Genomic DNA, 115,343 nt, shown 5'->3' on the forward strand with positions numbered 1-115,343 from the left:
ACTCATTGAATTTCAAGGAGTTTGTCGTTCCGTTGTCGCTGGAAGTGGGGCGCATTATAAGGGGATTCGAGAGGGCGTCAACCTTTAATTTCAAGAAAGTGAAATATAAGGGGAAAAGACCGTATCGAGGCTGCCAAGTGTTCGCCACAACAGTTTCTGCGCCTGTGAGACCGAGCGCCGCCCGCGCGGCGCTTCGCGGGTAAACCCGCTCCTACGTTTGTTTCAGGCCAATTATGCCTGTGGGATTCGCGCGCGAACGCTTTGGTGCCTGTCTCAATATCGCGTCGAACAAACAAGCGCTCGATCTCACAGACGCCAGAGAAACAAAGGCGGGCCCCTCCACTGCCATTGCTATCTCAAGACAGGCCCTTGGCAGCCCCGCCCCACTCTCAAACCGCCCGACCCTGCTTCCTGGCAACCCTGGGAAGAACCTGCGCAACAGCAGGAATCCGCAACACCATCAACACAGCCCCTATAGACGCATAGATCGCCCACTCCCGAAGGTCCGAGCGCACGATCCACAGGAAATGCAGCAAGCCCAACCCAAGCACCGCATACACCAACCTGTGCAGCTTCTTCCACCGCGCCCCAAGCCGCCGCTGGCTGTACCGGTTAGAGGTGACCGCCAACGCCAGCAAACCCAGGAACCCCAGCGCTCCCACAATAATGTATGGCCGCTTGCTCAGTTCCACCGCCAACTGCCCCCAATCCAGCCCCAGAATGAAAAACAGGTAAGCCAGGATGTGCAGCACTATATAGGCGAACACCCACAACCCCAGCTGCCGGCGAACCACAATCCAGCCAGACCAGCCCGTCAGCTTCTGCAGTGGGGTCATGCTCAAGGTCACCAGCAAGAAGGTGAGCGCCCCAAGCCCAAGACGGTCCATCATGATCTTCCCGGGATCAGGCCCCAGCAGGTTCATCGCCGCTTCATATAGCCACCACACCGGAAACAGGCAGCCCACGACAAAGATGGCCAAGCGAAACCAGGGGTAACGCATCAGTAGTTCTTCCGCAGATCGAGCCCGGTATACAGCGACGCCACTTCATCAGCGTAGCCATTGAACATCTGTGTCTCCCGCACGTTGGGGCTGAACAACCCGCTGGGCAAGCGACGTTCGCGCGCCTGACTCCAGCGCGGGTGGTCGACAGTCGGATTCACATTGGCATAGAAACCATATTCATCCGGCGCCAGCCCTTCCCAGGTAGTACCGGGCTGCTCCGCTACCAGGCTGATGCGCACAATCGACTTGATGCTCTTGAAGCCATACTTCCAAGGCACCACCAGACGCAACGGCGCGCCGTTCTGATTGGGCAGCTCCCGGCCGTACATACCCACCGCGAGAATTGCCAGCGGGTGCATCGCCTCATCCAGGCGCAACCCTTCTCTATAAGGCCAGTCGATCAAGGCAAATCCTGACCGCTGCCCGGGCATATGCTGAGGATCCTTCAGCGTTTCGAAACGCACATAACGCGCCCTCGAGGTCGGCTCGACCTGCTTGAGCACCTGAGCCAAAGGGAACCCCAGCCACGGAATGACCATCGACCACGCCTCTACGCAGCGCAGCCGATAGATCCGCTCCTCAAGCTGATAGGGTTTTACGAAGTCCTCCAGAGCATAGCGTCCGGGTTTGCCAACCTCACCATCCACCACAATGGACCACGGTTCGGTCTTCAGGCTGTCGCCATTGGCCGCCGGATCGCCCTTGTCGGGCCCGAACTCGTAAAAGTTGTTGTAGTGAGTGGCATCCTTGAACGGCGTGATCGCCTCGTCCTTCACCGTCACCGCTTGCCAGCGCGTGGCCGCGAGCTTGTCAGTGAACCAGGCCGGCGCGGCCCCAGCCTGCACATCGGCATAACGCGACACTTGCGCCGCGCCCACCCCACCCGGAAATGCGCCTAGCGCCAAGCCAGCCAATGAGCCGCCCAGCAGGGTGCGACGGGAAAGGTAAATGCTTTCGGGGGTGATCTCCGACGCCTTGCACTCGGAAGACCAGGGAAGCTTGATAAGCATGAACGGCTCCATAGCACTGAGTAACGGATGTACCAGTAAGACTATGGAGCCGTGAGGTTATTCCAACGTTAAGTGATTTTCACACTTTGCGACGGCGCGCCTTCAGCAGGAACTGGATCGGCCCCGATGCTGCATAGGCAAGGAAGATCAGCAGAAGGATACGCGGCGGGTCGCTGAATACGACGGCAAACACCAGCACCACCGCCAGGATCGCCACGAACGGCACACGCCCCTTGAGGTCCAGCTCCTTGAAGCTGTTGTACTTGATGTTGCTGACCATCAGCATGCCAGCAGCAGCCACCAGCAGCGCCACCAGGAACGACAGCTTGGAGCCCTGGATGCCATAGTCGCTGAACGCCCATACGGTGCCCGCCACCACACCGGCGGCAGCCGGGCTGGCCAGACCGATGAAGTAGCGCTTGTCGGCGGTACCGACCTGGGTATTGAAGCGCGCCAGGCGCAACGCGGCACCGGCCACATAGATGAATGCAACCATCCAGCCGACCTTGCCCATGTCACCCAGCGCCCAGCCGAAGGCCAGCAAAGCCGGGGCCACGCCGAAGGCGACCATATCCGACAGCGAGTCATACTCGGCGCCGAAGGCACTCTGGGTGTTGGTCATGCGCGCAACGCGGCCGTCCAGGCCGTCGAGCACCATGGCCACGAAAATGGCGATAGCGGCAAAAGCGAAGTACTTGCTCGCCTCGCGCGGGTCGCCGGCACTCAGGGCGCTTTGTGCACTCATCGAGCTGATGATGGAATAGAAACCGGCAAACAGGTTGGCGGTGGTAAACAGGTTGGGCAGTAGGTAGATGCCGCGGTGGCGCACCTTGCGGCCTTCGGCGTCATGCCCTTCTTCAACGTGCTCATCGACAGGTAGCAGGCTTTCGGCGTCGGAGGGCTTGTTCGGCTCTTCGGGACGTTCGCTCATGGAGGGTACCTTGCAACAGGATGGAAAATGTTCGACACGGGCCCGCGAAACAGGTTCTGACAGCGAGCCACTGGTCTGCTTTATACCAGAAGCGGGATGCCAGAACGAAAAAACGCGGCCAAAGCCGCGTTTTTCATCTTTCGATAAGACTTAGTTCTTGGTCTTGTCGACGATTTTGTTAGCCGAGATCCACGGCATCATCGAGCGCAGCTGCTCACCGATGATTTCGATGCCGTGAGCGGCGTTGTTACGACGCTTGGCGGTCATCGATGGGTAGTTGGTAGCACCTTCGGAGATGAACATCTTCGCGTACTCGCCGTCCTGGATGCGCTTCAGAGCATTGCGCATGGCCTTGCGGGATTCTTCGTTGATGACTTCCGGACCAGTCACGTACTCACCGTATTCGGCGTTGTTGGAGATCGAGTAGTTCATGTTGGCGATGCCGCCTTCGTACATGAGGTCTACGATCAACTTCAGCTCGTGCAGGCACTCGAAGTAGGCCATTTCCGGCGCGTAGCCAGCCTCGACCAGGGTTTCGAAACCGGCTTTGACCAGTTCGACGGTACCGCCACACAGAACAGCCTGCTCACCGAACAGGTCGGTTTCGGTCTCGTCCTTGAAGGTGGTTTCGATGATGCCGGTGCGGCCACCACCCACGCCCGAAGCGTAGGACAGTGCGACGTTCTTGGCGTTGCCGGAAGCGTCCTGGTAGATAGCGATCAGGTCAGGGATGCCGCCGCCTTTGACGAACTCGGAACGAACGGTGTGGCCCGGGGCTTTCGGCGCGATCATGATCACGTCGAGGTCGGCACGCGGAACAACCTGGTTGTAGTGGATCGAGAAACCGTGCGAGAAGGCCAGGGTAGCGCCCTTCTTGATGTTCGGCTCGATTTCGTTCTTGTACAGAGTGCCCTGGAATTCGTCCGGGGTCAGGATCATGACCAGGTCAGCCGCAGCGACAGCGGTAGCAACATCAGCAACTTTCAGGCCGTGAGCTTCAGCCTTGGCAACGGTAGCCGAACCTTTACGCAGACCGACGGTAACGTCTACACCGGAGTCTTTCAGGTTGCACGCCTGAGCGTGGCCCTGGGAGCCGTAACCGATGATGGCGACTTTCTTACCCTGGATGATGGAAAGGTCGCAGTCTTTATCGTAGAAAACTTTCATGAAAATACCCCTGGTTATATCTCGGCCCCTGCGGAGCCATCGCTAATTTTTAAATTTAGATGCTGAGCACTTTGTCGCCACGGGCAATGCCGGTAACGCCGCTGCGCACGGTTTCCAGAATCGATGCAGTGCCGATCGCCTGGATGAAGCTGTCCAGTTTGTCGCTGGTACCGCTCAGCTGCACGGTGTACACGCTGGCGGTCACGTCGACGATCTGGCCGCGGAAGATATCCGTGGTGCGCTTGATCTCGGCGCGCTGGGCACCGGTGGCCTTGACCTTGACCAGCATCAGTTCACGCTCGATGTGAGCGCTTTCCGACAGGTCGACAAGCTTGACCACTTCGACCAGCTTGTTCAGGTTCTTGGTGATCTGTTCGATCACTTCGTCATGGCCAACGGTGGTCAGCGTCAGACGCGACAGGGTCGGGTCTTCGGTCGGCGCTACAGTCAGGCTTTCAATGTTGTAGTTGCGCTGGGAGAACAGGCCGACCACACGGGACAACGCACCTGGTTCGTTTTCCAGCAGCAGGGAAATGATGTGCCGCATATCAGGTACGCTCCGTCTTGCTCAGCCACATGTCACGCATCGAGCCATCCTTGATCTGCATCGGATAGACGTGCTCACTGCGGTCAACCGCGATGTCGATGAACACCAGACGGTCCTTCATCGCAAACGCTTCTTCCAGCTTCGGCTTGAGGTCTTTCAGGCTGGTAATGCGGATACCCACGTGGCCATAGGCCTCGGCCAGCTTGATGAAGTCAGGCAGCGACTCGACGTACGAGTGCGAATGACGACCGTTGTAGGCCATGTCCTGCCATTGGCGGACCATGCCCAACACACCGTTGTTCAGGTTGACGATCTTCACCGGCAGGCCGTATTGCATGCAGGTGGACAGCTCCTGGATGTTCATCTGGATACTGCCTTCGCCGGTCACACAGGCCACGTCCTGATCCGGGAAGTTGAGCTTGATGCCCATCGCCGCCGGGAAGCCGAAGCCCATGGTGCCCAGGCCACCGGAGTTGATCCAGCGGTTTGGCTTGTTGAAGCGGTAGTACTGCGCGGCAAACATCTGGTGTTGGCCCACGTCGGAAGTGACGAAGGCATCGCCATTGGTCACTTCGCACAGTGTCTCGATGACTTTTTGCGGTTTGATGACGTTGCCATCGCCCTTGTCGTAAGGGAACAACTCGCCATTGCCACGCCATTCGTCAATCTGCTTCCACCAGGCATCCAGCGCCGCCTTGTCAGGCTGCTCGCCGATTTCCTTGAGGATGCCGAGCATTTCGCTGAGTACGCTGTCGACCGGGCCGACGATCGGCACGTCGGCCTTGATCATCTTCGAGATCGACGCCGGGTCGATGTCGATGTGGATGATCTTGGCATTCGGGCAGAACTTGGCCGGACCGTTTACAACGCGGTCGTCGAAACGCGCACCGACGGCAAAGATGACGTCGGCATTGTGCATGGCCATGTTGGCGGTGTAGCTGCCATGCATGCCAAGCATGCCGAGGAACTGGCGGTCGGTACCCGGGAAGCCACCCAGACCCATCAGGGTATTGGTAACCGGCAGGTTCAGCGACTTGGCGATTTCAGTCAGGGCTTCGGAGCCACCGCCGAGGATCACGCCGCCACCGGAGTAGACGACCGGGCGCTTGGCAGCCAGAAGCATCTCGGCAGCCTTGCGGATCTGGCCGGAGTGACCGCGGACCGCCGGGCTGTAGGAGCGCAGCTTGACCTTTTTCGGGTAGACGTATTCGAACTTTTCAGCCGGGTTGGTCATATCTTTTGGAATGTCGACCACGACTGGACCTGGGCGACCGGATTGCGCCAGGTAAAAAGCTTTTTTCAGAATTTCAGGGATCTCGGTCGGGTTCTTGATCATGAAGCTGTGCTTCACGATCGGCCGCGAGATACCGATCATGTCGGTTTCCTGGAAGGCATCGGTGCCCACCATGGTGCTAGGCACCTGGCCGGACAGGATAACCATCGGAATCGAGTCCATGTAGGCGGTGGCAATGCCGGTAATGGCATTGGTCGCGCCAGGACCGGAGGTTACCAGCACCACACCGGCCTTGCCGGTGGCGCGAGCGTAGCCGTCCGCCATATGGGTTGCCGCCTGCTCGTGACGAACCAGGATGTGTTCCACTTCCGGTTCTTTGAACAGTGCGTCGTAAACATGCAGGAGAGCACCACCAGGGTACCCGTAGATGTGCTTAACGCCTTCGTCACGCAAGAAGCGGACGACCATCTCAGCGCCAGATAAAAGCTCCACGTTGTTCACCTCTAAAACGCCAGAATACCGCCCTCACTGGACGGGTCTTAATAGGTTTACTGCCAAGCAGAGCATGAGCGAACGTCAGCACTGACTGAGCAAGTATTGGGAGATCCCCAGAGTGTTGCGGGGGTTTCCCACCCAGCGCGAGGTAACGCGTTGCGGGGTGTAACAGGTCGGCGCGGGTGTGCACCTCATGATCTGCTTAGCGGGTCTGCTTCTGGCAGTCCCTCTACAGCGGAAGTTGGATTCTTGTGATTCGGCGCCAACAAGTCAAGAAAAATTATTGCCAATTTTTCCCCAAGATGAATTCCTGCCACCACTAAAAATCGCTTCAGCAGCAGAATTAAGAAGATTTCCAATAAAAAGGGCCACAATCTGCGGCCCTGGAAGGAAAAACTGAAGAAATCAGGCGGAAGGAGCGATCAATTGATCAAAAGCTGCCAACAGGCGCCGTAGCTCACGACTTTGCTCCGGCCGGTCGGTAAACACGGTTTCGGCCATGACAAGGATGCTCGATGCATTGGGCAACGGGTGGCCCAGCTCAATGATGATCTTCATGCGGGGCAGGAAGATCCATTGCAGCCACTGCTCGAAACTGAGGGTATCCACGGCGAACGGCACCGTACTGGCCAGTGCCTCGTCGCTTGGCGGCTCGTCATCCCACCAGCCTTGCACCTGCAGTTCACGCTCGATCAATAGCAGGTGGTCGGCAATATCCAGAATACGTTGCTCGATCATCACGAATTGACCCGCGCCTTTTGCCGGGCCAGCGCCGCACCAGCGCTGTCACCCTGCTTTTCACGAGCCTGGGCGATCGTGTTCCATAGCTCGGCCTGCAGGCTTGGGCGGCCGTTGGCGTAGGTCAGAGCGCGACGCGCCAACTGCTCGGCCTGCGCTGCATCACCTTGCGAGAGGCGCACCTGGGCCAGGCGATACAGCACCTGCGGCTCACGCGGAGCAATACGCTGGGCACGCTCCAGGCTCGAGGCGGCACCGTTGAAGTCGCCACTGCCCTGCTGCGTCTGCGCAGTGGTCAGCAATGCCAGCACCGGGCCGTCCAGTTGCTCGTCGGCCGACAGGCCACCGGCGGCAGCGCTGCGCGGAATACCGGTTGGCGCACTGGCGCTTTGCGCAGTGCTGTTCATCGCGGCAATGTCGAAGGGTTCATCGGCAATCGGGTTGGGATTGGTGGTCATCGGTGCCGAGCTGACAGGGCCAGGAGTGATCGGCCCTGGAGTGATCGGTGCTGCGCCATTGTTCGCCGGGAACGTCTGGATGGCCGAAGCGCCTGCGCCCTGCGGGATCATCACGGTGACGCCGGAATCCTCCGGCAGCGTCTGCGCCTGGGCGGTGCCGGTGTTATAGCCACCCGCCGAGCGGTTGGCCGTCACGCGCTCGCTGTTGGACACACGGGTGCTCGAATCGACCACCGGAATATTGCCACGCGGGACGCTGGAGCACCCCTGGAGCACAGCCAACGCCGTCACGGCAGGAAACAGCCACTTGTTCACGTCACACCTCATCAATGCAGCCTGTGCTTAATTCATCCAGCCCTTGACCCAGTCCATTACCGATTCGACTGGATCCTGCTCGCCGCCACAGGTTGCGCCGGCCGGCGGCTCACTCCCGCGAATATACGGCATCTGCACCGCTCCCGGACAGCTGGCATCAGACCCATGGCCAGTGTACGGGTCGATCCAGGCCTGCACCACGTTGTCCGGTTGCGGCATATCCAGTGGCAGCGGGTCGGCCTTCTTCATGAAGCTGGTCCACACCTGCAAGGCTCCGGTGGCGCCGGTAAACGGTGTCTTGCCGTTATCGTCACGGCCCATCCACACCACGGCCAGCAGATCCTGACTGAAGCCGGAGAACCAGCTGTCACGCGAGTCGTTACTGGTACCGGTCTTGCCCGCCAAGGTCAGCGAGCGTGGCAAGGTGTTGTACACCGAGCGCCCTGTACCTTCGCGCATTACGCGCTGCATGGCGTTCTGCACCAGGTAAATGGCACCCGGGTCGAAGGTTTGCTGGATCTGGAACGGGTAGCGCTTGAGCGGCTCGCCCTCGGCGGTAAGCACGCTGCGGATACCGCGCATCGGCGTGTTGAAGCCGCCGTTGGCGATGGTCTGATACATGGTTGCCACCTGCATCGGCGACATGCCACCAGCGCCCAGCAACATGGCCGGGAACGCTGGCCAGTCGACATTCACCCCCAACCGACCAATGGTCTTGATCACGTTCGGCACGCCCACTTCCAGGCCGAGCTTGGCGGTCGACAGGTTGTACGAGTTGGCCAGCCCCTGGTACAGGTAGATAGTGCCGTGCGGGCGACGATCATAGTTTTGCGGGCGCCAGACTTGGCCGTCAGCCCCCTTGACCGAAAATGGCTCGTCCTGCACCCAACTGGTCAGGGTGTATTTGCTCGGCTGCTCCAGCGCAGTCAGGTATACCGACGGCTTGACCAGCGAGCCGATCGGCCGCACGGCATCGATGGCCCGGTTGAAGCCGGCGAAGCCTGCCTGGCGGCTACCGATCAGCGCCTGTACTTCACCGGTCTCAGGGTTGGTCACGACCATTGCCGCTTCCACCTCGTCAGCCCCCTTGCGGCCCGACAGGCGCTTGAAGGTCTCTCTCATCGAGGTTTCGGCCTTCATCTGCAGGATCGGGTCGAAGCTGGTAAAGATGCGCAGGCCTTCTTCGGTCAAGTCTTCGTCGCGGTAGTCCTGACGTAGCTGTCGCTTGACCAGGTCGAGGAAGGCCGGGAACGAGCTGTCGGCCAGGCTGCCACGCTTGGTTACGCCCAGCGGCATTTTCTTCGCCGCATCGACTTCTGCCTGGCTGGCCACGCCCTGCTCGGCCACCAGGTCGAGCACCAGGTTGCGGCGCGCCAGGGCGCGCTCGGGGTGACGCCGCGGATTGTAATAGGACGGGCCTTTGACCATGCCCACCAGCAGGGCGATCTGATGCAGTTTCAGCTCGGACAACGGCTGACTGAAGAAGAACTGGCTAGCCAGGCCAAAGCCGTGCACGGCGCGTTGACCGTCCTGGCCGACGAACACCTCGTTGAGGTAGGCCTCAAGGATTTCGCGCTTGTCGTAGTGCAGTTCGAGCAGTATCGCCATCATCGCCTCGGTCAGCTTACGGCTGAGGCTGCGCTCGCTGCTGAGGTAGAAGTTTTTCACCAACTGCTGGGTCAGGGTACTGCCACCCTGGCGCATAGAGCCGGACGAAGTGTTGACCCACATGGCCCGGGCGATGGACTTGGGCGACACGCCGTAGTGGCTGTAGAAGTCGCGGTCTTCCGTGGCTACCAGGGTTTCAAGCAGATATTTGGGTACCTGATCGATCTTGATCAGGATGCGGTCCTCGAGATTTTTCGGGTAGATGCCGCCGATCATCAGCGGCTCCAGCCGCACCACGTCAAGCGACTTGCCGTTGGCACCGGAAAGGCCCGCAACGTAATCGCCAGAGAAGCGCACGCGCACGAACTGCGCCGGTTCCATGCCCTCGTAGAACTGGAAGCCACGGGTATTGAGGTCGACGGTATTGCCGTTGACGGACGCAGCGCCGGGGCCGTTGGCCGCGCTTTCGCGACGGTAGCCAAGCGCATCGAGTTCGGTGAGGAAGTCGTTCTTGCTCAACTTCTGGCCGGTGAACAGTTCCAGCGGCCGGGCATACACCTTGGCCGGGATGGTCCAGCGCTTGCCGGAGAACTTTTCCTGGACGACGGCATCGAGGTAAACCGCGAAGCCGGCGACGATCACCAGGCCTACCAGGCTGAGCTTCAAAGCCCAGCCCAGCCAGGCGCGGGAGCGGCCGGTCGGGCGTTTCTGAGGGGTGCGGGAATTTCGGGTTCGGGTCATGGCGGCGGATTATACGCACTTTATAAAGGCTGGGCAGACGGCCCAGCGGTAGGCAGGGACGGCACCATTGACCATAATGGCGCATTCGAATTCCCTTGCCCCGGAAGGATTTGCCGTGAGCCAAGCTCTTATTACTGCGTTGCAGAACCCTGCCCTGTACCCTCATCCCGTGGATGGGTTTCAGCTCATCGAGACGCATATCTCCTGGGTCCTGCTCACTGGCGAGTACGCCTATAAGGTCAAGAAACCGATGAATTTCGGTTTCCTGGACTTCACCGGGCTGGACCAGCGCCAGCATTTCTGTAACGAAGAGTTGCGCCTGAACCAGCGACTGACCGAAGGCCTGTATCTGGAAGTGCTGCCGATCACCGGTAGCGTCGACGCACCGCAGATCGGTGGCGAAGGTGAAGCCATCGAATACGTGCTGAAGATGCGCCAGTTCCCCCAGGGCCAGATGCTCAACACCCTGCAGGCCAATGGCGAACTGAACGCCACGCACATCGACCAGATGGCCCGGCAGATTGCCGAGTTTCACCTGCAGGCCCCACGTGTGCCGATGGAGCACCCGCTGGGCACGCCAGACAGCGTGATGGCACCAGTGGAGCAGAACTTCGAGCAAATTCGCCCATTCCTCAGCGACAAAGCCGATCTGCAGCAACTCGACGCCCTGCAGGCCTGGGCCCGCAGCAGCTTCGAGCGCCTGCACGGCCTGCTGGAAAGGCGCAAGGCCAATGGCTTCATCCGTGAGTGCCACGGTGACATCCACCTGGGCAACGCCACCTTGATCGATGGCAAGGTGGTGATCTTCGATTGCATCGAATTCAACGAGCCTTTCCGACTGACCGACGTCTACGCCGACACCGCCTTCCTGGCCATGGACCTGGAAGACCGCGGCCTGAAGTGCCTGGCCCGACGTTTCATCAGCCAGTACCTGGAACTGACGGGGGACTACGAAGGCCTGGAACTGCTCAACTTCTACAAGGCCTATCGCGCGCTGGTGCGGGCCAAGGTCGCACTGTTCAGCATGCCGGCCGACGCTGATGGCGTGCAGCGTGCCACCACCCTGCGCACCTACCGCAACTACGCCAACCTGGCCGAAAGCTACAGTGCCATCCCGTCGCGGCTGCTGGCCATCACCCATGGCGTTTCGGCGGTGGGCAAAAGTCACGTGGCCATGCGTCTGGTCGAGGCCTTGGGTGCAGTGCGCGTGCGTTCGGACGTGGAGCGCAAGCGCCTGTTCGGCGAACAACAGCAGGCCGACGCCGGCCAGCTGAGTACGGGCATATACGACCAGGAGGCCAGCGCAGCGACCTATCAGCGCCTGCACGAGGTGGCAGCGACCGTGCTGCGCGCCGGCTTCCCGGTGGTGCTGGACGCCACCTACCTCAAGCGTGAGCAGCGCCAGGCTGCGGCAGACGTTGCCAGCCAGACCGGAGTGCCGTTCCTCATCCTCGACTGCCACGCGCCGGAGGCGGTCATCGCCAGTTGGCTGGAGCAGCGCCAGGCCGAAAACAGCGACCCCTCGGATGCCACGCTGGAGGTAATCAAGGCCCAGCAGGCCAGCCGTGAGGCGCTGGATGCGCAGGAGCTGGTGCACAGCACCCGCGTCGATACCCAGGCTGCTGGCAGCATGGACCAGGTGATCGAGCAGATTCGCCAGCGGTTGCCTGGCCTGTAAGTTCGTCATCTTCCTGTGCCTACCCCCGAAGGGGCAGGCACAGGCCGCTCACCCTCCGATGGCAAAAAGCCGCATATTTCCCAACCCCCGCTACACTCCTCTCAGACCTGCTCGCGATTTATCCCCCCATTCCCGTTCAGCCATCGCAAGGAGGCTCGATGAACGATGAATTGCAGCATCTGAAGAACCTTGGCAAGACTTCTGCGCAGTGGCTGCATGCAGCTGGCATCCACAGTGCATCGGATTTGCGCCGCCTGGGCGCGGTGGGTGCGTACCAGGCCGTGAAAACACGAGGGTTCCGTGCATCGAAGGTGCTGTTGTATGCCATTGAAGGCGCCCTGCTGGACATGCACTGGAACGATTTGCCGCTCGAACGCAAGGAAGCACTCAACCAACAATTGGACGCGAAAAACCCTGCGCAAAAAAAACCAAAATAATCGGGGTAAAGGGATTGACGGCTAAATGAGAATTGTTATGATTATCGCAACTGGTCGCGAGACTGGTTGGATAAGCTAAGAGCCCCTGGTTCGGACTCTCAGATTATCTCCTCATCAGGCTAATCACGGTTATTGACCCGGCAGTTTGCCGGGTCTTTTTTTGCCTGTGCTTTTCAAGGTTCAACGCCGCAATTGCGCACAGTAATCCTGCTCCGGCATCGCTGCCGTGTACCACACATAGTCAGCCTCGCCAGGCTCGACTCGCTCGCCCACCTCAGCCAGCAGCAATACCTTGCTCTCGTCCGACGCCCCCAGGTCAGCCAGATGCAAGGGTATGCCCAGGTCCTTGCGTACATGGTAAGCCCCGGCAAACAGCAGTGCCGGTTGCGGCGCCGCCAGCAAGCGCTCGGCCATGCGCCGGTCGCGCTGCTGCTGAACGGCCAGCATCGCCGGTAACTGGCTTTCCGGCAGCATCCCGCAATGCCCGGCGCGCACCTGTTCCAGCAAGGCAGCCTTTACTGCGGGTGCATTGGACTTTTCGCCCTGCACCGGAGCCGGTTGTCGATAGGCTTGACGCATCTCGGCGGGCGAAATGTTGGCTGCCAGCAACGTCACCCGATGCTGCAAGGCTTCGGTGACAATCGGCCCGTACAACTGCCAATCCCAGCCCTCCTGCCAGGCCAGCGCCTTGGGCAAGTCTTCCGGCAACGGCTGCCCCACCAGCTTGTCCACCCGTGACTGCTGTTCGGGCTGCAGCATTTCCAGCAACAGGCTGCCCTGAGTGCGCTGGCTTTGAAGAGCGCGCAGCAGCCATAGCTGCAGCGCGTGATGGTCAGGGTTGTCGTGCTTCTCGCCGACAAGCACGCGGGGTGCGACAGCCAGGCGATGCACCAGCTTTTCGGGGCTTATGACCTGCTCATTGGACAGATCGACAATCTTCCCCTGCTCGGCGTGCGTGCGACCTTCACTGCTCTGCCAGGCGGGCAACGGGGGCAGGCTGGCCTGACAGCCGCCTAGCGCCAGTACCAGGCACAGCGAGAAACCGGACAGCAGCGGGTGTCGCATCGGCAGTTACTCCATGTCATCCACTATTTGAATGGCCTGCGCAGGGGGGCGGATCTGTAGCGAGACAAGGCCGCTTCCACACAGGCCGTACATGGCTTAAGAATCAGCGGGTGATGATCAGCGGATGCCCGCGCTCGGGGTGCGCTTGCACCAGTACGTCGATACCGTACACCGCCTTCAGTGCCGCTGGGGTCAGTACCGCTTCGGGCGTGGCAAACGCGTGGCAACGCCCCTGCTCCAGCAACAGGATACGGTCACAGTAACGCGCTGCCAGGTTCAGGTCATGCAGGATGACCAACACTGCCGCACCGCAGTCGGCAAAGCGACGTACGGCTTCCAAGGTGGTGTGCTGATGCAGCGGGTCGAGCATCGAGGTCGGTTCGTCGAGCAGCAACGTGGCCCCCTCCTCGCCCGGCCATAGCTGCGCCAGCACGCGGGCCAGGTGCACCCGTTGCCGCTCGCCACCGGAAAGCGCCAGGTAACTGCGCCCCACCAGGTGCCAGGCATCTGCCGCCTGCAACGCCGCCTCGACAATTTCCGCATCACGCCGCTGCCCGGTGCCATGAGGCATGCGCCCCATACCCACCACTTCCTCGACCCGAAACGAGAAACCCAGGCTGGACACCTGTGGCAACACTGCCAGGCGCCTTGCCCGTTCCTGCCCGGCCCAATCGGCCAGGGGGCGGCCCTGCAGCGTCACCCGCCCGCGGCCGGGCGCCAGTTCACCGCACAGCACACTCAGCAGGCTGCTCTTGCCGGCGCCGTTGGGGCCGAGCACCCCCACGACCTGCCCCGGATGCAACTGCAGATGGATGTCGTGCAGCACCTCATTGCTACCCCTGCGCAGATACAGGCCCTCTACTTGCAACATCAGCCGCGTCCTCGCATCAGCAGGAACAGGAAGAACGGCGCACCAATGAAGGCCGTGACGATACCAATCGGCAGCTCGGCAGGCGCCAGCAGCAGGCGCGCCGCCAGGTCGGCGAACAACATCAGCACACCGCCGGCCAGCAGCGAGGCTGGCAGCACTACACGGTGATCGGGCCCGGCCAGCAGGCGTACCAGGTGCGGCACTACCAGGCCGATGAAGCCGATCAACCCGGCTGCAGCCACTGCCGCCCCAACCCCCAGCGCCGTGCAGAACACCAGCTCACGCTTGAGCCGCTCCACGTCAACGCCCAGGTGACGCGCCTCCGACTCCCCCAGCAACAGGGCATTCAGCGCCTTGGCCCGGCGTGGCAGCCACACCGCTACCGCTACCGCCACCAGCAACAATGGCCACAGCCGCTCATAGCTGGCGCCATTGAGGCTGCCAAGGTTCCAGAATGTCAGCGTGCGCAAGGTGGCATCATCGGCCAAGTAAGAGAACAGCCCCACGACCGCACCACCCAGCGCGGTCATGGCCACGCCAGCCAGCAGCATCGTGGCAACGTTGGTCTGGCCATCGCGGCGCCCCAGGCGGTAGACCAGCGCAGTGACCCCAAGCCCGCCGACAAAAGCGCAGAACGACAGCAGATAAGGCGCGAAGGCATCCGGCATGCCACCAAACCAGGCGCCGCCAACTATGGCAACCGCTGCCCCCACTGCGGCACCGGCGGCAACGCCTACCAGCCCGGGGTCGGCCAGCGGGTTGCGGAACAGCCCCTGCATGGCCACCCCGGACAGAGCCAGCACCGCGCCCACCGCCAACCCCAACAGGGTGCGCGGCAAGCGGATCTGGCCAAGGATCATCTCGGCCTGCTGCAGGCCATCTTCGGAAACAGGCAATCCCAAAAGACGCAGCCCAGCGCGCAGCGTATCGAGCATTGGCAGGCTGACTGGCCCCAGCGCCAGTGACAGCCAGATCGCCAACAGGCACAACAGGCTCAGGCTAATGAACAGCGTACGTGACTGGACCCGTTGTTTCATTGTGCGAAGCTGGCCTGAGCAGCCGGGTAGAAGGTGGCTGCCAGCGACTGCAAGGTCGCCGGTAGCCGAGGCCCGAGCCCGCCGACCAAAAGCGTCGGGTCCAGTGAGACCAGGCGTTTCTCACGCACGGCCCGCGAGGCAGCCAGCGCGGGGTTTTCTTTCAACAGCGCCTGCAAGGCCTGCTCATCGGCCAGCGCCCGGTCGGAAAAAACGATCACATCCGGGTCAAGCGCCGCCAAGGCTTCGTTGGAGAAGTTCTTGTAGCCTTGGTGCGCGGCCAGGTTTCGCCCACCCGCCTGGCCCAGCAGCCAGTCACCGGCAGTGCCTTGCCCGGCAATCAGCGGCTTGGCCCCGGCATGACCGACCAGCAGCAACACCCCAGGAGCCTGCTGCCCGGCCTGGGCCAGCTTGACGTTGGCATGCAACGCATCGAGCCGCTGCCGGTAGTCCGCTGCAAGCGTGGACGCTTGCTGCTCTGCGCCGAGCAACTTCCCCAGGTGCCTGAGGTTTTCATCTACCGCCGGCAGCTCGGCCTTGCTGGAGAACAACTCGACCCGCACGCCAGCCTTGCGGATTTGCGCCAGTACCGGTGGCGGCCCCATTTCCTCGGTGCCCACCAGCACATCCGGGCGCAGACTGAGAATGCCTTCGGCCGACAGCTGTCGCTGATAACCCACACTGGGCAACGATTTCAACGAGGCCGGGTGCTGGCTGGTAGTGTCCACACCGACCAGGCGCGCTTCACCCCCCAATGCGGTTATCCACTCGCTCAAGGCGCCACCAGCGCTGACCCAGCGTTGCGGCAGCTCGGCTGCCAAGGCTTGGGTAGAGAGCACAAGGCTTGCACACAAAGCGAGGAAAGCAGCTGGACGGCGCATCATCGGGTTCCTTATGAAGACGGCTACACGCCTTGTGGCGAGCGGCGGAACTGCGCACCATAGACAGCCGGGCGCAGCGAATGCGATCAATTTGATAATTATTCGCATTGAAGCGTCAAGCCAACACATGTTCCACGAGCCCTCCTTGCCATGCACTTCCTTTGTACATCCCTCGGCCTGGCCGAGGGCCAAAGCCGCGCCTTCAGCGTAGACGGCCTCGAATTGTTCGGCGTACGCCGCCAAGGCCAGGTGTACCTGTACCGCAACCGCTGCCCGCACCGGGACATCCCGCTGAACTGGGCAGAGGACGCGTTTCTGGATGACAGCGCCAGCCTCATCCACTGCGCCCATCATGGTGCGCTGTTCCTGATAGAAAGCGGCGAATGCGTGGCGGGCCCCTGCGAAGGTGAGCAGCTGCAGCCCCTTGGCTGCCACGAAGACAGCCTGGGCATCTGGTTCAAGGGGTAAGCAGTACCGGCAAGCGGCGATCGATGACGATACCTTCGGCGTCCAGGCGGGTGCCATAGGCCAGCACCTCCACCCCGTCCGCTACTGCAGCGCGCAGCGCCTGGGCGTAGGCCATATCGATTTCCTCGGCCGGGCGCACAGCGTCGATACCGGTCAGGTTCACGCAATACAGCTGCACGGCCCGCACGCCTTGCCGGGCCAGCGTTGCCAGCTCGCGCAGGTGTTTCGCACCGCGCTGAGTCACCGCATCAGGGAAGGCCGCAACTGCAGTGTCGGGGTAGCCCAGCGTCACACTCTTGACCTCGACATAGGCCGGAGCACCCTCGAACTCCAGCCGAAAGTCGATACGGCTGCCTTCCTCGCCATAGGCCACTTCGCGCTTGAGTGCAGTGAAACCAGCCAGTTCAGTGATAGTGCCGGCGCGCAGGGCCTCTTCGACCAACGCATTGGCTCGCCCGGTATTCACGCAAGCCAACCGCCCCTGAGGGGTTTCGCTGATTTCCCAGGTCCCTGGCAGCTTGCGCTTGGGGTCGTTGGAGCGGCTGAACCACACCTGCCCACCTTCACGCATGCAGTTGAGCATGGAGCCGGTATTCGGGCAGTGGATAGTCATCTGCTCGCCGCTGGCCAGTTCGATATCGGCCAGAAAGCGCTTGTAGCGACGCAGCAGGCGGCCCTGCTCGAGTGACGGAGAGAAACGCATCAGCCTTGCCAGCTCTGCAGGCCATGGGCAATACGCTGCACCGCTTCTTCCAGGCGTGGCAGGCTCTGGGTATAAGCGAAGCGCACATGGTGCCCGGCCAGGTGGCGACCAAAGTCCAGGCCCGGCGTGAACGCCACGTGCTCGGTTTCCAGGAAGTGTCGGCAGAATGCGAATGCGTCACCGCCAAAAGCGCTGATATCGGCATACAGGTAGAACGCGCCTTGCGGCTCGACGGCAATGCGGAAACCCAGTTCACGCAGGGCAGGCAGCAGGTAGTCGCGACGGCGGGCGAACTCGGCGCGGCGCTCTTCGAAAATGGCCAGCGCCTCGGGCTGGAAACAGGCCAGCGCGGCATGCTGGGCCATGCTCGGCGCACTGATGTACAGGTTCTGCGCCAGTTTCTCCAGGTCGGCCACCGCACCGGGCGGGGCCACCAGCCAGCCAAGGCGCCAACCGGTCATGCCGAAATACTTGGAAAAACTATTCAGGACAAAGGCCGAGTCGTCGACTTCCAGCACGCTTGGCGCGTCCATGCCGTAGGTGAGGCCGTGGTAGATCTCGTCCACCACCAGATGACCATGCCGCTCATGGGTGGATTTGGCCAGGCAGGCCAACGCTTCGCGCCCCAGCACGGTTCCAGTAGGGTTAGCCGGCGAAGCGACCAGGGCGCCGACGGTGTCCTTGTCCCAGTAGCGCTCAACCAGGTCGGCAGTCAGTTGGTAGTTCACGTCCGGGCCCACCGGTACCAATTGGGCCCCGCCCTCGACCAGGCGCAGGAAGTGGCGATTGCACGGGTAACCCGGATCGGCCAGCAGCCAGTGCTTGCCCGGGTCCACCAGCAGGCTGCTGGCCAGCAGCAGCGCGCCGGAGCCACCCGGGGTAATAAGGATGCGCTCCGGGTCGATATTCAGGCCATAGCGCTGCCCATAAAAGCCGGCAATTGCCTCACGCAGTGCCGGCAGACCGCGTGCGGCGGTGTAGCGAGTGTGCCCGTCGGCCAGCGCGGCCTGGCCGGCGGCAACGATGGGTGCAGCCGTGGTGAAGTCCGGCTCACCGATTTCCAGGTGGATCACGTCGTGCCCGGCCGCCTGCAGCTCGTTGGCACGGGCCAGCAGCGCCATGACGTGGAAAGGTTCGATGGCGCGGCTGCGCGCACTGTAGGGTTGGGCCATGACCTTCTCTCAATTGGGTCTAAACTGGAGATTCTACCTCTGCACACCACCGAACGTACCGCTCAGGCCAGTGTCAATTAGCAGGATCGGGCGGGGTAGCGCACCCCCGATCTATCTGGTAAGTTCGGCGGCTCGCAGTCGCAGGGCCGGCGGTCGCCGGAGATGGAGCATCCTGCGCATTGGATCAGATGAGTGAGAGGCGGTCTATTCATGTCCACCCTAGAAAAGCAAAAAGCCAACCAGAATCTTTATGGGGTTGCACCCTATCAGGAGACCAAGGGTGAGGAGTACATGGGTGAGCCCATGCGCAAGCACTTCACCAAGATCCTCACTGGCTGGAAGCAAGAGCTGATGGTCGGCGTCGACAAGACCGTTGACCATATGAAAGAAGAGGCAGCCAACTTCGCAGATCCCGCAGACCGGGCATCCCAGGAAGAGGAATTCGCCCTCGAACTGCGCAACCGCGACCGCGAGCGCAAGCTGATCAAGAAAATCGATAAAACCCTGCAGAAGATTCAGGACGAAGAGTACGGCTGGTGCGAGTCGTGCGGCATCGAGATCGGCTTGCGCCGCCTGGAAGCCCGCCCAACCGCCGACCTGTGCTTCGACTGCAAGGAAATTGCCGAGAAAAAGGAAAAAACGGTCGGCAAAGGCTGATCTTTCTTCCACCTGAACGGGGCGCATCATGCGCCCCGTTTCATTTATATGCCCAGCCTGACCATGACCGACTCCAGCTACATCGGGCGCTTCGCCCCCACCCCCAGCGGCTTCCTGCACTTCGGCTCGCTGGTCGCCGCCCTCGCCTCCTGGCTCGATGCCCGCGCCGTCAACGGCCGCTGGCTGCTGCGCATGGAAGACACCGACCCGCCCCGGGAAATGCCCGGCGCCCGCGATGCCATCCTCCAGACGCTGGAACGTTATGGCCTGCAATGGGATGGTGAAGTGGTATTCCAGAGCCAGCGCCACGATGCCTATGCTGCCGTGGTAGACCGCCTGTTCAACATGGGCCTGGCGTATGCATGCACCTGCTCGCGCAAGCAGCTGGAAAGCTACAACGGCATCTACCCGGGCTTTTGCCGTAACGCCGGGCATGCCCGTGAAGGGGCGGCCATCCGTTTGCGGGTGCCGGAGCTGATCTACCGCTTTACCGATCGTGTGCAGGGTGAATACCAGCAACACCTGGGGCGTGAGGTGGGCGATTTCGTCATCCAGCGTCGTGACGGGTTGTACGCCTACCAGCTGGCCGTCGTGCTGGACGATGCCTGGCAGGGTGTTACCGACATCGTGCGTGGCGCCGACCTGCTCGACAACACCCCGCGCCAGCTGTACCTGCAGGAACTGCTGGGCTTCTCACAGCCGCGCTACCTGCATATTCCGCTGATCGTGCAGCCGGATGGGCACAAGCTGGGCAAGTCGTACCGTTCACCACCATTGCAGGCGGAGCATGCTACCCCCCTGCTGCTGCGGGCATTGCGGGCGCTGGGGCAGGAGACGGACCCGGAACTGCTGTTGGCGACACCGGCAGAGGTGCTGGCAGTCGCGCGCACGCAGTGGCGGCCAGAAGCGATCGCGCAGCGGACCACGGTGCCGGAGGCTGATTTGCGCTGAACCTTTACCGGCCTCTTCGCGGGCGCGCCCGCTCCCACAGGGTGCTCAATAAACCTAGAGGCAACGCTTTACCTGTAGGAGCGGGTTCACCCGCGAAGAGGCCGGCACATTCATTCCTCCTCTCAAAAACAAAAGCCCAGTAAATTCAAACCCTTGGCGAACGCTGTGGATTCCCGCTAGCATCCCCCCTGCCATTTGCGCCAATAATAAGTTCAAGCCCGCAGCGCCCAACCATCGAGGCCAGCATGTACATCTATCGTTTGGTCCTGCTTCTGGTCGTGGGGATCTACCTGTTCTCCCCGGCCATCATGGACTGGTGGATCGAACCGACCGGAGCCTGGTACCGCCCCTACCTGCTCTGGCTGATCCTGATCGTCGTCACCTTCATCCTGCAGAGCCAACGAGATGCCGATGAGCTTTAGCCTGACCCAGATGATCCTGATCAGCGCCGGGTACCTCATGGTGCTGTTCGGCGTGGCCTGGATCAGCGAGCGTGGGCTGATCCCGCGTTCGATCATTCGCCACCCACTTACCTACACCCTGTCGCTGGGCGTTTACGCCAGTGCCTGGGCCTTTTATGGCTCGGTTGGCCTGGCCTACCAGTATGGTTACGGCTTCCTTGCCTGTTACCTGGGGGTGTCTGGCGCATTCCTGCTGGCGCCGGTGCTGCTCTACCCGATCCTCAAGATCACCCGCACCTACCAGCTGTCATCGCTGGCCGACCTGCTGGCCTTCCGCTTCCGCAGCACGTGGGCCGGGGCCTTGACCACCATCATCATGCTGATTGGCGTGCTGCCGTTGCTGGCCCTGCAGATCCAGGCGGTGGCCGACTCAATCAGCATCCTTACCGGTGAACCGGTCAAGGCCCGGGTGGCCTTTGCCTTTTGCACGCTGATCATTCTGTTCACCATCTTCTTCGGCTCGCGGCACATCGCCACGCGCGAAAAGCATGAGGGGTTGGTATTCGCCATCGCCTTCGAGTCGGTGATCAAACTGCTGGCCCTGGGCGGTATTGGCCTGTATGCCTTGTATGGCGTATTCGGCGGCCCGCACGAGCTGGAAGTCTGGCTGTTGCAGAACCAGACCGCCCTCGCCGCCCTGCACACCCCCCTCCAGGAAGGCCCATGGCGCACCCTGCTGCTGGTGTTCTTCGCCTCGGCCATCGTTATGCCGCACATGTACCACATGGCCTTTACCGAAAACCTCAATCCGCGCTCGCTGGTCAGCGCCAGCTGGGGCCTGCCGCTGTTCCTGCTGCTGATGAGTCTTGCCGTGCCGCTGGTGCTGTGGGCCGGCCTGCGCCTGGGCGCCAGCACCAACCCCGAGTACTTCACCCTGGGCCTGGGCATCGCCGCCAACAACCAGGCGTTGGCACTGCTGGCCTACATTGGCGGCCTGTCGGCAGCCAGCGGCCTGATCATCGTCACCACTCTGGCGCTGTCGGGCATGGCCCTGAACCACCTGGTGCTGCCGCTTTATCAGCCCCCGGCCGAAGGCAACATCTACCGGTGGCTGAAGTGGACCCGCCGTGCACTGATCGTCGCCATCATCACCGCCGGCTTCATGTTCTACCTGAGCCAGAACTACCATCAGAGCCTGGCCAACCTGGGCATCGTTGCGTTCGTCGCCACCTTGCAGTTCCTGCCTGGGGTGCTGTCGGTGCTCTACTGGCCAACCGCCAACCGCCGCGGTTTCATCGCCGGGCTGCTGGCCGGCACCCTGGTGTGGATGGTGACCATGCTGCTGCCGCTTCTCGGCAACTTGCAGGGCTTCTACATCCCGCTGCTGGACATGATCTATGTGCTGGACGATACCAGCTGGCACATGGCAGCCATCGCCTCGCTGGCGGCCAACGTGCTGCTGTTCACCCTGATCTCGCTGTTCACCAACGCCAGCAACGAAGAGGTCAGCGCGGCCGAAGCCTGCGCAGTGGATAACGTGCGCCGCCCGCAGCGCCGCGAACTGCACGCCGCCTCGCCGCAGGAATTCGCCACCCAACTGGCCAAGCCGCTGGGCGCCAAGGCCGCGCAAAAGGAAGTCGAGCAAGCACTGCGCGACCTCTACCTGCCGTTCGACGAACGCCGCCCCTATGCCCTGCGCCGCCTGCGCGACCGCATCGAGGCCAACCTGTCCGGCCTGATGGGGCCGAGCGTGGCCCAGGACATGGTCGAGACTTTCCTGCCGTACAAGTCCGGCAACGAAAACTACGTGACCGAAGACATTCACTTCATCGAAAGCCGCCTGGAGGACTACCACTCGCGCCTGACCGGGCTGGCCGCCGAACTCGATGCCCTGCGCCGCTACCATCGCCAGACCCTGCAGGAGTTGCCCATGGGCGTCTGCTCGCTGGCCAAGGACCAGGAAATCCTGATGTGGAACAAGGCCATGGAAGAGCTCACCGGCATCGCCGCCAAGCATGTGGTCGGCTCGCGCCTGGTCACCATCGACGAGCCTTGGCGCGGCCTGCTGCAAGGCTTCATCAACGTGCCCGACGAGCACCTGCACAAGCAGCGCTTGGCCCTGGACGGCCAGCCGCGCTGGCTGAACCTGCACAAGGCAGCCATCGACGAGCCACTGGCCCCCGGTAACAGCGGGTTGGTACTGCTGGTGGAAGACCTTACCGAAACCCAGGCACTGGAAGACAAGCTGGTGCACTCCGAGCGCCTGGCCAGTATCGGCCGCCTGGCCGCCGGCGTGGCCCACGAGATCGGCAACCCGATCACCGGCATCGCCTGCCTGGCGCAAAACCTGCGCGAGGAACGCGAAGACGATGGCGAAATCATCGAGTTGTCCAGCCAGATCCTCGACCAGACCAAGCGCGTATCGCGCATCGTCCAGTCGCTGATGAGCTTCGCCCATGCCGGCGGCAGCCACCAGAACAGCGAGGAGCCCGTGTGCCTGGCCGAAGTGGCACAAGATGCCATCGGTCTGCTGGCGTTGAACCGGCGCAATTTCGAAGTACAGTTCTTCAACCTTTGCGACCCGGACCATTGGGCCGAAGGTGACCCGCAGCGCCTGGCCCAGGTGCTGATCAACCTGCTCTCCAACGCCCGCGATGCCTCGCCGCCCGGCAGCGCCGTGCGTGTGCGCAGTGAGGTTAGCGAGCACACCGTCGACCTGATCGTCGAAGACGAAGGCAGCGGGATTCCGAAGAACATCATGGACCGCCTGTTCGAGCCCTTCTTCACCACCAAGGACCCGGGCGAAGGAACCGGACTGGGGCTCGCTCTGGTCTATTCCATCGTGGAAGAGCATTATGGGCAAATCACCATCGACAGCCCGGCCGATATCGAACGGCAACGAGGCACCCGGATCCGCGTGACCCTGCCCCGGCATGTCGTAGCGACGTCCCCTGAAATTCGAGACCGTCGAGAGAATTGAATCAATGCCGCACATTCTGATCGTCGAAGACGAAACCATCATCCGCTCGGCCCTGCGTCGTCTACTTGAGCGGAACCAGTACCAGGTCAGCGAGGCCGGCTCGGTGCAGGAAGCCCAGGAACGCTTCAGCATTGCCACTTTCGACCTCATCGTCAGCGACCTGCGCCTGCCAGGTGCGCCCGGCACCGAGTTGATCAAGCTCGGCCAGGGCACCCCGGTGCTGATCATGACCAGTTACGCCAGCCTGCGCTCAGCGGTGGACTCGATGAAAATGGGCGCGGTGGACTACATCGCCAAGCCCTTCGACCATGACGAGATGCTGCAGGCAGTGGCGCGTATTCTGCGTGACCGGCAGAACGCCCCGGCTGCTGCACCGCCTGCCGAGCCACGCGCCAGCAATGGCAAGGTTGCAGCCTCCGACAAAGGCAGCGCGGCAACGGCCAATGGCGAAATCGGCATCATCGGCTCGTGCCAGCCCATGCAGGACATGTACAGCAAGATCCGCAAAGTCGCCCCTACCGACTCCAATGTGCTGATCCAGGGCGAGTCGGGCACCGGTAAAGAGCTGGTGGCCCGCGCCCTGCACAACCTGTCTCGCCGGGCCAAGGCACCGATGATCTCGGTGAACTGCGCGGCCATCCCCGAAACGCTGATCGAATCTGAACTGTTCGGCCACGAAAAAGGCGCGTTCACTGGCGCCAGCGCCGGGCGCGCCGGCTTGGTGGAGGCCGCCGATGGCGGTACGCTGTTCCTCGATGAGATTGGCGAACTGCCGCTGGAAGCCCAGGCTCGCCTGCTGCGTGTGCTGCAGGAAGGCGAAATACGCCGGGTAGGTTCGGTGCAGTCGCAAAAGGTCGATGTGCGCCTGATCGCCGCGACCCACCGCGACCTGAAAAACCTGGCCAAGGCCGGCCAGTTCCGTGAAGACTTGTATTACCGCCTGCACGTGATCGCCCTGAAGCTGCCAGCACTGCGCGAGCGTGGCAGCGACGTCAACGAGATCGCCAGCGTCTTCCTCGCCCGCCAGAGCGCTCGCATCGGCCGCGACGACTTGCACTTCTCGGCCGAGGCCGAGCAAGCCATTCGTCACTACAGCTGGCCCGGTAACGTGCGTGAACTGGAAAACGCCGTGGAGCGCGCGGTGATCCTCAGCGAGAGCGCAGAAATTTCCGCCGAGCTGCTGGGCATCGACATCGAGCTGAGTGACCTGGAAGAGGACGACCTCCTCGACAATGCCCTGGTGGTGGCCGGCGCGGCCAATGCAAGCCACGAGCCGACCGAGGACCTGTCGCTGGAAGACTACTTCCAGCACTTCGTGCTTGAGCACCAGGACCACATGACCGAGACCGAGCTGGCACGCAAGCTCGGCGTCAGCCGCAAGTGCCTGTGGGAACGCCGCCAACGCCTGGGCATACCACGGCGCAAGAGCAACGCTACCAGCGAGTAATTCAACCTGCCCAGTGTTCGCCGCAGCAAGTGCGGCGCCTGTGGGATCGAGCGCCGCCCACGCGGCGCATCGCGAGCGAAGCTCGCTCCTACATCTGTTTCGGGCCAATCAATCCTGAGCCATGGCGCGCGGCCCCTTGTGTGTCCCCTTCAATATCCTGTCGTGCACCGAGGGGTATGCGCGCCAATGGCACAGGCGCTGAACGGGGTGTCGCGAACACATCTGGCCTGGGAACACCCCAGGTAACACATCACCTCCCGTAAAAATCTGTTACCCAAGCTTTCCGCCGTAACAGCCCCCGAGGCGTACGGTAACGAAATACCGACATTTTCGACCTGCCGAAAATTGCAGAACCCGCTCAAGCCCTTGATTTTACTGAGTTTTGAAAAGTTGGCACGGCACCTGCTATATGTTTGGTACAAGAACAATAACAAGCACTGCAACTCATAATAAGAACAAGACGAAACGGCTCACGCACAATAAAAACAAGACGGCGGAGGCGCAGCTAACTGATTCTTTTGGAGAGGATGCGTGTTTGGGGCTTGCCCCACAACCAGGCAGAGAACAACAAAAACTGCACTAAAAAGCAGCGCCTGAACTGGTTGGATCGACAGATCAACGTGTGATCAGCGGCCAAAGCAATCCGTTTGCTCTTTACCCCCGGTTTGGGGGTCGTTCACAAGCTTCGAGATTTGTGGACAGGGCACTCAACAAAAACAAAAAGCCCAGCAAAAAAACAATAAGAGCACGCAATGACTTCTTGGGGAGCTTAGGCTCCCCTTGTCATTTCTACCCTTCTGGCAGGCATCCTGCTACCCGCCTACACCATTCCCCGAGTAAATGCTAGAATCCCCGCCCATCATGCGGCCATTCTCCTATTCTTGGCCGAACATTCCTTCACACAGTGCATCCCATGCTGAAGAAGCTGTTCCAGTCTTTCCGCCCGCCCGTACCGGGCCCGCACCACAGGCGCACCACGCCCGAGGTGATAAACAAGAGCCAGCACTCGCTGCAGCGCCACCAGTTCAGCCGTCATGCGGTTAACATCGTGGAGCGCCTGCAAAGCGCCGGCTACCAGGCTTACCTGGTCGGTGGCTGTGTCCGCGACCTGATGCTGGGCATCACGCCGAAGGACTTCGACGTGGCCACCAGTGCCACCCCCGAACAGGTCCGTGCCGAGTTCCGCAACGCCCGCATCATTGGTCGCCGCTTCAAATTGGTCCACGTGCATTTCGGCCGTGAGATCATTGAAGTCGCCACCTTCCGCGCCCACCACTCCGAGGACGACCAGGGCGATGCCCACCGTTCGTCGCATAACGCCAGTGGTCGCATTCTGCGAGACAACGTGTACGGCACCCTGGAAGAGGACGCGCAACGCCGCGACTTCACCATCAACGCCCTGTACTACGATCCGGTCAGCGAACGCATTCTCGATTACGCCAACGGTGTGCACGACGTGCGCAATCGCCTGCTGCGGCTGATCGGGGACCCGACCCACCGCTACCAGGAAGACCCGGTGCGCATGCTGCGCGCGGTGCGTTTTGCTGCCAAGCTCGACTTTGGCATCGAAAAGCACACCTTCCTGCCGATCCGCGGTCTGGCCCCGATGCTGCGCGAGATTCCACCCGCACGCCTGTTCGAGGAATGCCTCAAGCTGTTCCTCAGCGGCCAAGGTGCCATGGCCTTCGAAATGCTGGTCGATCTGGAGTTGTTCGAACCGCTGTTCCCGGCCAGTGCCCAAGCGCTGGACGAGCGGCCGACCTACACCCACACGCTGATCAGCCAGGCGCTGAACAACACCGACCTGCGCGTGAAGCAGGGCAAGCCGGTGACACCAGCCTTCCTGTTTGCGGCTCTGCTCTGGCCAGCTCTGCCGGCCCGCGTGCTGCACCTGCAAAACCAGGGCGTACCGCCGATTCCGGCCATGAACGGTGCGGCCCACGACCTGATCGCCGAGCAGTGCGCGCGCATTGCCATCCCCAAGCGTTTCACTCTGCCGATCCGCGAAATCTGGGACATGCAGGAGCGCCTGCCGCGCCGCAGCGGCAAACGCGCCGACATGCTGCTGGACAACCCGCGTTTCCGCGCCGGTTACGACTTCCTGCTGCTGCGTGAAAGCGCCGGGGAAGAAACCGACGACCTGGGCCAGTGGTGGACCGATTACCAGGACGCAAACGACAGCGAGCGCCGCGAGATGATCCGCGAGCTTGGCAGCCGTGACGAAAGCGCCGGCCCGCGCAAGCGCAAGCGCAGCGGCAGCAAACGCAAGCGCGGTGGTGACGAGGCGTTCGAGTGACCATTCGTGCCTACGTAGGTCTGGGCAGCAACCTGGACGCACCTGCCGAGCAGTTGCGTAGCGCCTTGCACGCGCTTGACCAGGTCGAAGCCACGCGCCTGGTAGCTGCCTCGGCCCTGTACACCAGCGATTCGCTGCTGCCCGGCCAACCGCGCTACACCAATGCTGTCGCCGCCTTGGACACCGCCCTGGCGCCACTGGCATTGCTCGATGCGCTGCAGGCCATCGAAAACGACCAGGGGCGCGTGCGCAAGGAGCGCTGGGGCCCACGTACGCTGGATTTGGACATCCTGCTGTTTGGTGACCAGGTGCTCGACCAGCCACGCCTGAAAGTGCCGCATTACCATATGCATGCCCGCCCCTTCGTGCTGTATCCGTTGGCCGAACTGGTACCAGGCGATTTCCGCCTGGCCGACGGCCGCGCCCTCGCGCAACTGCTCGACGAATGCCCGTTCGTCGGCCTGGAACGCCTGTAAACCGGGCGTTCCAACCTGCATTGCCACCTCGGTAACGCCAGTAACACCCTGATCGTAACAATGCGGTAACAGGGTGATTGACTTCCCACACCTCGCTCACGACTATAGGCGTCCCGTGTGGCACCAAAGTGCCGCATACCCGTATTTAGGCCCGGACGGACCTGTGCCCGAACATCACGCGCGATGATGTGCCGCTCCGGAAGATGACTACACGCGTTGAATGCAGTCGTTTTTTACAGCGCCTGAACGAGGAATTTCCTACATGCCTGAAGTAACCCTTACCACCCTTAACAGCCTCAAGGCCAAGGGTGAAAAAATCACCATGCTGACCTGCTACGACGCGACCTTCGCCAAGGCTGCCAGCCAGGCCGGCGTTGAAGTGTTGCTGGTGGGCGACTCGCTGGGGATGGTCCTGCAGGGCCACGACAGCACCTTGCCGGTCACCACCGCGGAAATGGCCTACCACACCGCCAGCGTCAAACGCGGCAACGACGGCGCGCTGATCCTAACCGACCTGCCGTTCATGGCCCACGCCACGCCGGAGCAGGCCTTTGCCAACAGCGCCACACTGATGCAGGCCGGCGCCCACATGGTCAAGATCGAAGGCGCAGCCTGGCTGGCCGAAACCATCCGCTTGCTGGCCGAACGTGGTGTGCCAGTGTGCGCGCACATGGGCCTGACCCCGCAAACCGTCAACGTGCTGGGCGGCTACAAAGTGCAGGGCCGCGAGGAAGCCCAGGCCCGGCAGATGCGCGCCGACGCCATTGCCCTGGAACAGGCCGGTGCGGCCATGCTGCTGCTCGAATGCGTCCCCAGCGAACTGGCGGCGGAAATCACCAACGCCGTAGGCATCCCGGTAATCGGCATTGGCGCCGGCAGCGCCACCGATGGCCAGGTACTGGTACTGCACGACATGCTCGGCCTGTCGCTGAGCGGCCGGGTACCGAAGTTCGTGAAGAACTTCATGCAGGGCCAACCGGATATCCACAGTGCCCTCGTCGCTTACGTCGAGTCAGTCAAGCAAGTCAGTTTCCCAGGCAGCGAACACGGGTTCAGTGCATGAATACAGTCAAGACCGTCCGCGAACTGCGCGCGGCAGTGGCCCGCGCTCGCGGTGAAGGCAAACGCATCGGCTTCGTGCCGACCATGGGCAACCTGCACAGCGGCCACGCAGCCTTGGTATCCAAGGCTGCGCAGCGCGCCGATTTCGTGGTCGCCAGCATCTTCGTCAACCCGCTGCAATTTGGCGCCAACGAAGACCTCGACAAATACCCACGCACCCTGGCAGCCGACCAGGAGCGCCTGGTGCAGGCCGGCTGCAACCTGCTGTTCGCGCCCACCGTGGAAGAGATGTACCCCGACGGCATGAGCGTGCAAACCCGCGTCAGCGTGCCCCAGCTTTCCGAAGGCCTGTGCGGCGCCAGCCGGCCTGGGCACTTCGAGGGCGTGGCCACCGTAGTGAACAAACTGTTCAACATGGTCCAGCCAGACCTTGCCGTGTTCGGCGAGAAGGACTATCAGCAGCTGGCGGTGATCCGCGCCATGGTGCGCGACCTGAACATGCCGATCCAGATCATCGGCGAACCCACCGTGCGTGCCGAGGATGGCCTTGCGCTGTCATCGCGCAATGGCTACCTCACGCCAGAGCAGCGCGCTGCTGCGCCAGCGCTGTACCGCACGCTGCAGCACATTGCAGCCGGCATCGGCCGTGGCCAGCGGGATTTTGCCGCGCTGGTCGCTGAAGGCCAGGCACAACTGAGCACAGCGGGTTTCCGTCCGGATTACCTGGAAGTACGCCATGCCGTAAGCCTGCGCCCGGCTGTGATCGATGATCGAGACCTGGTGGTGATTGCGGCGGCTTACCTGGGTAACACGCGGTTGATCGACAACCTTTACCTGCATGTGGAAGAGAAGACCGCATAATGGCCTTGGGCTGCCTTGCAGTCCATTCGCGGGTAAACCCGCTCCTACACGTTCAGCTGTAGGGGCGGACTTGCTTGTAAAGCCCCCCCCAAAATCACCCTTCCTTACCCATTCCCAGCGCGTGGCCTTTGCCTATAATGATCCCAGCCTGAACCCGGCAATGACTGCCGTGTCCAAGCCCTCACCACGCACCAAGGGAACCCCGCGCAATGGCGTATTACCGTACACCCCACGATGTGACGGCCCTGCCCGCCTGGCAGGCGCTTCAGAAACACCGCGACGCCATGCAAAGCTTCAGCATGCGCGAAGCCTTCGCCGCCGATGCCAAGCGCTTCGACCAGTTTTCCCTTAGCGCTTGCGGCCTGTTCCTCGACTACTCGAAAAACCTGATCACCGAGCAAAGCCGCGATCTGCTGGTCAACCTGGCCAATGAAGTGGGCCTGCAGGACGCCATCAAGTCGATGTTCGGTGGTGAGATCATCAACGCCTCCGAAGGCCGCCCGGTGCTGCACACCGCCTTGCGTCGGCCCGTAGGCGACAAACTCAATGTAAACGGCGTGAACGTCATGCCGGAAGTGCACAAGGTGCTCAACCAGATTACCGAACTGGTCGGCCGCATTCACGATGGCCTGTGGCGCGGCTACAGCGAAAAGCCCATCACCGATGTGGTCAACATTGGTATTGGCGGTTCGTTCCTCGGCCCCGAACTGGTGTCCGAAGCGCTGCTACCCTACGCCCAGCGCGGCGTACGCTGCCACTACCTGGCCAACATCGACGGCAGTGAGTTCCACGAGCTGTCGGCCAACCTGCGCGCCGAAACCACCTTGTTCATCGTCTCGTCGAAGTCGTTCAACACCCTCGAGACGCTGAAAAACGCCATGGCCGCGCGGACCTGGTACCTGGCCCAAGGCGGCTCGGAAGCCGAGCTGTACCGCCACTTCATTGCAGTGTCCAGCAACAAGGCCGCTGCTGTAGCGTTCGGTATCCGCGAAGAAAACATCTTCCCGATGTGGGACTGGGTGGGTGGGCGCTACTCACTGTGGTCGGCCATCGGCCTGCCGATCGCCCTGGCCATCGGCACTGCCAACTTCAAGGAACTGCTGTCCGGTGCCTACACCATGGACCAGCACTTCCAGACCGCACCGTTCGACAAGAACATGCCGGTGCTACTGGCCCTGTTGGGCGTGTGGTATGGCAACTTCTGGGACGCGAACAGCCACGCGATCCTGCCGTACGACCACTACCTGCGCAACATCACCAAGCACCTGCAGCAGTTGGACATGGAATCCAACGGCAAGAGCGTGCTGCAAGACGGTACCCCGGTGAAGACCGACACCGGGCCGGTAATCTGGGGCGGCGTGGGTTGCAACGGCCAGCACGCCTACCACCAGTTGCTGCACCAGGGCACCCAGCTGATTCCGGCCGACTTCATCGTGCCGGTGGTGAGCTTCAACCCGGTGGCCGACCACCACCAGTGGCTGTACGCCAACTGCCTGTCGCAGAGCCAGGCGCTGATGCTGGGCAAGACCCGCGAGGAAGCCGAAGCCGAATTGCGCGGCAAAGGCCTCAACGAAGCGGACATCGAAAAGCTGGCCCCGCACAAGGTGATCCCAGGTAACCGCCCGAGCAACACGTTGGTGGTCGAGCGCATCAGCCCGCGCCGCCTGGGCGCGCTGGTGGCCATGTACGAGCACAAGGTGTTCGTCCAGAGCGTTATATGGGGTATCAACGCGTTCGACCAGTGGGGCGTTGAGCTGGGCAAGGAACTGGGCAAGGGCGTTTACCAGCGCCTGGTCGGCAGCCTGGAAGACAGCGCCGAAGACGGTTCCACCCAGGGCCTGATCAACTACTTCCGCGGCCGTCACCGCGGTTGATCCGAAGCTTGTGCCGGCCTCTTCGCGGGTAAACCCGCTCCTACGAGACTATGCATTACCTCGTAGGAGCGGGTTTACCCGCGAAGAGGCCGGCCCAGGTTGAACACCTCTCCCAGCTACACTGTCTTATCGAATAGCCGTTGCAGTCCATCGCCCCTTAAAAGAGCAGGACCACCCGCCATGTTCGATATCCGCAATTACCCGCAGGCCCTGGCCGTCAGCCAGTCTGCCACCCTCAGCACCGACGACTACCACCGCCTCTACCGCCAGTCGGTCGACGACCCTGACACGTTCTGGGCAGAACAAGCCAAACGCCTGGACTGGATCAAGCCCTGGTCAAGCGTACAGCAATGCGACCTCAAGACCGGCAAGGCCCGCTGGTTCGACGGCGCGCAACTCAATGTCAGCTACAACTGCATCGACCGCCATCTGGCCCAGCGCGGCGAGCAAACGGCCTTGCTGTGGGAGGGCGACGACCCCAAGGACTCCAAGGCCATCACCTACCGCGAACTGCACCGTCAGGTCTGCCGCCTGGCCAATGCAATGAAAGCGCGTGGTGTGAAGAAAGGCGATCGGGTGTGCATCTACATGCCAATGATCCCCGAGGCCGCCTTCGCCATGCTCGCCTGCACCCGCATCGGCGCCATCCACTCGGTGGTGTTCGGCGGTTTCTCCCCTGATGCCCTGCGAGACCGTATCCTCGATGCCGACTGCCGCACCGTGATCACCGCCGATGAAGGCGTGCGTGGTGGCAAACGCATCCCGCTGAAACAGAACGTCGACAAAGCCTTGGCCAACTGCCCGGCGGTCAGTAGCGTCTTGGTGGTGCGCCGCACTGGCGGCGATGTGGCCTGGGTCGAGGGCCGCGACCTCTGGTACCACGAAGCGACGAAGGCCGCCGGCGACGAGTGCACTCCTGAGCCGATGGAAGCCGAAGATCCGCTGTTCATCCTCTACACCTCCGGCAGTACCGGCAAACCCAAAGGGGTGTTGCATACCACCGGCGGCTACCTGCTGCAGGCAACGATGACCTTCAAGGTGGTGTTCGATTATCGTGACGGCGAGGTGTTCTGGTGCACCGCCGACGTCGGCTGGGTGACCGGCCACAGCTACATCGTCTATGGCCCGCTGGCCAATGGCGCAATCTCGCTGATGTTCGAAGGCGTGCCCAACTACCCGGACACCTCGCGCTTCTGGCAGGTGGTGGACAAGCACCAGGTGAACATCTTCTACACCGCCCCGACCGCCCTGCGCGCACTGATGCGCGAGGGCTCTGCGCCGCTGCAGAGCACCTCGCGCAAAAGCCTGCGCCTGCTGGGCAGCGTCGGCGAGCCGATCAACCCGGAAGCCTGGGAATGGTATTTCGAGAAGGTCGGGCAGAAGCGCTGCCCGATTGTGGATACCTGGTGGCAGACCGAAACCGGCGGCATCATGCTCACCCCACTGCCCGGCACGCAGTCGCTCAAACCCGGCTGCGCCACCCAGCCAATGTTCGGCGTGCAACCGGTGCTACTGGATGAAAAAGGCAAACTGATCGAAGGCCCCGGCGCCGGCCTGCTGGCAATCAAGGCCAGCTGGCCCGGGCAGATACGCAGTGTCTACGGCGACCACCAGCGGATGGTCGACACCTACTTCAAGCCCCTGCCCGGCTACTACTTCACCGGCGACGGTGCCCGCCGCGATGCCGATGGCGACTACTGGATCACCGGGCGCATCGACGATGTGATCAACGTTTCCGGGCACCGCATCGGCACCGCGGAAGTAGAAAGCGCACTGGTACTGCATGACAGCGTGGCGGAAGCCGCGGTGGTCGGCTACCCCCACGACCTCAAGGGCCAAGGCGTCTACGCCTTCGTCACGACCATGAATGGCGTGTCGCCGGATGACGCACTCAAGGCCGAGCTGCTGGCCCTGGTCAGCAAGGAAATCGGCAGCTTCGCCAAGCCTGAGCTGATTCAGTGGGCGCCAGCGCTACCCAAGACGCGCTCAGGCAAGATCATGCGGCGTATACTGCGCAAAATCGCCTGCAACGAGCTGGAAAACCTGGGCGATACCTCGACCCTGGCCGATCCAAGCGTGGTACAGGGCCTGATCGACAAACGCCTCAACCAGTAACCGGCGGCCGCCAACCATGGCCGCCCTGCACAACAGGTCGCCATGGAAGCCCTTCGTCGCCGCATCGAAACTCAGGTCATGAGCCTCACTGGGCTGGCCCTCGGCCAGCTCGACCTGGAATCGCCCAAGGGCGACCCCGGCCTGTTCGGCCCACACAGCATCAGCTGGCGGGTACATGGCGACTTCCCGAGCATGCTGGTCGGTGGCATCAGCGCGCTAATGCTGCAGTTGTTGCATCCTCTGGCCCTGGCCGGTGTATGGGACCACTCCAATTTTCGTGAAGACCTGCTCGGCCGCTTGCGCCGCACCAGCCAGTTCATTTCCGGCACCACCTTCGGCGCCACCGGCGATGCCGAGTGGCTGATCGACAAAGTGCGCACCATTCACCTGCAGGTCACCGGCACGGCACCAGATGGCCGCCCCTATGCGGCCAGCGACCCGGACCTGTTGACCTGGGTGCATGTAGCGGAGGTCAGCAGTTTCCTAGCCGCCCACCTGCGTTACCGCAACCCACACCTGTCACGCGCCGAGCAGGATGCCTATTACAACGAAATCGCCCTGATCGCCGAGCGCCTCGGTGCCCGTGACGTGCCGCGCTCGTGCCAGCAAGTTGAAGACTATCTGCAACACATACGCCCGCAGCTGCACTGTGATGCGCGCAGCCATGAGGTGATACGAATCCTGCTCGACGCCCCTGCCCCCAGCCGCCTGGCACAGCCGGTTGGCAAACTGATGCTGCACGCGGGTATCGACTTGCTGCCCGGCTGGGCCCAGGCCATGCTCGGGCTGCAGCACGGGCCCCTGCAGCAGCACCTGATCCGCCTGGGCCTGCGCGGCACCGCGCCGGTCCTGCGCTGGGCAATGCGCGACGGCTCGGCACACCGGGCCAAACGGCGCATGGGCATTGATTGAGCGCAAAAGGTCGCCCCTGCGGAACTGATTTAACGTGCCATACTCCAAGCACTCCGGCTTAGACAGACGAAGCGACACATGTACAAAGGATTGACTCGCGCCGCTGGCGCAATCGTGGCCCTGGTAGCCCTGTATAGCCTGCTCGGCTTTCTCATTCTTCCCGGTGTCGCACTGCGCATCGCCAACCAGCAGTTGGCCCAATACGCCACCGTGCCGGCCCACCTCGAACGGATCGAACTCAACCCCTTCAGCCTCGAGTTGACACTGTGGGGCCTGCAGATCGGCGAGCCGGGCAAGGAGCAGGTCGGTTTCGAGCGTCTTTATGCTAACGCCTCGCTCGACAGCCTATGGACCAAAGCCCTGCATCTGGAAGCGGTGGAACTCGACAAACCGCGCAACGAAGTGCTGTTCGCCAAAGACGGCACCCTCAACCTGACCGGGTTGTTCAAACTACCGGCCAGCGAAGCCAAACCCGAAGAGCCGCCCAGCGACCCGTTCCCGCTACGTATTGGCAGCATCAAGCTCGTCGAAGGCTACCTGCACTTCGAGGACCTGCGTCCCAGCGAGCCGATCGAGTTTCTCTACGACAACATGAGTCTGGAGCTGAAAAAACTCAGCACCCTGCCCAACGACAGCGCCGATATGACCTTGGTGGCCAGCGGCCCCAACGGCGGACGCATCGACTGGAAGGGCACCCTGAGCCTGTCGCCGATCGCCTCCGAAGGCACACTGAAGGTCACTGACGGCAAGATGAAGCTGTTCTGGCCCTATGTGCGCGATGCCGTACCTCTGGTGCTGGAAGACGGCGTGTTCAACCTCGATACGCATTACACGCTCAACCTCGCCAAACAGACCGAGCTGCTGCTGGATAACGCTTCCGTACACATCGCGCCATTCGCCATCAAGGCACCGGATGGCCGACCATTGGCACGCCTGGCCAGCCTGGCGGTTAGCGAAACTTCCATTGATCTGGTTAAACAGCAGGTCACCGTGGGCAAGGTCCGCAGCGAAAAACTCGAAACCTGGGCGGCGCTGGAAAAAGACGGCCAGCTCGACTGGCAGAAGCTGTTCGCCAGCCAACCCGCCAAGGCCACGCCGAAGGAAAAGGCCGAGCCGGCTGCCGCAGAACCTACGCCTGAAGAGAAAGCTGCCAAGGAGCCAAGCAAACCCTGGCAAGTGCTGCTCAAGGACGTGCAGTTGCGCAATTACCTGGTGCACCTGGCAGATCGCAGCCAGAAGGAACCGGTAGCGTTGGACATTGGCCCCCTCAACGCCGACCTGCAAGGTTTCGACAGCCTCAACCAGTCGCCCTTCACCGTCAAACTCGACACTGGTGTGGGCAAGCAAGGCAAGCTGCAGGCCGCAGGCCAGGTCAACCTGGCACCGATATGGGCAAAGCTGGATGTGAGCACCCGCGACATCGACCTGCGTGTGGCCCAGGCCTACATCAGCCCGTTCATCCTGCTGGAGCTGCGCAGCGGCATGCTCTCCAGCGACCTCAAGGTCGACCTGAAGAACACCGCGCCGCTGGCCTTCAATGTTACCGGCAAGGCGCAGGTCAGCCAGTTGCATACGCTGGACACCATCAAGAGCCGCGACTTCGTCAAATGGCAGCAGGTGAACGTGGACGGCTTGTCCTACGTGCACGGCGATGCACTGTCGATCGACAAGGTGACCCTGCTGCAGCCCTATGCACGCTTCATCATCAACGAAGACCGTACCACCAACGTCAATGACCTGCTGATCCCCCAACCGGCCGGCACCCCGACGAGCAGCCAGGCCAAGCCGCCCACGGCCAGCAACAGCAAGCCGCTCGGCATTCGCATCGGCCAGATCGACATCAAGGACGGCTCGGCCAACTTTGCCGACCTGTCGCTTACCCCCAACTTCGCCACGGCCATCCAGCAACTCAATGGCCAGATCGGCACCATCGACAACCGCAAGCCGCTGCCGGCCAATGTCGACGTCAAGGGCAAGGTGGACCGCTACGCACCGGTTACCATCAAGGGCGCACTCAACCCGTTCAACCCGCTGGCCAGTCTGGACATTGCCACCAGCTTCAAGCGCGTCGAACTGACCACGTTGACCCCCTACTCCGGCAAGTTCGCCGGCTTCCGCATCCGCAAGGGCCGGCTGAACCTGGACCTGCACTACTTGATCACCAACGGTCAACTCAAGGCCGAGAACAAGGTAGTAGTGGAACAACTGCAACTGGGCGAGAAAGTCGACAGCCCGGATGCGGTCGACCTGCCGATCCGCCTGGCGGTGGCATTGCTGAAGGATACCGAGGGCAAGATCTCGATCGAGCTGCCGGTGTCTGGCGACCTCAACAACCCGCAATTCAGCGTGATGCCGATCGTTTGGCAAACCCTGCGCAACCTGGTACTGCGCGCGGCGCAGGCACCATTCAAATTCATTGGCGGGCTGATCAGCGGCGGCGGCTCGGAAGACCTTGGCAACGTGGCGTTCGCCCCGGGCTCCAGCGAACTCAGCGGCGATGCCCAGGCGTCCCTGGACAAGCTGGCATCCGCGCTGAAAGAGCGCCCGGGACTGCGCCTGGAAATCGAAGGCACCAGCGCCCAGGCCAGCGATGGCCCGCTGATCGCCCAACAGCGCCTGGACCGTGAGTACCAGGCCACCTGGTACAAGATCCTGCAGCGACGGGGTGACAAGGTGCCGGCCAATGCCTCGATGCTGGTGGTCGACGACAGCGACAAGCCAGCGATGCTCGAAGGCATTTACCGCACCCGCCTGAAAAAACAGCCGCCAGCAGAATGGGAGCAACTGAGCCGTGACGAACGTACCACCAAACTGCGCGACGCGGTGATCAAGTCATGGGCTGAGAGTACCGCCTTGCTGCGCACACTGGGCCAGGAGCGGGCCAGCAGTATCAAGGATTACCTGGTGGACAAGGGCAAGCTGGAAGATGACCGGGTGTATTTCATCGATACCAGCCTGGGCCAGCCTGAAAGCGATGGGCGGGTGATTACGCCGATGCACCTGGATGCAGAGTAATCCCCTCTGGCAGGCCTGACCTCTTCGCGGGCACGCCCGCTCCCACAGAGATGGCGCACAACCTCGGACCTGCGCAATACCTATGGGAGCGGGCGTGCTCGCGAAGAGGCCAGCACGGGTTTCAAACTAACCGCTGCCCCGACACCGCCGGGTGATACAGTGGTTGAACCTTGTTCCCAGCCGGGTCCAGCAGGTGGAAGCTACGCGCGCCGTCACCATGATTGAACGGCCGGTCGAGCAAGGTCACGCCATGAGCCTTGAAGTACTGGTACCAGGCTTCCAGCTCCTCCACGCTGTCGACGATGAATCCATAGTGATCCAGGGTCTGTAACCCGTTGGCCGCCCCTGCCCCACGCCCTAGCGACAGGTTGTCGTTACCGCAGGTGAGATACACCAGGTCCTCATTGGCGCGATTCAGCACTTCCATGCCCAGCACATCGACGTAGAAGCGTTCACATTCTTCCAGGTTGGGCACCAGCAGGGCGATGTGGCGCAGGCCATTCAGGCGGCCAGGGCGTGCAGGCAATTCGGACATTGGCGAAGCTCCATTTTTGTATACAATTCATTTATGAATTTAAAACAAACGGAGCCATTTGTGTATAGCCTGTTCATCAAGACCCGAGTGAAGCCTGGATGCGCCGACGCTTTTCTGAGTGCAATCAAGGTCAATGCTGCAGCTTCCGTGGCGAGTGAGCCAGGCTGCCTGGTGTTCGATGTGTCACAGGACCGGGTCGATCCCGAGGTGATCTACCTGTACGAAATCTACCGCGATGATGCTGCGTATGAAGCGCATACCCAGACCGCGCATTTTCGCGACAGCCGCCCATTGGTAGAGCCTCTGATCCTTGAGCAGGAATGCTTCGAAAGCGATGTGATCGCACGCAACCCGGTGTATTGAGCGCAAGACAAAGCCCTGGCACGGGCCAGGGCTTTAATGAAAGTGGCCAAATCCATTTGGCCGACGGGACATTCCTTATTCGGCTTTCAGGCCGTCAGACATTACGCTCTTGACGCCTTTGATGTTCTTGGTGATGCGTACCGCTTCTTCTTTCTGCGATTCAGTAACCTTCACGTCAGAAGACAGGGACACAACACCTTGGCTGGTCTCGACTTTGATGTCGCTGCCTGGGATGCCTTTTTCAGTCAGCAAATCAGCTTTGACCTTGGTAGTGATCCAAGTGTCGGAGCCTTCTTGCTTGGCGTTGTCGACGGTGTTGGCCGCCAACATGACTGGAGCCTGGGTTGGCTCAGCGGCAAATGCACCGTTAGCCATGGTCAGGGTCAGAGCGGTAGCAGTAGCGGCAGCAATGGCGAACTTCTTCATGTGGGTCACTCCTGTTTTTCGAAAGGTCTGCGCCGTATGTCCTGGCGGCAGGTATGAAGGTAGTTGCACGGGCTGTGCCAGCTTTGCCGCTTCTATTATTTCCTTCTAAATCAATGATTTAGAAAAACACCTCACTTCCGCAGTCGTGCATTTTGCAATCAGCGCGGTAAACCTGCATGCAAGATGCAAGTCCGCAAAAGGTTCCCGTCGCCCATGAAAAAAGGGCCCCGAAGGGCCCTTTCTCTGTAGCGTGTGTCGCTTAGACGCCCGAGGCCTTGGCCGCAGCAACGTCTTTGATCGACAGCTTGATACGGCCGCGGTTGTCCACGTCCAGTACCAACACTTCGACTTCCTGGCCTTCTTTCAGGATGTCGGTGACTTTCTCGACGCGAGCATCGCTCAGCATGGAGATGTGCACCAGACCGTCCTTGCCAGGCAGGATGTTGACGAAGGCGCCGAAGTCGACAATGCGCTCAACCTTGCCGACGTAGATCTTGCCGATCTCGGCCTCAGCGGTGATGCCCAGGATGCGCTGCTTGGCAGCATCTGCCGCTTCCTTGGTTTCGCCGAAGATCTTGATCGAGCCGTCGTCTTCGATGTCGATCGAAGCCTTGGTCTCTTCGCAGATGGCGCGAATGGTGGCGCCGCCTTTACCGATGACGTCGCGGATCTTGTCGGTGTCGATCTTCATCGCGATCATGGTCGGGGCGTTGGCCGACAGTTCGGTACGCGACTGGCCAATGACCTGGTTCATCTGGCCGAGGATGTTCAGGCGCGCTTCCAGGGCTTGGCCCAGAGCGATTTCCATGATCTCTTCGGTGATGCCGTTGATCTTGATGTCCATCTGCAGCGCGGTGACGCCTTTGGCGGTACCGGCTACCTTGAAGTCCATGTCGCCCAAGTGGTCTTCGTCACCCAGGATGTCAGTCAGGACTGCGAACTTGTCGCCTTCCTTGACCAGGCCCATGGCGATACCGGCAACCGGCGCTTTCATCGGCACACCGGCGTCCATCAGGGCCAGGGATGCACCGCAGACCGAAGCCATGGAGCTGGAGCCGTTGGATTCGGTGATTTCCGAAACCACGCGGATGGTGTACGGGAACACGTCAGCAGCAGGCAGCATGGCCTGAACCGAACGGCGGGCCAGACGGCCGTGGCCGATTTCGCGACGGCCAGCACCGCCCATGCGGCCACACTCACCTACCGAGAACGGTGGGAAGTTGTAGTGCAGCATGAAGGGGTCTTTCTTCTCGCCTTCGAGGGTGTCCAGCAGTTGGGCATCACGGGCAGTACCCAGGGTCGCAACGACCAGGGCCTGGGTTTCGCCACGGGTGAACAGTGCCGAACCGTGAGTTTTCGGCAGCACACCTACTTCGATGTTCAGCGGGCGTACAGTCTTGGTGTCGCGGCCGTCGATACGTGGCTTGCCGTTGACGATGTTTTCGCGAACGGTGCGGTATTCGATTTCGCCGAAGATGTCTTTGACTTCGGAAGCCGAAGGCTGGCCTTCTTCACCGGAGAACTTGGCAACCGCCTGGTCGCGCAGCTCACCCAGACGCGCGTAGCGGTCGGCTTTGACGGTGATGGTGTAACCCTGCGAAACCGCTTCGCCGAACTCGGCGCGGATAGCATTGAACAGCTCGGTGTTGGCAACGGCAGGTTTCCAGTCCCAAGTCGGCTTGCCAGCTTCGGCAGCCAGCTCTTTGACAGCCTGGATAACAGCCTGGAACTCGTCGTGGGCGAACAGTACGGCACCCAGCATCTGGTCTTCGGTCAGCTCTTGAGCTTCCGACTCAACCATCAGTACAGCATCGGAGGTACCGGCAACGACCATGTCCAGGCTCGAGGCAGCCAGTTGCTCGTAGGTCGGGTTCAGCAGGTAGCCAGTGCTTTCGTGGAAGGCAACGCGGGCAGCGCCGATCGGGCCTTCGAACGGAATACCGGAAATGGCCAGGGCAGCCGAGGTACCGATCATCGCAGCGATGTCCGGGTCGGTCTTCTTGCTGGTGGAAACCACGGTGCAGACGACCTGCACTTCGTTCATGAAGCCTTCCGGGAACAGCGGACGGATCGGACGGTCGATCAGGCGCGAGGTCAGCGTCTCTTTCTCGGAAGGACGGCCTTCACGCTTGAAGAAGCCACCTGGGATCTTGCCAGCGGCGTAGGTCTTTTCCTGGTAGTGAACCGACAGCGGGAAGAAACCCTTGCCTGGATCAGCCTGTTTGGCGCCTACCACAGTCACCAGCACGGTGACGTCGTTGTCGACGGTAACCAGCACGGCGCCGGTTGCCTGACGGGCAATACGGCCCGTTTCGAGAGTGACGGTCGATTGACCGAACTGGAAAGTCTTGATTACCGGGTTCACGGTTTCCTACCTTTTTCAGTGGCTCTTGGGGGAACTGGTTTCTTGCGAATTCTTGGGCAGAACGGGGAATCGGCCCCATTGACCGTCCAGATACAACACGAGGCTGGGAGCCTGGCACCAAGCGGAAAAACCGCTCAGCATAGCCAGGCTGCCAACCTCGGAGATACGCGTGGCATGTCCAACGGCAGCGCTGCAAAACAGCCCTGCCGAAGCCTGCGACACCCCACGCACACCACTGACCAGGCCGCTATTAGCGACGCAGGCCCAGGCGACCGATCAGGGCGCTGTAACGAGTGGTGTCTTTGCCCTTCAGGTAATCCAGCAGCTTACGACGCTGGTTGACCATACGGATCAGACCACGACGGGAGTGGTGGTCTTTATCGTTGGCCTTGAAGTGGCCTTGCAGCTTGTTGATGTTGGCGGTCAGCAGAGCAACCTGCACTTCCGGGCTACCGGTATCGCCGGCGGCTTGCTGATATTCGGCAACGATCTGAGCTTTTTCTTCAACGCTGAGGGCCATTTGGCTTCTCCTGATAACGGATCCCGCATGCGGGGTCCAATAGGCCAGGGACAAATCCCTGTATTAATAAAAAAGGTGTGACCGTGCCTACTGACAGCCACCCTTGATGCCGTGGGGCTTGGCAAGTGCCTGACCCCGCGGTTTCGGTCATTCCGACCGAATCAGCCGACGCGGCGCAATGCGCCCGTCTTCGCTCACTTCACCGATACCGATGAAGCGTGCGTTGTGATCCTGTACCCGGACCATGCCAAATTGTGGCGCGTCCGGCGCGCGTACCGCCTGCCCATGCAGCCAGTAGAACGCACTGTGTTCCGACAGGCTGACCAACGGCCAGTCCTGCAGCCCGCTGTCCGATGGCATCAGGAAGCGGTCGAGCGCTTCGTTGCCACCTTCGGCGTGGGCCTGTTCGAGTTCCTCGAGGGTGACCGTCTGTGCCAGCGCAAAGGGCCCTGCCTGGGTCCTGCGCAGCTCGGCGACATAGGCGCCGCAACCAAGGGCTTCACCGATATCCTCCACCAGCGTGCGGATATAGGTACCTTTGCTGCATCCTACGCTCAGCCGTGCACGGGTGCCTTCGCACTCGAGCAACTCCAAGCGGTTAATAGTAACAGAACGCGCCTCGCGCTCCACTACCTCTCCTGCACGTGCCAGTTTGTACAACGGCTGGCCATCACGCTTGAGCGCCGAGTACATCGGCGGTATCTGGCTGATCTGGCCGCGAAAACGTGGCAGCAGCGCCTCGATGTCGGCGCGACCAACGGTCACGTCGCGGGTCTGCAGCACCTCACCCTCGGCATCGCCGGTGTTGGTAGTCTGCCCCATCTGCATGACGGTTTCGTAGCCCTTGTCGGAATCGAGCAAGTACTGCGAAAACTTGGTCGCTTCACCGAAGCACAGCGGCAACACGCCGGTCGCCAGCGGGTCCAGGCTACCGGTGTGGCCGGCCTTTTCCGCGTTGAGCAGCCAACGCACCTTCTGCAAGGCGGCATTGGAAGTGAAGCCCAGCGGCTTGTCGAGCAGGATGATGCCGCTGACATTGCGGCGGATACGTTTGACCTGGGCCACCACTTACTCCTTGGTGTCCGACTCGTCGGCTTCCTTGTGCAGGCGGTCTTCGGCCACTGCACGTTCGATCAGCGCCGACAGGTGCACACCACGGCTGACACTTTCATCGAAATGGAAGTGCAGCTGCGGCACGCTGCGCAGTTGCATCGAACGCCCCAGGTGCAGCCGCAGGAAGCTGGCAGCACTGTTCAATGCCTTGAGCGACTGCTGCACGGCATCCGGGGTTTCCTCGCCCATGACGGTGATGAACACCTTGGCATGGCCCAGGTCACGGCTCACGTCCACGGCGGTGATGGTCACCAGACCGACACGCGGGTCCTTGACTTCGCGACGGATCAGCTCGGCCAGCTCGCGCTGCATCTGATCGCCAATACGTTGGGTACGGCTATATTCTTTGGCCATTCTTGCTACCTGTAACTTAAAGCGGCAAACGCCCGGACAGACGAATGCCTGACCGGGCGCTACCTGAAGAGGTACCGCAAGCCGCCCTGTAGCAGGCGCTTGCGGCTCGCTCGCCCTTAAAGGGTACGAGCCACCTGGACTTTCTCGAAGACTTCGATCTTGTCGCCGACCTTGACGTCGTTGTAGCTCTTGACGCCAATACCGCACTCCATGCCCGAACGGACTTCGGAGGCATCGTCCTTGAAGCGACGCAGCGATTCCAGCTCGCCTTCGAAGATCACAACGTCATCACGCAGTACGCGAATCGGACGGTTGCGGTACACGGTACCCTCGATGACCATACAGCCAGCGATGGCGCCGAACTTCGGCGAACGGAACACGTCACGCACTTCGGCGACACCCAGGATGTTCTCGCGAACATCGCTGCCGAGCATGCCGGTCAGCGCCTTCTTGACGTCTTCGATGATGTCGTAGATCACGTTGTAGTAACGCATATCCAGACCTTCCTGCTCGACGATCTTGCGCGCACCGGCATCGGCACGCACGTTGAAGCCGAACAGTACTGCATTCGAAGCCAGCGCCAGGTTGGCATCGCTCTCGGTGATACCACCGACGCCACCACCAATCACGCGCACTTGCACTTCGTCGTTGCCCAGGCCGCCGAGCGAACCCTGCAGCGCTTCCAGAGAACCACGCACATCGGTCTTGAGAACGATGTTGAGGGTTTTCTTCTCTTCCTGACCCATGGTCTCGAAGATGTTTTCCAGCTTGCCGGCGTGAGCACGGGCCAGCTTGACCTCGCGATACTTGCCTTGACGGAACAGGGCAACTTCACGGGCTTTCTTCTCGTCGGCAACCACGGACAGCTCGTCACCGGCTTCCGGAGTACCGTCCAGGCCGAGGATTTCGACCGGGATCGACGGGCCGGCTTCCTTCACAGGCTTGCCGTTCTCGTCGAGCATGGCGCGTACGCGGCCATAGTTGGAACCGCACAGGACCATGTCGCCCTGACGCAGGGTACCGTCCTGAACCAGGATGGTCGCCACCGGGCCACGGCCCTTGTCCAGGCGCGATTCGACGACCACACCACGACCTGGCGCGGTCGGGGTAGCGGTCAGTTCGAGGATCTCGGCCTGCAGCAGCACGGCTTCGAGCAGCTCGTCGACACCGGTACCCATCTTCGCCGAGACCTTGACGAACGGCGTGTCACCACCCCAGTCCTCGGAGGTAACGCCTTCGACGGACAGCTCGTTACGGATGCGATCGAGGTCAGCACCTGGCTTGTCGATCTTGTTCACCGCAACGACCAGCGGAACACCGGCTGCCTTGGCATGCTGAACGGCTTCGCGGGTTTGTGGCATCACACCGTCGTCTGCCGCCACCACCAGGATGACGATGTCGGTCGCCTTGGCACCACGGGCACGCATCTGGGTAAATGCAGCGTGACCTGGGGTATCGAGGAAGGTGACCATGCCGCGGTCGGTTTCCACGTGGTAGGCACCAATGTGCTGGGTAATACCACCGGCTTCGCCAGCGGCAACCTTGGCACGACGGATGTAGTCGAGCAGCGAGGTCTTACCATGGTCAACGTGACCCATGACGGTAACCACCGGCGCACGCGACTCGGTCTGGCCTTCGAACTTCAGCGATTCGGCCAGGGAGTCTTCCAGGGCGGTGTCGCTGACCAGCGTGACCTTGTGGCCCAGCTCTTCGGCGATCAGCTGAGCGGTTTCCTGGTCGAGCACCTGGTTGATGGTGACCGGGGTGCCCATCTTGAACATGAACTTGACCACTTCAGCGCCTTTGACGGACATCTGGTTGGCCAGCTCGGAGACCGTGATGGTCTCGCCGATGGTCACGTCACGGATGACAGGGCCGGTCGGGTTCTGGAAGCCATGCTGGTTACGCTTTTTCAGCTTGCTCTTGCCACCACGACCACGACGAGCGCCATCGCTCTCTTCGTCGGTAGTGCGAGGAGCGGCACGCGGAGTCGGCGCTTTTTCCTTCTCCTTGACCTTGACCTTGATCGACACGCGAGGCGCCTCGCCACGACGACGGTCGTCATCACGGGTACGGCTTTCGTTGCGACGGGTCTCGTCTTTCTTGCGCTCGGCAGCACGGGCTGCGGCGTCTTCAGAAGCCGGGGCGTCTGCGACTACCGGGGCCGGAGCAGCGGCAGGAGCCGGCTCTGGCTTGGCGGCAGGCGCAGGGGCGGCGGCTGCGGAGCCGGCCGCCTGACGGCGAGCCTGCTCTTCGTTGCGCTGGCGAACTTCGGCCTCGACCTTGTCGCGAGCGGCATTTTCAGCCGCGCGGCGCTCATCTTGCTCACGCTTCTGCTCAGCCTGGATTTCTTCAGGGCTGCGCTGAACGAAAACTTTCTTCTTGCGTACTTCTACGCTGATGCTTTTGCTACCGGCGACACGCAGGGTGCTGGTGGTTTTGCGCTGCAAGGTAATCTTGCGCGGCTCTTCCGCCTTGCTCTTGTGGCTGCTTTTCAAATGAGTCAGCAGGGTCTGCTTCTCATTGTCGGTCACTACCTGACCGGCGTCGGTGTGCGGCAGACCTGCCTCACGCATCTGCTGCAGCAGGCGCTCTACCGGTGCCTCGACCTCTTGGGCCAGTTCTTTCACCGTGACTTGCGTCATGCACTTCTCTCCTCAGGCCGCGCCTAATTACTCGAACCAGTGGGCTCGGGCGGCCATGATCAACTTGCCGGCACGCTCTTCGTCGATGCCGTCGATGTCGAGCAGATCGTCGATCGACTGCTCGGCCAGGTCTTCGCGGTTAACCACGCCGCGCACCGCCAGTTCAGCCGCCAGGTCTTTGTCCATGCCCTCAAGGGAGAGCAGGTCTTCGGCCGGGTGGGCGTCTGCCAGTTTTTCTTCGGTAGCGATGGCCTTGGTCAACAAACGGTCCTTGGCTCGAGCGCGGAGCTCATTGACGATATCTTCGTCAAAGCCATCGATGTTGAGCATTTCTTCCAACGGTACGTAGGCAATTTCTTCAAGGCTGGTGAAGCCTTCGTCGACCAGCACTTGGGCCAGCTCCTCGTCGACTTCCAGTTCCTCGATGAAATTGCGCAGGATGTCACCGGTTTCGGCCTGTTGCTTGGCCTGGATGTCCTTTTCGGTCATCACGTTCAGGGTCCAGCCGGTCAACTGACTGGCCAGGCGAACGTTCTGACCGCCACGGCCAATGGCCTGGGCCAGGTTGTCCTCGGCGACGGCGATGTCCATGGCATGGGCATCTTCATCAACGATGATCGCCGCGACTTCAGCCGGCGACATGGCGTTGATGACGAACTGCGCCGGGTTATCGTCCCAAAGGACGATATCCACACGCTCACCACCCAGCTCCCCGGATACGGCCTGGACGCGCGAACCACGCATGCCGATGCAGGCACCTTGCGGATCGATACGCTTGTCCTTGGAGCGGACGGCAATCTTGGCTCGCGAACCCGGATCACGGGAAGCAGCCATGACTTCAATGAGGCCCTCGGCAATTTCCGGCACTTCAATGCGGAAAAGCTCGATCAGCATCTGCGGCGCGGTGCGCGACAGGATCAGCTGTGGGCCACGGTTTTCAGTGCGAATTTCCTTGAGCAGCGCACGCAGGCGCACGCCAACACGGAAGGTTTCGCGCGGAATGATGTCTTCGCGGGCCAGCAAGGCCTCTGCGTTGTTGCCCAGGTCAACGATGACGTTGTCGCGGGTAACCTTTTTTACGGTACCGGAGATGATCTCGCCAACGCGCTCACGGTAGGCATCGACCACCTGGGCACGCTCGGCCTCACGGACCTTCTGCACGATGACCTGCTTGGCGGTCTGGGCGGCAATACGACCGAACTCGATGGACTCGATCTTCTCTTCGATCACGTCACCGACCTTGGCTTCAGGGTGGGTGTCCTTGATCTTGTCCAGCCAGGTCTCGATCGCCGGATCATCAAGATCGGCTTCGTCGACCACGGTCCAGCGACGGAAAGTCTCGTAGCTACCCGTGTGGCGGTTGATTTCCACACGAAGGTCGACTTCGTCTTCAAAACGTTTTTTGGTTGCAGTGGCCAGGGCCACTTCCAGCGCTTCGAAAATGACGCCGGGCGGTACACCTTTTTCGTTGGATACCGATTCAACAACCAGCAGTACTTCTTTGCTCATCGTACGCCTCGCCTTGCGCAAGCCATTGGGCCCGGATAGTCCGCCGGGCCCGGCACGTCTCAGTCAAAACTGGGAATAATATTGGCCTTGTCGATCGAGTCGATCGGTAACAGGAACTCCTGATTGTCCACCTGGACCACCACATCCTGCTCCTCCACACCGCGGAGAAGGCCCTGGAAGTTACGACGACCCTCGAAGGGTGAGCGCAGCTTGATCTTCACTTGTTCGCCGGCATGCGAGGCAAACTGTTCCAGCGTGAACAGTGGGCGATCCATGCCTGGAGAAGACACCTCGAGGGTGTACTCACTGCTGATTGGATCTTCCACATCGAGGATTGCGCTGGCCTGACGGCTGACCGCTTCGCAGTCGTCCACCAGAATACCGCCTTCCTTGTCGATGTAGATGCGCAGTACCGAATGCTTACCCTGGGAAACGTATTCGATCCCCCAGCACTGATAGCCCAGACCCTCGACAACCGGGGCCAACAAGGCCTGCAACTGTTCTAGCTTGCTCGACACCTGAACCCCCTCGTGCATGCTGTGCAAATAAAAAATGGGCGAAGCGCCCATCCCTGAAAGCGCCGTAGGACAACGACGCCGAAACTGTTCGGTTAGCAAAAAGCCCCTGAAAAGGGGCTCCGCTGAAGCTGGTTGCGGGGGCTGGATTTGAACCAACGACCTTCGGGTTATGAGCCCGACGAGCTACCAAGCTGCTCCACCCCGCGACAAAGCTGGGGCAAAAGTATAAGACCGAACCCTGTTGAGGGTCAAATCCAAACATTCACCTACAAGAAAGCCCGCTAAAGCGGGCTCTCAAGCTTTAATTGGTACCGAGAAGGGGACTCGAACCCCTACACCCTATGGGCACAACCACCTCAAGGTTGCGTGTCTACCAATTCCACCACCTCGGCAATACTACTACTTGAAACCCGTTACTTCTGCTCTTGAGCCGGAGGAGGTACATCACCCGTATTATTGGTGGTTTCGCTCTTCTGCTGCTGGAGCACCGGTACATCATCATTAACTGCCGGTTTCTGCGGCTCTTTCACTTCTAGCACTGCTGGATCTGGAAGACCTGCTTGGCTAAGCTGGTGAGCTTGTTGCTTCGCGAAGTATCCTAACCCAAGTGCTGTCAAAAAGAAAGTGGCAGCGAGTATAGCAGTTAATTTACTTAGGAACGTTGCAGAGCCTTGGCTCCCGAACACGGTGTTTGAGGCACCCGCGCCGAAAGATGCACCTGCTTCAGCACCTTTACCCTGTTGCAACAGAACCAGCACTACAAGCGACAGCGCTGCCAACAGATGAAAAACAACGATGACTGTTTCCAGCATTTGTTCAGTTTCCTGCGGCGCGACAAATTGCACCGAATTCGTCTGCGTTCAGGGAAGCCCCACCAATGAGACCCCCATCGATATCCGGCATGCCGAACAGTTCGGCCGCATTGGCCGCCTTCACGCTGCCGCCGTATAGCAACTGCACCTTCGCAGCCACTTCAGCATCTTCTGCCGCCAACTGGCCGCGGATGGCTGCGTGCACATCCTGGGCCTGCTGTGGCGTGGCCGTAAGGCCTGTACCGATGGCCCATACAGGCTCATAGGCAATTACTGCATCGGCAAAAGCCTTAACACCGAATGCTTCGATGATACTGCTTAGTTGACGCCCGACAACTTCGAGCGTTTTGCCAGCCTCGCGCTCTTCAAGGGTTTCCCCTATGCAAAGCACTGGCTTCAAGCCTTTGGCTTGGGCCGCTGCAAACTTGCGATTGAGCACTTCGTCGGTTTCACCAATGATCTGGCGACGCTCCGAATGGCCAATCAACACCAACTTGCAACCTGCTTCAACCAGCTGCTCGGGAGCAACTTCCCCGGTCAGCGCACCCTGTTCGGGTTGTACAGCAGAATTCTGTGCGCCGACAGTAATTTCTTTACCTGCCAGGCCATCAATCACTTGATTGATGAACAAGGCCGGTGGAAATACGGCGACTTCCACTCCGCTCGGCAAGGCGAGATTACTCAAGCCTTCGGTCAGCTCAGCGACGCTAGCGCGGGTACCGTGCATTTTCCAGTTACCAGCTACCATAGGGCGACGCATGCTTTACCTCGTCGGTCAAAGTGGGCGCAGATCTTACCCAACCAGATCTGCGCTGGCAAGCGCCTTCAGACACAAACTTCGCCGACCAGTTTGGCCAGCGCTTCAGCATGGGCCCGCACCTGGGTTTCGTCTTCGCCCTCAACCATGACCCGCACCAACGGCTCGGTACCGGACTTGCGCAACAGCACACGACCACGCCCCGCCAGCGCTTCGGTAACCTTGGCACTGGCTTCCTTGACGGCGGGGTGCTCCAGCGGATCGACCTTGCTGGCGCCAAAGCGCACATTGATCAGCACCTGCGGACACTTGCGCAGGGCCTGACGGGCCTGGGCCAGGGTTTCGCCACGGCGCTTGAGCGCCATCAGCACCTGCAGCGCAGCAATGATCGCGTCGCCGGTAGTGGTGTGGTTGCAGCACACGACGTGACCGGAGTTTTCACCGCCGACCAGCCATTGACGCTCCAACAACTCGGCCATGACGTAACGGTCGCCGACCTTGGCCCGCACGAACGGGATGTCCAGGTCCTTGAGCGCCAGTTCCAGGCCCAGGTTACTCATCAGCGTGCCGACCACCCCGCCTTGCAGCTTGCCATGCTCCTGCAGGTCGCGCGCAATGATGAACAGCAGTTCGTCACCGTCGACGATGGCACCCGTGTGGTCGACCATCAGCACGCGATCGCCGTCACCGTCAAAGGCAATGCCGAGATCGGCATGCCCGACCAGTACAGCGGCCTGCAGCGATTCGATGTGTGTCGAGCCGCAACCTTCGTTGATGTTCAGGCCATCCGGTTGTGCATGCAGCACGGTCACGTCGGCACCCAGTTCACGGAATACGCTGGGCGCAACCTTGTAGGTAGCACCATGGGCGCAGTCGACCACCAGCTTGAGGCCCTCGAAGCTGGTGCTGCTCGGCACGCTGCTTTTGCAGAATTCGATGTAGCGGCCGGCGGCATCGTTGATACGCGAAACCTTGCCCAGCTTACCCGACTCGACAACGGTCATCGGTTGGTCGAGCAGCTCTTCGATCATCAGCTCGACCTCGTCCGGCAGCTTGGTGCCCTGGCCCGAGAAGAACTTGATGCCGTTGTCGTCGTGCGGGTTGTGCGAGGCACTGATGACGATGCCGGCTTCGGCGTGGAAGGTACGCGTGAGGTAAGCAATGGCTGGGGTCGGCATCGGCCCGAGCAGCATCACGTCGGCACCGGCTGCGGACAGGCCGGCTTCAAGTGCGGACTCGAACATGTACCCGGAGATACGCGTGTCCTTGCCCACCAGCACGCGGCAATGGCCTTGCTTGCGGAAGGCCATGCCAGCCGCCCAGCCGAGTTTCAGCATGAAGTCTGGCGTGATCGGGTATTCGCCGACGCGGCCACGAATGCCGTCGGTACCAAAGTATTTTCTGCTCATAGGGACTCCAATGTTCTTATTCGGCGTTTTGCACTGCAGCGATCATGCGCACCACATCAACGGTTTCAGCCACGTCATGTACACGAAGGATGCTCGCCCCCTTGGTCATGGCCAACGCCGCCAGCGCAAGGCTGCCGTACAAGCGCTCGCCGACCGGACGTTCCAGCGTCAGGCCGATCATGCTCTTTCGTGAAACGCCCACCAGCAGTGGGCGCCCAAGGCGATAGAGCGCTTCCATGTGCTTGAACAGGCTCAGATTGTGCGCCAGTGTCTTGGCGAAACCGAAGCCCGGGTCAAGGATGATTCTATCAGCGTCGATGCCCGCTGCTGCGCAGGCGGCCATCCGCTGTTCAAGATAACGGGTGACGTCGGCGGTCACGTCCTGGTACTGCGGATCGTCCTGCATGTTGCCTGGCTCGCCACGCATGTGCATGAGGCACACCGGCAGACCGGTATCCGCCGCAGCGTCCAGCGCGCCATCGCGCTCCAGGGCCCGCACGTCATTGATCAGCCCGGCACCAAGGCGTGCAGCTTCGCGCATGACGGCAGGCGTGGAGGTATCGACCGAAATGACCACATCGAGGCGACTGTTGATGGCCTCGACCATTGGCGCCACACGCTCCAGCTCCTCGGTGACCGACACTGCACGCGCACCCGGGCGCGTGGACTCGCCACCGATGTCGATCAGCGTTGCACCAGCGGCAACCATGGCCTCGGCATGGCGCAGGGCCTCGTCGCGCTGGCTGAAGCGACCGCCATCGGAGAAGGAATCGGGGGTAATATTGAGAATACCCATGACATGGGTATGTGACAAATCAAGAACCCGGTTGCCGCAAGGCAACCGGGTCGGGTACTGCACTGAGCTCATAGATGCCCTTAGTGTTCTGCCGCTGGGCCGCCGATTGGCGATTCCGGACGATCATCCTGGGCCGCAGGCGTGCCCGAGTGTTTATCGTCGTCCCAATCACGCGGTTCACGTGGTGTGCGCCCAGCCATGATGTCGTCAATCTGATCGGCATCGATGGTCTCGTACTTCATCAGCGCTTCAGTCATCGCCTCGAGCTTGTCGCGGTTGTCGATCAGCAACTGCTTGGCAGTGGCATAGCACTGATCGATGATGCTGCGCACCTCGGAGTCGATCAGTTTGGCAGTCTCGCCGGACACACTGGCATGCTGGCTGCCGGCACTACGGCCGAGGAACACTTCGCCCTCTTCCTCTGCATACATCAGCGGGCCGAGCTTCTCGGACAAGCCCCATTTGGTCACCATGTTACGAGCGAGCTGGCTGGCACGCATGATGTCGTTGGACGCGCCGGTGGTCACACCATCGAAGCCCAAGGTCATCTCCTCGGCGATACGGCCGCCATACAGCGAGCAGATCTGGCTGATCAGCGCACGCTTGGACAGGCTGTAGCGATCTTCTTCCGGCAGGAACATGGTCACACCCAAGGCACGACCACGCGGGATGATCGAAACCTTGTAGACCGGGTCGTGCTCAGGCACCAGGCGACCAACAATGGCGTGGCCGGCCTCGTGATAGGCGGTGTTTCTCTTTTCTTTTTCGGACATGACCATGGTCTTGCGCTCGGCGCCCATCATGATCTTGTCCTTGGCCAGCTCGAACTCTTTCATTTCGACCAGGCGCTTGTTGGAACGCGCGGCAAACAGCGAAGCCTCGTTGACCAGATTGGCCAGGTCGGCGCCGGAGAAGCCTGGGGTACCACGCGCAATGACCGCCGGGTTGACGTTATCGCCGATCGGCACCTTGCGCATGTGCACCTTGAGGATCTGCTCGCGACCACGAATATCCGGCAGGCCAACCACCACCTGACGGTCGAAGCGGCCCGGGCGCAGCAGCGCCGGGTCGAGCACATCCGGACGGTTGGTAGCGGCGATGACGATGATGCCATCGTTCATCTCGAAGCCGTCCATCTCCACCAGCAACTGGTTGAGGGTTTGTTCACGCTCGTCGTGACCGCCGCCCATGCCGGCACCACGATGGCGACCAACGGCGTCGATTTCGTCGATGAAGATGATGCACGGGGCATGCTTCTTGGCCTGCTCGAACATGTCGCGCACACGGCTGGCACCGACACCCACGAACATTTCCACGAAGTCCGAACCGGAAATGGTGAAGAACGGCACTTTCGCTTCGCCCGCGATGGCCTTGGCCAACAGGGTCTTACCGGTACCGGGTGGGCCAACCATCAGCACACCGCGCGGGATACGGCCACCCAGGCGCTGGAATTTGCCCGGATCGCGCAGGAACTCGACCAGCTCGCCAACCTCTTCCTTGGCCTCGTCGCAGCCGGCAACGTCAGCCAGCGTGGTCTTGACCTGGTCTTCGGACAGCAGGCGCGCCTTGCTCTTGCCGAAGCTCATCGGCCCGCCCTTGCCGCCCGCACCACCTTGCATCTGGCGCATGAAGAACATGAACACGGCAATGATCACCAGGATCGGGAAGCTCGCCACCAGCAATTGTGTCCAGATGCTCTGTTGCTCAGGCTGCTTGCCTTCGACGACCACGTGGTTGTCGACCAGATCGCCAATCAGGCCATTGTCGGTGATGGCCGGGCGCACAGTCTTGAAGTTGTCGCCATCGCTGCGCTTGCCAGTAATGATGTAGCCATCGACGGTCACACGCTCGACCTTGCCATCCTTGACCTGCTGGATGAAGTCGGAGTAGTTGAGGGTCTGCGGCTCGTTAGGGCTGGAGAAGTTGTTCATCACTGTCACCAGGACAGCTGCGATGATCAACCACAGGATCAGATTCTTTGCCATGTCGTTCAATTAGCTACCCTCTGAGGCCGGCGCACGACGCAGCCGTGCCTCGCATGATATTCATCGCCCTAACTTACTACATTACCTACGCAGCCGCAGGCACCGTCTGTAACCCTTTGTGAAAGCTAGACTACACGAAGTTCGGACGATCCTGACGCAGCGGCCGATTGGAATTAACTATCGGCCACCCCGCTTCACACCTTTCATTACCCTTTGAAGCCCCTGCCCAACAGGTATTGCTCCCGGGAACGGTCCCGCGACGACGATGGCTTGCGCATTTGCACCTTGTCGAACTTGCTGCGCACGTCCTTCAGGTACACGTCAAAACCTTCGCCCTGGAAAATCTTGATCAGGAAGTCGCCCCCGGGCTTGAGTACACGGGTCGCCAGATCGAGGGCCAACTCGCAGAGGAACATGGCACGCGGAATGTCTACCGCGGGCGTACCACTCATATTGGGGGCCATATCGGAAATCACAAGGTCTACATGCGAATCGCCGACCGCTTCGAGAATGCGCTGCAGCACTTCGTCCTGGGTGAAGTCCCCCTGAATGAAGGTCACGTCGGCGATCGCGTCCATTTCCAGAATGTCCGAAGCGATCAGGCGACCTTGGCCACCAATCAGACGACTGGTCACCTGGGACCAGCCACCAGGGGCCGCGCCGAGATCGATCACGCTCATGCCTGGGCGGATAATGCGGTCCTTCTCCTGGATCTCCAGCAGCTTGTAGCTCGCACGCGAGCGATACCCATCCTTCTGCGCCTGCTTCACAAAAGGGTCGTTGAAATGCTCTCGCAGCCAGTTTGCGCTGCTTTTGGAACGTTGTACCACGGGGCACCTCGATGATATGCGTCGTGATTGACTGGGCGGAGCCGGTGGCCCTCGGGTAAAATGCCGGTCAATTTTACAGAATCAGACGGAAAGGGTCAGATTATGCCGCTCAATAACGAGCAGAAGAAGCAATACAAGTCCATTGGTCATGACCTGAAGCCGGTCCTGATCGTTGCTGGCAACGGTTTGAATGAAGGCGTCATCGCCGAACTGGAGCGCGCGCTGGTCGACCATGAGCTGATCAAGGTCGAGATTCGCTCGGAAGACCGCGAGGAACGCGCCGAAACCATCGCCGAGCTGTGCAAGGCCGGCCGTGCCGAGCTGGTGCAGACCATCGGCAAGAAAGCCCTGATCTACCGCAAGAACCCACAGCCGAACAAGCAGCTGTCCAACATCCACCGTTACAAGTAACGGTAGCTCCGATCAGTGGCGCGGTGAACGCGCCCTGACCGGTACCGGCTGGGCCACCAGCACGATGCCGGAAAAGCCCAGCACCAGGAAGCAGAACATCTGCCAGCGCTCACCCACGGAAATACCGTAGCGCAAGGTGTAATACCCCACGCAGGCACCGAAGCCGAGCAACAGCATCTGGCCGCGGAACTGCCGCCACCAGGCCGCCAGGCCGTCCACCCTCGCCAGCACCGCCAGCTGAGTCAACAAGCCAAGCATCGCCACGCCGATCAACCAGCGGTCGATCTGCCCGGCAACATCCTGCACCAGCAGCGGCGCCAGGCCACTGACCTTGAGCGCAGGCACCAGCCCCACATGGAACACCCACAGGCCACCGACCCAGAAAACCTGGGCCAGCTGCCAGAGGATCCCCTCAAGGGATGGCGCCCGAAGGCGCCGGTCAGATGTGCTTGACTTCGACAATCTCGTACTCGACCGTGCCGCTAGGCGTCTTGACGACGACAGTATCACCTTCTTCCTTGCCGATGATGGCACGGGCGATAGGTGCGCCGCTCGACAGCTTGCCCTGCTTCACGTCGGCTTCATCCTCGCCAACGATCTGGTAGGACACCTCTTCATCGGTTTCGGTGTTGGCCAGTACCACGGTGGTACCGAAAATCACCTTGCCGGTGTGAGGGATAGTGGTCACATCGATGACCACCGAGTTCTGCAGACGGCCTTCGATATCACGGATACGCGCTTCGACCATGCCCTGCTCCTCACGGGCTGCATGATATTCAGCGTTTTCCTTGAGGTCACCCAGCTCACGTGCCTCACCAATGGCCTGACTCAGGCGCGGGCGCTCGGTCTTGCTCAGAAACAGGTGTTCCTCTTCCAGGGCGCGAGCGCCCTGGACGGTCATCGGGTATTTGGTAATGCTCATGCTTTCAGTCCTGCATGCAGATCTTGCAAGCGACGAACGGTCTTTTCCGGACCGAATTTCAGCGCTTCGCAGATGGCTTCACCAGCCGCAATGGTAGTGGTGCAGTAAATCTTGTGCTGCAGCGCATTGCGACGAATCGAATAGGAATCGGCGATCGACTGGCGCCCTTCGGTGGTGTTGATGATCAGCGACACTTCGTCGTTCTTGATCATGTCGACCACGTGTGGGCGACCTTCGGTCACTTTGTTCACACGGCGCACTTTCAAGCCGGCCGCCTCGATAACCTTGGCAGTGCCGGCAGTGGCAACCACTTCGAAGCCCAGGGCGATCAGGTCGCGGGCAACGCCAGCCACTTGCGGCTTGTCGTCGTCACGCACGCTGATGAACGCAGTACCACCGGTCGGCAGCACTTCGCTTGCACCCATCTGGGCCTTGGCGAAGGCTTCACCGAAGCTGTCACCGACACCCATCACTTCACCGGTCGATTTCATCTCAGGGCCGAGGATCGGGTCAACCCCTGGGAACTTGGCGAACGGGAAGACGGCTTCCTTGACGCTGTAGAAGTTCGGGATGATCTCCTGGGTGAAGCCCAGCTCTTTCAGGGTTTTACCCGCCATGACACGGGCTGCGATCATCGCCAGGGACGTGCCGATGCACTTGGACACGAACGGTACGGTACGCGAGGCACGCGGGTTGACTTCGATCACGTAGATCTTGTCGCCCTGCAGGGCCAACTGCACGTTCATCAGGCCGACCACGCCCAGCTCCAGGGCCATTTTCTTGACCTGAACGCGGACTTCGTCCTGCACTTCCTTGCTCAGCGAGTAAGGTGGCAGCGAGCACGCCGAGTCACCGGAGTGAACACCGGCCTGTTCGATGTGCTGCATGATTGCGCCGATGACCACGTCGGTGCCGTCGCACACCGCATCCACGTCCATCTCGATGGCGCAGTTGAGGAAGTGGTCGAGCAGTACCGGGCTATCGTTCGACACTTGTACTGCTTCACGCAGGTAGCGCTTGAGCTCGTCCAGTTCGTAGACGATCTCCATGGCACGGCCGCCCAGTACGTAGGACGGACGCACGACCAGCGGATAGCCGATGCTGCCCGCAGCACGGATTGCTTCTTCTTCGCTGCGCACGGTAGCGTTTGGCGGCTGCAGCAGGCTCAGGCGCTGAACCATCTGCTGGAAGCGCTCACGGTCTTCGGCGCGGTCGATGGCGTCAGGGCTGGTACCGATGATCGGCACGCCAGCTTCTTCCAGAGCGCGGGCCAGCTTCAGCGGGGTCTGGCCGCCGTAGTGAACGATCACGCCCTTCGGCTTCTCGACGCGGCAGACTTCCAGCACGTCTTCCAGGGTCAGCGGCTCGAAGTACAGGCGATCGGAAGTGTCGTAGTCGGTGGAGACGGTTTCCGGGTTGCAGTTGACCATGATGGTCTCGTAACCGTCTTCACGCAGCGCCAGGGCTGCGTGTACGCAGCAGTAGTCGAACTCGATACCCTGGCCGATACGGTTAGGGCCACCACCCAGGATCATGATCTTGTCGCGGGTCGACGGGTTGGCCTCGCACTCTTCCTCGTAGGTGGAGTACAGGTAGGCGGTGTCGGTGGCGAACTCGGCGGCGCAGGTGTCGACGCGCTTGTACACCGGGAACACTTCCAGCTTGTGGCGATGGCGGCGCAGGTTCTTGTCGGTGATACCCAGCAGTACTGCCAGACGCTGGTCCGAGAAGCCCTTGCGCTTGAGGCGCAGCATGTAGTCCTTGTCGATCGACGACAAAGCCAGGGTCTTGACCTTCTCTTCTTCCTTGATCAGGTCTTCCATCTGCACCAGGAACCACATGTCGATGCCGGTCAGATTGAAGATTTCTTCGCAGGTCATGCCCGAACGCATGGCGTCAGCCACGTACCAGATACGCTCGGCACCCGGCACGGTCAGTTCGCGCTTGAGGATGCTGGCGGCTTCCGGGCTGGCCAGGTCGACTTTCGGGTCGAGGCCGCAGGCGCCGACTTCCAGGCCGCGCAGGGCTTTCTGCAGGGATTCCTGGAAAGTACGGCCGATGGCCATGACTTCACCCACGGATTTCATCTGGGTGGTCAGGCGGGCGTCAGCTTTCGGGAATTTCTCGAAGGCGAAGCGTGGCAGCTTGGTGACGACATAGTCGATCGACGGCTCGAAGGACGCCGGGGTGCGACCGCCAGTGATGTCGTTCTGCAGCTCGTCGAGGGTATAACCAATGGCCAGCTTGGCGGCGATCTTGGCGATCGGGAAGCCGGTGGCCTTGGAAGCCAGGGCGGACGAACGCGATACGCGCGGGTTCATCTCGATGACGACCATGCGGCCGGTGTTCGGGCAAATGCCGAACTGGACGTTGGAACCGCCGGTTTCCACACCGATCTCACGCAGCACCGCCAGCGAGGCGTTGCGCATGATCTGGTATTCCTTGTCGGTCAGGGTCTGTGCCGGGGCAACAGTGATCGAGTCACCGGTGTGCACACCCATCGGGTCGAAGTTCTCGATCGAGCAGACGATGATGCAGTTGTCCTTTTTGTCGCGGACCACTTCCATCTCGTACTCTTTCCAGCCGATCAGCGATTCGTCGATCAGCAGCTCTTTGGTCGGCGACAGGTCCAGACCACGGGTGCAGATTTCTTCGAACTCTTCACGGTTGTACGCGATACCGCCGCCAGTGCCGCCCATGGTGAACGACGGGCGAATGATGCACGGGAAGCCAAGCTTCTCGAGGACCGCATTGGCCTCTTCCATGCTGTGGGCGATACCGGAGCGCGGGCACTCCAGGCCGATGTCCTTCATGGCCTTGTCGAAGCGCGAACGGTCTTCAGCCTTGTCGATGGTGTCGGCGTTGGCACCGATCATCTCTACGCCGAACTTCTCCAGAACGCCATGGCGCTCCAGGTCCAGGGCGCAGTTCAGCGCAGTCTGGCCACCCATGGTCGGCAAAACGGCGTCCGGGCGCTCTTTTTCGATGATCTTGGCCACCGACTGCCACTTGATCGGCTCGATGTAGGTGGCGTCGGCCATGGCCGGGTCGGTCATGATGGTGGCTGGGTTGGAGTTCACCAGGATGACGCGGAAACCTTCCTCGCGCAGGGCTTTACAGGCCTGGGCGCCGGAGTAGTCGAATTCGCAGGCCTGGCCGATCACGATCGGGCCAGCGCCGAGAATCAGGATGCTTTTGATGTCTGTACGTTTTGGCATGGTGGTCACTCAAATCCGGGGTCAGTCGGCAAGCCGCTTTGAACAATCTGGGTCAGGCGCTTCCGGGCACGGCAGGTGCCGGCCCGGGGCCTTGAAGCAGGATGCTCAGCGGCGCTTGGCCATGGCATCGGTGAAACGATCGAACAGAGGCGCGACGTCGGTCGGGCCTGGGCTCGCTTCCGGGTGGCCCTGGAAGCTGAACGCGCTCTTGTCGGTACGCTCGATACCCTGCAGGGTGCCGTCGAACAGCGACTTGTGAATGGCGCGAACGTTACCCGGCAGGGTCGCTTCGTCAACGGCAAAACCGTGGTTCTGGCTGGTGATCATGACCACGCCGGTATCCAGGTCCTGGACCGGGTGGTTGGCACCGTGGTGGCCGTGGCCCATTTTCACGGTCTTGGCACCGGAGGCCAGGGCCAGCAGCTGGTGGCCGAGGCAGATGCCGAATACCGGAATCTCGGTTTCGAGGATTTCCTTGATCGCCTGGATCGCGTAGTCGCACGGCTCGGGGTCACCAGGGCCGTTGGACAAGAACACGCCGTCCGGGTTGAGTGCCAGCACTTCGCTGGCCGGGGTCTGGGCTGGCACCACGGTCACGCGGCAGCCACGGGCTACCAGCATGCGCAGGATGTTCAGCTTGACGCCGTAGTCGAAGGCAACCACGTGGTACGGCAGGTCGGCAGCCTCGATGGTCGGGTGACTGTCGGTTTTCAGCTCCCACACACTGGAGCGCCACTCGTAACGCTCCTTGGTGGAGACGACCTTGGCCAGGTCCATGCCCTTCAGGCCCGGGAAGCCGCGAGCAGCAGCGATGGCGGCTTCTTCGCTGATGTTGTCACCCGCCAGAATGCAGCCGTTCTGGGCGCCCTTTTCACGCAGGATACGGGTCAGGCGACGAGTGTCGATGCCGGCGATGGCGACGACGTTGTTGGCCTTGAGGTACTCAGGCAGCGACTGGGTGTTGCGCCAGTTGCTGGCCAGCAGCGGCAGGTCACGGATGACCAGGCCAGCGGACCAGACGCGGTTCGACTCGGCGTCTTCCGGGGTAGTGCCGGTGTTGCCGATGTGCGGGTAGGTCAGGGTAACGATTTGCTGCGCGTAGGAAGGGTCTGTAAGGATTTCCTGGTAGCCGGTCATAGCGGTGTTGAATACCACCTCACCAACGGTCTGACCGTCGGCACCGATGGCTTCACCGCGGAAAATACTGCCGTCGGCAAGGGCGAGTATGGCTGGCTTTGTCAAGAAGACCTCCCGTAAATCAAGCATGAAAGGGCGATCGCAGGTTGCAAAAAAGCGGAGTGACGTATGGACACGTCACCCCGCTTTCATGTGCTGAATTCAATTCGCTGCGCGCTTTTAGTGGACACACTAAAGCTGTAGCTTACAGAAAAGTGTGTTTTCGGTCTACCGCGGATGTGCCTCTAAAACACATCAATGCGACAGACTGACATCTGTGTTGGCTTCTTCGCGGGCTCGCCCGCTCCCACAGGGATCGCACCAGCCCAAGAGCAACGCCGCACCTGTGGGAGCGGGCAAGCTCGCGAAGCAGCCAACACCACCAGAACGGCTTAACGCAGCTCGAGCACATCCTGCATGTCGTACAGCCCCGGCTCGCGCCCATCCAGCCACAGCGCCGCACGCACGGCACCCTTGGCGAAGGTCATGCGGCTGGAGGCCTTGTGGGTGATTTCCAGGCGCTCGCCTTCGGCAGCGAACAGTACGGTGTGATCGCCCACCACATCGCCGGCACGCACGGTGGCGAAACCGATGGTTTTGCGATCCCGCGCGCCGGTCTGCCCTTCACGGCCATACACGGCCACTTCCTGCAGATCACGACCCAGCGCATTGGCAACCACTTCCCCCATGCGCAGTGCAGTGCCCGACGGGGCATCGACCTTGTGCCGGTGGTGCGCCTCGATGATTTCGATATCGACATCATCGCCCAGCACCCGCGCAGCCATATCCAGGAGCTTGAGGCTAAGGTTGACACCCACGCTGAAGTTGGCGGCGAACACGATTGGAATGTCCTTGCCAGCCTCAGCCAACAACTGCTTCTCTTCGACTGTAAAACCGGTCGTGCCGATGATCATCGCCTTGCCGTGCTTGCGGCAGAACGCCAGGTTTTTCAGGGTCACCGAGGGGTGAGTGAAATCGATCAGCACATCGAACTCGTCGGCAACCTTGGCCAGGTCGTCGGACAACAGCACGCCAATTCGACCAAGTGCCGCCAGCTCTCCGGCATCAGCCCCGACCAACGAGCTGTCAGGGCGATCGATCGCCGCGGTCAGCCCCGCACCTGGGGTTTGTTGCACGGCTTCGATGAGGGTTTTGCCCATCCGCCCCGCCGCGCCCATCACTGCAATACGTCGCATAACCTGTTCCTTGTCAGAGATCGCCGAAGAAGCGCTTCACACCATCGAACCAGCCGCTGGCCTTGGGCGAGTGGGAACTGTCGCCTTCCAGCGAATCACGCAGCTCTTCGAGCAACTCGCGCTGGCGACGGCTGAGGTTGACCGGGGTTTCTACGGCCACACGGCACAGCAGGTCACCCGCACCACCGCCACGCACCGGGGCAACACCCTTGCCACGCAGACGGAACTGCTTACCGGTCTGGGTACCTTCCGGAATCCTCAGCTTCACACGACCATCCAGGGTCGGCACTTCCAGCTCGCCGCCCAGGGCAGCATCGGTGTAGCTGATCGGTACTTCACAGTACAGGTGCTTGCCATCACGCTGGAAGATTTCGTGCTCACGCACGCTGATCACCACGTACAGGTCGCCAGTCGGGCCACCATGAGTACCCGCCTCGCCCTCACCCGACAGACGGATGCGGTCGCCGGTATCAACACCTGCCGGCACCTTGACCGACAGCGTCTTGTATTCCTCGACACGCCCCTCACCGTGACACGAATTGCACGGGTCGGTAATGATCTTGCCTTGGCCATGGCAGCGCGGGCAGGTCTGCTGCACCGAGAAGAAGCCTTGCTGCATGCGTACCTGACCGATGCCGCCGCAAGTCGGGCAGGTCGACGGGGTCGAACCCTTCTTGGCACCGGAACCGTCGCAAGGCTGGCAGTTGACCAGGGTAGGCACGCGGATGCTGACCGTAGTGCCACGCACCGCTTCTTCCAGGTTCAGCTCCAGGGTGTAGCGCAGGTCGCTGCCGCGCTGGGCACCGCCTCGACCACCACCGCGGCCACCGCCACCGAAGAAGTCGCTGAACACATCACCGAAGATGTCGGAGAAGTTGGCACCACCAAAGCCGGCACCACCGCCACCCATGCTTGGGTCGACACCCGCATGGCCATACTGGTCAAAGGCCGCACGCTTGCTCGCATCCGACAGCACTTCGTAGGCCTCGTTGGCCTCCTTGAACTTGTCTTCCGATTCTTTATCACCCGGGTTGCGGTCCGGGTGATACTTCATCGCCAAACGGCGGTAAGCCTTCTTGAGGTCCGATTCAGTGGCGCCGCGCTCGACACCCAGGACCTCATAATAATCACGCTTGGACATAGGTCATTTGCACCTTGTTGGGCGTCCGGCATCTGCGCCACGCCATCAGCACCCGCCCGCTTCCCATAAGAGCCGCCGACAGATGCTGTAAAAATTCTCGAATTCCAGATACGCCAACGCGGGAGCAAGCCCCCGCGCGGCGACATCCTACCAGCTCACCGGCAAACGACGGTGAACTGGCCGACAACATGCAGGGATTACTGCTTGTTGTTGTCTTTCACTTCTTCGAACTCGGCGTCAACCACGTCATCGTGCTTGGCTTCCGGCTCGGCCTGCTGCGCGCCACCCTGAGGCTGTTCAGCCGACTGCTCGGCGTACATCTTCTGGGCAACCGGGGCAGAGACCTTGGACAGCTCTTCTACCTTGGCGTCGATGGCAGCCTTGTCGTCGCCTTTGACAGCGGCTTCCAGGGCAACAACGGCGGCCTCGATGGCGGTTTTCTCTTCAGCGGTAACCTTGTCACCTGCGTCAGCGACCATCTTGCGGGTCGAGTGCACCAGCGCGTCACCCTGGTTACGGGCAGCAGCCAGCTCTTCGAACTTGCGGTCTTCCTCGGCGTTGGCCTCGGCGTCACGCACCATGCGCTCGATCTCTTCGTCCGACAGGCCGGAGTTGGCCTTGATCACGATCGACTGAGTCTTGCCGGTAGCCTTGTCTTTCGCGCCTACGTGCAGGATGCCGTTGGCGTCGATGTCGAAGGTCACTTCGATTTGCGGCACGCCACGTGGTGCTGGCGGAATGTCAGCCAGGTCGAACTTGCCCAGCGACTTGTTCTGCGCAGCCTGCTTACGCTCACCCTGCAGCACGTGAATGGTCACGGCGCCCTGGTTATCGTCGGCAGTCGAGAACACCTGCGACTTCTTGGTCGGGATGGTGGTGTTCTTCTCGATCAGCGCGGTCATCACGCCACCCATGGTTTCGATACCCAGGGTCAGCGGGCTGACGTCCAGCAGCAGTACGTCTTTCACGTCACCGGCCAGTACCGCACCCTGGATGGCAGCACCCATGGCGACGGCTTCGTCCGGGTTCACGTCCTTGCGCGCTTCCTTACCGAAGAAGTCGGCCACTTCTTTCTGCACCAGCGGCATGCGGGTCTGACCGCCGACCAGGATCACGTCGTCGATCTTGCTGGCGTCGATGCCGGCGTCTTTCAGGGCGATGCGGCAAGGCTCGATGGTACGCTTGACCAGGTCTTCGACCAGCGACTCCAGCTTGGCGCGGGAGATCTTCACGTTCAGGTGCTTAGGACCGGTGGCATCTGCAGTGATGTACGGCAGGTTGACATCGGTCGACTGAGCGGACGACAGCTCGATCTTGGCTTTTTCTGCGGCTTCTTTCAGGCGCTGCAGGGCCAGAGGATCGTTCTTCAGGTCCATGCCCGACTCTTTCTTGAACTCGTCGACAAGGTAGTCGATCAGGCGCATGTCGAAGTCTTCGCCACCCAGGAAGGTGTCGCCGTTGGTAGCCAGTACTTCGAACTGGTGCTCACCGTCGACTTCGGCGATTTCGATGACCGAAACGTCGAAGGTACCACCACCCAGGTCATAAACGATGACGGTGTGGTCGCCCTTGGCCTTGTCCATACCGTAAGCCAGCGCAGCGGCAGTCGGCTCGTTGATGATGCGTTTTACGTCCAGGCCAGCGATGCGGCCGGCGTCTTTGGTCGCCTGACGCTGGCTGTCGTTGAAGTAGGCCGGAACGGTGATGACCGCTTCGGTGACTGGCTCGCCGAGGTAGTCTTCGGCGGTTTTCTTCATTTTCTTCAGGACTTCGGCGCTGATCTGCGGCGGAGCCATTTCCTTGCCAGCAGCCTCGACCCAGGCGTCACCGTTGTTTGCCTTGACGATCTTGTACGGCACCAGCTTGATGTCTTTCTGCACGACATCTTCTTCGAAGCGGCGGCCAATCAGGCGCTTCACTGCGAAAAGAGTGTTGTGCGGGTTGGTGACGGCCTGGCGCTTGGCCGACTGACCAACCAGGATTTCGCCATCGTTGGCGTAGGCCACGATCGAAGGGGTAGTACGCGCACCTTCGGCGTTTTCGATGACTTTGACGTTACCGTTTTCCAGAATGGAGACGCACGAGTTGGTGGTCCCCAGGTCGATACCGATGATTTTGCCCATGTTAACTCTCCCGAAACTTGAATTTGGTAGCAGCGACTACTTTGGCCAACTGCGGTAATACTTGAAGGCTTGACACCTAGATGGGGATGCCCGGAAGGATTTCAAGCCTTTTCATTGATCGAGGGTTGCGCCGCGCTCGGCGCCTTGCTGACCACCACCATGGCGGGGCGCAGCAGGCGGCCGTTCAGCAGGTAACCCTTCTGGAACACGTTCAGCACGCTGTTTGGCTCGACCTCGGCGTTTTCCTGCATGGCCATGGCCTGGTGGTGCTCAGGGTTGAACGGCTGGCCGTGCGGGTCGACCGCTTCAAGGTTGTAGCGCTTGAGCGTGTCCTGGAACATCTTCAGGGTCAGCTCGACACCTTCGCGGATCTGCTTGACGTGCTCATCGTCGGCACTGGAGTGAGCCAGGGCCAGCTCCAGGCTGTCGATCACCGGCAGCAAGTCGCTGGAGAACTTCTCCAGGGCGAACTTGTGGGCTTTTTCCACGTCCTGCTCGGCACGACGGCGTACGTTCTGCAGGTCGGCAACGGCGCGCAGCGCCTGGTCCTTGGCTGCGGCCAGCTGTTCCTCGAGCTCCAGAACACGGGTATCAGCTGCATTGCCTGCACCGGTCTCTTCCACGTTAAGGTCTTTCTCGTTCAGCTGCTCATCAGCCATGGGGTCTCTCCTGCGCAATTTTGTGGACTGCGAGCCAGGCTCGCCTTGGATGTCGGCTATATGGGGCCGGAAAAACCAGGTTCAAGGGGCAAGGTGGTTTTCAAGGCTGCAACAGAATCTGCGAAGGGGCATTGGCAGGCCTGAAAAAAGTACTGTATAAATAACCAGACCTGACTTCCGGGAGCCGCCCCCATGCTGGTGCACCTGTCCATTCACAACTACGCCATCGTCGAGCACCTCGACCTCGAAATCGCCCGCGGCATGTCCGTCATCACCGGCGAGACCGGTGCCGGCAAATCGATCATGCTCGACGCCCTCGGCCTTGCCCTGGGCGACCGTGCCGACAGCGGCGTGGTGCGCCCCGGCACCGACAAGGCAGACATCCTGGCCACCTTCGACCTGGTGGACATTCCCGAAGCGCATACCTGGCTGGCCGAGCGCGACCTGGACAACGAAGGCCTGTGCATCTTGCGCCGGGTGATCACCGCCGAAGGCCGCAGCCGCGGCTACATCAACGGCACGCCCTGCCCGCTCGGCGACCTCAAGGCGCTGGGCGAGCTGCTGATCGATATCCACAGCCAGCACGAGCACCAGTCACTGCTCAAGACCGACACCCACCGCCGCCTGCTTGACGAATATGCCGGCGCCGTCGACCTGGCCCGCCAGGTCCAGCTTGCAGCCAAGCGCTGGAACCAGACCCGCCTGGAGCTGGAGCGCCTGTCCAACTCGGGCGACGAGCAGCGCGCCCGCCACCAACTGCTCAGTTACCAACTGGAAGAACTGGACAACCTAGGACTGGGCGAGCACGAACTGGAGCAGCTGGAACAGGAACACAAGAACCTGACCAGCGCCGAAGCCCTGTTCGGCATCTGCCGCCAGGTTATCGACCAATGCAGCGAGAGCGATTCGGGCAATGTGCTCAGCGCCCTCACCTCCAGCCTCAACCGCCTGGGTGCCGCCACCAACTCGCCCAAGGCACTGAACGAAGCAGCCAATCTGATCGCCAGCGCGCAGATTCAGGTTGAAGAAGCCGTGGGCGAGCTCAACCGCTTCCTCGACAACTTCGACGCTGACCCGATGCGCCTGCAAGCCCTGGAAGAGCGCCTGGACACAATCTATACCCTGGCGCGCAAACACCGGGTGCACCCCACCGAACTGCCCCACCTGCAACAGCAATTGATGGAAGAGCTGGAAGGCCTTAACGCCAGCGACGAGTCGATCGAGCGGCTGGGCGAAGAGCTTGGCGCGTTTGCCCAGCACTATAAAGAGAAAGCCCGTGAGCTCAGCGGCCTGCGCCAGCAAGCGGCGCAGCAGCTGGCGGGTGCGGTGGAGCAGGAAATCCAGCGCCTGGGCATGCCTGGCGGGCGCTTCTGCATAGAGCTGACACCCAACGAAGGCACAGACCTGTCACCCCATGGCCTGGAGCAGATCGAACTGCTGGTCAGTGCCAACCCGGGCCAGCCGCTCAAGGGCCTGGCGAAGGTGGCGTCGGGTGGCGAACTGTCGCGTATCAGCCTGGCGATCCAGGTCATTACCGCGCAGACCTCGCGCATTCCTACCTTGGTGTTCGACGAAGTCGACGTGGGTATTGGCGGGCCCACGGCAGAAATCGTCGGCCAATTGCTGCGGCGCCTGGGCGAGCGCGGGCAGGTACTGACCGTGACCCACCTGCCGCAGGTGGCAGCGCAGGGGCATCACCATTTATTCGTGCACAAGGTGCGCAACAGCGACACCACCCACACCGCCGTGGCTAGCCTTGGCAAGCGTGAGCGCGTGGAAGAAGTGGCGCGGATGCTCGGCGGCATCGACCTGACCAAGGAGTCCCTGGCCCACGCGCGCAAGATGGTGGTGAGCGGCAAGGCCTGACCCCTTCTTTTCCAGGACGATTCGCGGGCACGCCCGCTCCCACAGGGTGATCACAGGATCTGAAACCCGAAGTGTACCTGTGGGAGCGGGCGTGCCCGCGAAGAGGCCGGCACAGACAACACATCGTTCAATCCCAGAAAGCACAAAGGCGACCCGAAGGTCGCCTTTGCTATCCATAACGAAAAATCGTTACTTCTTCTTACGCACGTACAGGACCAGATTGTGGTCCACCAGCTCGAAGCCATGCTCGGCCACGATTTCGCGCTGGCGCTTCTCGATTTCGGCATCCATGAATTCGATGACTTCACTGGTATCCACGTTCACCATGTGGTCGTGGTGACCGCCATCGGCCAGCTCGAACACTGCATGACCGCCGTCGAAGTTGTGGCGAACCACCAGACCCGCCGCCTCGAACTGGGTCAGCACGCGATAGACGGTGGCCAGGCCTACGTCCTCGCCAGCCTCCATCAGCGCCTTGTAGACATCCTCTGCACTCATGTGACGCTGCTCGGTAGAGTCGAGCATCTGAAGGATCTTGACTCGAGGCAGGGTCACCTTGAGACCGGCTTTGCGCAATTCGCTATTTTCAACCATGGTCAGCTTTCTCGCCGATGCTGCTTCGCAGCTTCTCTTAATACGGGTATGATCGGGGTTTACGTTGTCCAGCCAAGATAGTGGAAGTCGCCCACCGATGCAAAACACCAAGCTCTTGCTAACCAGCCTCACCCTAGTGGGACTGCTCGCACTCGCCGGTTGCTCGTTTCCCGGGGTTTACAAAATCGACATCCAGCAGGGCAATGTCGTCACGCAAGACATGATAGACCAATTACGCCCGGGAATGACCCGCCGGCAAGTAAGGTTTATCATGGGCAACCCGCTGATTCAGGACACTTTCAACACCAATCGCTGGGATTACCTGTACAGCCTGCAGCCTGGTGGCGGTAAGCGCCAGCAAGAACGCATGAGTGTATTTTTCAACGAAAGCGATCAACTGGTCAGCCTGTCTGGCGACTTCATGCCAGGCGTCAGCCGCGATCAGGAAATCCTCGGTGGCAGCAGCGACACCACCGTCAGCCCGGCCACCGAGCCAGGCCAGACCGAACAGCCGGCAGCGCAGCCTGAAGAAAAACCGGCCAAGCCAGGTTCGACTGAAGAGGCCATCCAGCGCGAGATCGACACCATCGAGACCACCCCGGTCCCGACCCCCGCACCGCTGGAAACCCGCTAACCGGGAACAGCAGATGCAAAAAAGCCCGGACCTGGTCCGGGCTTTTTGTTTGCGCCTTATCCGTCAGGCATTCAATTGCTTGGCACGCTGGCAGAACGCATCGACTAGCGTATTCGCCGCCTGATTGAATAGCGGGCCCAACGTGGCGCGCACAATCGGCCCGGCGTAATCGAAGGACAGGTCCAGGCTGATCTTGCAGGCCTTTTCACCCAGTGGCTTGAACACCCAAACACCATGCAGCTGGGTGAATGGCCCTTCTTCGAGGTTCATCTCGATGGACTGCCCCGGCACCAGCACGTTGCGCGTAACGAAGTGCTGGCTCATGCCACCCTTGGCCACTTCGAGCTTGGCACGCATGTGTGTATCGCTGGTTTCGATCACCGTCGAGGCCGAGCACCACGGCAAAAACTCAGGGTAGCTGGCCACATCGTTGACCAGATCGTAAAGCGCCTGGGCGGGGTACGGCAGCAGGGCGGAGCGTTGAATATGGGTAGTCATCCAGGCGTCACTTCCAAGGCTGGGTGGCGACGCTTCGCAGCGTGCCGAAAACAGGTTCTGTGCGTATGACAGGGTTTGTATTGTCCGGTATTCATTCCAGTGGCTCAAGCACACCGAAATCCCATAGCGGACGACGCGCGGACTTGCCTATAATGCCGCCCCTATGGCTAAGCAAAAAAAACATCCGACCGGGACCATCGCGCAAAACAAGAAAGCGCGACACGATTACTTCATCGAACACAAGTTCGAGGCCGGGCTGGTCCTGTCCGGCTGGGAAGTAAAAAGCCTGCGAGCCGGCAAGGCGCACCTGACTGACAGCTACGTGCTGCTCAAGGACGGTGAAGCCTGGCTGTTCGGCAGCCACATCACCCCGCTGACCACGGCCAGCACCCACGTCATCGCCGACCCTACACGCACCCGCAAGCTGCTGCTGAACAAGCGCGAGCTAGAGCGCGTGGAAGCGGCTGTGGCGCAAAAAGGCTACACCTGCGTGGCTTTGGCGCTGTACTGGAGCAAGCACCTGATCAAGTGCGAAATCGCACTGGGCAAGGGCAAGAAGGAATTCGACAAGCGCGACACCATGCGCGAGCGCGATTCCAACCGCGAGCTGCAGCGGGCTGTGCGGAACAAGGGCAAGGAAGACTAACTGGTCTTTAGCCTGTTCCGGCCTCTTCGCGGGTAAACCCGCTCCCACAGGAAGAGCACCAGATTCAAGCCCGGTGCCTATCCTGTGGAAGCAGCCTCTTCGCGGGCACGCCCGCACCCACAGGAAGGGCACCAGATTCAAGCCCGGCGCCTATCCTGTGGGAGCTGCCTCTTCGCGGGCACGCCCGTTCCCACAGGAAGGGCACTAGATTCAAGCCCGGCGCCTATCCTGTGGGAGCTGCCTCTTCGCGGGCACGCCCGCTCCCACAGGAAGGGCACCAGATTCAAACCCGGCGCCTATCCTGTGGAAGCTGCCTCTTCGCGGGCACGCCCGCACCCACAGGAAGGGCACCAGTCTCAAGCCCGGCGCCTATCCTGTGGGAGCTGCCTCTTCGCGGGCACGCCCGTCCCCACAGGAAGGGCACCAGATTCAAACCCGGCGCCTATCCTGTGGGAGCTGCCTCTTCGCGGGCACGCCCGCCCCCACAGGAAGGGCACCAGTCTCAAGCCCGGCGCCTATCCTGTGGGAGCGGCCTCTTCGCGGGCACGCCCGCCCCACAGGAAGGGCACCAGTCTCAAGCCCGGCGCTTATCCTGTGGGAGCGGGCTTGCCCGCGAAGAGGCAGGTACTGCCCATAAAAGTCTCAGCGCCCGCTGCGCCGCTCCGCCCGCGCCACCCGCTGAGCTTCCTCGTGCGCCTCTTCCAGCACCTCCTGCACATACAAAATGTGCCGGCTGGACACCTCCCGCGCATCCTCCGCCCTGCCCTCGACAATCGCCAGGTACAGCTCCCGGTGCTGACTGATCAGCATGTCCCGGGTTTCGGTGCGCTGTTGGTACATGCCGCCGATGTTGGTCACCACGTTGCGCTTGAGCAGGTCGAACAACCCCCGGATGGTGTGCAGCAACACCGCGTTATGGCTGGCCTCGGCGATCGCCAGGTGGAAGCGCGCATCAGCCGCGCCCTCCTCCGCACGGGTTACCTCGTCGAACCTGGCATAGCAGTCCTGCAGCGTATCGAAGGCCGCCTTCAAGCGCGCCCGGTCTGGCTCGGTGGCACGCTGGGCAGCGTAGTAGGCGCAGGACGCTTCCAGGGTATGGCGGAACTCGAGCAGGTCACGCTGCGCTTCGGCACTGTGTTCGAGCAACTGCAGCAACGGGTCGCTGAAGGTGGACCCCAACGACTCCGCCACAAAATTGCCCCCGCCCTGACGGCTGACCAGCAGCCCCTTGGCCACCAGCTTCTGGATCGCCTCACGCAGTGACGGGCGGGACACACCAAACTGCTCGGCCAGGACGCGCTCGGCCGGCAGCCGCTGCCCCGAGGTCAGCGTGCCTTCCAGAATCATCCCTTCCAGCCGATCGACAATGTCGTCGGACAGGCGCCGTTGGCGTACCTGATCAAAAACCATCACATGCTCTCCACAAACCCCCGGGCAAATGTCAGGGGGTGTCTATTCTCGCCGATCCAGGCCACGCAAACACCCATCAAGCCGCGATTTTCCCGCCACATCAGATGCCCGCTCATCGGTACGCGACCAAAGTTTTGCACAGGACAAATTGACACACCCACGACAGCGCTTTTAACCTAGCGTCCAGCCATTGTAAATTGGTCTTACCAATTATCCAATGCCAGTGCCTGACCAACAACAATTAGGGGCCACCCCATATGCAAACCTGGCAACAACTCTATACCCCGCTTGGTAGTCTCGGCCTGTCCGCACTGGCGGCGGTCATCCCTATCGTGTTCTTCTTCCTGGCCCTCGCCGTGTTCCGCCTCAAGGGCCACGTAGCGGGCAGCATCACCCTCGCGCTGTCGATCCTGGTGGCGATCTTCGCCTTCCAGATGCCTGTCGACATGGCCCTCGCCGCCGCGGGTTACGGCTTCCTCTACGGCCTCTGGCCAATTGCCTGGATCATCGTTGCCGCGGTGTTCCTGTACAAACTCACGGTCAAGAGCGGCCAGTTCGAAGTGATCCGCAGCTCGGTGCTGTCGATTACCGACGACCAGCGCCTGCAAGTGCTGTTGATCGGCTTCTGCTTCGGCGCCTTCCTCGAAGGTGCGGCGGGCTTTGGCGCACCGGTGGCCATCACTGCCGCACTGCTGGTGGGCCTGGGCTTCAACCCGCTGTACGCTGCCGGCCTGTGCCTGATCGCCAACACCGCGCCAGTGGCCTTCGGCGCCCTGGGCATCCCGATCATCGTGGCCGGCCAGGTCACCGGTATCGACGCCTTCCACATCGGCGCCATGACCGGCCGCCAACTGCCGCTGCTGTCGCTGTTCGTGCCGTTCTGGCTGGTGTTCATGATGGATGGCCTGCGTGGCGTGAAGGAAACCTGGCCTGCCGCCCTGGTCGCCGGCCTGAGCTTTGCCGTCACCCAGTACTTCACCTCGAACTTCATCGGCCCGGAACTGCCAGACATCACCTCGGCACTGGCCAGCCTGATCTGCCTTACCCTGTTCCTGAAAGTCTGGCAGCCCAAGCGTGCGTTCAGCGAGGCCAAAGGCAGTGTCGGCGCAGCCGTTGTGCAGCCAAGCGGCAGCCAGCCTAGCCCGTACAGCTTTGGCGAGATCTTCAAGGCCTGGTCGCCGTTCCTGATCCTCACCGTGCTGGTCACCATCTGGACCCTGAAGCCGTTCAAGGCGGCTTTCGCTCCGGGCGGCGCGATGTACAACTTCGTGTTCAACTTCGCCATCCCGCACCTCGACCAGCTGGTGATCAAGACCGCACCGATCGTTGCCGCGCCAACCGCTATGCCAGCGGTGTTCAAGCTCGACCCGATCTCCGCCACCGGCACCGCGATCTTCCTCTCGGCGCTGATCTCGATGGCGGTGCTGAAGATCAACTTCAAAACTGGTCTTACCACTTTCAAAGAAACCTTCTGGGAACTGCGTTGGCCGATTCTGTCGATCGGCATGGTGTTGGCCTTCGCCTTCGTCACCAACTACTCGGGCATGTCCTCGACCATGGCCCTGGTGCTGGCCGGTACCGGCGCCGCGTTCCCGTTCTTCTCGCCGTTCCTCGGCTGGCTGGGCGTGTTCCTGACCGGCTCGGACACCTCGTCCAACGCCCTGTTCAGCTCGCTGCAGGCCACCACCGCGCACCAGATCGGGGTCAACGACACCCTGCTGGTAGCGGCCAACACCAGCGGCGGCGTAACCGGCAAGATGATCTCGCCGCAATCGATCGCCGTGGCCTGCGCCGCTACCGGCCTGGTCGGCAAGGAATCCGACCTGTTCCGCTTCACCGTCAAGCACAGCCTGTTCTTCGCCACCATCGTCGGCCTGATCACCCTGATCCAGGCTTACTGGCTGACCGGCATGCTGGTTCATCACTAAAGTGAAAGGGGCCGGGCGCCGTCGCGCGCCCGGCACTCCCACAAGCAACGCTGCGAGAATCCATGATCATTTCTGCCTCTACCGACTATCGCGCCGCGGCCCAACGCAAGCTGCCCCCCTTCCTGTTCCACTACGCTGACGGCGGCGCCTACGCCGAGCACACCCTGCGCCACAACGTGTCGGACCTGGCCGGCATCGCCCTGCGCCAGCGCGTGTTGAACAACATGTCCGAGCTCAGCCTGGAAACCAGGCTGTTCGACGAAACCCTGAGCATGCCGGTGGCCCTGGCCCCGGTCGGCCTCACCGGCATGTACGCCCGCCGCGGCGAAGTGCAGGCAGCGCGCGCGGCAGCCGCCCACGGCATCCCGTTCACCATGTCGACCGTGTCGGTGTGCCCGATCGAAGAAGTGGCGCCCGCCATCGACCGGCCAATGTGGTTCCAGCTGTATGTACTCAAGGACCGCGGCTTCATGCGTAATGCCCTGGAGCGGGCCAAGGCCGCCGGCGTCAAGACCCTGGTGTTCACTGTGGACATGCCCGTACCCGGTGCCCGCTACCGCGACGCCCACTCTGGCATGAGCGGCAAGAACGGCCCGCTGCGCCGCGTGCTGCAAGCCATGACCCACCCCGAGTGGGCATGGGACGTGGGCGTGATGGGCCGCCCGCATGACCTGGGCAACATCTCCAAATACCGTGGCAACCCCACCGGCCTTGCCGACTACATCGGCTGGCTGGGCAACAACTTCGACCCGTCCATTTCCTGGAAAGACCTGGAGTGGATCCGTGAGTTCTGGGACGGCCCGATGATCATCAAGGGCATTCTCGATGCCGATGACGCCCGCGATGCGGTCAAGTTCGGTGCCGACGGTATCGTGGTGTCCAACCACGGCGGCCGCCAGCTCGACGGCGTGCTGTCCAGCGCCCGCGCCCTGCCGGCGATTGCCGACGCGGTCAAAGGCGACCTGAAGATTCTGGCCGACTCGGGCATTCGCAGTGGCCTGGACGTGGTGCGCATGATCGCCCTGGGTGCCGACACCGTACTGATCGGCCGCGCCTTCCTCTACGCCCTTGCCGTGCATGGCCAGGCCGGCGTGAAAAACCTGCTTGAGCTGTTCGAAAAGGAAATGCGCGTGGCCATGGTGCTGACCGGTGCCAAGTCGATCAGCGAGATCACCCGCGACTCGCTGGTACGCGAACTGGGCGCCTGAACGCCTGCAAGAACCACCGCCTGAATGACCCGGGGCATGTAGCGCACAGACGCCACAGCCCCGCGAGGAGACTGCATGAGCCTGCCCGCCGCGTTCCTGCGTGATGCCGAGCGCCTGATCCCCGCCGAACGCCGCTTCGACGACCCCACCTCCACCCTGGCCTTCGGCACCGACGCCAGCTTCTACCGCCTGATCCCCAAGCTGGTGGTGCGCGTCGAGTCCGAGGACGAAGTGGTCGGCCTGATCAAACTGGCCCAGCGCGAGCGGGTGCCGGTCACCTTCCGCGCTGCCGGTACCAGCCTGTCTGGCCAGGCCATCAGCGACTCGGTGCTGATCGTGCTCGGCGATAACTGGAACGGCCGCGAAATCCGTCGCCAGGGCGAGCAGATTCGCCTGCAACCCGGCGTGATCGGCGCCCAGGCCAACGCCTGGCTGGCCCCCTTCGGGCGCAAGATCGGCCCCGACCCCGCCTCGATCAACGCCTGCAAGATCGGCGGCATCGTCGCCAACAACGCCAGTGGCATGTGCTGCGGCACCGCGCAGAACACCTACCACACCCTGGCAGGCCTACGCCTGGTGCTGGCCGACGGCACCCGCCTGGACAGCGAAGACCCGGCCAGCGTGGCCGCCTTCGAAAGCAGCCACGCCGAACTGCTGGAAGCACTGGCCCGCCTGGGCCGCGAAACCCGCGCCAACACCGCGCTGGCCGAACGCATCCGGCACAAATACCGGCTGAAGAACACCACGGGCCTGTCACTGAACGCACTGGTGGACTACGACCAGCCGCTGGACATCCTGCAGCACCTGCTGGTCGGCTCCGAAGGCACCCTGGGCTTCATCAGCGCCGTCACGTACGACACCGTGCCCGACCACCCGCACAAGGCCAGCGCCTTGCTGGTGTTCCCCAGCGTCGAAAGCTGCTGCCGCGCGGTACCCGTGCTGAAGCAGCAGCCGGTCTCGGCCGTGGAACTGCTCGACCGCCGCAGCCTGCGCTCGGTGCAGAACATGCCCGGCATGCCGCTGTGGGTAAAAGGCCTGTCGGACAATGCCTGCGCCCTGCTGATCGAATCCCGCGCCGCCAGCCAGAGCCTGCTGCACGAGCAACTGCAGCAGGTCATGGCCTCGATCGCCGACTTCCCACTGGAACAGCAAGTGGACTTCAGCGAAGACCCGGCCGTGTACAACCAGCTGTGGAAAATCCGCAAGGACACCTTCCCCGCCGTCGGTGCCGTGCGCCAGACCGGCACCACGGTCATCATCGAAGACGTGACCTTCCCCGTCGAGCAACTGGCCGAAGGCGTCAACCGCCTGATCCAGCTGTTCGACAAGCATCACTATGACGAAGCGATCATTTTCGGCCACGCGCTGGAAGGCAACCTGCACTTCGTCTTTACCCAAGGTTTCAACAGCGCCGAAGAAGTCGCCCGTTACCAGGCGTTCATGGACGACGTGGCGCAACTGGTGGCGGTGGAGTTCGGCGGCTCGCTCAAGGCCGAGCACGGCACCGGGCGCAACATGGCGCCTTTCGTGGAGCTGGAGTGGGGCCACGACGCCTACCAGCTGATGTGGAAGCTCAAGCGCCTGCTCGACCCCAACGGCATCCTCAACCCCGACGTGGTGTTGAGCGACGACCCGGATATCCACCTGAAAAACCTCAAGCCGCTGCCTGCCGCCGACGAAATCGTCGACAAGTGCATCGAGTGCGGCTTCTGCGAACCGGTGTGCCCGTCCAAGGGCCTGACCCTCAGCCCGCGCCAGCGTATCGTCATGTGGCGTGACATCCAGGCCAAGCAGCGCGCCGGCATCGATACCCGCGCACTGATGCAAAGCTACCAGTACCAGGGCATCGACACCTGCGCCGCTACCGGCCTGTGCGCCCAGCGCTGCCCGGTCGGCATCAACACCGGCGAGCTGGTGAAGAAACTGCGCAGCCAGGCCGCCGACCACGCTAAAACCGCCGACTGGCTGGCCGAGCATTTCCACACCGCCCTAAGCGGTGCACGCCTGACCCTGACCGCCGCCAATACTGCACGCAAGCTGCTAGGCGCCCCGCGCCTGGGCCGCCTGAGCGCCTCGCTGAGCAAAGCCAGTAAAGGCCGCCTGCCCCAATGGACCCCGGCCATGCCGCAACCGCTGCGCCCGCCGGCTTTTGGCGCCACCAGCAACGACGCCCGCCCCCGCGTGGTGTACCTGGCCGCCTGCGTCTCCCGGGTAATGGGCCCGGCCTATGCCGACCGCGAACAAAGCTCGCTGCTGGACAAAACCCGCGCCCTACTGGAAAAGGCCGGTTACCAGGTGGTGTTCCCCGACAACGCCGACAGCCTGTGCTGCGGCCAGCCGTTCGCCTCCAAAGGCTACCCCGAGCAGGCCGAACACAAACGCCAGGAGCTGATCACCGCCCTGCTGCACGCCAGCCGCGGTGGCCTCGATCCGATCTATTGCGACACCAGCCCCTGCACCCTGCGCCTGGTGCAGGACCTGGGCGAAACCCGGCTGGACCTGTACGACCCGGTGCGCTTCATCCGCACCCACCTGCTCGACCGACTGGAGTTCACCCCCCAGGACGAACCGGTAGCCGTGCACGTGACCTGCAGCACCCAGCACCTGGGCGAAAGCCAGGCCTTGATCGACCTGGCGCGGCGCTGCAGCAAACAGGTGGTGATCCCGGAAGGTATTCATTGCTGCGGGTTTGCCGGTGACAAAGGCTTTACCACCCCCGAGCTGAACGCCCACTCGCTGCGCAGCCTGAAGGACGCCGTGCAGTATTGCAGCGAAGGTATTTCCACCAGCCGCACCTGCGAGATTGGCCTGTCGAGCCACAGTGGTATCGACTATCACGGTTTGGTTTACCTGGTAGACCGCGTCACCCGGCCGCGCAGTATTTAGGCCGGGGCGGTTCGCCGTGATGGGGGCGGCGCCTGGGAGATCGAGCGCCGCCCGCGCGGCGCATCGCGAGCAAGCTCGCTCCTACATCTGTTTCGGGCCAATTATTCCTGTGGGGTTTGCGCGCGAGCGCCTTGGCGCATGGCGTGATATCGCGTTGCGCTACCAAGGCGGTCGCGCGCGCCTGTCACAGGCGTAACTGGCCCGAAACAGATGTAGGAGCGAGCTTGCTCGCGATGCGCCGCGCGGGCGGCGCTCGATCTCCCAGCCCCCGAACATCCCACGCCGAGCACCTGCCCCCCCTCACACATCCCGATTGAACCCCCGTCAATCCCCCACAGTCCACCTTACAGGCCCACCTTCCAGAGGCCCCAGAGGAGACACCCATGAAAGGTACCGCACTTTCGGCCCTGTTCGCGGCCGCCACCCTGCTGGCTTCGCCGGTGTTCGCCGCCGAAGACCTCTGCACCACCAACCTGCAGAAAATCGACGACAGCATGGCCACCGCCGGCGCCACCTCCGAGGGCCTGGACAAAGCCATCACCGAGCACGTCGACAAAGCCAAGGCCGCCCAGGCCTCGGGCGACACCAAGGAATGCATCGCCATTACCAGCAAAGTGTTGGAGCGCCTGGAAAAAACCGAGAAAGGCAGCAGTAGCGGCAACGGCGGCGCATAAGCCCCAAAGCGGGCGACTGGACCGGCTGTCGACGTCGCCCGCGCAATGGCGTATACTCCGTCCTACGCGCCGTAAGGTGCGTTAGCCAAGAGCTAGTGCGGGGCCGATTAGGATTCGACGCCGGTAGCGAAACTCTAGGTGCATGCCGAGTTGGTAACAGAACTCGTAAATCCACTGTTGCAACTTCTATAGTTGCCAATGACGAAACCTACGGCGAGGAATCCTACGCTCTCGCAGCGTAAGTGACCTTTGCTTCTGGTAGCTTCGGCTCCAGCAATCACTAGGGGATGCCTGTAAACCCGAAATGATTGTCATACAGAACAGGATCGTCGCGTAGCACGTTGTGGGCGAAGTGACTAAAACTTACACAACTCATCCAAAGCACCCTGCCCGTCGGGCGGCTGCGGATTAAATCAGTAGACACGGCTAAGCATGTAGTACCGACAGCGGAGTACTGGCGGACGGGGGTTCAAATCCCCCCGGCTCCACCAAATCCAAAGAAGAAGACGCCCTCGGGCGTCTTTTTTTGTGCCTGGTATTTAGGCGCTGCGGGTCGAAAAAACGGATTTAACCCCTTTCTTGTAGGGCGTTTCCCAAACCGCATCGAAGCCGGCATTCCTTGCCAAAACGCCCGCGAATAGGCCTCGGAACTGATGGGCTATGAATAGGGTAGGCAACGCGTTGAGATCAGCAATTTGACTCACCAAAGCGCAGTCGCCCTCACCCCACCAGCGACAATCCCCTACCCACCCCACCACGCGGCAGGTCCTCGAGCCCGTCGATACCATTGGCCAGGTACCGACTACGCCACTTGAACACCACTGGTGCGGTAACGTTCAGCCGCAAGCTGACCTCCTTCGGTGTCAGTCCACTGTCCAGCAACAGCAGAATCGAGGCCCGGGTAACGCTACGATAGGGCATTCGCCCGGAGCGGGCAGTCTTCCTCAGATGTGCGCGGTCGTCATCCGACAGCAGGAATTCCAGTGCCTTCCTGGCCATGCAGCCTCCTGGTTACATTCAAAACGGTTCATTTGCTGGCCGACGCCATCAGCATGCCAAAACAGAAGAAAGTGACGCCCGAAAGCTTGCCGACAATCCGAGCGCCGCGGTTGGTCGACAACCAGCCCCTGGCGCCGTTGGCCACCAGCGCATAGCCGGTGTGCACCAGCACCACCAGCAGGGCGTAGGACGACACCAGTATGAAGAACTGGCTGTAGTAGCTGTCCTGCGCACGGATGAACTGCGGGAAAACCGCCAGGAAGAAAAACCCTGCCTTGGGGTTGAGCAACTGGATCGACAGCGCCTCGACAAAACGGCGCCAGGGTTGCGTGGCGGTCACCGTGAGCTCGGGGATGAAGCGCTGCGTGCGCCACATCTTGACCCCCAGGTACAGTAGGTACAGGGCACCAACATATTTGAGCACGGTGAACGCCGTCGCCGAGGTCGCCAGGATCAACCCGACACTGCTGGCCGAGAGTCCGGCGACGATGAAGGCGCCCAGGGCGATACCGAGGATCCCGGGCAGCGCGCCGCTCCATCCATGGCGCAGGGCGTTGGAAAGTGTCAGCACCACTCCGGGGCCAGGGCTGAGTACGGTAAGCGTCGCGAGAATGAGGAACAGTCCATAACTAGCCATGCAGCATGCCTCCTGGCAGCAGGTTCAACAACGTCCGCGCCGCCCAGCGCAGGTATTGCCCCAGCAGACCGGTGAACAGCAGGCTGGCACCGAGCACATAGAGGTACGGTTGCAAGCCTCGATAACGCCTCCACCCGCTCGCCACACAGCGCCTGGATACAGGTGGCGCCATCCGGCGGCTGCACCGGCAACAGCAGATACAGCAGGACATCGCCGGGCAGGCACAAGCCAACTATCACGGCAGCGCGCAGCGAATCCCGATCGGCAGCTTGGGTGGTGTTCACAGCCATGGGGCGGCGGCCAGGGCAGAAAGAGCGGCCTTCAGGGTGGCGCGAAGTGCGACTGCTGACAAACGCTTTAATTGCACCTCTGATGTGACTAAATTAGACAGATGATCGCCGACCTCCCCCCCTTGAACGCCGTCCGTGCCTTTGCCTCGGCTGCGCGTCACCAGAGCTTCAGCCGTGCCGCCGAAGAGCTGCACGTTACCCACAGCGCCGTCAGCCGCCATATCCGGCTGCTCGAGGAACACCTGGGGGTGGTGCTGTTCGAACGCCGCAACCGGCAATCGCTGCTGACCCCGATCGGCCAAGCCTATTTCGAACAGATCAGCCAGGGCCTGGCGCAGATCGCCAACGCCACCCACGCCCTGACCCGCGGCAGTGCGGCGCGCAAGGTAATGATCAATGTCCGACCGTCTTTCGCGGTGCGCTGGCTGATCCCGCGTCTGCCCGATTTCATGGCGCAGCATCCGGACATCCAGCCTGAGGTGGTCACCAGCACCCTGGCCCCGGACCAGTCACGGGAAGCCTTCGATGTGGTGGTACGCCGTGGCAGCTCGGGCTGGGCGGCCAACGTAGAACCGCACGTCCTGCTCGAGGACGACATGCTGCTGGTCGCCGCACCCGCCCTGCTGCAGGCGATACCGGTAATTGCACCGAGCGATGTGCTGCGCCATACCCTGCTCTCGGGCCGCACCCGCAGTGGCGACTGGGCGGCCTGGTGCAAACTGGCCGGTGTCAGCCAGCCGCAGCGCCAGCCAAGACTGCAGTTCGACCACATGCACCTGGTGCTGCAGGCCGCCGTCGATGGACTTGGCGTGGCGCTGTGCCCGGCCTCGCTGCTGGGCAAGGACCTGGCCACCGGTCGCCTGCACAGCCCACTGCCACACCTGCGCCTGCCACTGACCCGTTACTACTACGGGGTATCCCAGGATGCGGTCGCCGAGACCCAGGTGTTCATCGACTGGATGTTCTCGCAGTTCAGTCCAGGCAGCGACCCGTTGCCGTTATGAGCGCCACTGACCCGCAGCGCGCCGTCCTGCACCGGCAACGGCACATCGAGAAGACACCTGCAGTGTTATCGAAGGGGGCCTCGGGCGTCTTTTTTTGTGCCTGGCATTTGGACGCTGTGGGTCGAAAAAATCGGATTTAACCCCTTTCTTGTAGGGCGTTTCCCAAAGATACTGCCTGCGCCTGTTTTCCGTTGCGGTCATTTTTTCAGGGTTTTAGTCTCGGTGGGTCGTTGCTCATCAACGGCATGACTTTGACAGGTCGCGACGGTAAACAACAAAACGGCTCGTCGTTATGGCGGCTGTACGTGCGGGCACGCTTGCGTGCGCCGGAACTTGTTGTTTCCGCCGGTCTGTCAACCCGCGTACAGCTGCCACCCTCTGTTTGACAGCAGACGGTGACGGCCCTGAAATGGAAGCAATCATGTTGAAGATAGTCCCCGACCCACCCCACCACTTCCACTCCCTGGAAGACACGATCATGATGGCCTCGGACTACGCGCTCTGTGCAGAAGCCGTAGCCCAGCAGGCAATACTGATGCAGCCCAAGTCACCCGCATCGGTGTTGATCATGGCCTCGATGCACGAGCTTGAAACCCTGCGGCGGCTACTCGAATCCGCGCTGACGCAAATACAGCAAACAGCCAACCCGCAACCGATGCATTGATTCGCATACCGAGCGAAAGCCTGTGCCAGCCCGGCTTACCGGCGCATCAGCAGAACCAGGGAGATTGAACAATGACAACCGAAGACACCCAATGCACAGTGGGTAAAACCATCTTCTTTCAAGGCGAAAACCAGACCCACCCACTGTTCCGCATCGAAGCAGGCATTCCTTGTCAAAACGCCCGCGAACAGGCCTCGGAACTGATGGGCTACGCGCGGGACCTGACCATAGACGGGCTGATGGAAGACAAGCCCAAATTGATCTGGGCGGCGCATTACCTCTGTGCTTTGGGCAAAGCGCTACTGGATGATGCAGAACTCGGCATGATGCGTTGAGCCATACACCGCGATGCTTAAAGGGGTCAGCTGATTGGCCCCTGTTAATCCAATCGATCATAAGCGCTCCCACATTCAAAGCGCCTACTTGATCTCTGATGCTGTGCTCCCGATTTTTTCTGGAGCTCGCTCACATGATGCGACCGAACGTGCCATCCGGCCGTTTGTCATTGGCAGAAAGAACTGGCTCTTCAGTGACACGCCCAAGGCGCCACAGCCAGCGCATAACTTTACAGTCTGGTCGAAACCGCCAAAGCCAATGGTTAAGAGCCCTATGCGTGGCTGCGCCACGCATAGGAATGCCTGCCGCATGCATCCTCAGTGGAAGACTACGAAGCGCTGCTACGGTGGAATTGCAGTAAGGGATCCATCATCCCCACATTCCAACCGTCCACCTGATTCCCGATGCTGTGCTCCCGATTTCTTTCTGGAGCCAGCCCGCCATGATGCGCCCCGGCAGCAAAGTCGAAAAGTCTACCTCTACCCCAAGCCCGTGGACTTTCGAAAGTCCATCGACGGCCTCACAGCCCTGGTCGAACTGGACATCAAGGTCGCCGTGTTCGACCCGGTACTTTTCGTCTTCCTCAATAAAGCCCGTAACCGCATCAAGGTGTTGTATTGGGAGCGCAACGGCTTCTGCCTTTGGCTCAAGCGCCTCGAAGCCGAGCGTTTCAAAACTTCACCCGACGCGACCGACGAAGCTATCGTACTGACCGTCCAGGAACTGAATTGGCTACTCGACGGTTTCGATCTCTGGCGCAACCGTCCGCATCAGGTTTTGACTCCTCGTTTCGTCGCCTGACCGGGTATAATCCGGGCCATGATTTCAGTGCCCGATAACCTTCCTGACGACCCTGCCGCGCTCAAACTACTGCTTGCGCAGTTGTTGGCCGAGCGCACGGTCGACAAAGGTCAGATCGTCGACCTTAAAGAACAGGTCAAGCTGCTGCGTGACCGATTATTCAATCGCAAGTCCGAGCAAACCGTCGAGTCCAACACGCCCCAACTGGCGTTGTTCAATGAACCCGAAAGTCAGTGGGTACCTACCGCTGATGATGCCGACGAAGAAGTTGTTGCGCCAAGCAAGCAGCGCGGCAAACGCAAGCCACTGTCGGCTGACCTGCCACGCATTGAAGTCATTCATGACTTGCCCGAGCACGAACTGACTTGCGCCTGTGGTTGCCGCAAACACGTGGTTGGCGAGCAAACCAGCGAACAACTCGGGGATGGGTTTACCACAATACAACCCATACCCCGAACTCAGCGTGGGAAGAGATTAGCCTTTAAGTTCAACCAGCACGTCTGTTGCCCATTTCTGCTCAGAGTTCTGTACTAGTGCGGTCTCAACCACCCTCGCCATGTGCATTAGCTGATCCTGCGAAGCCTGATCAAAGCAAACCACATGTCACTGTGCGAGCCGAAGCGCACCTGCCAATAGGCAACCCCTTGATCAAACCTGACCTTCAGCGCTCTGCCGTCTTCAAACTCAAGCTCCAAAGCACGATGACTTCCTTCACTACTGCAGGCCGGAGAAGGCTTTTTGGCTGACAGACTCGAACAGGGATGCATCTAACGCCCCCGCACCCAATGCTCGCACTCTAAGGACCGCCTTTTTTATGGATTCGAATTTTCTCTGAAGCTCAAGAGGTGGAACTCTAATTTTAAACTTTTTACATTCAGGAACCGATAAATGAGTAACTGTGGACCCCGAATGCATTTTATTGATCTGAGTCCTCACCCCACTACCCATCAATTCAAACAGTAGATAATCACTCGAAATCAACATATAAATCGGACGAAAAAGCATTGTTCTCTGTCCAAGAAAAATCTTATCCTCCGTACGTATCACGGCCGCCTCACCTGCAGGGGCCTCCCGAGTAAAGACTATATCGCCGACTTCAGGAGTTAATCGCCTAACCCAATTCTTATACGTCTCCTCGTCCACATACCGCACATTATTAGTATCGAGCGTGTAATTTCGAACGTTAGTTGTCCGAATCATCTTGTATGGCGTCAAATAAGCAACAGTAGGCGCAGTTCTATTTACACAATCGACGATCTCTGAACATAGGTCATCAATAGAGCGAACCTCCCAACCCATGGGATTAGTCACCGGGTCGCCGAACATGTCCAGAAATACGGCGCGAAGGAAGTCGTCGGCGAGCTGGATCGCTTGCTGGCGTTTACGGCGGATGGCGTCGGCCTTGTCGAGTATAGCGGCGATTCTTTTTTGTTCGGGCAGGGGTGGGAGAGGGATTTCAAGTGACCGAACATACCCCGCTGAAAGATTTTTTTGCGCAACACCTTGCGCATCCCGATCGAACTTCGGCTGTTGCGATCGCAACCAAAACTTTAAGTAATTCAAGTCAAGTCGAGAAGCGTCTGGTTTAATCCCGAGGATCGCTTGATTCGTAGAAATTGAACCCCTTACAATCGCTGACTTACCTACAGAACCATACATTGCAAAAAGCAATGTGCCATCATCAAAAATGCGACCTCGAATAGCTTCCAGCCCCTCCTCTGAAATATACTCATCAGTATCCGAGATATATCCGTTTCCAGATCCTTCTAGATCGCTTATTTTGGCCCATGGAATACTCCCACCCCAATACGACTCAGTGCCTCGATTAGGAGTTCCACCACTTTGAATTGAACAAACATTGTCCAAAGTAGCCATAATCACAGCATCACCTCCAGCTCATCCAGATCCGCCAGAATCTCCTGCTCCAAACTTTTAAGCCGTTGCAGAATCACCTTCGGCTCTTCGTACTGCTCTTGCTCGTAATCCACTTCCTTATAGCGATTGATGGAGAGGTCGTACTTATTGGTGGTGATAACCTCGGCGGGCACGACAAAGGCCTTTTTGCGCCTGTCGCCGAACAGCGTGTTGATGGTGCTGGCGCTGATATTGCCTTCGACCATCTGCCGGTATTTGTGCCACTGGGCGATGGCATCAGGCAGGTCATTGCTGCCCTCGCCTTTCAGCTCGGTGCGCTTGTCGTCCAGCGAATAGCCGTCGGCCTGCAGGTCGTAGAACCACACGCGTTCGGTGGTACCACCCTTGGTAAAGATTAGGATAGCGGTGCTGACCCCGGCATAAGGTTTGAATACGCCGCTAGGCAGACTGACGATGCTTTCCAGCTGGTTGTTATCCAGCAACTCCTGGCGCAGTTGCTGGTGGGCCTTGGATGAGCCGAACAGCACGCCGTCCGGCACGATCACCGCGGCGCGGCCACCCAGCTTGAGCGAGCGCAGGATATGGGCGACGAAAAGTAGCTCGGTCTTTTTGGTTTTCACCAGGCCGAGCACATCCGGGTTGGTGTTAGTTTCGTCCAGACTGCCTTTGAACGGTGGGTTGGCCAGCACCACATCGAAGAAGTTCTGTTCCTGACGCGGGTAGTGCTCTTTGATGGACTTGCTCAGGGAGTCCTGATAGCGGATGTTCGCACCGTTCACGCCGTGCAGCATCATGTTCATGCTGGAGACGCGCAGCATGGTGGTGTCGAAGTCGAAGCCCCAGAACATCTGGCTGTTGAGGTGCTGGCGGTAGGGTTCGAGCAGGTCGCCAGAGTAATGCAGGTTGCCGTCATCATCGGTGAAGGTGCCTTCCGGGCTGGAATACACGCGGTTGAGGTATTCCATGGTGCGAGCGAGGAAGCCGGCAGTACCGCAGGCCGGGTCGCAGATCACCTCGGTCGGCTTCGGGGCGATCAGCTCGATCATCGCGTCGATGATATGGCGTGGCGTGCGGAACTGACCGTTGATACCGGCGGTGGTGAGCTTGCTGAGCAGATATTCGTAGATGTCGCCCTTTACGTCACTCTGGGTCAGCGGCAGCTCGTTGACCATCTCTAGGGCTGAGGTGAGCACGGACTCGTTCTTGATCTCCAGATCGGCGTCCTGCATATATTCGCTGATATGGCCAAGGCCTTCGCGCTCACCGCCCTCACCTTCGGCGCTGCCGAGTTGGGCGAAAAACGGATAGACCTTTTTCTTGAGGTGACTGTGCAGTTCCTTCCCGCCCATGTTGCGAAAATTTTTCCAGCGCAGCAGTTGGCCTTCCGGTGTATTGGGAAACAGACGGTCGAAGGCCTTGCCGGTGCGGTTAGCCTTGCGCTCAGCCACGTCTTCTTGCATGTCGAGCATCCGAGCGAACATCAGGTAGCTGATCTGTTCGATCACGGTCAGCGGGTTGGTGATACCGCCAGTCCAGAATTTTTCCCAGAGCTTGTCGATATCGTTGCGTATCTTGCCGGTGAGCATCAGGCGTTCTCGTAGTCGGTTTCAGTGTCGGATTCAGCGAGCAGGTCTTGATCTTCGGTGCTGTCAGTAAGCGCCTCAATGTTCTGCTCGGCAGGGATAAAGTCGATTTCCAGCGCAGCTTTGTCGGCGAAATAGGCAGGTAACTGGGCTTTGATGGCAGGCGCCAGATTCTTGAATTCGCCCACCTGTTTGACCAGGTTGCCTTTGCCGCTGACCAGCTGGCCTTCGGCCTTAACATATGCTTCGGTGGCGGTTTCCAAGCCCTTTTTTATTTTCTCAAAGCTGGCCAAGAAGGTGTTGAGCTTTTTGAACACGCCCTCTGCCCGACTGGCCAGCGCGGCGGTGTGTTTGTTCTGATCCTCATAGCGCCAGAGCTGGCGCACGATATTAAGGCTGGTGAGCAGCGTGGTAGGTGTGGCCACCAGCACGTTATTCTCGATGGCCTGCTGGAACAGGGTTTCGTCTGCCTTGAGCGCTTCGACGAAGGCCGACTCAATAGGGATAAACATGAATACCATGTCCGGAGAATTAAGGCCCGGCAGTTTGTAATAGTCGCGGTCAGCCAGTTCCTTGATGCGGCTGGCCACGGCCTGCACATGCTCTTTCAGGGCCTGCTTACGCTCTAAATCGTCTTCTGCGTTCACATAGCGGGTATAGGCGTTAAGCGAAACCTTGGCGTCGATGATCAGGTGCCTGGCCTGAGGCAGGTACACCACGGCATCGGGGCGCTGACGCCCTTCTTCGGTGGAGATACTGACTTCGCGCAGATAGTCCTTGCCCAGTTGCAGGCCAGAGCGGTCGAGTACGTTCTCCAGCACCAGCTCGCCCCAGTTGCCCTGCAGCTTCTTTTGGCCACGCAGCGCGGTGGACAGCTCATGGGCTTCGGTGGTGATCTGCTGGTTTAGCGTTTTCAGTTGCTCCAGCTCTTTGCGCAGCTCACCCTGCTGGGTGGTTTCGCGGTGGTGGATCTCGTGCACTTCACGCTTGAAGTTGTCGATAGACTGCTGGAACGGCGTCATCACGGCACTCAGGCTGAGCTTGCTGCTTTCCTGCAGGGCCTGGGTTTTCGCTTCGAGAATTTCGTTGGACAGCAGCTTGAATTGCTCGGTTAAGCTGGCTTTCTGCCGTTCGAAGTTGGCGAGCTCACGGGCATGGCTGGCCTCGCGCTCATCCAGTTCGGCCCTTAGCTTGGTTTCCTGGCGCTTGGTCTCTGCCTGGTCGCCCTGCAAGGTTTCAATCTTTTCGCCTGCGGTCTTCATCTGCTCCTTCAGCTCTGCCAGCTGTGTCCGAGCATCCGAGTTAGCAGCCTCAAAGCCTTTGGCTTTTTTGCCCTCCTCAGCCCATGCTGACTTGAGACCACTGACCGATTCACGCTCTTGCTGAAGCCAGGTATTCGCCTGCTCCAGACGATTCTGGTAGTCCTCAACTTTCGCGTTAAGGCTCCGAATTTCAGTCAACGCCGTTTCATGCTGAATGACCGCTTCATGATGTTGTTTGGCAGACTGCTCCAGCTTGGTCTCCAGGGTTGTATGACGATCCCTAGCTTCCTGCTGTTCCTGAGTCAGCCGGGTCACGCTGTCGAACGCGCCCTGCAGCTGGGTTTTCAGGGTACTCTCGGCGACCTGGAGCTCATGCCCTCGTGCTTCCGCGGCTTTGAGCTGCTCACTCAAAGCGGCGCTGCCGGCCACTGCTGTCGTTTTAGCCAGTTGGGCCTGCACAAGCTCGGCCGCCAACTGACTGAGTTGTCGGCCCTGACGCAATGCTGCCGCGAAATAACCCAGCAACGCGCAAGCCAGTGCGAGTACAACTGTGATGACGATTATATCGGTGGTCCATTGACTGGCTTGCATGTGCACTCCTAGTGACTGGTAGACGGGTTATCCCCGCGCAAGAAGGGCTTGAGCACGGCCACCAGCACGCCCACATCGGCGGGGGCAAACACACCGTCGATACCTTCGTGGGAAATGCTAGAAAACGGTGCGTCGTAGAGCTTTTCGATGACGATGCTGCCGTGCTGGGCAATGTAGCTTTTTAGCAGGTTCATGAAGCGCACCTGCTGGGCCGTGAGGCTGGGATGGGTATGCAGGAACTGGGCAAAATGCTGCTCAATGGCCTGTACATCCAGGCCAATCAGCTCGCGCACAGTCAACTGCAGCTCGCTGGCGGTGCGGCCATAGAACTCGTTCAGCACTTGCAGACTGATGCCAGGATGAGTAGTGAGGATGGTCGAGGTGAGCGAGTTCAGCTCCTGCTCAGCAATAGGCTCGCCCTTGTGGATTTTCTGCAGCGTCGGGTTGGCAGCCAGCATGCCGTCGAGGATGTCCTTGAGGCGGTGCCGGTAGATCATGGCCTCGTTGGCCCCTGGGATCTTGATCTGACGTTCAGCCACCTGCACGCCGCCATCGGCGGTGCGGGTGCCCGGCGTGCTGTAGAGCACTCCCTCACCGGACTTGCGATATTTCATGATGCCACGCAGCTCCTGCCGAGCTCGTTCCAGCTTGCCCACATTGGCGTTGAGCCAGAAGTCCGCGCTACGCACCTCCGCAATCAAGGCATCCTTCTGGCGCACGGCCTGAATATTGATGGCGAGCTTGTCGATCTCTTCCAACAAGGTGATCTTGCCATCCTCGAAACAACTGGCGTTTTCCACCAGGCAGCGCTCGATGGCGGCGATAAGTTTGTCGAGCGCAGTGGCATGTTTGTCGCGCAGCACACGAGCCGACATCAGCGGGGCAATGGTATTTTGCAGCAAATGCTGGGTCTTGGCGTCGAACTTTTGCAGCTGGTCGCCCTGCTGCAATTGGTGCACAGCCCGCAGCTCGCGCTTGACAGCAACACTGCTCTCCGGCAGGTCATTGATGTCGGCACGCAGCAGTTCAATGGCGGTATCAAAGGCGGCGGCATGGTTCTGTTTGAGAGCCGCCTGCGCCAGCTCCAGACGCGCTTCGAAGGTGGTTTGCAGGAGCGACTTGCCGCTCTTGTCATCTGGTTCTTCGTACTCCTGCTCGAAGAAGTCGAAGTTGCCGTAGTGATCGAAGATGAGGAACTCACTTTTGTGCTTGCCCTGACCAAACAGATTGGGGCGCAGGCGTGTGCCGCGACCGATCATCTGCCAGAACTTCACCCAGGACTTCACCGGCTTAGCGAATACCAGGTTAACCACTTCGGGCACATCGATGCCGGTGTCGAGCATGTCTACCGAGATGGCGATGCGGAAGTCGTTCTCTGGTTTTTTGAATTCTTTGATCAGCGTACCCACGTGCGGGATTTGGTTGTGGATGACCTTGCAGACCTTGCTGCCATACTGCGGGTAGAGCTTGCAGAAGAGTTTTTCCAAGTGCTCAGCATGGTCCTGACGCTGGGCAAAGACAATGGTCTTGCCAACCAGTGACCCGGTCTCATCCTTGATGCCGTTGTCGATCAGGTTTTCCAGAATGAGGCGGTCGGTGTCTTCGCTGAATATCTTGCGACCGATATCCTTGCCGGCGATGGTGGTGCGCTTGGCCTCCTCCTCGCCGAGGTCCTCTTCAAGCTGACGCTGCTGTCCTTCGTTCAGGTCGTTGTAGTGAATGCCGTCGCGTAGGAAATCGGTGGTAAGGTCCTTAACGCGGAACGGCACCAGGTACGGCGGATCATTGTTGATGGCTGCATCGAGACCGAACTCGAAGGTCGGGTCGGTCGTCTCGCAGTCGAACATGTCGAAGGTATTGCGGCTGATGAACTTCACCGGAGTGGCGGTGAGACCTACCTGCAGGGCATCAAAATAGTCGAACAGGTCGCGGTACTTGTTGTAGATGCTACGGTGGCTTTCGTCGGCAATGATCAGGTCGAAGAAGCCCACATCAAGCTGGGCGAAGCGACTCATCATGCCCGGGTAGGTGGCGATGTAGACACGTGCGATCTGATCGACCTTGTTGGTTTCACCGATCACGCAACGCGGCTCGCTGGGTAGGTTCTGCTTGAAAGCATCATCAGCCTGGACGCGCAGTTCCTTGCGGTCACACAAGAACAGCACGCGCTTGGCCCAACCGGTGCGCAGTAACAACTCGGCCAAGGCGATGGACACGCGAGTCTTACCAGTGCCGGTGGCCTGAATGATCAGCGCACGACGACGCTGCTGCTGGAAGTTAGCGGCAACCGTCTTGATCGCTTCGATCTGATAAGGGCGGTCAGCGATATTCAGATCCGGGTTATGACGCTCCAGCTCCGCTTTGCGGTATTGGCGCTGATAGATCAGGTATTCGAGGCTGTCTTTGCTGTAGAGGCCGTACACCGGACGGTAGGTGTTGTATTGCGCGTCGTCCCAGATGAAGGTCTCGTAGCCGTTGCTGTAGAAAACCACCGGGCGCTGCATGCCCATGCGCTCGAAGCCATCGGCATACATCCGGGCCTGTTCGCGTCCGGCCTGCAGACTGACATTGCCGGATTTCTTGGCCTCGATCACAGCCAGCGGTTGGCCGTTGTCACCCCATAGCACGTAGTCAGCACGGCCCTTGCCAGAGACGTTATCGGGAAAGTCGACGTCCACTTCCTGGCCGACCTGCGAGGGATTGCTGATATCCCAGCCCGCCTGAACCAGCATGGCATCAATCAGCAGAGCGCGGGTCTTGGCTTCGTTCCACTGCAGGCTGTCGGCAACTTTCTGACTCTGCTGCTGACGGTTCTGCTGATCCGGCTTAGCAGGCGGCTCCAGCTTATCAAGATTGCGGGTGCGCTCCTGCTCCAGCTTATCCATGACTCGCTGTAGCTCTTCCTGCTGCTGAGTGAGCTCCCTCTCGTAGCTGGAGACGGTCTTCTGCAGGCTGGCAAGAGTCGCAGTCGGGTCCTGCACCTCGGCAAAGGGAGAGATATCAGCCTGTGCGGTGCCGTAGTACCTGATGGCCATGTACATGGCCAGTTGATGAGCGGTTTTCAGTGCCAACTGCGCATTGCGCAGATCACCTTCCGCACCATGAGCGGTGTCATTGCCCTGGATACGCAGGAAGTTGATTTGGTGAACCAGAGGCTTGCTGACGCAATCGGTGAACACCGAGCTTTTAACCAGTTCGTAAAAGGTCGACTGCGGCATACGCGGCAGCAATTCTTCCTTGTAGATACCTTTCGTCAGCTCCTCGGCAAAACTGCGCAAGCGCGTCAGGGCGCTGCCCGGATCAATATGAATCACGGCCTCGGCCAGGCCAGCTAGGTTTGCCAGCAACTCGTTGCCGGGACGAAGGAACTCGAAGTTGACTGATTTCATATAGGCGATTCTGTCCATAACCATCCTCCAAGCGAGGATCGTGCCAAGTTTCTATTCGACGTCGTACTTGCTCATCCAGTTTGTCAGCGTTTGCTGGCTTTTCAGCCCAAGCAGGCCGGCTGCCCGGGTCTTATTGTGTCCGGTCACTTTCAGGGCCTGACGCAGATAGCGCCTTGCGGTATCTGCAATTATCCCTTGTAAATCAATAGGTTGATAAAAGCTCTCAAGCTGTTCAGCATGCCCTTCTTGAGGCATCTGGAACAGCGCCTGCTCTATGTCTCCAGCCTCAATCAAATCGCCTCGGCACCACAGCGCTGCACGTAACAGGGCCGATTGCAACTCACGAACATTTCCGCGCCAAGGATGGCGAAGAATAAGATTCTTTGCCTCTGCGGAAATTTTCTTATCGCCTAGAGTGTCATCTTGCTTGGCGGTCTCCCCGAGCAAGGCGTCAGCCAGGAGCAACAGATCACCCTCTCGCTCGCGTAATGGCGGCAAGTGCAAAACGCCAACGGCGACTCGATAAAACAGATCCTCACGGAAACGCCGCTCCGCCACCGACTGCATGAGATTGCGGTGGGTAGCCGTAATCAGGCGTACATTGACCCGCACCTCCTGACTACTGCCCACTGGCGTAATCACTCCATCCTGCAACACCCTCAGCAAACGCACCTGGGCGTCCGCCGTCAGTTCGCCAAACTCATCAAGGAACAGAGTTCCGCCATCCGCCTGCTGGAACACCCCAGCACGATTCTCCACCGCGCCGGTGAAAGCGCCTTTACGATGGCCAAACAAGGTAGAGTCGATTAGCTCTGGTGGGATAGCCCCGCAGTTGAGAGCAATGAAAGGCGCTGACGATCGCGGACCGGCGTTATGGATGGCTCTGGCAAACAACTCTTTACCGGTGCCTGTCTCTCCATAGAGCAATACCGGCACCTGCTTCTGAGCCAGCACCTGTGCCTGGGATTTGAGCAGCAGCATGCGCTCGCTTTGCGTGATGATGCTGGCGAAAGCGGCATCAACCGGCGCCCGACTGTCGGCGAGGCGCAACAGCTTGTCGGCACTGATGGAGTTGGCGGCTGGCACATACTCGGCCGCAATCTCAAATGGCACATCAACCTGCTGCACCCCCTGCTCCAACGAAGACTGATAGAAAGTCGCCGGGTAGCGGGTCTTGCCCAGGAGAATCCACACAGCCTGCATGGCCGGAGTGCCGGGGCTAAGCAGAATGGAAAGCTGGTTGGTATGAAGGTGCAAGCGAGTCAGGTGAGCACTTGCAGCCTGGTAGATATCCCCGAAATGTACAGGGCTCGTCAGTGACTCATAACTGACGGTGACCGGCGTACTGACCTGCTCACGGAGCCAGGCGATATAAGGCTCGACCAGCTCAGCCGGATAAGACGAAAGCAGTTCTGCACGATCGAACGTTTGCGCTTTTAGCGTTGCCAGTACAGGCCCTGCTTCACTGCCTGACAACGCCTTCAGATCGTTCCCTCCGACCCAGCAGAGCAACACCTTCTGCTTTGTAGACACGCCTTCCAATCCCCTAGGTCCTCTCGCGTCCAGATGCGCGGCTTGCTGGCATTGTGCCTTGTGGCAAAGATGCCGGAAAGTAAATCGTCGGGTTAGTTTCAATCACGCTACCGCCCTGGCTACGAAAGGTATGAAGATCATCCTGAGAACCACTTAATGAACCGACTAGGCATAACCCGGAATATGTGCTGCAGCGCTATCAGATCGCCCCTAAGAGGCTCGATCGAAGCCTGAGACGCGGCAGGTTGTGATGGGACCTGAATGGGGCGCGGTAGGGACGGTAGTTACCTGCCGTCCCCGGCACTGATCCGTATGTGCGGAACTGACGGCAACCTGCAGGACGCTGAATGGCCGGTCTACGCGTGCATAACACGCAACAAGTATTCAACAATTTTCCCGCTCGATACGTTGCTATCATCTTTCGAATCGTGCACTGCTCGGTTTTCTTGATCTGAAAAATATATCTCCTTCAGCCCCGGTAAATTCTGACGGCGTAAACGCGCAGGCATACAAGGCGCAGTAAATGCCAGTAGCAAGCAAAGGATCACTTTCTCGCGCAAGGCTCCACGTGGGCGATGGTCTCCAGACCTAGCCATGGCCTCGAACAATTTATGCATGAAGCACGACAGATGAAAAATGTCGTCTTCCCCCACTAAAGCCTGCGGATGAACGCCTATATTCACGTAGCAGGTGTAACGTATCTGGCTGTCGACTGGCGGCAGCACGGGCCGAGGCCATATCAGTTCGCTCGCGGCCTGGAGCACATCGGGCTGTACGCCAGGCACAGTAAAGTTGAATCCTTCGCGCTCGCGGGCTTCCTCCCCTGAAGGCTGGCTGCGATGCAATACGATAGTGGGGGCTTTTTCTTTGCGCGGCGAATCATCTCGTAGCTCCACATCAACGTAAAAGCCGCGCAACTCCAAATCAACCAGGGCGTTGAGAATGATTTCAACCAGCTGCTGTCGGAAGTCCCTGTTCAGCTTGCCCTGGTGGTCGAAAATTGCGCCTTGTATTTCTTTGACGTCCCAAAGAATACGATGCAAGTCTGGTGTCACAAGGCTGTACCAATCGCGCAACCGTCCGGCATCCTCGGATACATTTTCGCAAAGCGCGGCACGTTGTCGAAGCGCAGCCAATTCAGCTTGCAGCCTTGCAATTTCGGCCTGGGCAGCCTTTAGTGAGTTCTGTGCCTGCTTGTCACGTGCTTTCACGGCTTTGGCGAGGCCATCACCGTCAGTAAGGTTCGAAAACCGGGTTTGCCCAGCAACGTCCCCATGGAAACGGGCTACAGGCACGCGCTCAATCGGCCCAAGCAACTGATCATGCCAAGCAGCAAAAGTGAGATCTTGTGCAGCGCCTGCGGGAACGCTGCCTTTAATCGCACGGTCGAGAACGCTTTCTTCGACCCCAGAAAAATCAGCCAGAACACCATATTTGATCAGCACATTCAGTTGCGCTTCTCTAACCTTCTTCTCCAACCCCACGCTCGCGCTCCTTTGCGTCAGCCCTACTTGCTAGCAGATTGTGCAAAGCATGCCCGCAGCACCGGCAAAGTGCTAGCATTCGAACGTCGGGAGGAAGAGTCGATAGACGGATAGCCTTGAATAGCGAGAGGCTCGGAATACCACCCGTCCCCCGCGACGCTCACCTCAATCGTGCCATAGCGTCTGCAAGCACCTGATCAGCGTTAGTGGACTCACGTTCAATGCTAACCAGCGCCGCTTCCGAAGTGCGTAACTCATTGCGCGCGCTCTGTGCATTCAGAACGCGACCAACACACTGAAGCGTGTCCTGATAGCCCTGCTCGATCCACGATGGAATTTTCTCGCCATCAAAACCGAGCAAGTCGCGAGCCCCCGCCAAAGGCCCATTCGCACGGGCCAAACTCGTGCTCGGGCGAATCTCCAAAATGGTAGCGTCTGGGAATCGCTGCCTGCTCCAAACTGATCCATCACTTAGGTGCGTGACGATAACCAGGTTGCAACCCGCCTCTAACAAGGGCGTAATCGGCGTATTGCCTTGCATGGTTTGCCAGCCACCCTGACCGCCATCTGACCAGCTTCGCCCATCATGGCGACGTGATTTGAAAAGCAACGGAAGCGCCGCAGAGGCCAGCAAGATACGTTTCTGTTCCTCCTCATCTTCAATCGACTGGACATGGAAAAACTTTGAATGTGGCGTGTCACCGAAGCCAAGTTCAGCACAAAGAGCACGCGCTATATCCTCGAACCCTCCCAAGCTTTCGTAGAGAGAAACGTAAAGTGGCAGGCCTCGCTGCAGATCGTTGCTGACCAAAAACTCATCCATCAGTTGCTGCAACGGTTTGTCGTCTAGAAAACCGTCCTCCCAGCCATTCAGCCACTCGGGGAACTCGACATCAAAGCGCTGGGCTAGCTTCTTGGCGCCATGAGCTGCAGCAAGAATGGCAGGCGCGCCGTTCATACGTAAACCTGCAGCTACCAGCAACGACACATAGCCAGGCATTTTCAAACTCAAAGGGGAGCTTTTACTCAAACGCCCCCACAATTCATCCAGACGCTCTATGGCAACATCCAGCGAAGGCGCTGACGCAAGAATGCCCCCATTGAGTGCTCCGATACTTGCACCTGAAACAGCATCAATGCGAGTACCCAGCTCGCGCAAGGCTTTCAGCACACCAACTTGGTATGCACCTTTCGCTCCTCCACCCGACAACACCAAGCCCACTTTCAAGGATGCACTCATGCTGAGGTCTCCAAAAACAATTCAGTGACCAACCCCTCAGTCATACGCCGGGCAGAGCCCAGCAGAGGCACTTGGAGCGGTAACTCGTCAGGCACCTGCGAAATTGCATAGGTCATTGGCGAACGATCAGGGCACGACCAATCTCCCAAATAAGCAAGTGTCTCTTCGTTTAAGTTCCATGGTACGTCAGGCGATGGCCTCGCCAGCCAGCGGTTTCGGGTATCGATGCGCTCCGCTTGCCCCACCTGAGCGTCGTGACTCAGCTGTATGATTGCCCGGTTGGCTAGGTCCTCCAGTAGTTGCTGACGCTCAGCACCAGAAATGGTTAAGCAATGATCGCCGAATGCCCCCCAGCGCAACTCTTCCAGCACCGCATAACAGCAGCCAGTCAGACTAAGACCAGCGAACCGACCCGCGCCCCACTTGCCCATAACACTCTCGAGGTGTAACTGGGCACGTTGCGTACAATCGATTCTTGCAACATTTTGCTCTAACGCACTGCACCGATCGCCAAGGTGCTGCGAAAGTCGCTCCAACGCATAGCGAGTATCAGCTGAATAGTTAGCGACCGCAGCTAGATCGTGTTTCAGTCCATTCACCCGCATCTGCACCTGATAAATCGCGCGGTTACTCTTGGCCAACGATTGAGTCAAGTCGCCCAGCCACTCCAGTGCCCCTTCGACACCATCGGTGAGGCTTGCATTGATTTCCGCCTGGTTCTGGGCTGTTTTGCCAGTGAACCCATCGTAAAGGCGGTCGAACATCCCGGTTCGAGCCGACATATGTCTCTGGCGCTCGCGCACCACATCGATACCATTGGCGAAGTCCACCACGAATTTTTCCGGCAGACAGGTAAACAGACGGGTCACTTCGCCAATCAACTCATCGTTTTGCACTTCGCTCATGCTGGCACCCCAGCCGGGCTCACATCTCGCAGCAGTTCCTCGCTGTCGCGCTTGATGGGCACAACCCGGTGTTTGTAACTAGAAAGCAAACCAGCTAGTGCAATTTGCTCGTCCTGGCTGCGCTCCTGATCGCGAATACTCTGCTGCAGGTCGCTTCGAATACTTTCTATGCTGCCTTTTAGCTGATCGAAGAAAGTGTGAAGCCCTTCCTTCAGAGGCTGAGCGATAGTGTCCGCAGCGGAGGCTTCTAGGTCTTTAAACAGAAGCTCGATAGATACGTCGATGGCTTTTCGGACCTTGTTGATATCAACTGCGTAATAACCCTGCTTGACCGTGTACTCTTCCCAGCCCCAGTCAGAGGTCCCGAACCAGCTACAAATGGTGCCCCATGCCCCTTTGCTGCGGCGAGAGCGCGTGACGTTACGGTTCTTACTATCCACCGAATCACGCAGAACCTCGCCAGCGGTGTACTTGAGAGTCAGAGGGGTTGTGTCAGGGATTTTCACATCGATGGAAAAGCCGCTGCGATTGAGCCGCTCATTCAGGCCCGCGATAAGCTTGTTAGCTTCGGCTTCGATATCAACTGCGAAAGTAATGCGGAAATCCTTGAGAATTTCACCCATGCGCTTTACCAGTTCGACTTCACCATCGCTAATGATGCTGTGCACACCATCTTCGATTTTTTTCAGCAGCGCTTCAGCCTCAGACTTCTTATCGAAGTTGATCACAGGGCTTTTTTCGTCGAACTCAAAATCGAAACCGTTGCGCGCGCGACGAGCCCCTTCGCCCCCCAACCAAGTGCTAAACGCTCCCTTGAGGAGCCCTGCCATGGTTGGTGCGTGCTGCTCTTGCATTCGGGCGACGGCTTGTTGCTGCTCTTGCCGCTTTCCCGCTTTGAATCCTTCGCCGACCTCATGCTTGATAGCCTCCGCCAATTCGGTGAAAGTCATGCTCATCTCGCACTTGATTTCCGCCAGCGCGTTCTGCGAAGACTCCTCGCTATCCTGTTCCAGGCGATCAATCATTGCAATGTCATCGCGCAGCGATCCAATCTGCTCCTGAAGTTCTTCGGCACTCTTGGCCAGCGCTGTATCACGCACTTCCAGGAAGCGTGCAAGGCGGGTCGCCGTGTCAACCAGCTTCGACGCAGCAGAGGACAACGCCATGACGGCTGCCTGCCGGTGGGCCTTGAAGATCACTTTCTCAAGTGGCTCGGCGAAATTTGATTTCTTCCAAAGGTGACTGGCACCGCGCTGGACAAGTTCGGTGTCTTGCAAGGTATCTTCCCACTCCATGCCCAGCACCAACTGGCCGAAGTCTTCGACCCAGGAATTTTGGCCTCTCTTGGCCTCAGGTAGCTTGCCGTGGCTGGCAATTTCTTGTTGAGCACGGCTGGCCAGATATCCCCAACGCGAAGAGACTGGATAGACATCTGCTGCATCGAGCCTGCGATTCATCAACGACTCAGCCACGAAGGTACGTGTTTGGTCAGCACTGTCGCCGTTGCGGTCCCTTTGATCGAACTTGTTCACCAAGGCAAACAGTCGCCCTTCGGCAATATCAGCGATCTCATCCAGCTCCTTTCGCACCTGCTCGTCGGCGTCAGACTTAAGTTGCGTGAAGTCCATAACAGCCAAAACAGCCGAAGCCTTCTTCAACTGCTCCTTGAGCATTTTGCGAAGATGCTGCTGGCCCGCCTCATTGGGGCCAGGTGTATCGAGCAATGCCAATTTACCCTGACCAGCCGCCTGGCCGAGATGAGAAAATTCGATGCGGATGACAGGGTAATCGTCGATACTGGAGTAGCTGCCAAAGGGGAAGTCCACCCCTAAAAACGCCGCAAGCCGTACCAAATCGTTCAGGCTTTTGAGAAACCAGAAGATATTCTCCGACCCCTCATAGAGCGCTTTGAAACTTCCCCGCTGATCAATCAGCTTCAGCAGGTCAAGCATGTCATCGGTACGCTCCAGATTCTGCAGCGCCGCGTCCCCTCGGTCAGATGAGATTACTTTGCCGAGCTGCACAATGAGGTCGTTGATCGGTTTGCAGTTTTTCAGCTCCAACACTGGCTCAACTTGGCCAGGGGTGTGTTCGATCAGGGTCGGCAACGCAGTCATTGGCCGGTTGCGGTTTGGCAGCACTTCATGCCCAACGATGGCATTGATTGTGGTCGATTTACCGGCCTTCATGGTGCCGACCACGGCCAAGACCATCTTCAATTCACGGACTTTGGCTAGCTCGCCTTCGAGGTAACCAATCTCTTTGATGACATTCGTTTTGCTGAAGGTCTGATGCTCATCATCCTGATCATCAGACAGCACGCCCCCGCCTTCCTGCAGGTGATGCAGCAGGCCTAGCTCCAAGCTGAGAAGCCTACGAGCCTCATCACGTAGCAGATCTATCGATTGTTCCTGCATCAAAAACTCCTTGCGCGAGGTCCTATTGGCCCCTAGTCATCCGTAAAACGCCTACCGCAGACAAGCGGCCTGTGATCGTCACGCCGATAATATCAAAATGGAGGCAATATACTGTTAACTCAAAATACGATTGCCAGTGGAGCAAACAAAGAACGGCATAACCCTGGCCACGCCAGCCCAGACATGGCGACAGCCCGCTAAGCAAACGCCCTGAACGGTACGCTACTCAACCGCCGCTGATCACTCCTCAACTAGCAGCAACGCCTCCAGCAGCTCCAACTTGCGGCGCAACTGCACCACATGCTCTCGCTCCGCCCGCAACGCTGACCGTAGCTCGCGGTTCTCCATCTCCCAAATTTGCAACCAACGCAAATCCCGCTGGCAGTGCTCCACCTTCTTGCCAAGCTCCCCCAGCTTCAACCCTTGCTGGATCAGCACCAGCAGGATGATCCCCATTGCCACCAAGGCCCCCGTCGCAACCACTTCCGGCATCGTCATGTTCATGTCCTTTGATGCCTCCGATGCATTCCGAAGGCGAACCAAAGGTATGTAATGAAAAACTACACGTCTAGAATGTAGACTTATACAGGTAAAGTAATCGCGCACATGGAGAGGGTATGAAACGTAAGCAATCCATCGAGCAGGTACGCTGGGACCTGGCACTTCGCTATCGCTTGATCGAGACCGTTGCCTGGTGGGAAGGCCGGCTGACCACGGGGCACCTGATGCAGAGCTTTGGCATCAGCCGCCAGCAGGCGTCGAAGGACATCAATACCTACATCACCGAACATGCGCCCGAAAACTTGACGTATGACAAGCAGATCAAGGGCTATGTACCGAGCGAGCAGTTCGAGCCACGGTTCATCGACAACAGCGCCAGCGCCTATCTGCACCTGCTGTACCAGAACAATGAGCGCGCCCCGCACATCGACGGGCTGGCACTGGCCTATGCGCACACCCGGGTGCTGGAAGTACCCGATCGCCCAATTCGGCCAGAGGTGCTGCGCCCTTTGCTCAAAGCCTGCCGTGAAGGCCTGCGCCTGGAAACCGAATACGTGTCCTTCAACACCCCCAACGTCGAGGTACGCCTGATCGCCCCGCACACGCTGGTGTACACCGGCATGCGCTGGCACGTACGGGCTTACTGCGAAAAGAACGGCCAGTACCGCGACTTCGTGCTGAGCCGCTTGCGCGGGCAGCCGGACTTGCTCGACGCATCGCCGAACACGCGCGAGCAGGATGAAGACTGGAATGTGGAAGTGCCCGTCATCTTCGAACCTGATGGGCGGTTGAACGCGGCGCAGAAGGCAATTATCGAAACCGACTTCGGCATGACGGATGGGCAATTGGTGGTACCCAGCCGCAGGGCGTTAGTGAAGTATGTGTTGCAGCGGTATCAGATCGACCACCGCAACATGGCGATACTGCCCGAGGCCCAGCAACTGGTGGTGAGCAATCTCAAGGAATTGAAACAGTGGTTGATGAATGACTAATAGCTGAATGCCGGGACCGGGAATTGCTGCCGCAAGTCTCAGCCCGGCACACGCTCTCAGCTACGACCACCTCTTACAGCGCTGGCTGGTTATCTGGGCTCATTTGCGCAGCAATTCGTGCCTGAAACGTGCTTCCAGCGAGGGAATTTCAAGCAGTACATCATCGTCTTCCCACACATCGTAGGAGCGTTCCATCTCAATGTTTCCGGCCATGAAATCTTCATCGAAAGGGGCATCATCATCGATTTCCTCGTAGAGCGACGAGGTGTAGCCCTTGATCCAGAGCTTGCGCTTTTCTGCACTGATCACATAGCCGGAAGAATACTCACTCCCCGGCAGGCGCTGGGGCTCCGCAGAGCCTTTACGGCCAAGGGCGGTAATGGCAATGACCAGATGCGCCAGTTCATCCATGTCTGGGCAGACGGACTCATGAAACGCTGGCCAAAACTCCACATCGGCGTCAGAAGCGCGCCAACCTTTCGCATCGTTGACCTCGCTAAGGTCTTCGTATGGGTGCGAATGGAACGTGCCGATGAGCTCCAACTGCGGCCAGTACTCTGCGAAGAAGTCGCGCTTCATCGCGATGGATTCGAAATCAGGCTTTACCCATTCCGAGTGCCTGAGTGCCGAAGTTTCGACCGTGGCGAGCACGGCAACCAGGCGGGCAGGAAGGTTGTTGCGCACGGGTAAGGCATACCCCCACAGCAAGCCGAATGTTTCGAGCTTCTTGTTGCTTCGTCCCCGCGCGTGCGCCCTGTGCGACACTTCGTACGCCTCGATCGCCGAAGTAAGCAACTGCGGCAGGACATGATCCTCAATAATTACCTGTGTGCGCATTTATTCCTTCCTGGGAGTTGTTGATGGCTTGCGCCGCGTTATCAATGCCCAGGACACGCCAGGCAGATAATGGCAAATAGCCTTTATCCTACCTCATTTAGCTGATCAGAATACGGTGGAGGCTGGCCGAATGCCCAGCGTCCACCCGGTACACATTTCCCCTACCAGCTATAACTCACCTTCGCCGTCACCTCCCGCCCCGGGTTGTAGTAATTCGCCGTCCCCGACCCCACCACATGCTGCTCGTCAAACAGGTTGCTCACATTCAGCGCCAGGTCGGTCCCTTTGGCGATCTTGTAGTTCAGCGCCGCATCAAACAACGTGGTCCCATCGCTCTTCTTGGTATTGGCAGCATCCATGTAGTACGCCCCCACATACCGCGCGCCCAGGCCGACGCTCACGTCAGTGCCCGGTATGTCGTAATAGCTCCACAGCGATGCAGTGTGTTTGGGCGCCGTGGTGAACTCGTTGCCCTTCAAGGAAGAGCCGTCATACAGCGACCCGCGCAGCACCTCGGACTCCATGTAGGAGTAAGCACCAATCACGCTGATGTCCTGCGTGACTTGTGCCTTGGCTTCCAGATCAAGGCCACGCACGCGTGACTCGCCCACCGTCTGCTGCTCGATGATGCCGCTTGGCAACACCACGGCAATGGTGACGTTCTCCTGGGTCAGGTTATAAACAGCGGCGGAGAAGAGTGCGTCCATGCCCATGGGCGAGTACTTGATGCCCACTTCGTATTGCTTGCCGGTCTGCGGGGTAACGCCTACTTGCGGGGGCGAGACGGACTCCACCATGCTCACGTAGGTAGACACTTCATCGTTGACGATATAGGTCAGTGCCGCGCGGTAGGAGGTTTCGGAGAAGTTGTCCTTTTCCGTCTGCTCGCCACCGATGTATTCCTTGCTCGACAGGTCCATCGAGTCGTTACGCACGCCTGCGGTCGCGATGACGCGGTCAAAGAACGACAGGTTCTGCTGCAGGAAAACCGCCTTGGTGGTGGCGTCATTCTTTTTGCGGGTATAGGGCGTGATGCCGCCAGGCACGCCGGTGAATACCGGGTTGGCGATGTCGATGGAGGGCGCCAGGCCGTAGACCGAGCTCTGTTTGGTCGTCGAGTCGAGGTACTCGACGCCCACCAGCGTGCTGCTGTCGATGTGCTCGAACTGGGCATCGTACTGCAGCATCAAGTTGCCATTGAGCTGGTCGGCATCGCTGTCGGTGCCGAAGACATAGCGCGGAATGGTGGTGCCAACACGCGAGGCGTTGTCGCTCAGGTAGGCGTAGCCAAAGTCATCGGTCAGCTCGCTGTAGCGCAGGTTGCTGCGCAGGGTGAAGCCGTTGTCGAAGTCGTGGGTAATGTTGCCGCTCAGGCTGGTGCGTTCGACATCGTGGAAGTTGTAGCTGGGCTCGCCGTAGAAATCGCTGCGGTCGTACTCCTTGTCCAGCGGGTAGCCACCGCTGTTCGGCGAGCTGTTGGTCTTCAGGTAATCCAGCACCACCGTGGCCGAGGTGAAATCGGTCGGCGCCCAGGTCAGGCCGCCCATCACGAAGCGGTTGTCATCCTGGGAGTGGTCGTACTCGCGGTCGCTGTTCTGCATCTTGGCCGTGAAGCGGCCGGCCAGGGTTTGTTCGTCGTTCAGTGCATCGCCTACATCGATCCCGGTTTCGGCATGGTCATAGGAGCCGTAGGTCACGTAGCCTTGGCCAAACTTCTCGAAGCGCGGTTGCTTGGTCACGAAGTTGACCGAGCCACCCGGGTCTGCCGGGCCGAACAGGGTGGAGTTGGCACCCCGCAGAATTTCGATACGCTCGTAGGCGTAAGGGTCTTCGCGCACACCGCGCATCGAGCTGAGGGTCAGGCCGTCTCGGTAGGTGGTGGCCTGGAAGCCGCGGATCAGGAAGTAGTCGTTGCGGTCGTCCGAACCGTAGTAGTCGCTGACCACGCCGGGGGTGTACTGCAGCGCCTCTTCGGTGGTGCTGACGCTGCGCTGCTGCATTTCCTTGTTGGTCACCACAGACACGGACGCGGGCGTGTTGAGGATGCTGGTCGCCACCTTGCCCCCTACCCACAGCTCCTTGGCAACCACCGAGTTGGCGTCATCGTCGGCGCTGGCCTTGACCTTGGCATTGATGATGACAGGCGCCAGGCGGTAGTCCTCGGTCGCGCCCAGCTTCAGCGGGCCGGCAGGTTTTGCCTGGGGGATGACCAGGTAGGCGTTCGGGCCCTGCTGCTCTACCTGCAAGTCGGTACCCTGCAACAGCGTCGACAGTGCTGCCGATGGCGCCAGGCTGCCCTGCACGCCTGGGGTCGTGCGATTTGCCACGCTCTGCGCATCGAAGGACAGGCTGATACCTGCCTGACGGGCAAAGCGGTCCAGCGCCGGCGCCAACGGACCGCCAGGGATATTCCACTGCTGCATCTGGGTGTTCTGATCAGCGCCCGAGGTTTGCGCCAGCGACGGCAATGCATAGCTGCTCACTACCAAACCCAGAATTGCTGCGTGCAAGGCACGATTCAATGGATGGCGCTGTGGTACCGGTGTCGAACTCATTCTCTAGCTCCGTGGAGGGTCGGCAACTGGCCTGTATTCCGGCCTTATCCACAGGCCGAACGAGAATGAGAAATCACCTCATTTATTTTTCGCTGCTGCGCAATGCCATCGTGCTATCACGTCAATTTCGGTAAAGTCCGCAGCCCCATGGAACCTTGGAGCAACTAGAAATGGACTTCTTCGCAGTTATCAGCCAGAACGCGGGCACCCTGAGCTGGTTCGTCCCGCTCGTCATACTCCTGATGGTACTCAAGCAGCCCACGACCAAGGGGTATCTTGGCGAGCTGCTGGTGCGCTACTTCGTTTGGCTGAAGCTGGACGAGCAGGTCTATCGCAGCCTGCACAACATCACTCTGGATACCCCGGACGGCACCACTCAGATTGATCATGTGTTCATCTCGGTGTACGGCATTTTCGTGCTGGAAACAAAAAACATGAGCGGCTGGATCTTCGGCAGTGAAAAGCAGGCGCAGTGGACGCAGAAACTCTACAAGCGCACTTTCAAGTTCCAGAACCCATTGCGGCAGAACTACAAGCACCTCAAGGCGCTGGAGACAACGTTGGGCGTTGACGCCAAGCACCTGCATTCGGTCATCACCTTCGTGGGTGACAGCACGTTCAAGACCGCAATGCCGGCCAACGTCACCCAAGGCAGCAAATTCATTCGCTACATGAAGTCGTACGATGAAGCGGTTTTCAGCGAGGCCGAAGTCGATGCCATGTTAGAAGCCCTGCAGGCAGGACGCCGCGCGCCGACTCTTGCCACCCATCGCGAGCATGTGCAAAACCTCAAGCGCCGCAGCAACCCGACAACCGAGCGACAATGCCCGAAATGCGGCAGTGCCCTACTGGTTCGGAGCTACAAGTCGGGCAACAAGGCAGGCCAACAATTCTGGGGCTGCTCGGCATTTCCCAAATGCCGAATCATGCAGAGTCTCTGAGGCTGGCGTTCACGCCGTAGGATCAGCCCCACCCTCCTCCTGACCGAGGCCTCCCTTCTCCCACCTCATGCAAACCCTGCGCACCAGCCGCTGGTTACGCGCCGCGAGCCGCTCCCGAATGAGCAAGGTCTGCGGCCTATCAGCGGCCACCATCCCACTGCGCAAGCCACGCCAATCAAGGCATCCAATTGAATTATCAGGCGCGAACCGCCCGCTGCGCAGTGGCTATTTGCCAACATTGCGCTCTTGTAATTCACATGTCAAAAAGTTGATACGCCAGCATTTTTGATACAGAATTAAAAAAAGGATGCATTTTAGCGTATTTCAGTATGCTTTAACCGAGTGCAGGGAATGGACGAATACACAACCGCCGGTGCGCACATACCGCCCATCGACTCGCTGGACCTCACGGCACACGGCGTCCTTGGTCATTTCGCGAAATCGTCGCGCAATGCCCAACTGGTGAAGTTTCTGGTGAGCATGGACCGCCTGGACCGCTGGACGGTGGACTTCGAAGAGGATGCCTCGACGCATCAGTTCGAGATCCAGTTGCTGATGCAGGAGCTGCAGTCGTTCGTCGAGGCCTATGCACGCGTCCTGCATCAGGTTCCACAGGCATTTGCCGAGTTGCTGGCCCACCTCACCTCTTCGCGCTGCATGTACCTAACTCGTTATGTCGCGCAACACAACGACGCGTTTAGCGGTGCGCTGGCGCCGCTGCTGGCTGGCGACCTGTCGCAACTCGCTGACCTCACGGTATTTCGCCGCCGGCTGGATGCCTTCAGCAAAGCTCACCTGCTCAGCGAGATTTTCTCTGCCGAGCGGCTGCGCGAGATTTCACAGATCATGGAGAGTTACGCAGATGTATGACGGACGACTGAACCCTGTCGCTGTGGCGGTGGGCAAATCTGTGGGCAAGCGCGCGGTGATGGGTGGTGTGCTGGGTGCCTGGCTATTGCTGGCCGGGCCGGCATTCGCCGCCACCAGCAGCCTGGGCTCCTCGTCGAGTACGCTGCTCTCGGAGCAAAGCTCCGTGGTGGCCGAGGCCATCAAGGCCGATGCGCAGGACTGCGCCGACGGCACCAAGCAGGGGACGATCGGTGCCTCCATCAACGACGCGTTGAGAATCCATACTGAACTGGCTGCCGCAACGCCCAATGTCGAGTCGCTATTCAGCGCCACCGCGGATTGCTTTGGGGGCCTGGGCAGCCTGTTCGATCTCTCCGGCTCGATCCCGAGCCTGGGCTCCATTTTCGCGGCAGCCCAGCAAGCGGTATTGAAATACGCGCAGAAGAAGGTCTGTACGGCGATACAGCAGGTTTCATCGATGGTCACCACCCCCATCAACCAGGCGATCGGCAAGGTCAGCAGCGGCACTTCACTGGCGGACCTGAACGGGCTGACCAATGGCTTGGTCAGCAAGGGCATGAGTACACTCGACCCGGAACTGGGTAGCAGTTACCACAGCACACCCGCCGGCTACGAGGCCACCTACACCGTCGACGTCAACCCGTTCAACTACATACAGACTGACTTCGGCGGCGGCGCCAGCACTGGTAACGGTACTGGCACCACCACCAGCAGTGCAGCCACCACCAGCACCGTGGCGCCCGCAGCGAGCACCTCATCTTCGAGAACTTCGAGCAATACCAGCCGTTCGTCGTCCGGGTCAGCCAGCGGGTCGTCCGGCTCGGCTGCAGGCCTGTTCAACTAAGGGGGCTGGAGATGAAGAAAGTCGCGGCAGTTCTGGCCGTTGGCCTAGGCCTGGGCGCTACGGCGCTTCCGGCCCAAGCACTGACCTGGGCTTCGGTGCTGACATTCATCAGCACCATGCAGAGCGAGATGAGTGCCTGGTCGGTGACCGTCAAGCAGACCGCGTTGTCCGCCAACGTGATCTCGCAAATGGACAACGATTCGAAAAAGCAGCTTGCCAACGCGGTTGGCGCCATCGAGATGTCCGACCGGGCGATGGCGGCCGTGACCTCGTTCGACTCCGCGGTGGGGCAACCGGTCACCAGCAAGTGCATTGCCCAGCAGCAGGGCAAGCTGATGGTCGAAGCGGTGTCACAGCGTGACAAGGACGCAGCGCGGCTGATGGCGACCTATTCCTCGCAACGGGTGGGCTCCAGGGCAGTGGCCGACCGTGAGACCCTGGCCATGCACCGCGACAACTACTGCAGCGTGTCCGAAGCCAGGCAGGGCATGTGCACGCTCAACGCCAACGGCATGCAGGGCTGGGATGTGGACTACGCCGGGCCGTTCAGCGAAATGACCCTCGCCCCGGAAGGCGAGACCGCAGCGTATGCGTACACCGCCATGATCACGGATCAACGTGCGGAAGCGTACATCGACTGCACCACGGTCGCCTGCAATGCTGCCCAGTCGCAGCAACTCGCCGCCTCGGCCATGACCGCGATGGCTGCCAACTCTCTCGTAGGGCAGGTGACGGACCGTCGCGTGCCAATGCTCACAGGGCAGTGATATGAACTTTCGGCTCAAGCTAGCCAGCATTGTCGTGGGCTCGACAATGCTCTCGGGTGTTTCCTACGGTGCACTTTACGGTTTCGGCCCTGCCGAGATGTGGACCGCGGCGCAGATCAGCGCGCTGTCAGCATCCGTGGGCACCAACATCACCACGTTCGGCACGACATTCGGTAACCAGATGACCATAAAGTTCGAGCAGATCATCTCGGCCGTGGCCGTAGCCACCAAGCAGGAAGCACTGTCAGCGAGTGTGATCGCGGACAACAGCAGGCAAACCGCCGAGCAACTGATCAATGCCAGCCGCGCGCAGCAACAGAACGCGGCCGCGACCAAGGCCTACCTCGACTTCAACGCAGCGACCGGCCAAGGTTTCGACCCTTGCGGCACCGTGATCAAGAACAAGTCGATGGACATCGCATTCACCAGCATGGCAGCCAAGGCCAAGGCAGCTGTCGGTGAGCTGGATGCCTCTCCAGGTCGGCTGGTGGCTTCCACAGGCAAGGCGATGCAGCAACGCCTGCAAGAGCACCGCGACAAGTTCTGTACCGCCGCAGAGGCAGACGCCGGGCTGTGCACGCTCAGTACGCTACCCGGTGGTGACACCAACGCCGCCCTGCTGTTCGAAGCCGCGGATGCTGACTCGCTGGCCACCGAAGCGCGTACCGCCTACATCCAGCACGTGATCGGCCCCCCGGACGAAGCCTTGGTCAAGGCCGCTGGCGCTACGCCCGCCGGCGAAACCTACATGGTGCAGAAAAACCGCAAGGACTCGATGTTGTCTGTACCGGCCTACAGCCTGTCGATGATCAATGCCGCCAACACCCGCAGCACGGAGTTCGGCGGCAAGTCCCCCAATGAAGTGCTCAAGCTGCGCGTGAACCAGTACTTCGGTGGCAAGGAAGCGCAACAATGGTCGGGCAACCTGGCCCGCCAGACCCAGCGCGGGTTGCTGGTGGAGGCTGCCAAGATGGGTGGCCTCGAAGTCTGGATTCATCAGCAGCAGTACGAGCAGAACCAACGGCTGCTCGCTAACCTGGCAACGCTGGTAATCGCCTCCTCTGACGGCCTGGACGCCCCTTTGGAAGCGCGCTACCAGAAAGTGTTGTCTGAAACAGCAGCGCAGTCGGTACAGTGAGGTGCCCATGAAAAAGGATTTCGACGCAGCGCGTGAAGCGCGCAAATGGAAGGTCTCGCTGGGTGCTTCGCTTGTGCTGACCTCTACGCTGGCTTGGGCCTATTGCCCACCCCAGTATCAGGAAAATACCGTAGCGCCGGCATTCACTAAGGCCACCCAGGCACTCAACGGCCTGGTGTCCCGGGTAGATGCTTCGCTGTCGGCCCTGCTTGAAACCGAGAGCCAACGCCTGACCTCGGCCATCGCGATCCTGACCAAGCAGAAAGCCCTGGCGGCAAACCAGATCGCGGAAGCTGGGCACAATGCTGCCCAGCAAACGGCGACGGGGCTGAAGGTGCTGGCCCAGACCCAGCGGGTCAAGCAGTCACGCTTCGACTACGGTGGCGAATTCGGTCAAGGCTTTTCGCCTTGCTCGGTCTATGCGACACGAACGCTGATCAGTGCCCGCGATGCCGACATGGGCACCGAAGTGCGCCAGCGGGTCAAATCCGAGATCGTGGCTGCACCAGGCACCTACGCCGAGCCCATCAGCGCCCAGGCTGCACTGGTCAAGGCGCGCAAGCAGTTCTGCACCCAGGACCAGGCAGATTCAGGCTTGTGCGAATCGGTCGGCTCGCTGCCGGGCGCCGACCTGACCGTGGCCACCCTGTTCGAACCCGTCATGGAAAACGAGCCGCTGTACCAGGCGAAAGTCGGGTTCGTCAATAACGTAGCCGGCCTGCCGGACGGCCCGGTGCCAGCATCGGCAGGCAAATCCGCAGCCACCGAAGATTACGCGCTTTCCAAGGCCCGCAAGGATGCGCTGGTATCGCCGGCACTGGCCAGCCTGAAAGCAATCCAGCTCGACTATTCCGGCGTGGAAGGCACGGAAACAGGCACCGACCTGCCACTGGCCGTGCACTTTCGCAACGAGGTCAAACGCTATTCGGGCAATACGCCTCAATATGACAGCTGGGCCCGGGTCATGGCCGCACAGAACGAGCGAGGTGCGCTGATCGAGATCTTGAAGATCAAGGCGCTGGACCTGGCCATACTGGAAAAACAATATCGCCAGTACGAAAGCATGGAGGCCCAACTCGCTTCGCTGGTGTCCATGTCGGTAACTGCCGCGGGTGCGCAAACCCAGACCACCCGGGCAGCGGAAAATGCCGCCAGGCAGAACGTACAGCAGAGCGTGCAGTGACGGAGCGCAAGGGATGAACAGAACGATCTTGCGCGGCCTCGCCGGCCTGAGCCTGCTGGCGTGTGCCCACGGCGCCATTGCGGACACCTGCATGGTGTCCCCCACCGACAAGGAAATTGTTTCCGGTCGTTTCGGCAAGTTCCGGGGTGGCGGCGCGGCCAACCACGGCTCGGCCAACCAGAAGGCACACATGCACGATGGCCTGGACTTTTCCACCAGCGGTACATCGCAACCGGTATACGCCACCACCGAGGGCAAGATCACTTTCGCCGGCTCTCGCGGATCTGCGGGTAATACGATACTGATCCAGCGGGCCAATGGCGATATCGTCGCCTACTACCACCTTAGCGGCTTCGCCAACGGCATCAAGCAAGGCGTCACGGTCAAGCCGGGGCAGCAACTGGGCCTGTCAGGCAACACCCCCAGTACCTCCATGGTGAAGCACTTGCACTTCACCTATGGCACCACGAAAAAAGACGAGGCCAGGGCCAAGGCGTTCAGGGAAAATGCTCACCGAGGGCCATTCAACCCGGCGCAGTTGCCTTCCGCCGTGGTCAGCCCGCAGGCTGGCATTGGCTGGAAGACTGACCCGGCCCCCTATTTCTGCCAAACTTACGCCATCCAGGATGGTCACCCCGAGCATTATCCAATCCTCGGCAAAGACACCAAGGCGCAGCACCAGATCCTTTTCGGTAATGTACCTTCGGGCGGGGTTGCGCCAGACTCCACGGCTGAGCCTGTCCAGGTGGCAGCAGCCAACGCCGATGCAGCGCTGGCCGAAGCGGATGGCAAGACGCCTGCGATGTACTTGTCCGACGCTGATGGCTATGGTGCCTTACCCACCGCTCCGATCGGTGGCTACGACACCATGTCGGTTTCAGAAATGCTGGCGACTGAAGCCAACCGGCGCTTCAGCGATGCCGAGTGGAACAACAGTATCACCCATGTTTCCAGCCGAGCCCTGTGGGTCGACTACAACCGGGCGGTCGGTGTCGGTAATTATTTGTCGGAAGCGATTTATCGCAAGAAGGAAAAAGTTGAAGCATTGCTTGCCGTTTACGCGTCGCAGAAATTGGCAGGTCAACGGATGCAGACCGACAGGGCCCAGCAGCGAGCCCAGAGAGGAGCTGTTTCCAGATCCATTGAATAACGCGGCGCCCACGAAAGGTAAACACAGATGGAACCCAAAGAACTCGATAAGCCTGATCAAGCCGTCGCTGATTCTGCTGCCGGGCAAACAGCCCAGCCAGGGCGGAGTTATGCAGGCATCCTGGTCCATCATGGCGCAGCACCCTATCAAAACGACCCTGCCAAGCAGGGTAGCTACTACGTAACCCTGCAAACACCTGCCGGTCCACAGACCCTTTGGGGGGCAGGCCTTGAACAGGCCATGCGCGAAACCGCACCCGCCGTCGGCAAACCCGTGCAACTGGATTACCAAGGTGGCGCCGAAGCCGGCAGCGAACAGTCGACACAAGGTCGCTGGAGCGTGCATTCGATCGATACGGCTGCCCTGCAGGCCCACAATAGCGGCCAGCAAACAAACGCCAGGCCGTCGCCAGGCGCCGCGCCAGATATCGACCCAAGCGTATTTGACGCCATCATGAAGGTTGCCGGGGAGGTGAAACCCAAAGGATCGTCCCTCGACCCTGATGAAGTACGCCGCATCAACGCAGCCCTTCTCGACAACGCGAGCAACGCTGCAGAGCCACCGAAACCCGCAGAACCGGCAGAACAGGAGCCACAGCACCCGCGGGACGCCAACGGTGCCGAATCACTGCTCAGGGGCGGCGCCCAACTGGTGGGGGGCGTAGCCTCGCTCACCGGCGCCGCCATGCAAGGTATCGGCAAGGGCGCGAGTGCCCTGGCCTCTGCCCTGCGTGGGGATGGGCAAGTTCAGGATGCACAGGTGCCCTCAGCGCAATCGGCCACTGCGGAAAAACACAGCGCGGCGGTTGAGCCCGGCTCGGCCGAAGAAATGACCGGACGCGTGCAGGTGTTGCCGCGCCTTTCCGAGTACCGGGTAGATCAGGTTGAAAAGGCCGCGACCAACTACGAAAAAGCCCACTCGGCCTTCTGGAACGCTGGGAGCCTGCCTCAGGTGCGCGAGCAGATCGAAACCCGCGCCGAGCAAACCGGCCTGAGCGTTCCCGAAGTGATCGAGAAGATGAAACCCGACGGCGAATACACCGACCTGCACGAAAGCTTCGTCCAGGCCGTAGGTGAGTCCCCCGACGCCCAGAACAGCAAAAAAGCCATGGACAAGGCCCTCACCGGCTGGGCCCGGCAGTACGGGCGCGCCCAGGAAGAATTGCTGAACCCGGAAACCCAGGACAACCCGCACTACGACAAGCTGAAGAACCGGCTGGAAAGCTCCAGCGAGAGCATGCACCGCAATGCGGGCAGCATGCCGGCTTTCGCGGGCGAAACGCAGTCGCATCTGGAGCGCCTGAGGGAAGTGATGCAGCGTATTGGCGAACGCCTGAAGGAAATGGTGCAAGGCATCGTCAGCCTGGTTCGCGGCAAGCCTTCGGGCCCTTCACAGGGCGATGACTTCACCCCTTGAGACAGCCCCCAGCTCAGCCGATTCCCAGAGGGAGCCATGAAGGCGCACGTAATCATCCACGCAAGGAGAATGGAATGACCGAGTACAGCAACTGGAAAGAAATCACCGCCACGCCGGAAGCCCACCTGGAGTTCCTGCGGGTGATCGACGGCAAGCTGGAAGAAGGCCTGGGTGGCCGGAACCTGTATGAAAAACTGTCCAAGGAAATCACGGTGGAAGGCAAGGCCTTCAGCCAGGCCTTCCACCTGAACAAACTGGAAGCCAGCTCGAACGGTTGGGACACCGACGAGACGCCCGACCCGGTGAAGCTCGAGATCGTCGAGTTGACTTCAAGGATCAAGGAGGCTGACCCAGGCTACGACCTGGCCCACTTCATGGTCGGCTATGAGTACATGATCAGCGAGATGAAAGAGCGCGGCGTGGAAGTGAATGCCGGGCTGGACCACAGCGACCCTGTACCAAAGAACCGCAGCGGCTCGGACTACGAGCCGGGCATGTGACGCCGGGAGGCACCTGTGAAAGCGACCATTTCACTCATGCTGGCCTTCGGTATGTCGGCTCTGGCGAGTGCTGCCCAGGCCCAGGAAGCCCCCGTGGCCGAGGAGCAATGGCAGGAGCTACCGCGCAATACCACCATCTACGTGCCGGTGCCCAAGCAGGTCACGCCGGTTGCAGCTTATCGTTCGTGCTCGAACCGCTACGAAGGTGAGCGCTGCGATTTCTCCACCCCTCGCCAAGGAGTGGTCGAAGGCACATGCCAGGCACCGGAAATGCGGCAGCCGCCCGCCTATGGCTACGAGATGCAGCAATACCCCGCCCAGGTGCGCACGGCCTTGGTTTGCATGCCCGTCGAGGGCCCGGCTGCTGGCGGCCCGGACAACCCGGGCCACGAGTCGCTCCAACCGCCTTCGACAGCCCCACAAGCGCAACAGCCAGCCCCCTAGCCCAAGGGTGCTGAGCTCTGCAACTTCGGACTCGCTCGCCGTCGGTTTAGCCTTGGCGCGCTTGGCCGCGCCGGCGACCTGAGGCAATTGCTGGTACGTCAGGTCTAAGCTGCTGCCGCCCCTGGTGGCTGGATGTTTACCAGGCCAACACTCACACCGTCGGGTCGGGCGCGTCATCCTGCGGCGTTGCTGACGACTGCGCCATCTTCGCCATCTGTCCGTGCATCAGCTGAATCAGTTCGCGCAGGCGCTCTGCTTCGGCCCTGAGCTGAACGGTTTCTTCAAAATACTGGCGCACATACCCACGCAAGGGCTCCAGCTTCTCGTTGGCTTGCGCCACACCGGCATCCCAGCCTTCAGCATAGCCATGGGAGCGCCCTTTCCTGAAGCCCTCCTTGCGGCCCTGCCCCAAGCCTTCCTGGTAGCCCGCCTGATAACCCTCCTGCAGCCCTTCCTGCCGCCCTTGGTCGCGGCCTACATGGAGGTTGGCAATGGCCTGCTGGACAGAGCCGTTGTAACCGCCATCCAGACTCATGTTGCCCTTGCGTGCAGCCCAGTTATCGTCCATTTCGCCATCTCCCCGGATCGGCGCTTTCCCGGAGCATGCGCCGCTAGATTGTGGTCAATGCCAAACCCGATACTGTCGGCCGGGTTCAACGCGTAGTCTTTACCTCGCTCCCAGCTGCTTGCTGGGCTTCGGCCTGAGGCAAGGCAAAACTGGCCAGCCGATGCAGCGCAACCGCTACCCAATCGCCACCGAAACGCTTGTCCTCCAGCACCGACTTTAGCGCCAGGATCGGCACACAGTGCCTTGCCAGGCCTTGGACATAAAAAGCAGCCGTCCATTCGGGCAGCAAGTGTTTTATATCTTCGTGGGTTTCCACGCTGAACACCAACGCAAGAATACCAGGCAGGGTCTTGACCTCCCGGCTGGGCAGCGCGTCCGCCAGCCAGAAGGCCACTTCGCCAAGCTGGCCGGCCTGGATCGGCAACAGGGCAACGACCTTGTTCCCGTCATGATCAACGACAATACCCGGCTCAAGATCGAGCGTTTCCGCGTCAAAGCCGAGCGCTGCCTGGCGAATGGGCAGCGACTTGAGGAAATGCTCCAGCAGCGTGTACATCTCGAAAGCTGCCGGAATGTCCTTCTGGATGGCCGGCGCACTCTTGGCCATCACACTGACGAAGCCGCCACCCGCCTGGGCGAGAACATCGCCACTGATGGCCTGCGCCACGAAAGCCTCGAGTTCACACAACGAATACATGGTCCCACTCCCGCACAACGGCTCGACTAGACTGAACTTAAACCTGCTGACAGGTCCAAAAACCTCAGTCGTTCGTGTTTTGTATGTTTGCAGCCCAAACTTCAAGGATGTACCAATGACCCATCAGTTTCACTGTGCATTTCATCCCGCGCCGGGCAATGACGGTGGCGTGCTGAACATCGGCCCTGCCTCGGTCAGCATCGACCTGGAAAACCTCTGCCTGTTCGCCAATGTGGTCGGGCAGATCGAAAAGCGCCGGGCGGCCGGCGTAGCCAGGTCAGAGATTCTTGGTGAGTGGGTGGGCAGTGAAGATATCGACTGGGCGCATATCGGCTTTCACCCCTGCCGCGAAAGCTACAGCCTGCGTTACAACGGGGTAGCCTGGGAGGCGCCTGCCGACGCCACCATCGCCGCCGCCGCCGAGGCGCGCTTGTTCCTTGACAACATGCGCCTGCAGGCCTGACCTGACAGCCCTTGCTACCTAGCGAGCGAGGGCCGTGCTCGCGTGGTACTGACCGAAGAACTCGAATTCAACCCGGCGGTTGGCTGCACGGCCAGCGGGGGTGTCATTCGCAGCGATGTAGTCGCCCTCCTGCCCCTCGGCGCTGATTTTCGCCGCTGGTACGCCACGCCGAACCAGGTACATCTTCGCCGCCTGCGCCCTGAGCAAGGCAACCCGGCGATTTGCCTCCACCGTGCCCACACTGTCGGTAAAGCCCACGATCTTCACCTGCAGCGCGTCCTGCGCCGAGCGCACCAGCACGTCGCCATCCTCGGCGCTGGGGCTGAAGCGTGAGTGGCCGAACGCAAAATTGAGCGTCATGTGGTTGATCGAAGTCTGGATCTGGTCCTGTCTGGCCCTGATTGCCAAAAGCTCCTGACGACTGCCATTGGCGTCGGCTTCAGCCGCAGCCAACCGCACCCGCAAGCTCTGGATCTCGATGTTCAGGGCATTGATGGTCTGTTGCATTTGCGCGGTGTTCTGCCCTTGCGCCGAGGGTGCTACATAGGGCACCGGGGCGGCGGGGCTCTCCACCAGCTCGAACCCTGCGAAAGCCTTCGGGGCAAGTGCCACCGAGAGGGCGGCAAGTACCAGCGGCAGCAACCTGCGAGGGGTGGAAACGAAGGTGCTCATACATCTCTCCAATATCGCAGGATCACGAAAACGATGCTCGACCAGGCATACCCCAGCAGCATTA

General features: G+C 60.4%; 101 protein-coding genes, 2 tRNA genes, 1 other RNA gene and 3 pseudogenes (1 of these 107 running past the window's edge). 45 read left to right on the forward strand and 62 right to left on the reverse strand.

From position 1 onward, the window contains the following. The coding region (locus INQ47_RS10315) for a hypothetical protein (RefSeq protein WP_404701632.1) at window positions 1-203 on the forward strand (203 nt) is incomplete at its 5' end. 186 nt (window positions 204-389) lie between these two features. Here INQ47_RS10315 and msrQ read toward each other — a convergent pair. The 9 genes from msrQ to mrcB all read right to left on the reverse strand — a co-directional run bounded on the left by msrQ (window position 390) and on the right by mrcB (window position 10,248). Beyond that, window positions 390-1,001, reverse strand: coding sequence for a protein-methionine-sulfoxide reductase heme-binding subunit MsrQ (gene msrQ, locus INQ47_RS10320; protein ID WP_404701633.1), 612 nt, complete (start codon window positions 999-1,001; stop codon window positions 390-392). Next, window positions 1,001-2,014: a protein-methionine-sulfoxide reductase catalytic subunit MsrP gene (gene msrP / locus INQ47_RS10325; RefSeq protein WP_252460766.1), complete on the reverse strand. Its 1,014-nt coding sequence runs from the start codon at window positions 2,012-2,014 to the stop codon at window positions 1,001-1,003. Before msrP ends, msrQ begins: the two co-directional genes overlap by 1 nt. 79 nt (window positions 2,015-2,093) lie before the next feature. After that, window positions 2,094-2,945 (reverse strand): CDP-diacylglycerol--serine O-phosphatidyltransferase, encoded by an 852-nt coding sequence (gene pssA, locus INQ47_RS10330; RefSeq protein WP_021784770.1) that lies wholly within the window; start codon window positions 2,943-2,945, stop codon window positions 2,094-2,096. A gap of 150 nt (window positions 2,946-3,095) precedes the next feature. Beyond that, window positions 3,096-4,112 (reverse strand): ketol-acid reductoisomerase, encoded by a 1,017-nt coding sequence (gene ilvC, locus INQ47_RS10335; RefSeq protein ID WP_021784771.1) that lies wholly within the window; start codon window positions 4,110-4,112, stop codon window positions 3,096-3,098. A 55-nt stretch (window positions 4,113-4,167) separates the two neighbouring features. Then, window positions 4,168-4,659: an acetolactate synthase small subunit gene (ilvN, locus tag INQ47_RS10340; protein ID WP_003250040.1), complete on the reverse strand. Its 492-nt coding sequence runs from the start codon at window positions 4,657-4,659 to the stop codon at window positions 4,168-4,170. A 1-nt stretch (window position 4,660) separates the two neighbouring features. Continuing rightward, on the reverse strand, window positions 4,661-6,385 hold the full coding sequence (locus INQ47_RS10345; RefSeq protein WP_028697593.1) for an acetolactate synthase 3 large subunit: 1,725 nt from the start codon (window positions 6,383-6,385) through the stop codon (window positions 4,661-4,663). A gap of 408 nt (window positions 6,386-6,793) precedes the next feature. Continuing rightward, entirely contained in the window at window positions 6,794-7,126 is a 333-nt protein-coding gene (locus tag INQ47_RS10350; protein WP_019099850.1) for a YqcC family protein, read from the reverse strand. Next, window positions 7,126-7,911, reverse strand: a complete 786-nt coding sequence (locus INQ47_RS10355) for a M48 family metallopeptidase (RefSeq protein WP_289711638.1) — start codon at window positions 7,909-7,911, stop codon at window positions 7,126-7,128. The genes INQ47_RS10350 and INQ47_RS10355 overlap by 1 nt, the downstream gene beginning before the upstream one ends. A gap of 15 nt (window positions 7,912-7,926) precedes the next feature. Next, the gene (mrcB, locus tag INQ47_RS10360; protein ID WP_392522036.1) at window positions 7,927-10,248 is read right to left on the reverse strand and encodes a penicillin-binding protein 1B; all 2,322 of its coding nucleotides are present in this window, start codon (window positions 10,246-10,248) and stop codon (window positions 7,927-7,929) included. 115 nt (window positions 10,249-10,363) lie between these two features. Between mrcB and INQ47_RS10365 the strand changes: the two genes are divergently transcribed. Together INQ47_RS10365 and INQ47_RS10370 are read left to right on the forward strand one after the other, a co-directional pair. Then, window positions 10,364-11,926 (forward strand): bifunctional aminoglycoside phosphotransferase/ATP-binding protein, encoded by a 1,563-nt coding sequence (locus tag INQ47_RS10365; protein WP_209963428.1) that lies wholly within the window; start codon window positions 10,364-10,366, stop codon window positions 11,924-11,926. Window positions 11,927-12,084: 158 nt separating this feature from the next. Next, complete coding sequence (locus INQ47_RS10370) at window positions 12,085-12,363, forward strand: TfoX/Sxy family protein (protein WP_003250025.1); 279 nt, start codon at window positions 12,085-12,087, stop codon at window positions 12,361-12,363. A gap of 180 nt (window positions 12,364-12,543) precedes the next feature. On the opposite strand, the gene INQ47_RS10375 is transcribed toward INQ47_RS10370, so the two are convergent. The 4 genes from INQ47_RS10375 to INQ47_RS10390 form a co-directional block, all read right to left on the reverse strand. Beyond that, a complete protein-coding gene (locus INQ47_RS10375; RefSeq protein ID WP_404701634.1) occupies window positions 12,544-13,428 on the reverse strand; it encodes a ChaN family lipoprotein in 885 nt (294 codons plus the stop codon). A 103-nt stretch (window positions 13,429-13,531) separates the two neighbouring features. After that, the gene (locus INQ47_RS10380) at window positions 13,532-14,299 is read right to left on the reverse strand and encodes a heme ABC transporter ATP-binding protein (protein ID WP_252460772.1); all 768 of its coding nucleotides are present in this window, start codon (window positions 14,297-14,299) and stop codon (window positions 13,532-13,534) included. Beyond that, window positions 14,299-15,282, reverse strand: a complete 984-nt coding sequence (locus tag INQ47_RS10385) for an iron ABC transporter permease (protein ID WP_252460801.1) — start codon at window positions 15,280-15,282, stop codon at window positions 14,299-14,301. The genes INQ47_RS10380 and INQ47_RS10385 overlap by 1 nt, the downstream gene beginning before the upstream one ends. A 50-nt stretch (window positions 15,283-15,332) precedes the next feature. Continuing rightward, the gene (locus INQ47_RS10390; RefSeq protein WP_252460773.1) at window positions 15,333-16,217 is read right to left on the reverse strand and encodes a hemin ABC transporter substrate-binding protein; all 885 of its coding nucleotides are present in this window, start codon (window positions 16,215-16,217) and stop codon (window positions 15,333-15,335) included. Between the two features lie 147 nt (window positions 16,218-16,364). Here INQ47_RS10390 and INQ47_RS10395 point away from each other — a divergent pair, with 147 nt between their 5' ends. Next, window positions 16,365-16,682 (forward strand): Rieske (2Fe-2S) protein, encoded by a 318-nt coding sequence (locus INQ47_RS10395; protein ID WP_028697598.1) that lies wholly within the window; start codon window positions 16,365-16,367, stop codon window positions 16,680-16,682. Here INQ47_RS10395 and sfsA read toward each other — a convergent pair. Together sfsA and INQ47_RS10405 are read right to left on the reverse strand one after the other, a co-directional pair. Beyond that, complete coding sequence (sfsA, locus tag INQ47_RS10400; protein ID WP_084850161.1) at window positions 16,672-17,385, reverse strand: DNA/RNA nuclease SfsA; 714 nt, start codon at window positions 17,383-17,385, stop codon at window positions 16,672-16,674. The two genes, INQ47_RS10395 and sfsA, sit on opposite strands and share 11 nt — an antisense overlap. Beyond that, window positions 17,385-18,557, reverse strand: a complete 1,173-nt coding sequence (locus INQ47_RS10405) for a pyridoxal phosphate-dependent aminotransferase (protein ID WP_252460775.1) — start codon at window positions 18,555-18,557, stop codon at window positions 17,385-17,387. Before INQ47_RS10405 ends, sfsA begins: the two co-directional genes overlap by 1 nt. 210 nt (window positions 18,558-18,767) lie before the next feature. On the opposite strand from INQ47_RS10405, the gene dksA reads away from it, so the two are divergent. The 13 genes from dksA to INQ47_RS10470 all read left to right on the forward strand — a co-directional run bounded on the left by dksA (window position 18,768) and on the right by INQ47_RS10470 (window position 37,604). Further along, complete coding sequence (gene dksA, locus INQ47_RS10410) at window positions 18,768-19,214, forward strand: RNA polymerase-binding protein DksA (protein ID WP_003250009.1); 447 nt, start codon at window positions 18,768-18,770, stop codon at window positions 19,212-19,214. 63 nt (window positions 19,215-19,277) lie between these two features. Next, window positions 19,278-20,165 (forward strand): tRNA glutamyl-Q(34) synthetase GluQRS, encoded by an 888-nt coding sequence (gene gluQRS, locus INQ47_RS10415; protein WP_252460802.1) that lies wholly within the window; start codon window positions 19,278-19,280, stop codon window positions 20,163-20,165. Between the two features lie 245 nt (window positions 20,166-20,410). Then, window positions 20,411-20,587, forward strand: coding sequence for a hypothetical protein (locus tag INQ47_RS10420; RefSeq protein WP_003250005.1), 177 nt, complete (start codon window positions 20,411-20,413; stop codon window positions 20,585-20,587). Continuing rightward, window positions 20,571-23,546 carry a sensor histidine kinase gene (locus INQ47_RS10425; protein WP_252460777.1) on the forward strand — a complete coding sequence of 992 codons (2,976 nt, stop codon included), beginning with the start codon at window positions 20,571-20,573 and terminating at the stop codon, window positions 23,544-23,546. Before INQ47_RS10420 ends, INQ47_RS10425 begins: the two co-directional genes overlap by 17 nt. Window positions 23,547-23,550: 4 nt before the next feature. Then, a complete protein-coding gene (locus tag INQ47_RS10430) occupies window positions 23,551-24,993 on the forward strand; it encodes a sigma-54 dependent transcriptional regulator (protein ID WP_252460779.1) in 1,443 nt (480 codons plus the stop codon). A 913-nt stretch (window positions 24,994-25,906) separates the two neighbouring features. Continuing rightward, the gene (locus tag INQ47_RS10435) at window positions 25,907-27,289 is read left to right on the forward strand and encodes a polynucleotide adenylyltransferase PcnB (RefSeq protein WP_404701635.1); all 1,383 of its coding nucleotides are present in this window, start codon (window positions 25,907-25,909) and stop codon (window positions 27,287-27,289) included. Next, a complete protein-coding gene (gene folK / locus INQ47_RS10440; RefSeq protein ID WP_252460782.1) occupies window positions 27,286-27,765 on the forward strand; it encodes a 2-amino-4-hydroxy-6-hydroxymethyldihydropteridine diphosphokinase in 480 nt (159 codons plus the stop codon). Before INQ47_RS10435 ends, folK begins: the two co-directional genes overlap by 4 nt. Window positions 27,766-28,027: 262 nt before the next feature. Beyond that, window positions 28,028-28,828 (forward strand): 3-methyl-2-oxobutanoate hydroxymethyltransferase, encoded by an 801-nt coding sequence (gene panB / locus INQ47_RS10445; protein ID WP_404701636.1) that lies wholly within the window; start codon window positions 28,028-28,030, stop codon window positions 28,826-28,828. Next, window positions 28,825-29,688 carry a pantoate--beta-alanine ligase gene (panC, locus tag INQ47_RS10450; protein WP_252460784.1) on the forward strand — a complete coding sequence of 288 codons (864 nt, stop codon included), beginning with the start codon at window positions 28,825-28,827 and terminating at the stop codon, window positions 29,686-29,688. The genes panB and panC overlap by 4 nt, the downstream gene beginning before the upstream one ends. Window positions 29,689-29,897: 209 nt before the next feature. Beyond that, a complete protein-coding gene (pgi, locus tag INQ47_RS10455; protein WP_209963406.1) occupies window positions 29,898-31,562 on the forward strand; it encodes a glucose-6-phosphate isomerase in 1,665 nt (554 codons plus the stop codon). A 180-nt stretch (window positions 31,563-31,742) separates the two neighbouring features. Next, window positions 31,743-33,677 (forward strand): acetate--CoA ligase, encoded by a 1,935-nt coding sequence (gene acs / locus INQ47_RS10460; RefSeq protein WP_404701637.1) that lies wholly within the window; start codon window positions 31,743-31,745, stop codon window positions 33,675-33,677. A 42-nt stretch (window positions 33,678-33,719) separates the two neighbouring features. Further along, window positions 33,720-34,589 (forward strand): oxygenase MpaB family protein, encoded by an 870-nt coding sequence (locus INQ47_RS10465; RefSeq protein WP_404701638.1) that lies wholly within the window; start codon window positions 33,720-33,722, stop codon window positions 34,587-34,589. Window positions 34,590-34,667: 78 nt separating this feature from the next. Continuing rightward, window positions 34,668-37,604 carry a DUF748 domain-containing protein gene (locus INQ47_RS10470; protein ID WP_404701639.1) on the forward strand — a complete coding sequence of 979 codons (2,937 nt, stop codon included), beginning with the start codon at window positions 34,668-34,670 and terminating at the stop codon, window positions 37,602-37,604. 121 nt (window positions 37,605-37,725) lie between these two features. Here INQ47_RS10470 and INQ47_RS10475 read toward each other — a convergent pair whose 3' ends face one another. Continuing rightward, on the reverse strand, window positions 37,726-38,139 hold the full coding sequence (locus tag INQ47_RS10475) for a VOC family protein (RefSeq protein WP_010955354.1): 414 nt from the start codon (window positions 38,137-38,139) through the stop codon (window positions 37,726-37,728). Window positions 38,140-38,199: 60 nt separating this feature from the next. On the opposite strand from INQ47_RS10475, the gene INQ47_RS10480 reads away from it, so the two are divergent. Beyond that, window positions 38,200-38,502 carry a putative quinol monooxygenase gene (locus INQ47_RS10480; protein ID WP_003249978.1) on the forward strand — a complete coding sequence of 101 codons (303 nt, stop codon included), beginning with the start codon at window positions 38,200-38,202 and terminating at the stop codon, window positions 38,500-38,502. Between the two features lie 75 nt (window positions 38,503-38,577). Here the strand turns inward: INQ47_RS10480 and INQ47_RS10485 are convergent, their stop codons facing one another. The 16 genes from INQ47_RS10485 to rlmE all read right to left on the reverse strand — a co-directional run bounded on the left by INQ47_RS10485 (window position 38,578) and on the right by rlmE (window position 54,541). Continuing rightward, on the reverse strand, window positions 38,578-38,928 hold the full coding sequence (locus INQ47_RS10485) for a BON domain-containing protein (RefSeq protein WP_021784324.1): 351 nt from the start codon (window positions 38,926-38,928) through the stop codon (window positions 38,578-38,580). Between the two features lie 259 nt (window positions 38,929-39,187). Then, window positions 39,188-41,293, reverse strand: a complete 2,106-nt coding sequence (pnp, locus tag INQ47_RS10490; protein WP_004575780.1) for a polyribonucleotide nucleotidyltransferase — start codon at window positions 41,291-41,293, stop codon at window positions 39,188-39,190. Window positions 41,294-41,543: 250 nt separating this feature from the next. After that, window positions 41,544-41,813, reverse strand: coding sequence for a 30S ribosomal protein S15 (rpsO, locus tag INQ47_RS10495; protein WP_003249971.1), 270 nt, complete (start codon window positions 41,811-41,813; stop codon window positions 41,544-41,546). 147 nt (window positions 41,814-41,960) lie between these two features. Beyond that, window positions 41,961-42,878 carry a tRNA pseudouridine(55) synthase TruB gene (gene truB, locus INQ47_RS10500; RefSeq protein WP_209963395.1) on the reverse strand — a complete coding sequence of 306 codons (918 nt, stop codon included), beginning with the start codon at window positions 42,876-42,878 and terminating at the stop codon, window positions 41,961-41,963. 3 nt (window positions 42,879-42,881) lie between these two features. Further along, window positions 42,882-43,280: a 30S ribosome-binding factor RbfA gene (rbfA, locus tag INQ47_RS10505; RefSeq protein ID WP_252460792.1), complete on the reverse strand. Its 399-nt coding sequence runs from the start codon at window positions 43,278-43,280 to the stop codon at window positions 42,882-42,884. Between the two features lie 116 nt (window positions 43,281-43,396). Then, window positions 43,397-45,925, reverse strand: coding sequence for a translation initiation factor IF-2 (infB, locus tag INQ47_RS10510; protein WP_021784326.1), 2,529 nt, complete (start codon window positions 45,923-45,925; stop codon window positions 43,397-43,399). A gap of 27 nt (window positions 45,926-45,952) precedes the next feature. Beyond that, entirely contained in the window at window positions 45,953-47,434 is a 1,482-nt protein-coding gene (gene nusA / locus INQ47_RS10515) for a transcription termination factor NusA (RefSeq protein WP_003249963.1), read from the reverse strand. Between the two features lie 59 nt (window positions 47,435-47,493). Continuing rightward, complete coding sequence (gene rimP / locus INQ47_RS10520) at window positions 47,494-47,952, reverse strand: ribosome maturation factor RimP (RefSeq protein WP_003249960.1); 459 nt, start codon at window positions 47,950-47,952, stop codon at window positions 47,494-47,496. A gap of 129 nt (window positions 47,953-48,081) precedes the next feature. Beyond that, window positions 48,082-48,158: transfer RNA gene (locus INQ47_RS10525), tRNA-Met, on the reverse strand. A gap of 100 nt (window positions 48,159-48,258) precedes the next feature. After that, window positions 48,259-48,344 (reverse strand) — tRNA-Leu (locus tag INQ47_RS10530). A gap of 21 nt (window positions 48,345-48,365) precedes the next feature. Next, on the reverse strand, window positions 48,366-48,764 hold the full coding sequence (secG, locus tag INQ47_RS10535; protein WP_020193781.1) for a preprotein translocase subunit SecG: 399 nt from the start codon (window positions 48,762-48,764) through the stop codon (window positions 48,366-48,368). Between the two features lie 4 nt (window positions 48,765-48,768). Then, window positions 48,769-49,524 carry a triose-phosphate isomerase gene (tpiA, locus tag INQ47_RS10540; RefSeq protein WP_115294772.1) on the reverse strand — a complete coding sequence of 252 codons (756 nt, stop codon included), beginning with the start codon at window positions 49,522-49,524 and terminating at the stop codon, window positions 48,769-48,771. Between the two features lie 65 nt (window positions 49,525-49,589). Further along, window positions 49,590-50,930 carry a phosphoglucosamine mutase gene (gene glmM, locus INQ47_RS10545; RefSeq protein ID WP_176685378.1) on the reverse strand — a complete coding sequence of 447 codons (1,341 nt, stop codon included), beginning with the start codon at window positions 50,928-50,930 and terminating at the stop codon, window positions 49,590-49,592. A 16-nt stretch (window positions 50,931-50,946) separates the two neighbouring features. Further along, complete coding sequence (gene folP / locus INQ47_RS10550) at window positions 50,947-51,798, reverse strand: dihydropteroate synthase (protein WP_019438969.1); 852 nt, start codon at window positions 51,796-51,798, stop codon at window positions 50,947-50,949. A gap of 8 nt (window positions 51,799-51,806) precedes the next feature. Continuing rightward, window positions 51,807-53,711, reverse strand: coding sequence for an ATP-dependent zinc metalloprotease FtsH (gene ftsH / locus INQ47_RS10555; RefSeq protein ID WP_252460794.1), 1,905 nt, complete (start codon window positions 53,709-53,711; stop codon window positions 51,807-51,809). Between the two features lie 206 nt (window positions 53,712-53,917). Beyond that, window positions 53,918-54,541: a 23S rRNA (uridine(2552)-2'-O)-methyltransferase RlmE gene (gene rlmE / locus INQ47_RS10560; protein WP_176685379.1), complete on the reverse strand. Its 624-nt coding sequence runs from the start codon at window positions 54,539-54,541 to the stop codon at window positions 53,918-53,920. A gap of 102 nt (window positions 54,542-54,643) precedes the next feature. Between rlmE and yhbY the strand changes: the two genes are divergently transcribed. Further along, window positions 54,644-54,952 carry a ribosome assembly RNA-binding protein YhbY gene (yhbY, locus tag INQ47_RS10565; protein ID WP_003249945.1) on the forward strand — a complete coding sequence of 103 codons (309 nt, stop codon included), beginning with the start codon at window positions 54,644-54,646 and terminating at the stop codon, window positions 54,950-54,952. Between the two features lie 12 nt (window positions 54,953-54,964). Here yhbY and INQ47_RS10570 read toward each other — a convergent pair whose 3' ends face one another. From INQ47_RS10570 to grpE, 8 genes are all read right to left on the reverse strand, one after another. Further along, entirely contained in the window at window positions 54,965-55,414 is a 450-nt protein-coding gene (locus INQ47_RS10570; protein WP_028697604.1) for a hypothetical protein, read from the reverse strand. Further along, entirely contained in the window at window positions 55,392-55,874 is a 483-nt protein-coding gene (gene greA, locus INQ47_RS10575) for a transcription elongation factor GreA (RefSeq protein ID WP_013974292.1), read from the reverse strand. Before greA ends, INQ47_RS10570 begins: the two co-directional genes overlap by 23 nt. Further along, window positions 55,871-59,092 (reverse strand): carbamoyl-phosphate synthase large subunit, encoded by a 3,222-nt coding sequence (carB, locus tag INQ47_RS10580; protein WP_028697606.1) that lies wholly within the window; start codon window positions 59,090-59,092, stop codon window positions 55,871-55,873. The genes greA and carB overlap by 4 nt, the downstream gene beginning before the upstream one ends. A 105-nt stretch (window positions 59,093-59,197) precedes the next feature. Then, a complete protein-coding gene (gene carA, locus INQ47_RS10585; protein WP_016391781.1) occupies window positions 59,198-60,334 on the reverse strand; it encodes a glutamine-hydrolyzing carbamoyl-phosphate synthase small subunit in 1,137 nt (378 codons plus the stop codon). 326 nt (window positions 60,335-60,660) lie between these two features. Further along, window positions 60,661-61,464: a 4-hydroxy-tetrahydrodipicolinate reductase gene (dapB, locus tag INQ47_RS10590; RefSeq protein ID WP_003249933.1), complete on the reverse strand. Its 804-nt coding sequence runs from the start codon at window positions 61,462-61,464 to the stop codon at window positions 60,661-60,663. Window positions 61,465-61,477: 13 nt separating this feature from the next. Beyond that, entirely contained in the window at window positions 61,478-62,605 is a 1,128-nt protein-coding gene (dnaJ, locus tag INQ47_RS10595) for a molecular chaperone DnaJ (RefSeq protein ID WP_021784335.1), read from the reverse strand. Window positions 62,606-62,802: 197 nt separating this feature from the next. Then, complete coding sequence (dnaK, locus tag INQ47_RS10600) at window positions 62,803-64,728, reverse strand: molecular chaperone DnaK (RefSeq protein WP_003249929.1); 1,926 nt, start codon at window positions 64,726-64,728, stop codon at window positions 62,803-62,805. Window positions 64,729-64,829: 101 nt separating this feature from the next. Then, complete coding sequence (grpE, locus tag INQ47_RS10605) at window positions 64,830-65,387, reverse strand: nucleotide exchange factor GrpE (protein WP_010955367.1); 558 nt, start codon at window positions 65,385-65,387, stop codon at window positions 64,830-64,832. A gap of 192 nt (window positions 65,388-65,579) precedes the next feature. Here grpE and recN point away from each other — a divergent pair, with 192 nt between their 5' ends. Then, window positions 65,580-67,253, forward strand: coding sequence for a DNA repair protein RecN (recN, locus tag INQ47_RS10610; protein ID WP_103443759.1), 1,674 nt, complete (start codon window positions 65,580-65,582; stop codon window positions 67,251-67,253). Between the two features lie 189 nt (window positions 67,254-67,442). Here recN and fur read toward each other — a convergent pair whose 3' ends face one another. Next, entirely contained in the window at window positions 67,443-67,847 is a 405-nt protein-coding gene (gene fur, locus INQ47_RS10615) for a ferric iron uptake transcriptional regulator (RefSeq protein WP_003249922.1), read from the reverse strand. A 97-nt stretch (window positions 67,848-67,944) separates the two neighbouring features. On the opposite strand from fur, the gene INQ47_RS10620 reads away from it, so the two are divergent. Continuing rightward, window positions 67,945-68,481 carry an outer membrane protein assembly factor BamE gene (locus tag INQ47_RS10620; protein WP_028697610.1) on the forward strand — a complete coding sequence of 179 codons (537 nt, stop codon included), beginning with the start codon at window positions 67,945-67,947 and terminating at the stop codon, window positions 68,479-68,481. A gap of 63 nt (window positions 68,482-68,544) precedes the next feature. Here the strand turns inward: INQ47_RS10620 and INQ47_RS10625 are convergent, their stop codons facing one another. Continuing rightward, window positions 68,545-68,979: a type II toxin-antitoxin system RatA family toxin gene (locus INQ47_RS10625; RefSeq protein WP_003249916.1), complete on the reverse strand. Its 435-nt coding sequence runs from the start codon at window positions 68,977-68,979 to the stop codon at window positions 68,545-68,547. 163 nt (window positions 68,980-69,142) lie between these two features. On the opposite strand from INQ47_RS10625, the gene smpB reads away from it, so the two are divergent. After that, entirely contained in the window at window positions 69,143-69,625 is a 483-nt protein-coding gene (smpB, locus tag INQ47_RS10630) for an SsrA-binding protein SmpB (protein WP_014592415.1), read from the forward strand. A gap of 642 nt (window positions 69,626-70,267) precedes the next feature. Here smpB and INQ47_RS10635 read toward each other — a convergent pair. After that, window positions 70,268-71,035 (reverse strand): FCD domain-containing protein, encoded by a 768-nt coding sequence (locus INQ47_RS10635; protein ID WP_021784338.1) that lies wholly within the window; start codon window positions 71,033-71,035, stop codon window positions 70,268-70,270. 257 nt (window positions 71,036-71,292) lie between these two features. On the opposite strand from INQ47_RS10635, the gene INQ47_RS10640 reads away from it, so the two are divergent. The 5 genes from INQ47_RS10640 (at window position 71,293) to ssrA (ending at window position 78,222) form a co-directional block, all read left to right on the forward strand. After that, entirely contained in the window at window positions 71,293-72,963 is a 1,671-nt protein-coding gene (locus INQ47_RS10640; protein WP_053870479.1) for a lactate permease LctP family transporter, read from the forward strand. 62 nt (window positions 72,964-73,025) lie between these two features. Further along, window positions 73,026-74,171, forward strand: a complete 1,146-nt coding sequence (gene lldD / locus INQ47_RS10645) for an FMN-dependent L-lactate dehydrogenase LldD (RefSeq protein WP_404701640.1) — start codon at window positions 73,026-73,028, stop codon at window positions 74,169-74,171. Window positions 74,172-74,246: 75 nt separating this feature from the next. Then, entirely contained in the window at window positions 74,247-77,057 is a 2,811-nt protein-coding gene (locus tag INQ47_RS10650; RefSeq protein WP_404701641.1) for an FAD-binding and (Fe-S)-binding domain-containing protein, read from the forward strand. 383 nt (window positions 77,058-77,440) lie between these two features. Then, window positions 77,441-77,731, forward strand: a complete 291-nt coding sequence (locus tag INQ47_RS10655) for a hypothetical protein (RefSeq protein ID WP_084852304.1) — start codon at window positions 77,441-77,443, stop codon at window positions 77,729-77,731. A gap of 99 nt (window positions 77,732-77,830) precedes the next feature. Next, window positions 77,831-78,222: a transfer-messenger RNA gene (gene ssrA / locus INQ47_RS10660) on the forward strand. Window positions 78,223-78,481: 259 nt separating this feature from the next. On the opposite strand, the pseudogene INQ47_RS10665 reads toward ssrA, so the two are convergent. The 3 genes and pseudogenes from INQ47_RS10665 to INQ47_RS10675 all read right to left on the reverse strand — a co-directional run. Next, a pseudogene (locus INQ47_RS10665) lies at window positions 78,482-78,631 on the reverse strand (helix-turn-helix domain-containing protein); the annotation flags it as partial. Between the two features lie 127 nt (window positions 78,632-78,758). Continuing rightward, entirely contained in the window at window positions 78,759-79,367 is a 609-nt protein-coding gene (locus INQ47_RS10670) for a LysE family translocator (RefSeq protein WP_404701642.1), read from the reverse strand. Then, complete coding sequence (locus INQ47_RS10675; protein WP_404701643.1) at window positions 79,360-79,482, reverse strand: hypothetical protein; 123 nt, start codon at window positions 79,480-79,482, stop codon at window positions 79,360-79,362. Before INQ47_RS10675 ends, INQ47_RS10670 begins: the two co-directional genes overlap by 8 nt. A 276-nt stretch (window positions 79,483-79,758) precedes the next feature. Between INQ47_RS10675 and gcvA the strand changes: the two genes are divergently transcribed. The 6 genes and pseudogenes from gcvA to INQ47_RS10705 all read left to right on the forward strand — a co-directional run. Continuing rightward, the gene (gene gcvA, locus INQ47_RS10680) at window positions 79,759-80,661 is read left to right on the forward strand and encodes a transcriptional regulator GcvA (RefSeq protein ID WP_404701644.1); all 903 of its coding nucleotides are present in this window, start codon (window positions 79,759-79,761) and stop codon (window positions 80,659-80,661) included. A 421-nt stretch (window positions 80,662-81,082) separates the two neighbouring features. After that, the gene (locus INQ47_RS10685) at window positions 81,083-81,325 is read left to right on the forward strand and encodes a hypothetical protein (RefSeq protein WP_404701645.1); all 243 of its coding nucleotides are present in this window, start codon (window positions 81,083-81,085) and stop codon (window positions 81,323-81,325) included. A gap of 71 nt (window positions 81,326-81,396) precedes the next feature. Beyond that, window positions 81,397-81,660: a DUF3077 domain-containing protein gene (locus INQ47_RS10690; protein ID WP_003249898.1), complete on the forward strand. Its 264-nt coding sequence runs from the start codon at window positions 81,397-81,399 to the stop codon at window positions 81,658-81,660. Window positions 81,661-81,793: 133 nt separating this feature from the next. Then, window positions 81,794-82,059 (forward strand): annotated as a pseudogene (locus INQ47_RS10695) (transposase domain-containing protein); the annotation flags it as partial. Further along, a complete protein-coding gene (gene tnpB / locus INQ47_RS10700; RefSeq protein WP_404701646.1) occupies window positions 81,971-82,462 on the forward strand; it encodes an IS66 family insertion sequence element accessory protein TnpB in 492 nt (163 codons plus the stop codon). The pseudogene INQ47_RS10695 and the gene tnpB, both read left to right, overlap by 89 nt. Window positions 82,463-82,480: 18 nt before the next feature. Continuing rightward, window positions 82,481-82,882: pseudogene (locus INQ47_RS10705) on the forward strand (IS66 family transposase); the annotation flags it as partial. Window positions 82,883-83,176: 294 nt separating this feature from the next. Here INQ47_RS10705 and INQ47_RS10710 read toward each other — a convergent pair. The 10 genes from INQ47_RS10710 to INQ47_RS10755 all read right to left on the reverse strand — a co-directional run bounded on the left by INQ47_RS10710 (window position 83,177) and on the right by INQ47_RS10755 (window position 99,239). Then, on the reverse strand, window positions 83,177-84,337 hold the full coding sequence (locus INQ47_RS10710; RefSeq protein WP_404701647.1) for a restriction endonuclease subunit S: 1,161 nt from the start codon (window positions 84,335-84,337) through the stop codon (window positions 83,177-83,179). A gap of 2 nt (window positions 84,338-84,339) precedes the next feature. Further along, entirely contained in the window at window positions 84,340-85,923 is a 1,584-nt protein-coding gene (locus INQ47_RS10715) for an N-6 DNA methylase (protein WP_404701648.1), read from the reverse strand. Beyond that, on the reverse strand, window positions 85,923-87,773 hold the full coding sequence (gene rmuC / locus INQ47_RS10720; protein WP_404701649.1) for a DNA recombination protein RmuC: 1,851 nt from the start codon (window positions 87,771-87,773) through the stop codon (window positions 85,923-85,925). Before rmuC ends, INQ47_RS10715 begins: the two co-directional genes overlap by 1 nt. 8 nt (window positions 87,774-87,781) lie before the next feature. Then, window positions 87,782-91,162, reverse strand: a complete 3,381-nt coding sequence (locus tag INQ47_RS10725; protein WP_404701650.1) for a DEAD/DEAH box helicase family protein — start codon at window positions 91,160-91,162, stop codon at window positions 87,782-87,784. A 51-nt stretch (window positions 91,163-91,213) separates the two neighbouring features. Next, window positions 91,214-92,797: a sigma-54 interaction domain-containing protein gene (locus INQ47_RS10730; protein ID WP_404701651.1), complete on the reverse strand. Its 1,584-nt coding sequence runs from the start codon at window positions 92,795-92,797 to the stop codon at window positions 91,214-91,216. Between the two features lie 254 nt (window positions 92,798-93,051). Further along, window positions 93,052-94,179 (reverse strand): hypothetical protein, encoded by a 1,128-nt coding sequence (locus INQ47_RS10735; RefSeq protein WP_401098273.1) that lies wholly within the window; start codon window positions 94,177-94,179, stop codon window positions 93,052-93,054. Window positions 94,180-94,339: 160 nt separating this feature from the next. After that, the gene (locus INQ47_RS10740) at window positions 94,340-95,419 is read right to left on the reverse strand and encodes a patatin-like phospholipase family protein (protein WP_401098270.1); all 1,080 of its coding nucleotides are present in this window, start codon (window positions 95,417-95,419) and stop codon (window positions 94,340-94,342) included. Further along, window positions 95,416-96,324: a diguanylate cyclase regulator RdcB family protein gene (locus INQ47_RS10745; protein ID WP_401098267.1), complete on the reverse strand. Its 909-nt coding sequence runs from the start codon at window positions 96,322-96,324 to the stop codon at window positions 95,416-95,418. The genes INQ47_RS10740 and INQ47_RS10745 overlap by 4 nt, the downstream gene beginning before the upstream one ends. Beyond that, complete coding sequence (locus tag INQ47_RS10750; RefSeq protein ID WP_401098265.1) at window positions 96,321-98,741, reverse strand: dynamin family protein; 2,421 nt, start codon at window positions 98,739-98,741, stop codon at window positions 96,321-96,323. Before INQ47_RS10750 ends, INQ47_RS10745 begins: the two co-directional genes overlap by 4 nt. A 240-nt stretch (window positions 98,742-98,981) precedes the next feature. Next, window positions 98,982-99,239, reverse strand: coding sequence for a hypothetical protein (locus INQ47_RS10755; protein WP_404701652.1), 258 nt, complete (start codon window positions 99,237-99,239; stop codon window positions 98,982-98,984). Between the two features lie 119 nt (window positions 99,240-99,358). On the opposite strand from INQ47_RS10755, the gene INQ47_RS10760 reads away from it, so the two are divergent. Continuing rightward, complete coding sequence (locus tag INQ47_RS10760) at window positions 99,359-100,234, forward strand: WYL domain-containing protein (protein WP_014859377.1); 876 nt, start codon at window positions 99,359-99,361, stop codon at window positions 100,232-100,234. 99 nt (window positions 100,235-100,333) lie between these two features. Here the strand turns inward: INQ47_RS10760 and INQ47_RS10765 are convergent, their stop codons facing one another. Next, the gene (locus tag INQ47_RS10765; protein WP_404701653.1) at window positions 100,334-101,071 is read right to left on the reverse strand and encodes a hypothetical protein; all 738 of its coding nucleotides are present in this window, start codon (window positions 101,069-101,071) and stop codon (window positions 100,334-100,336) included. Window positions 101,072-101,232: 161 nt separating this feature from the next. Next, on the reverse strand, window positions 101,233-103,626 hold the full coding sequence (locus INQ47_RS10770) for a TonB-dependent siderophore receptor (protein WP_404701654.1): 2,394 nt from the start codon (window positions 103,624-103,626) through the stop codon (window positions 101,233-101,235). 170 nt (window positions 103,627-103,796) lie between these two features. Between INQ47_RS10770 and INQ47_RS10775 the strand changes: the two genes are divergently transcribed. The 10 genes from INQ47_RS10775 (at window position 103,797) to INQ47_RS10820 (ending at window position 112,879) form a co-directional block, all read left to right on the forward strand. Then, window positions 103,797-104,567, forward strand: a complete 771-nt coding sequence (locus tag INQ47_RS10775) for an NERD domain-containing protein (protein WP_404701655.1) — start codon at window positions 103,797-103,799, stop codon at window positions 104,565-104,567. Window positions 104,568-104,918: 351 nt separating this feature from the next. After that, window positions 104,919-105,437, forward strand: a complete 519-nt coding sequence (locus INQ47_RS10780; RefSeq protein WP_019438944.1) for a hypothetical protein — start codon at window positions 104,919-104,921, stop codon at window positions 105,435-105,437. Next, window positions 105,430-106,281 (forward strand): hypothetical protein, encoded by an 852-nt coding sequence (locus tag INQ47_RS10785; protein WP_014592435.1) that lies wholly within the window; start codon window positions 105,430-105,432, stop codon window positions 106,279-106,281. The genes INQ47_RS10780 and INQ47_RS10785 overlap by 8 nt, the downstream gene beginning before the upstream one ends. Window positions 106,282-106,292: 11 nt before the next feature. Further along, window positions 106,293-107,048 carry a hypothetical protein gene (locus INQ47_RS10790; protein WP_014592436.1) on the forward strand — a complete coding sequence of 252 codons (756 nt, stop codon included), beginning with the start codon at window positions 106,293-106,295 and terminating at the stop codon, window positions 107,046-107,048. 1 nt (window position 107,049) lies between these two features. Continuing rightward, window positions 107,050-108,186: a hypothetical protein gene (locus tag INQ47_RS10795; RefSeq protein ID WP_318077366.1), complete on the forward strand. Its 1,137-nt coding sequence runs from the start codon at window positions 107,050-107,052 to the stop codon at window positions 108,184-108,186. A gap of 7 nt (window positions 108,187-108,193) precedes the next feature. Then, window positions 108,194-109,369, forward strand: a complete 1,176-nt coding sequence (locus INQ47_RS10800) for a hypothetical protein (protein ID WP_404701656.1) — start codon at window positions 108,194-108,196, stop codon at window positions 109,367-109,369. Window positions 109,370-109,382: 13 nt separating this feature from the next. Next, entirely contained in the window at window positions 109,383-110,519 is a 1,137-nt protein-coding gene (locus tag INQ47_RS10805; protein ID WP_404701657.1) for a M23 family metallopeptidase, read from the forward strand. A gap of 27 nt (window positions 110,520-110,546) precedes the next feature. Further along, the gene (locus tag INQ47_RS10810; RefSeq protein WP_404701658.1) at window positions 110,547-111,935 is read left to right on the forward strand and encodes a hypothetical protein; all 1,389 of its coding nucleotides are present in this window, start codon (window positions 110,547-110,549) and stop codon (window positions 111,933-111,935) included. 74 nt (window positions 111,936-112,009) lie between these two features. Further along, a complete protein-coding gene (locus INQ47_RS10815) occupies window positions 112,010-112,435 on the forward strand; it encodes a hypothetical protein (protein WP_014592441.1) in 426 nt (141 codons plus the stop codon). A gap of 15 nt (window positions 112,436-112,450) precedes the next feature. Further along, entirely contained in the window at window positions 112,451-112,879 is a 429-nt protein-coding gene (locus INQ47_RS10820) for a hypothetical protein (protein WP_064490863.1), read from the forward strand. Between the two features lie 151 nt (window positions 112,880-113,030). Here the strand turns inward: INQ47_RS10820 and INQ47_RS10825 are convergent, their stop codons facing one another. Both INQ47_RS10825 and INQ47_RS10830 read right to left on the reverse strand, forming a co-directional pair. After that, window positions 113,031-113,447: a hypothetical protein gene (locus INQ47_RS10825; protein ID WP_064490862.1), complete on the reverse strand. Its 417-nt coding sequence runs from the start codon at window positions 113,445-113,447 to the stop codon at window positions 113,031-113,033. 85 nt (window positions 113,448-113,532) lie between these two features. Continuing rightward, entirely contained in the window at window positions 113,533-114,144 is a 612-nt protein-coding gene (locus INQ47_RS10830) for a hypothetical protein (protein ID WP_019438941.1), read from the reverse strand. 115 nt (window positions 114,145-114,259) lie between these two features. On the opposite strand from INQ47_RS10830, the gene INQ47_RS10835 reads away from it, so the two are divergent. Then, the gene (locus tag INQ47_RS10835; RefSeq protein WP_014592445.1) at window positions 114,260-114,607 is read left to right on the forward strand and encodes a hypothetical protein; all 348 of its coding nucleotides are present in this window, start codon (window positions 114,260-114,262) and stop codon (window positions 114,605-114,607) included. 18 nt (window positions 114,608-114,625) lie between these two features. Here the strand turns inward: INQ47_RS10835 and INQ47_RS10840 are convergent, their stop codons facing one another. Both INQ47_RS10840 and INQ47_RS10845 read right to left on the reverse strand, forming a co-directional pair. Next, window positions 114,626-115,279, reverse strand: coding sequence for an OmpA family protein (locus INQ47_RS10840; RefSeq protein WP_014592446.1), 654 nt, complete (start codon window positions 115,277-115,279; stop codon window positions 114,626-114,628). Continuing rightward, window positions 115,276-115,343, reverse strand: the end of a protein-coding gene (locus INQ47_RS10845) for a hypothetical protein (protein WP_129932627.1). It continues 424 nt past the right edge of the window; 68 of the gene's 492 nt are visible here — the last part of the coding sequence; its start codon lies beyond the right edge, outside the window; its stop codon occupies window positions 115,276-115,278. The genes INQ47_RS10840 and INQ47_RS10845 overlap by 4 nt, the downstream gene beginning before the upstream one ends.

This window comes from Pseudomonas sp. 3HC3 (genome assembly GCF_044904505.1).
Lineage (GTDB): Bacteria > Pseudomonadota > Gammaproteobacteria > Pseudomonadales > Pseudomonadaceae > Aquipseudomonas > Aquipseudomonas putida_Y.

Excerpts from the sequence above, each read along its gene's own strand:
- INQ47_RS10830 (WP_019438941.1), bottom strand. The coding sequence starts at position 114,144 with ATGTATTCGTTGTGTGAACTCGAGGCTTTCGTGGCGCAGGCCATCAGT.
- INQ47_RS10475 (WP_010955354.1), bottom strand. The coding sequence starts at position 38,139 with ATGTCCGAATTGCCTGCACGCCCTGGCCGCCTGAATGGCCTGCGCCAC.
- INQ47_RS10840 (WP_014592446.1), bottom strand. The coding sequence starts at position 115,279 with ATGAGCACCTTCGTTTCCACCCCTCGCAGGTTGCTGCCGCTGGTACTT.
- INQ47_RS10785 (WP_014592435.1), top strand. The coding sequence starts at position 105,430 with ATGTATGACGGACGACTGAACCCTGTCGCTGTGGCGGTGGGCAAATCT.
- INQ47_RS10355 (WP_289711638.1), bottom strand. The coding sequence starts at position 7,911 with ATGAGGTGTGACGTGAACAAGTGGCTGTTTCCTGCCGTGACGGCGTTG.
- dapB (WP_003249933.1), bottom strand. The coding sequence starts at position 61,464 with ATGCGACGTATTGCAGTGATGGGCGCGGCGGGGCGGATGGGCAAAACC.
- recN (WP_103443759.1), top strand. The coding sequence starts at position 65,580 with ATGCTGGTGCACCTGTCCATTCACAACTACGCCATCGTCGAGCACCTC.
- INQ47_RS10375 (WP_404701634.1), bottom strand. The coding sequence starts at position 13,428 with ATGCGACACCCGCTGCTGTCCGGTTTCTCGCTGTGCCTGGTACTGGCG.
- INQ47_RS10765 (WP_404701653.1), bottom strand. The coding sequence starts at position 101,071 with ATGCGCACACAGGTAATTATTGAGGATCATGTCCTGCCGCAGTTGCTT.
- dksA (WP_003250009.1), top strand. The coding sequence starts at position 18,768 with ATGTCCACCCTAGAAAAGCAAAAAGCCAACCAGAATCTTTATGGGGTT.
- INQ47_RS10425 (WP_252460777.1), top strand. The coding sequence starts at position 20,571 with ATGCCGATGAGCTTTAGCCTGACCCAGATGATCCTGATCAGCGCCGGG.
- INQ47_RS10790 (WP_014592436.1), top strand. The coding sequence starts at position 106,293 with ATGAAGAAAGTCGCGGCAGTTCTGGCCGTTGGCCTAGGCCTGGGCGCT.
- yhbY (WP_003249945.1), top strand. The coding sequence starts at position 54,644 with ATGCCGCTCAATAACGAGCAGAAGAAGCAATACAAGTCCATTGGTCAT.
- INQ47_RS10465 (WP_404701638.1), top strand. The coding sequence starts at position 33,720 with ATGGAAGCCCTTCGTCGCCGCATCGAAACTCAGGTCATGAGCCTCACT.
- acs (WP_404701637.1), top strand. The coding sequence starts at position 31,743 with ATGTTCGATATCCGCAATTACCCGCAGGCCCTGGCCGTCAGCCAGTCT.
- INQ47_RS10470 (WP_404701639.1), top strand. The coding sequence starts at position 34,668 with ATGTACAAAGGATTGACTCGCGCCGCTGGCGCAATCGTGGCCCTGGTA.
- panC (WP_252460784.1), top strand. The coding sequence starts at position 28,825 with ATGAATACAGTCAAGACCGTCCGCGAACTGCGCGCGGCAGTGGCCCGC.
- gluQRS (WP_252460802.1), top strand. The coding sequence starts at position 19,278 with ATGACCGACTCCAGCTACATCGGGCGCTTCGCCCCCACCCCCAGCGGC.
- INQ47_RS10350 (WP_019099850.1), bottom strand. The coding sequence starts at position 7,126 with ATGATCGAGCAACGTATTCTGGATATTGCCGACCACCTGCTATTGATC.
- mrcB (WP_392522036.1), bottom strand. The coding sequence starts at position 10,248 with ATGACCCGAACCCGAAATTCCCGCACCCCTCAGAAACGCCCGACCGGC.
- rpsO (WP_003249971.1), bottom strand. The coding sequence starts at position 41,813 with ATGGCCCTCAGCGTTGAAGAAAAAGCTCAGATCGTTGCCGAATATCAG.
- INQ47_RS10430 (WP_252460779.1), top strand. The coding sequence starts at position 23,551 with ATGCCGCACATTCTGATCGTCGAAGACGAAACCATCATCCGCTCGGCC.
- panB (WP_404701636.1), top strand. The coding sequence starts at position 28,028 with ATGCCTGAAGTAACCCTTACCACCCTTAACAGCCTCAAGGCCAAGGGT.
- msrQ (WP_404701633.1), bottom strand. The coding sequence starts at position 1,001 with ATGCGTTACCCCTGGTTTCGCTTGGCCATCTTTGTCGTGGGCTGCCTG.
- INQ47_RS10725 (WP_404701650.1), bottom strand. The coding sequence starts at position 91,162 with ATGAAATCAGTCAACTTCGAGTTCCTTCGTCCCGGCAACGAGTTGCTG.
- INQ47_RS10835 (WP_014592445.1), top strand. The coding sequence starts at position 114,260 with ATGACCCATCAGTTTCACTGTGCATTTCATCCCGCGCCGGGCAATGAC.
- INQ47_RS10780 (WP_019438944.1), top strand. The coding sequence starts at position 104,919 with ATGGACGAATACACAACCGCCGGTGCGCACATACCGCCCATCGACTCG.
- secG (WP_020193781.1), bottom strand. The coding sequence starts at position 48,764 with ATGCTGGAAACAGTCATCGTTGTTTTTCATCTGTTGGCAGCGCTGTCG.
- INQ47_RS10390 (WP_252460773.1), bottom strand. The coding sequence starts at position 16,217 with ATGATGCGCCGTCCAGCTGCTTTCCTCGCTTTGTGTGCAAGCCTTGTG.
- INQ47_RS10805 (WP_404701657.1), top strand. The coding sequence starts at position 109,383 with ATGAACAGAACGATCTTGCGCGGCCTCGCCGGCCTGAGCCTGCTGGCG.
- INQ47_RS10670 (WP_404701642.1), bottom strand. The coding sequence starts at position 79,367 with ATGGCTAGTTATGGACTGTTCCTCATTCTCGCGACGCTTACCGTACTC.
- INQ47_RS10685 (WP_404701645.1), top strand. The coding sequence starts at position 81,083 with ATGTTGAAGATAGTCCCCGACCCACCCCACCACTTCCACTCCCTGGAA.
- sfsA (WP_084850161.1), bottom strand. The coding sequence starts at position 17,385 with ATGCGTTTCTCTCCGTCACTCGAGCAGGGCCGCCTGCTGCGTCGCTAC.
- infB (WP_021784326.1), bottom strand. The coding sequence starts at position 45,925 with ATGACGCAAGTCACGGTGAAAGAACTGGCCCAAGAGGTCGAGGCACCG.
- lldD (WP_404701640.1), top strand. The coding sequence starts at position 73,026 with ATGATCATTTCTGCCTCTACCGACTATCGCGCCGCGGCCCAACGCAAG.
- tnpB (WP_404701646.1), top strand. The coding sequence starts at position 81,971 with ATGCATCCTCAGTGGAAGACTACGAAGCGCTGCTACGGTGGAATTGCA.
- INQ47_RS10690 (WP_003249898.1), top strand. The coding sequence starts at position 81,397 with ATGACAACCGAAGACACCCAATGCACAGTGGGTAAAACCATCTTCTTT.
- INQ47_RS10750 (WP_401098265.1), bottom strand. The coding sequence starts at position 98,741 with ATGCAGGAACAATCGATAGATCTGCTACGTGATGAGGCTCGTAGGCTT.
- INQ47_RS10740 (WP_401098270.1), bottom strand. The coding sequence starts at position 95,419 with ATGAGTGCATCCTTGAAAGTGGGCTTGGTGTTGTCGGGTGGAGGAGCG.
- glmM (WP_176685378.1), bottom strand. The coding sequence starts at position 50,930 with ATGAGCAGAAAATACTTTGGTACCGACGGCATTCGTGGCCGCGTCGGC.
- gcvA (WP_404701644.1), top strand. The coding sequence starts at position 79,759 with ATGATCGCCGACCTCCCCCCCTTGAACGCCGTCCGTGCCTTTGCCTCG.
- ftsH (WP_252460794.1), bottom strand. The coding sequence starts at position 53,711 with ATGGCAAAGAATCTGATCCTGTGGTTGATCATCGCAGCTGTCCTGGTG.
- nusA (WP_003249963.1), bottom strand. The coding sequence starts at position 47,434 with ATGAGCAAAGAAGTACTGCTGGTTGTTGAATCGGTATCCAACGAAAAA.
- INQ47_RS10710 (WP_404701647.1), bottom strand. The coding sequence starts at position 84,337 with ATGGCTACTTTGGACAATGTTTGTTCAATTCAAAGTGGTGGAACTCCT.
- dnaK (WP_003249929.1), bottom strand. The coding sequence starts at position 64,728 with ATGGGCAAAATCATCGGTATCGACCTGGGGACCACCAACTCGTGCGTC.
- smpB (WP_014592415.1), top strand. The coding sequence starts at position 69,143 with ATGGCTAAGCAAAAAAAACATCCGACCGGGACCATCGCGCAAAACAAG.
- INQ47_RS10760 (WP_014859377.1), top strand. The coding sequence starts at position 99,359 with ATGAAACGTAAGCAATCCATCGAGCAGGTACGCTGGGACCTGGCACTT.
- rbfA (WP_252460792.1), bottom strand. The coding sequence starts at position 43,280 with ATGGCCAAAGAATATAGCCGTACCCAACGTATTGGCGATCAGATGCAG.
- fur (WP_003249922.1), bottom strand. The coding sequence starts at position 67,847 with ATGGTTGAAAATAGCGAATTGCGCAAAGCCGGTCTCAAGGTGACCCTG.
- INQ47_RS10405 (WP_252460775.1), bottom strand. The coding sequence starts at position 18,557 with ATGGCCCAACCCTACAGTGCGCGCAGCCGCGCCATCGAACCTTTCCAC.
- INQ47_RS10435 (WP_404701635.1), top strand. The coding sequence starts at position 25,907 with ATGCTGAAGAAGCTGTTCCAGTCTTTCCGCCCGCCCGTACCGGGCCCG.
- INQ47_RS10635 (WP_021784338.1), bottom strand. The coding sequence starts at position 71,035 with ATGGTTTTTGATCAGGTACGCCAACGGCGCCTGTCCGACGACATTGTC.
- carB (WP_028697606.1), bottom strand. The coding sequence starts at position 59,092 with ATGCCAAAACGTACAGACATCAAAAGCATCCTGATTCTCGGCGCTGGC.
- dnaJ (WP_021784335.1), bottom strand. The coding sequence starts at position 62,605 with ATGTCCAAGCGTGATTATTATGAGGTCCTGGGTGTCGAGCGCGGCGCC.
- INQ47_RS10620 (WP_028697610.1), top strand. The coding sequence starts at position 67,945 with ATGCAAAACACCAAGCTCTTGCTAACCAGCCTCACCCTAGTGGGACTG.
- INQ47_RS10380 (WP_252460772.1), bottom strand. The coding sequence starts at position 14,299 with ATGTTGCAAGTAGAGGGCCTGTATCTGCGCAGGGGTAGCAATGAGGTG.
- INQ47_RS10485 (WP_021784324.1), bottom strand. The coding sequence starts at position 38,928 with ATGAAGAAGTTCGCCATTGCTGCCGCTACTGCTACCGCTCTGACCCTG.
- INQ47_RS10825 (WP_064490862.1), bottom strand. The coding sequence starts at position 113,447 with ATGGACGATAACTGGGCTGCACGCAAGGGCAACATGAGTCTGGATGGC.
- INQ47_RS10370 (WP_003250025.1), top strand. The coding sequence starts at position 12,085 with ATGAACGATGAATTGCAGCATCTGAAGAACCTTGGCAAGACTTCTGCG.
- INQ47_RS10770 (WP_404701654.1), bottom strand. The coding sequence starts at position 103,626 with ATGAGTTCGACACCGGTACCACAGCGCCATCCATTGAATCGTGCCTTG.
- INQ47_RS10745 (WP_401098267.1), bottom strand. The coding sequence starts at position 96,324 with ATGAGCGAAGTGCAAAACGATGAGTTGATTGGCGAAGTGACCCGTCTG.
- INQ47_RS10640 (WP_053870479.1), top strand. The coding sequence starts at position 71,293 with ATGCAAACCTGGCAACAACTCTATACCCCGCTTGGTAGTCTCGGCCTG.
- INQ47_RS10815 (WP_014592441.1), top strand. The coding sequence starts at position 112,010 with ATGACCGAGTACAGCAACTGGAAAGAAATCACCGCCACGCCGGAAGCC.
- pssA (WP_021784770.1), bottom strand. The coding sequence starts at position 2,945 with ATGAGCGAACGTCCCGAAGAGCCGAACAAGCCCTCCGACGCCGAAAGC.
- INQ47_RS10715 (WP_404701648.1), bottom strand. The coding sequence starts at position 85,923 with ATGCTCACCGGCAAGATACGCAACGATATCGACAAGCTCTGGGAAAAA.
- folP (WP_019438969.1), bottom strand. The coding sequence starts at position 51,798 with ATGAGCTCAGTGCAGTACCCGACCCGGTTGCCTTGCGGCAACCGGGTT.
- msrP (WP_252460766.1), bottom strand. The coding sequence starts at position 2,014 with ATGCTTATCAAGCTTCCCTGGTCTTCCGAGTGCAAGGCGTCGGAGATC.
- INQ47_RS10650 (WP_404701641.1), top strand. The coding sequence starts at position 74,247 with ATGAGCCTGCCCGCCGCGTTCCTGCGTGATGCCGAGCGCCTGATCCCC.
- grpE (WP_010955367.1), bottom strand. The coding sequence starts at position 65,387 with ATGGCTGATGAGCAGCTGAACGAGAAAGACCTTAACGTGGAAGAGACC.
- INQ47_RS10755 (WP_404701652.1), bottom strand. The coding sequence starts at position 99,239 with ATGACGATGCCGGAAGTGGTTGCGACGGGGGCCTTGGTGGCAATGGGG.
- INQ47_RS10795 (WP_318077366.1), top strand. The coding sequence starts at position 107,050 with ATGAACTTTCGGCTCAAGCTAGCCAGCATTGTCGTGGGCTCGACAATG.
- INQ47_RS10655 (WP_084852304.1), top strand. The coding sequence starts at position 77,441 with ATGAAAGGTACCGCACTTTCGGCCCTGTTCGCGGCCGCCACCCTGCTG.
- INQ47_RS10800 (WP_404701656.1), top strand. The coding sequence starts at position 108,194 with ATGAAAAAGGATTTCGACGCAGCGCGTGAAGCGCGCAAATGGAAGGTC.
- INQ47_RS10625 (WP_003249916.1), bottom strand. The coding sequence starts at position 68,979 with ATGACTACCCATATTCAACGCTCCGCCCTGCTGCCGTACCCCGCCCAG.
- ilvN (WP_003250040.1), bottom strand. The coding sequence starts at position 4,659 with ATGCGGCACATCATTTCCCTGCTGCTGGAAAACGAACCAGGTGCGTTG.
- greA (WP_013974292.1), bottom strand. The coding sequence starts at position 55,874 with ATGAGCATTACCAAATACCCGATGACCGTCCAGGGCGCTCGCGCCCTG.
- pgi (WP_209963406.1), top strand. The coding sequence starts at position 29,898 with ATGGCGTATTACCGTACACCCCACGATGTGACGGCCCTGCCCGCCTGG.
- INQ47_RS10775 (WP_404701655.1), top strand. The coding sequence starts at position 103,797 with ATGGACTTCTTCGCAGTTATCAGCCAGAACGCGGGCACCCTGAGCTGG.
- tpiA (WP_115294772.1), bottom strand. The coding sequence starts at position 49,524 with ATGCGTCGCCCTATGGTAGCTGGTAACTGGAAAATGCACGGTACCCGC.
- INQ47_RS10810 (WP_404701658.1), top strand. The coding sequence starts at position 110,547 with ATGGAACCCAAAGAACTCGATAAGCCTGATCAAGCCGTCGCTGATTCT.
- INQ47_RS10420 (WP_003250005.1), top strand. The coding sequence starts at position 20,411 with ATGTACATCTATCGTTTGGTCCTGCTTCTGGTCGTGGGGATCTACCTG.
- ilvC (WP_021784771.1), bottom strand. The coding sequence starts at position 4,112 with ATGAAAGTTTTCTACGATAAAGACTGCGACCTTTCCATCATCCAGGGT.
- rmuC (WP_404701649.1), bottom strand. The coding sequence starts at position 87,773 with ATGCAAGCCAGTCAATGGACCACCGATATAATCGTCATCACAGTTGTA.
- INQ47_RS10395 (WP_028697598.1), top strand. The coding sequence starts at position 16,365 with ATGCACTTCCTTTGTACATCCCTCGGCCTGGCCGAGGGCCAAAGCCGC.